The 111,953-nt window shown below is 66.7% G+C and carries 100 protein-coding genes and 3 pseudogenes (1 of these 103 running past the window's edge); 57 read left to right on the top strand and 46 right to left on the bottom strand.

Annotated features, from left to right (window positions below; genetic code table 11):
* On the top strand, positions 1 to 789 hold the 3' portion of the coding sequence (locus AC0GNR_RS08205) for a cryptochrome/photolyase family protein (RefSeq protein ID WP_472900471.1). The gene continues 777 nt to the left of window position 1, outside the view; the window shows 789 of its 1,566 coding nt (coding positions 778-1,566); its start codon lies beyond the left edge, outside the window; the stop codon is at positions 787 to 789.
* Between the two features lie 62 nt (positions 790 to 851).
* Positions 852 to 1,703, top strand: a complete 852-nt coding sequence (locus tag AC0GNR_RS08200) for a ferritin family protein (RefSeq protein ID WP_472900470.1) — start codon at positions 852 to 854, stop codon at positions 1,701 to 1,703.
* 59 nt (positions 1,704 to 1,762) lie between these two features.
* Here AC0GNR_RS08200 and AC0GNR_RS08195 read toward each other — a convergent pair whose 3' ends face one another.
* Positions 1,763 to 2,395 (bottom strand): rhomboid family intramembrane serine protease, encoded by a 633-nt coding sequence (locus tag AC0GNR_RS08195; protein ID WP_472900469.1) that lies wholly within the window; start codon positions 2,393 to 2,395, stop codon positions 1,763 to 1,765.
* Positions 2,392 to 5,298 (bottom strand): bifunctional [glutamate--ammonia ligase]-adenylyl-L-tyrosine phosphorylase/[glutamate--ammonia-ligase] adenylyltransferase, encoded by a 2,907-nt coding sequence (gene glnE / locus AC0GNR_RS08190; protein ID WP_472900468.1) that lies wholly within the window; start codon positions 5,296 to 5,298, stop codon positions 2,392 to 2,394. Before glnE ends, AC0GNR_RS08195 begins: the two co-directional genes overlap by 4 nt.
* 14 nt (positions 5,299 to 5,312) lie before the next feature.
* On the opposite strand from glnE, the gene AC0GNR_RS08185 reads away from it, so the two are divergent.
* The 3 genes from AC0GNR_RS08185 (at position 5,313) to AC0GNR_RS08175 (ending at position 12,518) form a co-directional block, all read left to right on the top strand.
* Positions 5,313 to 9,515, top strand: coding sequence for a YhdP family protein (locus AC0GNR_RS08185; RefSeq protein WP_472900467.1), 4,203 nt, complete (start codon positions 5,313 to 5,315; stop codon positions 9,513 to 9,515).
* Positions 9,516 to 9,574: 59 nt separating this feature from the next.
* Positions 9,575 to 10,381 (top strand): carbon-nitrogen hydrolase family protein, encoded by an 807-nt coding sequence (locus AC0GNR_RS08180; protein WP_472900466.1) that lies wholly within the window; start codon positions 9,575 to 9,577, stop codon positions 10,379 to 10,381.
* A 91-nt stretch (positions 10,382 to 10,472) separates the two neighbouring features.
* Entirely contained in the window at positions 10,473 to 12,518 is a 2,046-nt protein-coding gene (locus tag AC0GNR_RS08175) for a two-component system sensor histidine kinase NtrB (RefSeq protein ID WP_472900465.1), read from the top strand.
* A 31-nt stretch (positions 12,519 to 12,549) separates the two neighbouring features.
* Here AC0GNR_RS08175 and mrdA read toward each other — a convergent pair whose 3' ends face one another.
* From mrdA to AC0GNR_RS08155, 4 genes are read right to left on the bottom strand one after another with little or no spacing between them, the layout of a single operon-like run.
* The gene (gene mrdA, locus AC0GNR_RS08170) at positions 12,550 to 14,535 is read right to left on the bottom strand and encodes a penicillin-binding protein 2 (RefSeq protein ID WP_472900464.1); all 1,986 of its coding nucleotides are present in this window, start codon (positions 14,533 to 14,535) and stop codon (positions 12,550 to 12,552) included.
* Between the two features lie 2 nt (positions 14,536 to 14,537).
* On the bottom strand, positions 14,538 to 15,068 hold the full coding sequence (mreD, locus tag AC0GNR_RS08165) for a rod shape-determining protein MreD (RefSeq protein ID WP_472900463.1): 531 nt from the start codon (positions 15,066 to 15,068) through the stop codon (positions 14,538 to 14,540).
* On the bottom strand, positions 15,065 to 16,012 hold the full coding sequence (gene mreC / locus AC0GNR_RS08160) for a rod shape-determining protein MreC (protein WP_472900462.1): 948 nt from the start codon (positions 16,010 to 16,012) through the stop codon (positions 15,065 to 15,067). The genes mreD and mreC overlap by 4 nt, the downstream gene beginning before the upstream one ends.
* A 45-nt stretch (positions 16,013 to 16,057) precedes the next feature.
* Positions 16,058 to 17,101, bottom strand: coding sequence for a rod shape-determining protein (locus tag AC0GNR_RS08155; protein WP_439112553.1), 1,044 nt, complete (start codon positions 17,099 to 17,101; stop codon positions 16,058 to 16,060).
* A gap of 272 nt (positions 17,102 to 17,373) precedes the next feature.
* Between AC0GNR_RS08155 and gatC the strand changes: the two genes are divergently transcribed.
* The 3 genes from gatC to gatB are packed head-to-tail and all read left to right on the top strand — an operon-like array spanning position 17,374 to position 20,623.
* Entirely contained in the window at positions 17,374 to 17,673 is a 300-nt protein-coding gene (gatC, locus tag AC0GNR_RS08150; protein ID WP_322304545.1) for an Asp-tRNA(Asn)/Glu-tRNA(Gln) amidotransferase subunit GatC, read from the top strand.
* A complete protein-coding gene (gene gatA, locus AC0GNR_RS08145; protein WP_472900461.1) occupies positions 17,670 to 19,166 on the top strand; it encodes an Asp-tRNA(Asn)/Glu-tRNA(Gln) amidotransferase subunit GatA in 1,497 nt (498 codons plus the stop codon). Before gatC ends, gatA begins: the two co-directional genes overlap by 4 nt.
* A 2-nt stretch (positions 19,167 to 19,168) precedes the next feature.
* The gene (gene gatB / locus AC0GNR_RS08140) at positions 19,169 to 20,623 is read left to right on the top strand and encodes an Asp-tRNA(Asn)/Glu-tRNA(Gln) amidotransferase subunit GatB (RefSeq protein ID WP_472900460.1); all 1,455 of its coding nucleotides are present in this window, start codon (positions 19,169 to 19,171) and stop codon (positions 20,621 to 20,623) included.
* Positions 20,624 to 20,755: 132 nt separating this feature from the next.
* Here the strand turns inward: gatB and AC0GNR_RS08135 are convergent, their stop codons facing one another.
* Together AC0GNR_RS08135 and pyrE are read right to left on the bottom strand one after the other, a co-directional pair.
* Entirely contained in the window at positions 20,756 to 21,412 is a 657-nt protein-coding gene (locus AC0GNR_RS08135; protein WP_472900459.1) for a DUF4124 domain-containing protein, read from the bottom strand.
* Positions 21,413 to 21,421: 9 nt separating this feature from the next.
* A complete protein-coding gene (gene pyrE / locus AC0GNR_RS08130) occupies positions 21,422 to 22,144 on the bottom strand; it encodes an orotate phosphoribosyltransferase (protein WP_472900517.1) in 723 nt (240 codons plus the stop codon).
* A 10-nt stretch (positions 22,145 to 22,154) separates the two neighbouring features.
* On the opposite strand from pyrE, the gene AC0GNR_RS08125 reads away from it, so the two are divergent.
* The 3 genes from AC0GNR_RS08125 to AC0GNR_RS08115 all read left to right on the top strand — a co-directional run bounded on the left by AC0GNR_RS08125 (position 22,155) and on the right by AC0GNR_RS08115 (position 24,592).
* Complete coding sequence (locus AC0GNR_RS08125) at positions 22,155 to 22,946, top strand: exodeoxyribonuclease III (protein WP_472900458.1); 792 nt, start codon at positions 22,155 to 22,157, stop codon at positions 22,944 to 22,946.
* Positions 22,947 to 22,954: 8 nt separating this feature from the next.
* Complete coding sequence (locus AC0GNR_RS08120; protein WP_472900457.1) at positions 22,955 to 23,593, top strand: MBL fold metallo-hydrolase; 639 nt, start codon at positions 22,955 to 22,957, stop codon at positions 23,591 to 23,593.
* A gap of 186 nt (positions 23,594 to 23,779) precedes the next feature.
* Positions 23,780 to 24,592, top strand: coding sequence for a GDSL-type esterase/lipase family protein (locus AC0GNR_RS08115; RefSeq protein WP_472900456.1), 813 nt, complete (start codon positions 23,780 to 23,782; stop codon positions 24,590 to 24,592).
* Positions 24,593 to 24,632: 40 nt separating this feature from the next.
* Here the strand turns inward: AC0GNR_RS08115 and AC0GNR_RS08110 are convergent, their stop codons facing one another.
* Positions 24,633 to 25,511: a M48 family metallopeptidase gene (locus AC0GNR_RS08110; RefSeq protein WP_472900455.1), complete on the bottom strand. Its 879-nt coding sequence runs from the start codon at positions 25,509 to 25,511 to the stop codon at positions 24,633 to 24,635.
* A gap of 59 nt (positions 25,512 to 25,570) precedes the next feature.
* On the opposite strand from AC0GNR_RS08110, the gene AC0GNR_RS08105 reads away from it, so the two are divergent.
* Complete coding sequence (locus AC0GNR_RS08105; RefSeq protein ID WP_472900454.1) at positions 25,571 to 27,013, top strand: AmpG family muropeptide MFS transporter; 1,443 nt, start codon at positions 25,571 to 25,573, stop codon at positions 27,011 to 27,013.
* Here AC0GNR_RS08105 and AC0GNR_RS08100 read toward each other — a convergent pair.
* Positions 26,983 to 28,578, bottom strand: a complete 1,596-nt coding sequence (locus tag AC0GNR_RS08100; RefSeq protein ID WP_472900453.1) for a class I adenylate-forming enzyme family protein — start codon at positions 28,576 to 28,578, stop codon at positions 26,983 to 26,985. The genes AC0GNR_RS08105 and AC0GNR_RS08100 overlap by 31 nt on opposite strands.
* Positions 28,579 to 28,645: 67 nt before the next feature.
* Here AC0GNR_RS08100 and AC0GNR_RS08095 point away from each other — a divergent pair, with 67 nt between their 5' ends.
* Positions 28,646 to 29,287 (top strand): response regulator transcription factor, encoded by a 642-nt coding sequence (locus tag AC0GNR_RS08095; protein WP_472900452.1) that lies wholly within the window; start codon positions 28,646 to 28,648, stop codon positions 29,285 to 29,287.
* 12 nt (positions 29,288 to 29,299) lie between these two features.
* Here the strand turns inward: AC0GNR_RS08095 and AC0GNR_RS08090 are convergent, their stop codons facing one another.
* Positions 29,300 to 29,473, bottom strand: a complete 174-nt coding sequence (locus AC0GNR_RS08090) for a hypothetical protein (RefSeq protein WP_472900451.1) — start codon at positions 29,471 to 29,473, stop codon at positions 29,300 to 29,302.
* Here AC0GNR_RS08090 and mltA point away from each other — a divergent pair.
* Complete coding sequence (mltA, locus tag AC0GNR_RS08085; RefSeq protein ID WP_472900450.1) at positions 29,406 to 30,698, top strand: murein transglycosylase A; 1,293 nt, start codon at positions 29,406 to 29,408, stop codon at positions 30,696 to 30,698. The two genes, AC0GNR_RS08090 and mltA, sit on opposite strands and share 68 nt — an antisense overlap.
* Positions 30,699 to 30,714: 16 nt before the next feature.
* Here mltA and AC0GNR_RS08080 read toward each other — a convergent pair whose 3' ends face one another.
* The 8 genes from AC0GNR_RS08080 to AC0GNR_RS08045 form a co-directional block, all read right to left on the bottom strand.
* Positions 30,715 to 31,188, bottom strand: coding sequence for a hypothetical protein (locus AC0GNR_RS08080; protein WP_472900449.1), 474 nt, complete (start codon positions 31,186 to 31,188; stop codon positions 30,715 to 30,717).
* A 104-nt stretch (positions 31,189 to 31,292) separates the two neighbouring features.
* Positions 31,293 to 33,275, bottom strand: coding sequence for a carboxypeptidase-like regulatory domain-containing protein (locus AC0GNR_RS08075; protein ID WP_472900448.1), 1,983 nt, complete (start codon positions 33,273 to 33,275; stop codon positions 31,293 to 31,295).
* A complete protein-coding gene (locus tag AC0GNR_RS08070) occupies positions 33,272 to 34,099 on the bottom strand; it encodes a hypothetical protein (RefSeq protein ID WP_472900447.1) in 828 nt (275 codons plus the stop codon). Before AC0GNR_RS08070 ends, AC0GNR_RS08075 begins: the two co-directional genes overlap by 4 nt.
* 5 nt (positions 34,100 to 34,104) lie before the next feature.
* Positions 34,105 to 34,401: a hypothetical protein gene (locus AC0GNR_RS08065; protein ID WP_472900446.1), complete on the bottom strand. Its 297-nt coding sequence runs from the start codon at positions 34,399 to 34,401 to the stop codon at positions 34,105 to 34,107.
* Between the two features lie 15 nt (positions 34,402 to 34,416).
* The gene (locus tag AC0GNR_RS08060; RefSeq protein WP_472900445.1) at positions 34,417 to 34,566 is read right to left on the bottom strand and encodes a hypothetical protein; all 150 of its coding nucleotides are present in this window, start codon (positions 34,564 to 34,566) and stop codon (positions 34,417 to 34,419) included.
* Entirely contained in the window at positions 34,563 to 35,198 is a 636-nt protein-coding gene (locus tag AC0GNR_RS08055; RefSeq protein WP_472900444.1) for a hypothetical protein, read from the bottom strand. The genes AC0GNR_RS08060 and AC0GNR_RS08055 overlap by 4 nt, the downstream gene beginning before the upstream one ends.
* A 153-nt stretch (positions 35,199 to 35,351) precedes the next feature.
* Positions 35,352 to 35,942 carry a hypothetical protein gene (locus tag AC0GNR_RS08050; protein ID WP_472900443.1) on the bottom strand — a complete coding sequence of 197 codons (591 nt, stop codon included), beginning with the start codon at positions 35,940 to 35,942 and terminating at the stop codon, positions 35,352 to 35,354.
* Positions 35,943 to 36,141: 199 nt separating this feature from the next.
* A complete protein-coding gene (locus AC0GNR_RS08045) occupies positions 36,142 to 36,651 on the bottom strand; it encodes an Lrp/AsnC family transcriptional regulator (protein WP_472900442.1) in 510 nt (169 codons plus the stop codon).
* A gap of 175 nt (positions 36,652 to 36,826) precedes the next feature.
* On the opposite strand from AC0GNR_RS08045, the gene AC0GNR_RS08040 reads away from it, so the two are divergent.
* The 5 genes and pseudogenes from AC0GNR_RS08040 to AC0GNR_RS08020 all read left to right on the top strand — a co-directional run bounded on the left by AC0GNR_RS08040 (position 36,827) and on the right by AC0GNR_RS08020 (position 46,406).
* Complete coding sequence (locus AC0GNR_RS08040) at positions 36,827 to 40,423, top strand: indolepyruvate ferredoxin oxidoreductase family protein (protein ID WP_472900441.1); 3,597 nt, start codon at positions 36,827 to 36,829, stop codon at positions 40,421 to 40,423.
* Positions 40,424 to 40,571: 148 nt separating this feature from the next.
* Positions 40,572 to 40,892, top strand: a complete 321-nt coding sequence (yajC, locus tag AC0GNR_RS08035; protein ID WP_472900440.1) for a preprotein translocase subunit YajC — start codon at positions 40,572 to 40,574, stop codon at positions 40,890 to 40,892.
* Between the two features lie 127 nt (positions 40,893 to 41,019).
* The gene (secD, locus tag AC0GNR_RS08030) at positions 41,020 to 42,903 is read left to right on the top strand and encodes a protein translocase subunit SecD (protein ID WP_472900439.1); all 1,884 of its coding nucleotides are present in this window, start codon (positions 41,020 to 41,022) and stop codon (positions 42,901 to 42,903) included.
* 10 nt (positions 42,904 to 42,913) lie between these two features.
* Positions 42,914 to 43,870, top strand: a complete 957-nt coding sequence (gene secF, locus AC0GNR_RS08025) for a protein translocase subunit SecF (protein ID WP_472900438.1) — start codon at positions 42,914 to 42,916, stop codon at positions 43,868 to 43,870.
* A gap of 83 nt (positions 43,871 to 43,953) precedes the next feature.
* A pseudogene (locus AC0GNR_RS08020) lies at positions 43,954 to 46,406 on the top strand (DUF1631 family protein).
* Between the two features lie 120 nt (positions 46,407 to 46,526).
* On the opposite strand, the gene dprA reads toward AC0GNR_RS08020, so the two are convergent.
* Complete coding sequence (gene dprA, locus AC0GNR_RS08015; protein WP_472900437.1) at positions 46,527 to 47,645, bottom strand: DNA-processing protein DprA; 1,119 nt, start codon at positions 47,643 to 47,645, stop codon at positions 46,527 to 46,529.
* 21 nt (positions 47,646 to 47,666) lie between these two features.
* The gene (locus AC0GNR_RS08010) at positions 47,667 to 48,905 is read right to left on the bottom strand and encodes a LysM peptidoglycan-binding domain-containing protein (RefSeq protein ID WP_472900436.1); all 1,239 of its coding nucleotides are present in this window, start codon (positions 48,903 to 48,905) and stop codon (positions 47,667 to 47,669) included.
* Positions 48,906 to 49,174: 269 nt separating this feature from the next.
* On the opposite strand from AC0GNR_RS08010, the gene def reads away from it, so the two are divergent.
* From def to AC0GNR_RS07985, 5 genes are all read left to right on the top strand, one after another.
* Positions 49,175 to 49,696, top strand: a complete 522-nt coding sequence (def, locus tag AC0GNR_RS08005) for a peptide deformylase (protein ID WP_472900435.1) — start codon at positions 49,175 to 49,177, stop codon at positions 49,694 to 49,696.
* The gene (locus AC0GNR_RS08000) at positions 49,693 to 50,199 is read left to right on the top strand and encodes a hypothetical protein (protein ID WP_472900434.1); all 507 of its coding nucleotides are present in this window, start codon (positions 49,693 to 49,695) and stop codon (positions 50,197 to 50,199) included. Before def ends, AC0GNR_RS08000 begins: the two co-directional genes overlap by 4 nt.
* Before the next feature lie 67 nt (positions 50,200 to 50,266).
* A complete protein-coding gene (fmt, locus tag AC0GNR_RS07995; protein ID WP_472900433.1) occupies positions 50,267 to 51,256 on the top strand; it encodes a methionyl-tRNA formyltransferase in 990 nt (329 codons plus the stop codon).
* Complete coding sequence (locus AC0GNR_RS07990; protein ID WP_472900432.1) at positions 51,256 to 51,999, top strand: AzlC family ABC transporter permease; 744 nt, start codon at positions 51,256 to 51,258, stop codon at positions 51,997 to 51,999. The genes fmt and AC0GNR_RS07990 overlap by 1 nt, the downstream gene beginning before the upstream one ends.
* A complete protein-coding gene (locus tag AC0GNR_RS07985) occupies positions 51,992 to 52,327 on the top strand; it encodes an AzlD domain-containing protein (RefSeq protein ID WP_472900431.1) in 336 nt (111 codons plus the stop codon). Before AC0GNR_RS07990 ends, AC0GNR_RS07985 begins: the two co-directional genes overlap by 8 nt.
* 3 nt (positions 52,328 to 52,330) lie before the next feature.
* Here the strand turns inward: AC0GNR_RS07985 and AC0GNR_RS07980 are convergent, their stop codons facing one another.
* Both AC0GNR_RS07980 and AC0GNR_RS07975 read right to left on the bottom strand, forming a co-directional pair.
* A complete protein-coding gene (locus AC0GNR_RS07980) occupies positions 52,331 to 54,313 on the bottom strand; it encodes an LTA synthase family protein (RefSeq protein WP_472900430.1) in 1,983 nt (660 codons plus the stop codon).
* Between the two features lie 79 nt (positions 54,314 to 54,392).
* Complete coding sequence (locus tag AC0GNR_RS07975; protein WP_472900429.1) at positions 54,393 to 55,073, bottom strand: phosphatase PAP2 family protein; 681 nt, start codon at positions 55,071 to 55,073, stop codon at positions 54,393 to 54,395.
* 113 nt (positions 55,074 to 55,186) lie between these two features.
* Here AC0GNR_RS07975 and AC0GNR_RS07970 point away from each other — a divergent pair, with 113 nt between their 5' ends.
* The 3 genes from AC0GNR_RS07970 (at position 55,187) to AC0GNR_RS07960 (ending at position 59,152) form a co-directional block, all read left to right on the top strand.
* Complete coding sequence (locus AC0GNR_RS07970) at positions 55,187 to 55,903, top strand: response regulator (protein ID WP_472900428.1); 717 nt, start codon at positions 55,187 to 55,189, stop codon at positions 55,901 to 55,903.
* Positions 55,900 to 57,288 carry a sensor histidine kinase gene (locus tag AC0GNR_RS07965; RefSeq protein WP_472900427.1) on the top strand — a complete coding sequence of 463 codons (1,389 nt, stop codon included), beginning with the start codon at positions 55,900 to 55,902 and terminating at the stop codon, positions 57,286 to 57,288. Before AC0GNR_RS07970 ends, AC0GNR_RS07965 begins: the two co-directional genes overlap by 4 nt.
* 166 nt (positions 57,289 to 57,454) lie before the next feature.
* Complete coding sequence (locus AC0GNR_RS07960; protein ID WP_472900426.1) at positions 57,455 to 59,152, top strand: phosphoethanolamine transferase; 1,698 nt, start codon at positions 57,455 to 57,457, stop codon at positions 59,150 to 59,152.
* On the opposite strand, the gene AC0GNR_RS07955 is transcribed toward AC0GNR_RS07960, so the two are convergent.
* From AC0GNR_RS07955 to AC0GNR_RS07945, 3 genes are read right to left on the bottom strand one after another with little or no spacing between them, the layout of a single operon-like run.
* Complete coding sequence (locus AC0GNR_RS07955; protein ID WP_472900425.1) at positions 59,127 to 60,539, bottom strand: ATP-binding protein; 1,413 nt, start codon at positions 60,537 to 60,539, stop codon at positions 59,127 to 59,129. The two genes, AC0GNR_RS07960 and AC0GNR_RS07955, sit on opposite strands and share 26 nt — an antisense overlap.
* 9 nt (positions 60,540 to 60,548) lie before the next feature.
* A complete protein-coding gene (locus AC0GNR_RS07950) occupies positions 60,549 to 61,223 on the bottom strand; it encodes a response regulator transcription factor (RefSeq protein WP_472900424.1) in 675 nt (224 codons plus the stop codon).
* 12 nt (positions 61,224 to 61,235) lie between these two features.
* Positions 61,236 to 61,571, bottom strand: a complete 336-nt coding sequence (locus AC0GNR_RS07945) for a PepSY domain-containing protein (protein WP_472900423.1) — start codon at positions 61,569 to 61,571, stop codon at positions 61,236 to 61,238.
* Positions 61,572 to 61,708: 137 nt separating this feature from the next.
* Between AC0GNR_RS07945 and AC0GNR_RS07940 the strand changes: the two genes are divergently transcribed.
* The 6 genes and pseudogenes from AC0GNR_RS07940 (at position 61,709) to AC0GNR_RS07915 (ending at position 65,515) form a co-directional block, all read left to right on the top strand.
* Positions 61,709 to 62,113: a DUF1924 domain-containing protein gene (locus AC0GNR_RS07940; RefSeq protein WP_472900422.1), complete on the top strand. Its 405-nt coding sequence runs from the start codon at positions 61,709 to 61,711 to the stop codon at positions 62,111 to 62,113.
* Between the two features lie 37 nt (positions 62,114 to 62,150).
* A complete protein-coding gene (locus tag AC0GNR_RS07935) occupies positions 62,151 to 62,666 on the top strand; it encodes a diheme cytochrome c (protein ID WP_472900421.1) in 516 nt (171 codons plus the stop codon).
* A 27-nt stretch (positions 62,667 to 62,693) separates the two neighbouring features.
* Positions 62,694 to 63,476 (top strand): cytochrome b/b6 domain-containing protein, encoded by a 783-nt coding sequence (locus AC0GNR_RS07930; RefSeq protein ID WP_472900420.1) that lies wholly within the window; start codon positions 62,694 to 62,696, stop codon positions 63,474 to 63,476.
* Between the two features lie 155 nt (positions 63,477 to 63,631).
* On the top strand, positions 63,632 to 64,006 hold the full coding sequence (locus tag AC0GNR_RS07925; RefSeq protein WP_472900419.1) for a PepSY domain-containing protein: 375 nt from the start codon (positions 63,632 to 63,634) through the stop codon (positions 64,004 to 64,006).
* Positions 64,007 to 64,077: 71 nt separating this feature from the next.
* Positions 64,078 to 64,227 (top strand): annotated as a pseudogene (locus tag AC0GNR_RS07920) (rubredoxin); the annotation flags it as partial.
* A gap of 94 nt (positions 64,228 to 64,321) precedes the next feature.
* Positions 64,322 to 65,515 (top strand): phosphoglycerate kinase, encoded by a 1,194-nt coding sequence (locus AC0GNR_RS07915; protein ID WP_472900418.1) that lies wholly within the window; start codon positions 64,322 to 64,324, stop codon positions 65,513 to 65,515.
* A 67-nt stretch (positions 65,516 to 65,582) separates the two neighbouring features.
* Here the strand turns inward: AC0GNR_RS07915 and AC0GNR_RS07910 are convergent, their stop codons facing one another.
* From AC0GNR_RS07910 to AC0GNR_RS07865, 10 genes and pseudogenes are all read right to left on the bottom strand, one after another.
* Positions 65,583 to 66,260, bottom strand: coding sequence for a tetratricopeptide repeat protein (locus AC0GNR_RS07910; protein ID WP_472900417.1), 678 nt, complete (start codon positions 66,258 to 66,260; stop codon positions 65,583 to 65,585).
* Positions 66,257 to 67,099, bottom strand: coding sequence for an SDR family oxidoreductase (locus tag AC0GNR_RS07905; protein WP_472900416.1), 843 nt, complete (start codon positions 67,097 to 67,099; stop codon positions 66,257 to 66,259). The genes AC0GNR_RS07910 and AC0GNR_RS07905 overlap by 4 nt, the downstream gene beginning before the upstream one ends.
* Entirely contained in the window at positions 67,096 to 67,794 is a 699-nt protein-coding gene (locus AC0GNR_RS07900; RefSeq protein ID WP_472900415.1) for a TenA family transcriptional regulator, read from the bottom strand. The genes AC0GNR_RS07905 and AC0GNR_RS07900 overlap by 4 nt, the downstream gene beginning before the upstream one ends.
* A 15-nt stretch (positions 67,795 to 67,809) precedes the next feature.
* Positions 67,810 to 69,279 carry an AMP-binding protein gene (locus AC0GNR_RS07895; protein WP_472900414.1) on the bottom strand — a complete coding sequence of 490 codons (1,470 nt, stop codon included), beginning with the start codon at positions 69,277 to 69,279 and terminating at the stop codon, positions 67,810 to 67,812.
* Positions 69,276 to 69,941 carry a thermostable hemolysin gene (locus AC0GNR_RS07890; RefSeq protein WP_472900413.1) on the bottom strand — a complete coding sequence of 222 codons (666 nt, stop codon included), beginning with the start codon at positions 69,939 to 69,941 and terminating at the stop codon, positions 69,276 to 69,278. The genes AC0GNR_RS07895 and AC0GNR_RS07890 overlap by 4 nt, the downstream gene beginning before the upstream one ends.
* 168 nt (positions 69,942 to 70,109) lie before the next feature.
* Positions 70,110 to 70,505, bottom strand: coding sequence for a YbaN family protein (locus AC0GNR_RS07885; RefSeq protein ID WP_472900412.1), 396 nt, complete (start codon positions 70,503 to 70,505; stop codon positions 70,110 to 70,112).
* On the bottom strand, positions 70,502 to 70,909 hold the full coding sequence (locus AC0GNR_RS07880; RefSeq protein ID WP_305334928.1) for a SirB2 family protein: 408 nt from the start codon (positions 70,907 to 70,909) through the stop codon (positions 70,502 to 70,504). The genes AC0GNR_RS07885 and AC0GNR_RS07880 overlap by 4 nt, the downstream gene beginning before the upstream one ends.
* A gap of 82 nt (positions 70,910 to 70,991) precedes the next feature.
* Positions 70,992 to 71,231 (bottom strand): hypothetical protein, encoded by a 240-nt coding sequence (locus tag AC0GNR_RS07875; protein WP_305334927.1) that lies wholly within the window; start codon positions 71,229 to 71,231, stop codon positions 70,992 to 70,994.
* A 26-nt stretch (positions 71,232 to 71,257) separates the two neighbouring features.
* A complete protein-coding gene (locus AC0GNR_RS07870; RefSeq protein WP_305334926.1) occupies positions 71,258 to 72,361 on the bottom strand; it encodes an alkene reductase in 1,104 nt (367 codons plus the stop codon).
* 238 nt (positions 72,362 to 72,599) lie between these two features.
* Positions 72,600 to 73,895 (bottom strand): annotated as a pseudogene (locus AC0GNR_RS07865) (acyl-CoA dehydrogenase family protein).
* 198 nt (positions 73,896 to 74,093) lie between these two features.
* Between AC0GNR_RS07865 and AC0GNR_RS07860 the strand changes: the two are divergent.
* From AC0GNR_RS07860 to AC0GNR_RS07850, 3 genes are read left to right on the top strand one after another with little or no spacing between them, the layout of a single operon-like run.
* Positions 74,094 to 76,115, top strand: coding sequence for a ribonucleoside triphosphate reductase (locus AC0GNR_RS07860; RefSeq protein WP_472900411.1), 2,022 nt, complete (start codon positions 74,094 to 74,096; stop codon positions 76,113 to 76,115).
* A 36-nt stretch (positions 76,116 to 76,151) separates the two neighbouring features.
* Positions 76,152 to 76,343 carry an anaerobic ribonucleoside-triphosphate reductase gene (gene nrdD / locus AC0GNR_RS07855; protein ID WP_472900410.1) on the top strand — a complete coding sequence of 64 codons (192 nt, stop codon included), beginning with the start codon at positions 76,152 to 76,154 and terminating at the stop codon, positions 76,341 to 76,343.
* Complete coding sequence (locus AC0GNR_RS07850) at positions 76,300 to 77,049, top strand: anaerobic ribonucleoside-triphosphate reductase activating protein (RefSeq protein ID WP_472900409.1); 750 nt, start codon at positions 76,300 to 76,302, stop codon at positions 77,047 to 77,049. Before nrdD ends, AC0GNR_RS07850 begins: the two co-directional genes overlap by 44 nt.
* Positions 77,050 to 77,070: 21 nt before the next feature.
* Here the strand turns inward: AC0GNR_RS07850 and AC0GNR_RS07845 are convergent, their stop codons facing one another.
* Positions 77,071 to 78,270, bottom strand: coding sequence for a DUF1513 domain-containing protein (locus AC0GNR_RS07845; RefSeq protein WP_472900408.1), 1,200 nt, complete (start codon positions 78,268 to 78,270; stop codon positions 77,071 to 77,073).
* A gap of 168 nt (positions 78,271 to 78,438) precedes the next feature.
* Here AC0GNR_RS07845 and AC0GNR_RS07840 point away from each other — a divergent pair, with 168 nt between their 5' ends.
* The 4 genes from AC0GNR_RS07840 (at position 78,439) to AC0GNR_RS07825 (ending at position 81,679) form a co-directional block, all read left to right on the top strand.
* On the top strand, positions 78,439 to 78,978 hold the full coding sequence (locus tag AC0GNR_RS07840) for an iron transporter (protein ID WP_236962719.1): 540 nt from the start codon (positions 78,439 to 78,441) through the stop codon (positions 78,976 to 78,978).
* Between the two features lie 149 nt (positions 78,979 to 79,127).
* A complete protein-coding gene (locus AC0GNR_RS07835; RefSeq protein ID WP_472900516.1) occupies positions 79,128 to 79,445 on the top strand; it encodes a cupredoxin domain-containing protein in 318 nt (105 codons plus the stop codon).
* 18 nt (positions 79,446 to 79,463) lie between these two features.
* Positions 79,464 to 80,303: an FTR1 family iron permease gene (locus AC0GNR_RS07830; RefSeq protein WP_472900407.1), complete on the top strand. Its 840-nt coding sequence runs from the start codon at positions 79,464 to 79,466 to the stop codon at positions 80,301 to 80,303.
* The gene (locus AC0GNR_RS07825; protein ID WP_472900406.1) at positions 80,300 to 81,679 is read left to right on the top strand and encodes a 4Fe-4S binding protein; all 1,380 of its coding nucleotides are present in this window, start codon (positions 80,300 to 80,302) and stop codon (positions 81,677 to 81,679) included. The genes AC0GNR_RS07830 and AC0GNR_RS07825 overlap by 4 nt, the downstream gene beginning before the upstream one ends.
* A gap of 29 nt (positions 81,680 to 81,708) precedes the next feature.
* Here the strand turns inward: AC0GNR_RS07825 and ubiD are convergent, their stop codons facing one another.
* The 8 genes from ubiD to ytfE all read right to left on the bottom strand — a co-directional run bounded on the left by ubiD (position 81,709) and on the right by ytfE (position 88,303).
* The gene (gene ubiD / locus AC0GNR_RS07820) at positions 81,709 to 83,193 is read right to left on the bottom strand and encodes a 4-hydroxy-3-polyprenylbenzoate decarboxylase (RefSeq protein WP_472900405.1); all 1,485 of its coding nucleotides are present in this window, start codon (positions 83,191 to 83,193) and stop codon (positions 81,709 to 81,711) included.
* Positions 83,190 to 83,789: a UbiX family flavin prenyltransferase gene (locus AC0GNR_RS07815; RefSeq protein WP_472900404.1), complete on the bottom strand. Its 600-nt coding sequence runs from the start codon at positions 83,787 to 83,789 to the stop codon at positions 83,190 to 83,192. Before AC0GNR_RS07815 ends, ubiD begins: the two co-directional genes overlap by 4 nt.
* Positions 83,770 to 84,177, bottom strand: coding sequence for a putative zinc-binding protein (locus tag AC0GNR_RS07810; protein ID WP_472900403.1), 408 nt, complete (start codon positions 84,175 to 84,177; stop codon positions 83,770 to 83,772). The genes AC0GNR_RS07815 and AC0GNR_RS07810 overlap by 20 nt, the downstream gene beginning before the upstream one ends.
* Positions 84,164 to 84,679, bottom strand: a complete 516-nt coding sequence (gene ubiT / locus AC0GNR_RS07805; RefSeq protein WP_472900402.1) for a ubiquinone anaerobic biosynthesis accessory factor UbiT — start codon at positions 84,677 to 84,679, stop codon at positions 84,164 to 84,166. The genes AC0GNR_RS07810 and ubiT overlap by 14 nt, the downstream gene beginning before the upstream one ends.
* A 14-nt stretch (positions 84,680 to 84,693) precedes the next feature.
* Entirely contained in the window at positions 84,694 to 85,311 is a 618-nt protein-coding gene (gene trhA / locus AC0GNR_RS07800; protein ID WP_472900401.1) for a PAQR family membrane homeostasis protein TrhA, read from the bottom strand.
* Between the two features lie 4 nt (positions 85,312 to 85,315).
* A complete protein-coding gene (gene ubiV / locus AC0GNR_RS07795; RefSeq protein ID WP_472900400.1) occupies positions 85,316 to 86,230 on the bottom strand; it encodes a ubiquinone anaerobic biosynthesis protein UbiV in 915 nt (304 codons plus the stop codon).
* Between the two features lie 196 nt (positions 86,231 to 86,426).
* On the bottom strand, positions 86,427 to 87,461 hold the full coding sequence (gene ubiU / locus AC0GNR_RS07790; RefSeq protein ID WP_472900399.1) for a ubiquinone anaerobic biosynthesis protein UbiU: 1,035 nt from the start codon (positions 87,459 to 87,461) through the stop codon (positions 86,427 to 86,429).
* Between the two features lie 137 nt (positions 87,462 to 87,598).
* Positions 87,599 to 88,303, bottom strand: a complete 705-nt coding sequence (gene ytfE, locus AC0GNR_RS07785; RefSeq protein ID WP_472900398.1) for an iron-sulfur cluster repair protein YtfE — start codon at positions 88,301 to 88,303, stop codon at positions 87,599 to 87,601.
* 111 nt (positions 88,304 to 88,414) lie between these two features.
* Between ytfE and AC0GNR_RS07780 the strand changes: the two genes are divergently transcribed.
* From AC0GNR_RS07780 to AC0GNR_RS07700, 17 genes are all read left to right on the top strand, one after another.
* Positions 88,415 to 88,897, top strand: coding sequence for an RrF2 family transcriptional regulator (locus tag AC0GNR_RS07780; protein WP_472900397.1), 483 nt, complete (start codon positions 88,415 to 88,417; stop codon positions 88,895 to 88,897).
* Between the two features lie 65 nt (positions 88,898 to 88,962).
* Entirely contained in the window at positions 88,963 to 90,912 is a 1,950-nt protein-coding gene (locus AC0GNR_RS07775) for a type IV pili methyl-accepting chemotaxis transducer N-terminal domain-containing protein (protein ID WP_472900396.1), read from the top strand.
* Entirely contained in the window at positions 90,909 to 91,634 is a 726-nt protein-coding gene (locus AC0GNR_RS07770) for a response regulator (RefSeq protein WP_472900395.1), read from the top strand. The genes AC0GNR_RS07775 and AC0GNR_RS07770 overlap by 4 nt, the downstream gene beginning before the upstream one ends.
* Positions 91,635 to 92,006: 372 nt before the next feature.
* The gene (locus AC0GNR_RS07765) at positions 92,007 to 92,471 is read left to right on the top strand and encodes a universal stress protein (protein WP_472900394.1); all 465 of its coding nucleotides are present in this window, start codon (positions 92,007 to 92,009) and stop codon (positions 92,469 to 92,471) included.
* A gap of 26 nt (positions 92,472 to 92,497) precedes the next feature.
* Complete coding sequence (locus AC0GNR_RS07760) at positions 92,498 to 94,141, top strand: MFS transporter (RefSeq protein WP_472900393.1); 1,644 nt, start codon at positions 92,498 to 92,500, stop codon at positions 94,139 to 94,141.
* Positions 94,142 to 94,447: 306 nt separating this feature from the next.
* Entirely contained in the window at positions 94,448 to 96,121 is a 1,674-nt protein-coding gene (locus AC0GNR_RS07755) for an MFS transporter (protein WP_472900392.1), read from the top strand.
* A 46-nt stretch (positions 96,122 to 96,167) separates the two neighbouring features.
* Entirely contained in the window at positions 96,168 to 99,995 is a 3,828-nt protein-coding gene (locus tag AC0GNR_RS07750; protein ID WP_472900391.1) for a nitrate reductase subunit alpha, read from the top strand.
* Positions 99,996 to 100,024: 29 nt separating this feature from the next.
* Positions 100,025 to 101,557, top strand: coding sequence for a nitrate reductase subunit beta (gene narH / locus AC0GNR_RS07745; RefSeq protein ID WP_472900390.1), 1,533 nt, complete (start codon positions 100,025 to 100,027; stop codon positions 101,555 to 101,557).
* A 141-nt stretch (positions 101,558 to 101,698) separates the two neighbouring features.
* A complete protein-coding gene (gene narJ, locus AC0GNR_RS07740; RefSeq protein ID WP_472900389.1) occupies positions 101,699 to 102,400 on the top strand; it encodes a nitrate reductase molybdenum cofactor assembly chaperone in 702 nt (233 codons plus the stop codon).
* On the top strand, positions 102,397 to 103,125 hold the full coding sequence (gene narI, locus AC0GNR_RS07735) for a respiratory nitrate reductase subunit gamma (protein ID WP_472900388.1): 729 nt from the start codon (positions 102,397 to 102,399) through the stop codon (positions 103,123 to 103,125). The genes narJ and narI overlap by 4 nt, the downstream gene beginning before the upstream one ends.
* A gap of 15 nt (positions 103,126 to 103,140) precedes the next feature.
* A complete protein-coding gene (locus tag AC0GNR_RS07730) occupies positions 103,141 to 103,974 on the top strand; it encodes a peptidylprolyl isomerase (RefSeq protein WP_472900387.1) in 834 nt (277 codons plus the stop codon).
* 110 nt (positions 103,975 to 104,084) lie between these two features.
* Entirely contained in the window at positions 104,085 to 105,344 is a 1,260-nt protein-coding gene (locus AC0GNR_RS07725; protein ID WP_472900386.1) for an NAD(P)H-dependent flavin oxidoreductase, read from the top strand.
* 218 nt (positions 105,345 to 105,562) lie between these two features.
* Complete coding sequence (locus AC0GNR_RS07720) at positions 105,563 to 108,001, top strand: adenosylcobalamin-dependent ribonucleoside-diphosphate reductase (protein WP_472900385.1); 2,439 nt, start codon at positions 105,563 to 105,565, stop codon at positions 107,999 to 108,001.
* Between the two features lie 352 nt (positions 108,002 to 108,353).
* Positions 108,354 to 109,739, top strand: a complete 1,386-nt coding sequence (locus AC0GNR_RS07715) for an NnrS family protein (RefSeq protein ID WP_472900384.1) — start codon at positions 108,354 to 108,356, stop codon at positions 109,737 to 109,739.
* A gap of 17 nt (positions 109,740 to 109,756) precedes the next feature.
* Positions 109,757 to 110,398: a nitroreductase family protein gene (locus AC0GNR_RS07710; RefSeq protein WP_472900383.1), complete on the top strand. Its 642-nt coding sequence runs from the start codon at positions 109,757 to 109,759 to the stop codon at positions 110,396 to 110,398.
* 27 nt (positions 110,399 to 110,425) lie between these two features.
* Positions 110,426 to 110,830 carry a ribonucleotide reductase subunit alpha gene (locus tag AC0GNR_RS07705; protein WP_472900382.1) on the top strand — a complete coding sequence of 135 codons (405 nt, stop codon included), beginning with the start codon at positions 110,426 to 110,428 and terminating at the stop codon, positions 110,828 to 110,830.
* A 21-nt stretch (positions 110,831 to 110,851) separates the two neighbouring features.
* Positions 110,852 to 111,436: a hemerythrin domain-containing protein gene (locus AC0GNR_RS07700; RefSeq protein ID WP_472900381.1), complete on the top strand. Its 585-nt coding sequence runs from the start codon at positions 110,852 to 110,854 to the stop codon at positions 111,434 to 111,436.
* Positions 111,437 to 111,626: 190 nt separating this feature from the next.
* Here the strand turns inward: AC0GNR_RS07700 and AC0GNR_RS07695 are convergent.
* Positions 111,627 to 111,953: IS66 family transposase (locus tag AC0GNR_RS07695; RefSeq protein ID WP_472900380.1), on the bottom strand; the 327-nt coding region annotated here is incomplete at its 5' end.

Below are 111,953 nucleotides of genomic sequence, written 5' to 3'. Positions count from 1 at the left end.
TGCTTCGGCGCCTTCCAGGATGCGATGTGGACCGACACGCCCTTTGGCTGGCATTCGCTGTTGTCGGTGGCGCTCAACCTGCACCTGATCGACCCGCGCGACGTGATCCGCGCTGCCGAAGCCGCGCACTTTGAGCGCGGCCTGCCGCTGGCCAGCGTGGAAGGGTTCATCCGCCAGATTCTCGGGTGGCGCGAATTCATTCGCGGCGTGTACTGGCTGGACATGCCTGGCATGAAGACCGCCAACCACTTTGACCACCAGCGCCCGCTGCCGGGCTGGTACTGGACCGGCCAGACCCACATGGCCTGCATGAAAGACGCCATCGGCCAGACCCTGAAACACGGTTACGCGCACCACATCCAGCGCCTCATGGTCACCGGCCAGTTTGCGTTGCTGGCCGAGGTGCAGCCGCAGCAGGTGGCCGACTGGTACCTGGCGGTGTATGTGGACGCGGTGGAATGGGTGGAGCTGCCCAACGTGGCCGGCATGGCGCTGTTTGCCAACGGCGGGCGTTTCACCAGCAAACCCTACGTGGCCAGCGGGCAGTACATCGCCCGCATGAGCGACCACTGCCGCGGCTGCCGTTACCAGCCCGACCAGCGAACCGGCCCCAGCGCCTGCCCCATGACCACGCTGTACTGGAACTTTTTGGACCGCCATGAGACCGAACTGGCAGCCAGCCCCCGCACCGCGCTCATGGTGCGCAACCTCACCCGCCTGGCCCCCGCCGAGCGCGAAGCCCTGCGCGTGCAGGCCGCACGTACCCTTGCCAACCTCGATGGTTTGTAAGCGCTCTTTCACACCCGCCGCATAAAATCAAACGCCACCCGCTAGCCGACCGAAAGCCCGACATGCTGTACCCCGAACTCTTCAAGCAACTCGAATCCGTCCGCTGGGACATGGATAAGGACATTCCCTGGGACAAGTTCGACGCCAGCGCGCTGACCGACGAGCAGGCCCAGACGATCAAGATGAACGCCATCACCGAGTGGGCGGCGCTGCCGGCCACCGAAATGTTTTTGCGCGACAACCGCGACGACTCCGACTTTTCGGCCTTCATGTCGATCTGGTTTTTTGAAGAGCAAAAACACTCGCTGGTGTTGATGGAATACCTGCGCCGCTTCCGGCCCGAACTCGTGCCGACCGAGCAGGAACTGCACGACATCCGCTTTGAGTTTGACCCCGCCCCGCCACTGGAAACGCTGATGCTGCATTTCTGCGGCGAGATCCGTTTGAACCATTGGTACCGCCGCGCCAGCGAATGGCACACCGAGCCGGTGATCAAACAGATTTACGCCACCCTGAGCCAGGACGAAGCCCGCCACGGCGGCGCCTACCTGCGTTACATGAAGCGCGCCATTGGCAAGTTTGGCAACGACGCCAAGGTCGCGTTTGCCAAAGTGGGTGTGCTCATGGCCAGCGCCCGGCGCACCGCGCAGGCCCTGCACCCGACCAACCTGCACGTGAACAAGGCCATGTTCCCGAACGACACCATCCAGAGCAAGCTGCCCAACCCCGAGTGGCTGGAGCACTGGCTGGACAAGCAGATCGACTTTGACGCCGTGTGGGAAACCCGGGTGGTCGACCGCATCTTGCACAACATGAGCTTGCTGATGGAGCAGCCCTTCAAGACCGTGCAGGAACTCAACCGCTTCCGCAAGTCGCTGGCAGCGCCCGCTGCCGCCGAGCCCGTGCCGACCTGAGCGGCTTGAAGGCCCAAAAAAATGCCCGCAGCTGCGGGCATTTTTGATGGCGAACGGGTTCAGCGCAACGTGGCCAGGGAGCTGTCCGCTGTGGTGCCCAGGGGCTGGCTGCGGTCGCGCCGGCCCAGCGCCAGCCCGAGCACGGCACCCCAGAAGGCGCCGGCCAGGTGGGCGGCCTGAACCACCGACATCTCGTTGCCCGCGTTCCACACCACCGGATAAGACCAGCCGCTTTCCAGCGCCAGTTTGGCCAGCAGGCCCAGCGCCAGCAGGCCGCCCCAGCGGCGCGCCTTGGGCACGGCGATGCGCTTCAGGATCAGCTGCACCGCCAGCACCATGGCGCCCGCGTGCAGCAAGCCCGACAGGCCCACGGCATACCCAATCTGTGGCCAGAGCAGCAGCGAGAGCTGCGTCAGCGGCCAGGCCAGCAGCCAGGCCAGCGCGCAGGCCAAGGTGGGGCGAATCGTCCAGGCAAACGCAGCCAGCGCGCCCAGGGCCACCTGGTTGCCGATCAGGTGCGGCGTGTTCATGTGCACCCACGGGCTGGTCCACAGGGTCCAGGGCTGTTGCAGCCAGCCGTCGGCACGCCAGGTGAGCGCGTCCACCGCCCGGTCGCCGGCCCACCACATCAGCATGCTGGCCACGCCATGCAGCGCGCACAGCGCCAGCCAGGTGCGCGAAGCCTGGTTCATGCGCTGGCTGCAGGGGCCGCCGGCTGGCCCAGCACGTGTTGCCACAGCGCGCGCACCGCCGCCGCTTCTTCCGTGACCAGTGCAGCTTCTACCTGGGTGGGCGCTTCGTCGAGCCGGGCGCGGTGCTGTATCTGGCGCAGCGTGCGGTAAGCGTTGGCGGCCGCAGCGCCCATGCCGGGCCGCAGCAGGCCGACGCGTTCGGCGCGTTCCAGCAGGTTGATGTTGCCGGTGTTGGCGCGCAGTTCGGGGTGCGTTTGCGACTGCGACAGCACCAGGTACTGCACCACAAACTCCACGTCCACCATGCCGCCCACGCTGTGCTTGACGTCAAACTGCGAGCCGCGCACGGGGTGCGCCGCACGCACTTTTTCGCGCATGGCCACGATCTCGGCCGCCAGTGCCACCGGGTCGCGCTCGGCCGTGATGACGGCTTCGCGCACGGCGTCGAAACGGGTCGCCAGGTCCAGGTTGCCCATGACGAAGCGTGCCCGCGTCATGGCCTGGTGTTCCCAGGTCCAGGCGGTGTTGCTGCCGCGGCGTTCCTGGTAGTTGGCGTAGGCGGTGAAGCTGGTGACGAGCAGGCCCGAGTTGCCGTTGGGCCGCAGCGCAGTGTCGATCTCAAACAGATCGCCTTCGCCGGTTTTCACCGTCATCCAGTTGATCATCTTGCGCACAAACGCCGCGTAGATTTCCGACGCGTTTTCGTGCTCGTCTTCGTACACGAACACGATGTCCAGATCGCTGCCGTAGCCCAGCTCTTTGCCGCCGAGCTTGCCGTAGCCAATGATGGCAAACGCGGGTTCTTCGCGGTGGCGGTTTTTCAGCCTCGCCCAGCACCAGCGGGCGGTGGTGCGCAGCACGGCGTCGGCCAGGGCCGACAGGTCGTCGGCCACCTGTTCCACGCTGAGCACCTGCTCCAGGTCGCGCGCCAAGGTGCGGAACACCTCGGCGTGGTGGGCCCGGCGCAAAATGTTCAGCAGTTCCTCTTCGTCGTCCTCGCCGGTGGACTGCAGCGCCGCTCTGCGGGCTTCCAGCTCGGCTTCAAATTGCACCGGGTCGAAGCGGTCGGTTAGCAGTTGCTGGCTGGCCAGTTCATCGATCACACCGGGGTGCTGGAGCAGGTAGCGCGCGGGCCACTTGGCCGCGCCCAGCAGCCGCAGCAGGCGCTCGTGCACCGATGGCCGTTCTTGCAGCAGCGCCAGGTAACTTTCGCGGCGCAGCAGGGGCTCAATCCATTCGGCCATGCGCAGCGCCGCCGTTTCGCTCACCCGGCCTTCGTCCAGCCAGGCACCGGTGCGCTGCACCAGCCGCACCAGGCGGGCGCGCGCGTCTTCACGCAGGGCCAGCACCCGGGGGTGTTCTGTCCAGTCGCGCACCTTGGCGGCAAACGCTTCGGGCAGTTGCGACAGCACGCCTTGCAGGTCGTCGGGCGCCCGACCGTTGCCGTTTTTGCCGTTGCAACCCTTGCCGTTGCAGCCGCCGTTGCTCGGGCCGCCCAGCAGGGTGTCAAATTCCTGGGCCACCACCTCGCGGTGCCCGTCCAAGGCGTGCAGAAACGCGCACACATTGGCGCAGCCCATGCTGGCTGCGATCCAGTTCAGGTCGTCGTCCCGCGTGGGCATGACGTGGGTTTGCTGGTCGTCCAGGTACTGGATGCGGTGCTCCACCCGGCGCAGAAAATCGTAGGCCTCGGCCAGCGCGTCGGCGGTGGCCTGGGGCATCAGGCTGGCGCGGCACAGGCGGGTCAAGGCGTCCAGCGTGGGGCGGGTGCGCAGCTCGGGGAACTGCCCGCCGCGCACCACCTGCAGCAGTTGCACGGTGAATTCAATTTCACGGATGCCGCCGCGTGAGAGCTTCACGTCGTTGGCGCGGCCCGGGTTGCCGGCAGCGCGTTTGGCCGCGTGTTCGCGGATCTGGCGGTGCAAGGTGCGCAGCGCGTCGAACACGTTGTAGTCGAGGTACTTGCGAAACACGAACGGCAGCACCGCGCTGCGCAGCGCGCTGGCGCTTTTGTCTTGCACGCAGGCGGCGGGCGCAATCACCCGGCTTTTGAGCCAGGCAAAGCGCTCCCACTCGCGCCCCTGCACCAGGAAATACTCTTCCAGCGCACCCAGCGACACCGCGCTGGGCCCGGAATTGCCGTTGGGCCGCAGCGCCAGGTCGACCCGGAACACGTTGCCATGCTCGGTGGTTTCGCCCACGGTGTTGTATATGTGTTTGACGGCTTTGCCGAAATACTCGTGGTTGCTGATTTTGTTGCGGCCCTGCGCGTTGCCTGCGGTCTCGCCGTCGGCGTCGTACACGTAGATCAGGTCAATGTCGCTGGACACATTGAGTTCGCGCGCACCGAGCTTGCCCATGCCGATCACCCACAGCTGGGCCCGCGCGCTCGCTTTGGGCTGGGCCGTTGCCGCTGCGTCGACTGCGGTGCCGTTTTCGCCACCGCGCAGGCGCACCGGCAAGGGTTCCGGCGCGTCGGCCAGCGGCGCGCCGTACAGGTCGTCCAGCTCGGCAAAAGCGAGGGTGCAGGCGGCGTCCAGCGCCAGTTCGGCCAGTTCGGTCACCGCGCGGGTAACGGTGGCCAGCGGGGCGCCTTGCTCGCAGTCCAGCACCACCAGCCGCTCCAGCACCAGCTGGCGCAGCACGCGCAGCGCGGCCGGCAGGGGCAACCCGCGTTCGCGCAACTGCGCTAGGCACACCTGCATGCTGGCATGCACCGGTTCGCCCGGCGGCAGGCAGTCGAGCTCTTGGGGGTAGCGCCGGCGCACGCGCTGCACGAAGCGCGAATAGTCGGCCTGGCGGTCAGCGGCGGTGAGCGGCGGGCACGGATTGGACGGGGGATTCACATGTGGTGACAAAGCGGCATCGTGGAGCGCGGAACCTGGGGTGTGGCTGGCCGTCATAATTTGCATTGGACATGAATCAAACCCCGGCGCCTATCGCATCAGCCACGCGAACCCTTAAAACACTTGCTGCCGTGACGCGGCTGCTGCTGTGGGTGGTTTTGGCCGCTTGGGGGCTGTTTGCACTGACCTGGGGGACATTGCACTTATTGATTGTGCCCCGAATCGGCGAGTGGCGCCCCGAGCTCGAACGCTGGGCCAGCGCGGCGGTGGGGGTTCCGGTGCAGGTGGGTGAGATCCGGGCCGAGCCCCGGGGCGCGGCCCAGGGCTTGCTGCCGGCCTTCATGCCCAGCTTCGAATTGCGTGGTGTGCAGCTCTTGGACCCGCAGGGGCGACCGGCGCTGCAGCTGCCGCTGGTGCGGGCATCGGTCTCGGTGGGGTCGCTTTGGCGGCTCGGGTTTGAACAGATCGTGATCGACCAGCCGGTGCTGGACGTGCGGCGCACCGCACAAGGGCGGATCGAGGTGGCGGGCCTGGACCTGTCCGGCCCGGGCGAAGCCGACAGCGCTGGCGCCGACTGGTTTTTTTCGCAGGACGAGTTCGTCATTCAGGGCGGCACCGTGCGCTGGACCGACGACCTGCGCGGCCAGCCAACGCTGGCGCTGGACGCCCTCAACCTGGTGATGCGCAACACCGCACGCACGCACCACATGCGGCTGGACGCGACGCCACCACCCGAATGGGGCGAGCGCTTCAGCCTGCGGGCCCGCCTGCGCGAACCGCTGCTGAGCCTGGGGCGCCACCGCGCGCCCGGACAAGCGCCCTGGCACCGCTGGGACGGTGAGCTGTACGCCGACTTTGAGCGGGTGGACGTGGCACAGCTGCGTGCCTACGTGGACTTGTCCAACTGGGGCGTTGAGGTGCGCTCTGGCCACGGTGCGTTGCGCGCCTGGGCCGACGTGGCGCGCGGGCAGATCGCCGGCACCACCGCCGACCTGGCTTTGCAGGGTGTGGCGGTGCAGCTGGGGCCGCAGCTGCCCGACCTGGTGCTGGATACCCTGGAAGGGCGGCTGGCCGCGCAATGGGACGACCGGGGCTTTGGCCTCACCACGCACAACCTGCGCTTTCGCACCGGCGAGGGGGCGGAGTGGCCCGGTGGTGTGGTGTACCTGAAGCACACCACCGGCGAGGGCCAGCGCCCGGCCACCCTGGCGCTGACGGCCGACCAGCTCGACCTGGCCGCGTTGACCGCCATCGCCACCCGCCTGCCGCTGACCACCGCCACCCACAGCCTGCTGGCCACGCTGCAGCCAGCGGGCCGGGTCGAGGGCTTGTCGGCCAGCTGGCAGGGCGCCAAGCCGTCCCCTTCGGCGCCCGATGCGCCCACACCCGACTGGCGCGGCGGCGATTACCAGGCCAAAGGCCGCATCGTGGGACTGGCGCTGACGGGCGAGCCCAGCGGCCGGTTGTCGGCTTCGGGCTTGTACCCGCTGCCCGGGCGGCCCGGTATTGCCGGCGCCACGGTGGACTTCGATCTGACGCGTGACGGGGGGCGCGCCAAACTGGTCATCGACAACGGTGCCATCGACCTGCCCGGCGTGTTTGACGAGGCCCGCTTGCCGCTCACCCGCCTGGACGCCGACGCGTCCTGGCGCATCGAGGGCGAGCGCATTGAGGTGGATGTGAAGGCGGCGCGCCTGGCCAACGCCGACGCCGAGGGCACAGCGCAGCTGCGCTGGCACACCAGCGATGCCTCGCGCAGCGCATCGGGCTCGCGGTTTCCTGGCGTGCTGGACTTGACCGCCACGCTCAGCCGCGCCGACGCCACGCGCGTGCACCGCTACCTGCCACTCACCATTGGCACGCAGGCCCGGCGCTACGTGCGCGAGGCCGTGCGCGGCGGCTCGGCCAGCCGCGTGGACTTCCAACTGCAGGGCGACATCTACGACATGCCGTTTGACGCGCCCGGCGCCACCGGCGTGTTTCGCATTGGCGCCCAGCTGCAGGGGCTGGACTTCAACTATGTGCCCACTTATCTGCAAACGCCCGACGACGTGGCCTGGCCGGGCCTGCGCGGCGTGGCCGGCGAGCTGGTGCTGGACCGCACCGCGCTCAAGCTCTCCGGCTTGCAAGGCGGGCTGGAAGCGGCGCCCAATGTGCGCTTGAGCCAGGCCGACATCCGCATCGATGATCTGGCCCAGACCTCCACCCTGGTGGTGAGCGCCCGCGCGCAAGGCCCGGCCGGCGAGGTGTTGGGCTTTGTGCGCAACAGCCCGCTCAACGCCATGACCGGCGAGGCCCTGGCCCGTGCGCGCATGGGTGGCCCGGCCAACGTGCAGTTTCAGCTCAACCTGCCTTTCTTTGACATGCCCGCCACCGCCGTGGCCGGCACGGTGCAGTTTGTCGGCAACGACGTGCAGATCAGCCCCGACTCGCCCCTGCTCGGGCGCGCCACCGGCACCCTGCAGTTCAGCGAAAAAGGCTTCAGCGTGGCGGCGGCCCAGGCCCGGCTGTATGGCGGCGAGATACGTTTTGAAGGCGGCATGCGGCCCGACGCCAGCGGCCCGCCGCGCATCCAGTTTCGCGGCCAGGGCATGGCCAGTGCCGACGGCTTGCGGGACGCTGGTCTGGGCTTTGTCTCGCGCCTGTTTCAAAACGCCCGGGGCAGCGCCGCCTACACCGCCCAGCTGGGTTTTCGCGCGGGTGTGCCCGAGTTGCTGGTCAACAGCAACCTGCAGGGTATGGCGATCAACCTGCCCGCGCCGCTGAACAAAGCCACAGACGCCAGCTTGCCGCTGCGCTTTGAATCCAGCGTGCTGTCGGTGGTGAGCGGTGTGGCGCAGACCGACCGGCTGGCGGTGCAGCTCGGCGCTCCGCTGAGCCCGCTGGCCAGCTTGCAATACGAACGCGACATCCGTGGTGACGAGCCGCAGGTGTTGCGTGGCAGCGTGGCCGTGGGGCTGGGCGGCAACGAGGCGGCACCGCTGCCCTCAGACGGCGTGCTGGGCAACATCCGGCTGGACCAGCTCAACCTGGACGCCTGGGAGCGCGCGTTTGCTTCAGCCACCGGGGTTGATGTGCGCAGCGCGGCGCCCGCGCCGCGCGCCGAGGCCGGCGCCCCGAACGCCAGCCTGGGCTACCTGCCCACCACGCTGGCGGTGCGCGCCGACCGCCTCACCGTGGCGGGCCGTGTGTTCAACGGGGTGGTGCTCGGTGGTGCACGCGAGGGCACGCAGTGGCGTGCCAACGTCGACGCCGACGAACTCAACGGCTACGTGGCCTACCGCCAGCCGGGCGCGGGCACGGCCGGCAGTGTGTTTGCGCGCCTGGCGCGCCTGAGCCTGGCGCCCACGGTGGCGACCGAGGTGGAGCAACTGCTGCAGCAACCCGCCAGCGTGCCCGCGCTGGACATTGCGGTGGACGAACTGCGGGTGGCCAACCGCAGCCTGGGCCGGGTCGAAATCGAAGCCGTCAACCGCGGCGGCACGGCGCGCAACAGCGAATGGCGTCTGACCAAGCTCAAGCTCGGCCTGCCCGAAGCCCGGCTCAGCGCCACCGGCAACTGGGCCGCGCAGGAAACGCCCAACGGCTCGGGCACCGCCACGCAGCGGCGCACCGCCCTGGATTTCCAGCTCGACATCGACGACTCGGGGCGGCTCTTGTCGCGTTTTGGTCGCGAAGGCGTGGTGCGCGGTGGCAAGGGCCGCATGGAGGGCAGCGTGGGCTGGCTGGGCTCGCCCCTGGCGCTGGACTACCCCAGCCTCACCGGCCAGTTGAAGGTTGACATTGAGCGTGGCCAGTTCCTCAAAGTGGACCCCGGGGCCGCCAAGCTGCTCGGCGTGCTGAGCCTGCAGGCGCTGCCGCGGCGCCTGGTTCTCGACTTTCGCGATGTGTTTTCCGAGGGTTTTGCGTTCGATTTCGTGCGCGGCGATGCGCGCATTGAGCAGGGTGTGCTGCTCACCAACAACCTGCAAATGAAGGGCGTCAACGCCGCCGTACTCATGGAAGGCAGCGCCGACCTGGCGCGTGAGCAACAAGACCTGAAGGTGGTGGTGGTGCCCGAGATCAACGCCGGCACCGCGTCGCTGATTGCCACCGCCATCAACCCCGCCGTGGGGCTGGGCACGTTTCTGGCGCAGTTTCTGTTGCGCCAGCCGCTGCAAAGCGCGGCCACACAAGAATTTCACATCACCGGCGGCTGGGCCGACCCGCAGGTCGAAAAAATACAGCGCCAGCCGCCCAACCCCGCTGCATCGACCGCCCCAGCGCTACAGTAAGCAGCCATCCCGCCGGGTGTCCCGGAGCGATTGCCCACACCCCACCACAAGGAGCCGCCATGAAAGTCGCCGCCATTCAAATGGTCTCGGGCATCAGCCTGGACGCCAACCTCAGCGAGGCCCTGCGCCTGCTGCGCCAGGCCGCCAGCGCCGGGGCCGAGCTGGCCGTGCTGCCCGAATATTTCTGCTTCATGGGCCACAAGGACGAAGACAAGCTGCTGCTGGCCGAAACGCCCGGCCTGGGCACTGTGCAAGACTTTCTGTCCGACGCCGCGCGCGACCTGAAGCTCTGGATCGTGGGTGGCACCCTGCCCATGGCCACCGACGATCCGCTGCACGCGGCCAACGCCTCGCTGGCCTTCAGCCCGCGGGGTGAAAACGCCAGCCGCTACGACAAGATCCACCTGTTCCGCTTTGACAACGGCCGCGAAAGCTACGACGAAGCCAACGTGTTGCGGGCGGGCGAAACGCCCACCGTGTTTGACTGCAAAAGCCGCAGCGGCGAGCGCTGGCGCGTGGGGCAGAGCGTGTGCTACGACCTGCGCTTTGGCGAGCTGTACCGTGCGCTGGCCGCCGACCTGCTGCTGGTGCCATCGGCCTTCACCCACACCACCGGCCAGGCCCACTGGGAGGTGCTGCTGCGCGCTCGCGCCATTGAAAACCAGGCCTACGTGATCGCCAGCGCGCAGGGCGGTCTGCACGAAAACGGCCGCCGCACCTGGGGCCACAGCATGGTGATCGACCCCTGGGGCGAGGTGATGGCGATGCAGGCCGAAGGCCCGGGTGTGGTGCTGGCCGAGATCGACATGGCACGCCTGCAGGACGTGCGCAAGCAGCTACCGGCGTTGCAGCACCGGAAGTTGTGACCTTGGTAAACCCCTTGCGCCGCACCCTTGGGCGCCTCACCCCCCGCTGGGCAGCGCCACAGGCTGTCCTGTGGCCACCCCACGCGGTTGCATGACTTCCGTGGTGGTGACCAAGGCGCCTGGCCGCTCCAGCCTGCGCTCGCGCCGCTGGCTGCTCTGGGGTGCGCTCATGGCGCTGGTGCTGGTGCTGCTGGGTGTGCTGGTGTTTCTGGCCGCCGAATACGAAGAAGGCCGCGACCAGGCCGCGCTGGAACGCGATGCGACCCAAGTGGCCAACGACATCCGCGGTGAGCTGATTCGCAACGTGCAGACCTTGCAGTCGCTGCACAGCGTGGCCCCCACCGCCGATTCATGGACCGCCCCGGCAGCCGACCTGCTGACGGCCCACCGCGAGATGGTGCGGCTGGAGTGGCGCAGCAACACCCATGCGCTGCTGGCACACCGCGACACGCCCTACCTCGCCAGCCTGTCGGGTTATCTGAACCGCGACCAGGCCTTGCCCGATGTGCGTCAGGCCTGTGAAAACGCGCGGCGCCTCTCCGGTCCTGCGTTCTCGCCCAGCTACTTCTGGCCCTTGAGCGGTGGCCAGGGGCTGGAACTGATGGAAATGTGCCTGCCGGTGGTGCGCGCTGGCCTGCCCAACGGGTTTTTGGTGGTCACTTACACCCTGCCTGGCCTGCTCACGGAGCTGACGAACAAAGCCATGTTGCAAGGCCGAGGTCTGGCATTTACCGAGCCCGACGGCACCCGCCTGGCGCTGCACAGCACCGTGACCAGCAGCCGCCGCGTGCTCCATGCCAGCATCTTGCTGGACCTGCCCGGCCACACCCTCATGCTGCGCATGGAAAGCCCGCGCCGGGCGGCGGGCCTGTTTCCCAACGTGCTGACCGCGGTGGTGGGCGCCTTGTCGCTGGCGCTGCTGGCGGTGCTGGCCTTGCTGGGGCGCGACATGCGAAGGCGCCAGCGCGCCGAGCTGGACGTGGCCGACGCTCTGGCTTTTCGCAAGGCGATGGAAAACTCCCTGGTCACGGGCTTGCGCGCGCGTGGCATGGACGGGCGGATCACCTACGTGAACCCGGCTTTTTGCCAAATGGTGGGCTACAGCGCCGAGCAACTCATTGGCACCGGCTTGCCGGCTCCCTGGTGGCCCCCCGAGCTGGTGGACGAATACCAGCAGCGCCTGGCGGTGCGCCTGGCCGGGCAGACGCTGCCCCGCGAAGGCTATGAGTCGGTGTTCCAGCGCAGCGACGGCACCCGGTTTCCGGTGCTCATCATCGAAGCCCCGCTGATCGACGCGCAGGGCGTGCAGACCGGCTACATGAGCGCCATTCTCGACCTCACCGAGCAGCGCCGGGTGGAAGACATCAACCGCGCTTCGCAAGACCGCCTGCAGGCCACCGCACGCCTGGCCACGGTGGGCGAAATGGCCTCGCTGCTGAGCCACGAGCTCAACCAGCCGCTGGCGGCCATTGCCAGCTACGCCACGGGCACGCTCAACCTGCTGGAAGACACCACCCAGCCAGCCCCCCAGGCCGACCTGCAGTTGGCCATGCGCCGCATCAGTGAGCAAGCCGAGCGCGCCGGCCGGGTCATCAAGAGCGTGGCCGACTTCGTGCGCCGGCGCGAGCAGGTGCGCGAGGCGGTGGCACCGCAAAGCCTGATTGATGCCATTGCGCCGTTGCTCGGTCTGCAAGCCAAAAAACAGGGCATTCGCGTGCAGATCGAGGTGGCCCCGGGTGTGCCGCCGGTGTTGTGCGACCGCACCATGGTCGAGCAGGTGCTGCTGAACCTGGCGCGCAACGGCATGCAGGCCATGCCCGACGGCGATCCGCCGGCCCGCTCTGCCGAGCGCCTGCTCACGGTGTCGGTGCGCCAGTCGCGTTTGCAATCGGGCGTGTTGGTGGGAGGGCTGGCCCAGAAGTCCTGGGTCGAATTCGCCGTCACCGACCGGGGGCATGGCCTGAGCGCCGAGGTGCAGGCCAGGCTGTTCACGCCGTTTTTTACCACCAAGGCCGAAGGCATGGGGCTGGGCCTGAGCCTGTGCCGCACCGTGATTGAGCAGCACGGCGGCGCGCTCACGCACGAGCCGTTCGCGCCGCGGGGCACGGTGTTCAGGTTCACGCTGCCAGCGGCCTGAGCCTGCAACGGCCCCGCGGGTTCTTGCCCCCTCAGGGCGCCGCGCGGGGGCTGGTTTCAGCCGCTTTTTCGGTCGGCGGCCAAGGCATCTCACTGGCTTTGAGCGGTGTGCCGATGGGGCTGGAGGCCAGGCCTTTTTGTACCGCGGCCAGGTCCTGGGCGTTGGGGTACTGGTCCATCAGCAGGTAGTCAAACACCCGGCGTGCAATGGGGGCTGCGTGTGCCGAACCAAAGCCCGCGTTTTCCACCACCACCGCCAGGGCCACGCGGGGCTGTTCCATGGGCGCGAACGCCACGTAGAGCGAGTGGTCGCGCTGGTGTTCTTCGAGCTTGCTCGCGTCGTAACGGTCTTTCTGGCCGATGGTCACGGCCTGGGCGGTGCCGGTTTTGCCACCGCTTTCGTAGCCCGCGCCAGCAAAGACGCGGGCCGAGGTGCCTTCGGTGGTCACGCCTTGCATGGCACGCAACACCGTTTGCACGTGCTCGGGCTTGTAGCCCAGGTTCGTGGCCACAGGCACCTTGGGCAGGCTGCGCTCGCGCGTCACCACGTCCTCGGTGGCCAGGGTGAGGTGCGGTGTGTATTTCACGCCACCGTTGGCCAGTGTGGCCATGGCGTGGGCCACTTGCAGCATGGTGAAGTTGTTGTAGCCCTGGCCAATGCCCAGCGAAATGGTTTCACCGGCGTACCAGCGCTTTTGCTCGGGCCGTTTGTAGTTGTTGCGCTTCCATTCCTGGCTGGGCAACACGCCGCGCACCTCACCGCGCAGGTCGATGCCGGTGATCTGCCCAAAACCCAGCGGCTTCATGAAGTCGTGCATCATGTCCACGCCCATTTCGCTGGCCAGCGAGTAGTAGTAGGTGTTGCTCGACTTGACGATGCTGCGGTGCATGTCCACGGCACCGAGCCCGCCGTCGCCGTGGCTGCGGAAGCGGTGGTTGCCAAACATCCAGAAGCCGGGGTCGTTGATGGTGGTGCCCGCGCTGCGGGTACCGGTTTCCAGCGCCGCCAGGGACATGAACGGCTTGTAGGTCGAGCCCGGCGGGTAGGTGCCGCGCAGTGCCCGGTTCAACAGCGGTTTGTCCAGCGACTCGTTGAGCGCGCGCCAGTTTTCCACGTCGATGCCTTCGACGAACAGGTTCGGGTCAAAGGTGGGCTTGCTGACAAAGGCCAGCACCTCGCCGTTGCGCGGGTCAATGGCCACCAGCGCGCCACGGCGCTCGCCAAACATGTCTTCCACCAGCTTCTGCAGCTGAATGTCGATGGCCAGCACCACCGTGTCGCCCGGGGTGGCCGGCGTGTTGGCCAGCGAGCGCACCGCGCGCCCGCCCGCCGAGGTTTCCACCCGTTCAAAACCCGTGATGCCGTGCAGCTCGCGTTCGTAGCTTTGTTCGGCGCCGAGCTTGCCGATGTATTCGGTGCCCCGGTAGTTGGCCTGCTCTTCTTCGGGCCACTCTTCGATGCTGGTTTTTTCCCGCTGGTTGATGCGGCCGATGTAGCCGATGACGTGGCTGGCCACTTCGCCATGCGGGTACTGACGGATCAACCGTGCCCGCACATCCACACCCGGAAAACGGTAGCGCTGCGCCGTGAAGCGCGCCACCTCTTCGTCGCTCAGGCGGGTGCGCAGCGGCAGCGAGTCGAAACGGTGCGATTCTTCCAGCAGTTTGCGAAAGCGGCGCTTGTCGCGCGGCTGCACGTCGACGATGTCGCCCAAGGCTTCGATGGTGGCGTCCAGGTCCGACACCTTGGAGGGCGTGATCTCCAGGGTGTAGGCGGAATAGTTGGTCGCCAGCACGCGGCCGTAGCGGTCCAGAATCTGGCCCCGGTTGGGCACCACCGGCAACACCGCGGTGCGGTTGCTCTCGGCTTGGGCCAGCAGGTCGTCGTGCCGCATCACCTGCAGGTACACCATGCGCGCTGCGATCAGGCCAAACGCCAGCAACACGCCCAGCCCCGCGACCACCACCCGGGTGCGGAACTGCTCCAGATCGGCTTCGACGTTACGCAGCTCGGTCATGCTCACAAAGGTCTGTTGTCGTCGGGGTTGGGCGCGCGGCGCTGCGGCGCCAGCAGCAACACGCTGGCCACGGGCCAGAGCAAGGCTTCAATGAATGGCGCCAGAAAGAACAACGCACCTGGGAACGTGCCACCCGAGGCCATGCGCACCAGCAATTCGAGCAGATGCACCCCCAGGAACAGCGGAAACAGCTGCACCGCCTGCGTGGGCACCGCAAACCAGAGCAGGCGCCGGTGCATGAACACGGCAAAGTAGCCCAGCACGGTGTAGGCCAGGGCGTGCTGGCCCAGCAGTGCGCCCTGCTGCACGTCCATGGCCAGGCCAAAGGCAAAAGCAACGCCCACGCCAATGCGCAGCGGCTGGTGCACGCTCCAGAACACCAGCACCACGGCGAGCAGGTCAGGCACCCAGGCCGCACGCCCCCACAGACCCATGTTCAGCGTCATGTTGACCAGCAACGCGCCGATCAGGGTGAACCAGATGAAGAACGGGTTGGCGGGCAGCAGCAACTGCTGGCCGGGTCGCATGATCATGGCGCGCTCCGGGGGGCGGTTGCAGCGGTACCAGGCGCATTGCGCTGCGACATGGGTCCGCTCGCTGGCGGGCGCGAAGGCGGCAGGCTCGGGCCCACGGGTGCCAGCACCAGCACATGCAATGCACCTTGTACCCGGGCCAACGGTTCGCAGCCAATGCGGGTGAAGGATGATTCGGCACGCCGCTCAACCAATGTGACCCGCGCTACCGGCAAGCCCGGCGGGTACACCCCGTCGACGCCGCTGGTGGTCAGCAAGTCGCCTTCAACGATGTCGGCATTGGCCAGTGTGTAGCGCAGCTCCAGCCCGTCGCCGTGGGTCGAGGGCTGGCCATAGGCCACATTGCGCACACCGGTGCGGGTGTTGAGCACAGGAATGGCCTGGTCTCGGTCCACCAGCAAAGTCACTTCAGACACCAGGGGGTACACCCGGGTAACCTGGCCAAGCACGCCGCTTTCATCGATCACCGGGGAGCCTGGCTCGATGCCGTGGGTTTGTCCGCGGTCGATCACCACCTTGCGCGAAAACGGATCGGCCGCGTCGTACAGCACCTGTGCGCCGGTGGCCGGTGTGGTGATGCGCGCGCGCATGGCCAGCAGTTCGCGCAGGCGCTGGTTTTCCAGGTTGAGCTGTTCCAGCTGCAGCGACTGCCCAGCCTGGGTGGCCAGGCGTTGCAGTGCTTCGCCCTCGCTGCGCTGCGCCTGATGCAATGAGGTGAAGTAGCTTCCGGCCTGGCCCACCGCCTGCACCGGTTGCAGCACCAGCCATTGCACCGGGTAGAGCACCGTGGCCATGGCCGAGCGCACGGGCACGGTGAGTTTGAAACGCACGTCGGCCACCATCAGAAACAGCGCGAGCGCGCTGAACACCACCAGTTTGGACAGCGCGGACGGCCCCTGTTTGAAAAACGGTGGCGGGGTGCGGTCCAGGGTGCCCAGTGGCATGGAGGGTCGGTGGGGGCTGGATCTGTGCCGGCGGACGGCGCGGGCTTATTCGCTGGTGAAAATGGTGCCCAGGCGCTCCATGCGCTCCAGCGCCATGCCACAGCCACGCACCACACAGGTCAGCGGCTCTTCGGCCACCAGCACCGGCAGGCCGGTTTCTTCGGCCAGCAGGCGGTCCAGGTCGCGCAGCAGCGCGCCGCCACCGGTCAGCATCATGCCGCGCTCGGCAATGTCGGCACCCAGCTCAGGTGGCGTGTGCTCCAGCGCCATTTTCACGGCCGACACGATGTTGTTCAGCGGGTCGGTCAGGGCTTCGAGGATTTCGTTGCTGGAAATGGTGAAGCTGCGCGGCACGCCCTCAGACAGGTTGCGGCCCTTGACTTCCATTTCCTTGACTTCGCTGCCCGGAAAGGCCGAGCCAATGTGCTTCTTGATGGCTTCTGCCGTGGGCTCGCCAATCAGCATGCCGTAGTTGCGGCGGATGTAAGCAATGATGGCGTCGTCAAAGCGGTCACCGCCCACGCGCACGCTGCCCTTGTAGACCATGCCGCCCAGCGAGATCACGCCGACTTCGGTCGTGCCGCCACCAATGTCCACCACCATGGAGCCCGAAGCGTCCGACACCGGCAAACCAGCGCCGATGGCTGCGGCCATGGGTTCTTCGATCAGGTACACCTCGGAAGCACCGGCGCCCAGAGCCGACTCGCGGATGGCGCGGCGCTCAACCTGGGTGGAACCGCAGGGCACGCAAATGATGATGCGCGGGCTCGGCTTGAACATCGAGCGCGGGTGCACCATCTTGATGAACTGCTTGAGCATCTGCTCGGTGACGGTGAAGTCGGCGATCACGCCGTCTTTCATGGGGCGGATGGCTTCGATGTTGCCGGGCACCTTGCCCAGCATGGCCTTGGCTTCTTTGCCCACGGCCTGAATGGTTTTTTTGCCCTGCGGGCCGCCTTCGTGGCGGATGGACACCACCGAGGGCTCGTCCAGGACGATGCCTTTGCCGCGAACGTAGATCAGGGTGTTGGCGGTGCCAAGGTCAATGGCCAGGTCGGTCGAAAACTGCCGACGAAACGCTTCAAACATGGTGCGAAAGTCCTGTGGGGCATGGGCACGGCTTCGCGTGCTCATCGCCGGGTGTGGGTTTGGCTTGTAGGCCGAAAGGTGAGGCTAAGTGTTTGATTCGAGGGCAAAAAGCGTCGCAAGACGGGTATTGCCGCTAAACCTTGGATAATACCGTATCCCCTGTGCATAACTGCGCGCATTGCGGGGCAAATTCTTCACTTTACAACCCGTTGCAGGGGCGTTTTCACGCCTCGGGTTGTTTCTTTTGTATTACACCGCAACCGAGTCCTGTCATGTCCCTGACCCTGTCCGACATCGGGCGCATCGCCAACCTCGCCCGGCTGGAGTTGTCTGCAGCCCAGAGCGAACGCATGCTGACCCAGCTCAACGGTTTCTTTGAAACGGTTGAACAGATGAACGCCGTCGACACCACCGGCGTGGAGCCCCTGGCCCACCCCACGGCTGTGATCGACCATGTGAGCCTGCGCCTGCGCCCCGACGTGGCCAGCGAGCCCAACAACCGCGAAGCCAACCAAAAAAGCGCGCCCGCCGTGGAGCGCGGCTTGTTTCTTGTGCCGAAAGTCATCGAATGAGCGCCACCGAATTGCACCAGATGGGCGTGGCCGAACTGGCCGCCGCCATTGCCGACAAAAAGACCTCCAGCGTGGAAGCCGCGCAGCACCTGCTGGCGCGTGCCAAGCAGCATGCCGGTCTGGGCGCCTACCTCGCTTTCAACGAAGACGCCACCCTGGCCCAGGCCAAGGTCGCTGATGCCCGCCTGGCTGCAGGCGAGCGCACGCCGCTGCTGGGCGTGCCACTGGCGCACAAAGACATCTTCGTCACCCGCGACTTTCCCACCACCGCCGGCTCCAACATGTTGGCCGGGTACCAAAGTCCGTTTGACGCCACCGTGGTGGCCCAGCTGGCCGCTGCGGGTGCCGTGACGCTGGGCAAGCTCAATTGCGACGAATTTGCCATGGGCTCGGGCAATGACAATTCCGCTTTTGGCCCAGCCCACAACCCCTGGGATGTTTCCCGCGTGCCCGGCGGATCGTCGGGCGGCTCGGCCGCTGCGGTGGCGGCCCGCCTGGTGCCCGCTGCCACCGGTACCGACACCGGTGGCTCCATCCGCCAGCCCGCCGCGTTTTGCGGCATCACCGGCATCAAGCCCACCTACGGCCGCTGCTCGCGCTACGGCATGGTGGCGTTTGCGTCTAGCCTCGACCAGGCCGGCCCCATGGCCCGCAGCGCTGCCGACTGCGCCGTGCTGCTGAGCGCCATGGCCGGTCCCGACATCGACCGCGATTCCACCAGCCTGGACCACCCGGCCGAAGATTACAGCGCGGCGCTCACCCGTGTGCGCGAAGGCGCCACCGCCGCGCAGCCGCTCAAAGGCCTGCGCATTGGTTTGCCCACCGAGTTCTTCGGCGCCGGTTGCGCACCCGACGTGCTGGTTGCCGTGCGCGCAGCACTGGCCGAATACGAAAAACTGGGCGCCACGATGGTGGACATTTCGCTGCCACGCACCGAGCTGTCCATTCCGGTGTACTACGTGATTGCGCCGGCCGAGGCGTCGAGCAACCTCAGCCGTTTTGACGGCGTGAAGTTCGGCCACCGCGCCGCGCAGTACGACGACCTGATCGACATGTACAAGAAGTCGCGCAGCGAAGGCTTTGGCCCCGAGGTGCAGCGGCGCATCATGATCGGCACCTATGTGCTGAGCCACGGTTATTACGACGCGTACTACCTGCAGGCACAAAAAATCCGCCGCCTGATTGCGCAAGACTTTCAGCACGCCTTCACCCAGTGTGACGTGATCGCCGGGCCGGTGGCGCCCACGGTGGCGTGGAAAATTGGCGAAAAAAGTGCCGACCCCATGGCCAACTACCTGGCCGACATTTACACCCTGTCCACCAGCCTGGCCGGTTTGCCCGGCATGAGCGTGCCGGCCGGTTTTGGCGCTGCCAACATGCCGGTGGGGCTGCAACTGGTGGGCAACTATTTCAAGGAAGGCGAGCTGCTGCACACCGCCCACGCCTTCCAGCAAGCCACCGACTGGCATACCCGCGCACCGCAAGGCTACTGACCATGAGTTCCAGCAAATCCCTCCTGGTGCAGGGTTACGAAGTCGTCATCGGCTTCGAAACCCACGCCCAACTGTCCACGCAAAGCAAAATTTTTAGCCGAGCGCCCATCGCTTTTGGCGCCGAGCCCAACACGCAAGCCTGCGCGGTGGACCTGGCCCTGCCCGGCACGCTGCCGGTGATGAACCGCGGCGCAGTGGAAAAAGCCATTCGCCTCGGTCTGGCGCTCGGTTCGCACATTGCCGAGCAGAGCGTGTTTGCCCGCAAAAACTACTTCTACCCCGACCTGCCCAAGGGCTACCAGATCAGCCAGTTCGAGATCCCGGTGGTGCAGGGTGGCGAGGTGTCGTTCTTCCTCGGTGACGAGAAGAAGACGGTGCGCCTGGTGCGCGCGCACCTGGAAGAAGACGCGGGCAAAAGCCTGCACGAAGACTTCATTGGACAAAGTGGCATCGACCTGAACCGGGCCGGTACGCCGCTGCTGGAGATCGTGACCGAGCCCGACATGCGCAGCAGCGCCGAGGCTGTGGCCTATGCGAAAGAGCTGCACAAGATCGTGACCTGGATCGGCATTTGCGACGGCAACATGCAAGAAGGCAGCTTCCGCTGCGACGCCAACGTCTCGGTGCGCAAGCCCGGTGGCGAGCTGGGCACGCGCCGCGAGATCAAGAACCTGAACTCGTTCAAGTTCATGCAGCAGGCCATTGACTACGAGGTGCGCTGGCAGATCGACCAGATCGAGGACGGCCATGCCATCCAGCAGGCCACGGTGCTGTTTGACCCCGACACCGGCGAAACCCGCGCCATGCGCACCAAGGAAGACGCGGCGGACTACCGCTACTTCCCCGACCCCGACCTGCCACCGCTGGTGATTGGGCGCGACTGGGTGGAGCGCGTGAAAGGCGAGATGCCCGAGCTGCCGCGCCAGATGGCCGAGCGCCTGGTGCAGACCTACGGCCTGCCCGAATACGACGCCACCACGCTCACGCAGAGCCCGGCCATGGCGGCTTATTTTGAGACCGCTGCCAAGGTCTGCGGCCAGGCGAAGCTGGTCAGCAACTGGATCATGGGCGAGGTGTCTCGCCGGTTGAACGCCGAAGAGCGTGACATGGCCGACGTGCCGGTGAGCGCCGAGCAGTTGGCTGCGCTTATTGGCCGCATTGCGGACGGTACCGTGTCCAACAACGCGGCCAAGCAGGTGTTTGAATCGCTGTGGACCGGCGAGGCCAGCGACGTGGACGCCGTCATTGAAGCCAAAGGCCTCAAACAGATGAACGACACCGGCGCGCTGGAAAAAATCATCGACGAGGTGATGGTCGCCAATGCGCCCATGGTCGAGCAGTTCCGCGCTGGCAAAGACAAGGCCTTCAACGCGCTGGTGGGCCTCGTCATGAAAGCCAGCAGAGGCAAGGCCAACCCGCAGCAGGTCAACGACGTGCTGAAGCAAAAACTGCAGTAGAGACCAAAGGAACCGGGCTCTGGTGTACCCGGAGCGCGTGTCCGAGCCCGGAAACATTGTGCAACCGGCTTGCCGGGCCACAGATGTTGTCCCCCCCAGGGGGGAAGCCGCGTCAGCGGCGCAGGGGGGAGCTTACCGTCCGTTCCAGAGCTGGCGCAGCTTGGCCAGCTCTTCGTCAAAGCGGGCATTGATGCGTTTTTTTTCCTGCGCCTGTTCGTCCAGAAAACGCTTTTGCACCAGCACCTGCTGCTGGTTGTCTTCGTACTTGCGGCGCAACCAGGTCGGTGCTTTGGCGGGGTCCCGCTGGTAAAACTCCATTTCGGTGTCGATGTCTTTGCGCTGCTGTTCCAGCGCACGTTCGCGCTTGTTCACCGCACCAATCACCTCGTCCACCTGGCTCAGTGCGTCGGCCCGCTCCTTGTCGTGCGAGGCCTGCGTGGGGTAGCGGATCAGCAACGCACGGTCACGGCGTTTTTCTTCGGCGAGCCGCGCACGCTGCTCTTCCTCTTCCTTGCGCTGCGCGTCCAGCCGGGCGCGTTCGTCGGCCGTGTAGCTAGGCGGCAGCACGCGGCGCACCACGCCGGTGCTGCCCAGCTGGCGCTGTTCACGGTCCAGGCATTCGGGAATGGGTCGGTCCGAGGTGATGCGGCGGCCCTTGCTGTCAATGCAGGTGTAAATGCCTTGTGTGTTGGATTGGGCCGACGCGCCCGCCGCCCAGCCCAGCGCGAGCAGCGCAACACACACCGCACCCCGGTGGGTGCGCGACAAAGACAGGCGGATTCGGTGCACAGGGTTTCCTCAGGCCACACCGTAGCGCTGGCGGTAGGCCAGCACACGCTCAAAGTGAGCGCCAAGCTCGCCACCGGTGTGATCCGTCAGATATTGCAGCAAATCGGCCAGCCTCGCAATGGCGCAGACCTGCAGACCCAGCTGGTGCTGAACGTATTGCACCGCACTGTGGTCCACGTCACGCACCTGGCCGTCCGGCCCGATTTCGGTGGCTTTTTCCTGGCGGTCCAGGGCAATGGCCACCGCGTGTGGCGTGGCGCCAGCGGCTTGTATCAAGGCGATGGATTCGCGCGCGGCCGTGCCAGCGCTCATCACATCGTCCACGATCAACACCCGACCCCTGAGCGGTGCGCCCACCAGCGTGCCGCCCTCGCCGTGGTCTTTGGCTTCCTTGCGGTTGTAGGCAAACGGCACATTGCGGCCCATGCGCGCCAGCTCGATGGACACCGCCGCGCCGAGCGGGATGCCCTTGTAGGCGGGGCCAAAGATCATGTCGAACTCGATGCCGCTGTCAACCAGGGCTTTTGCATAAAATTGCGCGAGCCGACCCAGCTTGGCACCGTCGTCAAACAGGCCCGCATTGAAAAAATACGGCGACAGACGCCCAGCCTTGGTCTTGAACTCGCCAAAGCGCAACACGCCCGAGTCCACGCAGAACTGCACAAAGTCCTGCGCCAACGCGCCGCCGCCACCTTCAGCACCGGCAGCCGCCGTGCCCACATCCAACACCATGGGGAATTCCTTGTTCAAACTGACCAGCCTCAACCTCAACGGCATCCGCTCTGCCAGCACCAAAGGACTGGAGGCGTGGCTCGCCGGGCACCAGCCCGATTGTATTTGTGTACAGGAAATCAAGGCGCAGGCCTCCGACCTGAGCGGCCGTTTTGAAGCGCTGGCGGGCTTGAATGGCTACTTTCACTGCGCCGAGAAAAAAGGCTATTCCGGCGTGGGCGTTTACACCCGCCACGAACCGAGCGACGTGGTGGTGGGCTTTGACGGCGGTGAATTTGACGCCGAAGGCCGTTATGTGGAACTGCGTTTTGACACGCCCGCGCGCAAGCTCTCCCTGATCAGCGTGTACTTTCCCAGCGGCTCGTCGGGCCCAGAGCGCCAGGAAGCCAAATACCGCTTTCTTGCCCTGATGTACCCGCACCTGATGGCGCTCAAAGGCGAGCGCGAGTTTGTCCTGTGCGGTGACATCAACATTGCCCACCAGCAAGCGGACCTGAAGAACTGGCGCAGCAACCAGAAAAACAGCGGCTTCCTGCCCGAGGAGCGCGCCTGGATGACCCAACTGCTCAGCGACGGCGGCCTGGTTGATGTGTACCGCCAGCTGCAGCCCGACACCACCGACGCCTGCTACACATGGTGGAGCAACCGCGGCCAGGCCTACGCCAACAACGTGGGCTGGCGCCTCGACTACCACCTGGCCACGCCCGCGCTGGCGGCGCACGCGCGCACCGAGGCCATCTACAAAACCGAGAAGTTCTCGGACCACGCGCCTATCACCATCGAATACGATTTTTCGATCTGAGACCCAACATGCTGCACTACCTCACCGTCCCCGTCACCGCGTTCGCCCAAAACTGCTCCATCGTCTGGTGCGGTGACACGCTGGATGCCGCCGTGATCGATCCCGGTGGTGACCTGGACCGGCTGCTGGCCGAAGTGAAGCGGCTGGGCGTCCACCTCAAGGCCATCTGGCTCACCCACGCGCACATTGACCATGCGGGCGGCACCGCCGAGCTGGCTGAGCGCCTGGGTCTGCCCATCATTGGCCCGCACCCGGGCGACCAGTTCTGGATTGATGGCCTGCCCCAGCAGAGCCAGATGTTTGGCTTTCCACCGGCGGGCCACTTCACGCCCACGCGCTGGCTGGCCGACGGTGACACGGTGCAGATCGGGCGCTGCACGCTCAACGTGCGCCACTGCCCAGGCCACACGCCTGGCCATGTGGTGTTTCACAGCCCCGAGGCGCAGCGTGCGTTTGTGGGCGACGTGCTGTTTGCCGGCAGCATTGGCCGCACCGACTTTCCGCAAGGCAACCACGCCCAGCTCATCAGCAGCATCCGGGAGCGCCTGTGGCCGATGGGCGACGACACGGTGTTCATACCCGGGCACGGGCCTGAGAGCACGTTTGGTGAAGAACGGCGGTTCAACCCGCATGTGCGTGGTGCTTGACCTGAACGCCTGACGGGCCAGCCCGGCGCCACAGCGGGCCGAAACTTTCGGCGTGTGCGTGCGTTCGGGGCTTGCCTCGCAGGTCGGCCATGGCGACCGACCGTGTGCGTTGCCACACAGACGGGGCGAGCGGTCAGAGAGACGATAGAGCACCTGTTTTGTCGTATCGAATGAAAGTCACCCGTGATGAACCGACTCTCCCGCCCTGCTGACGCCGAGTTGGCGCAGCCATTGCCCCAGCCCAGCGCTCGGGGCCTTGGCCGCTGGCTGGTGCCGTTGGTTTTGCTGGTGCTGGTGCTGGTGGCTGGTGGTGCCGTGGTGGCGGCGCAGACGGTGAAGAGCCTGCGCGAATCCGTCGAGTTGGCGCGTCTGAGTGAGCCACTTCAGCACGCGCCGCGCGGTGCGCGCATGCGCCTGCTCATCGTGGGTGACAGCACAGGAGTGGGCACCGGGGCTGGCCAGGCGCGCGACAGCGTGGCCGGCTTGCTGGCCCGCGAGTTCCCGCTGTTGCACATCGAGAACCGCGCCCGCGACGGCGCCACGCTCGCCGATGTGGCCGGCCAGCTGGGGGGGACCGCCCGTTTCGACATGGTGCTGGTGCAGGCAGGTGGCAATGACGTCATTCGCTTGCGGGGGCTGGGCGGTCTGCGCAGCGACGTGGATCGCCTGGTTTCGCTGGCACGGGACCGTGCAGACCAGGTGGTGCTGATGCCGGCGGGCAACATAGGGAACGCGCCATTTTTTCGTGCGCCGCTCTCGTGGTGGATGACCTGGCGCTCACGCCAGTTGCACCAGCTGGTGCGCGAGACCGCAGAGCAGCAGGGCTTGGTGTATGTGAACCTGTTCCACGAGCACGACGACGACCCCTTCGTGGCCCAACCCGAACTCAACGCCTGCGATGGCTTGCACCCCAGTGCTTCAGGTTACCGGGCCTGGTTTGACGCTCTGGTCTCGCAGGCCGGCCTGTCGCTTCAGCTGGCCAGCGCGCGGGTGCTCTGAGCGGTAGCCCAGCCCGGTACACCTTCAGTCGCGCAGGCTCCTAGCCCCGCCGCGCCGCTTCGTACAATCCCTGCACCTTGGGCACATTGGCCTGCAGGTCGCGTATGCGGTTGGGTCCGCTGGGGTGGGTGGACAGAAAGCCCGGCCCCGCACCGCCCGAGGCCGCGGTCATTTTTTGCCACAGGCTCACGCTGGCCTGGGGCTTGTAGGCGGCGCGGGCGGCCAGTTCCAGGCCCACCAGGTCGGCTTCTGACTCGTCTTCGCGGCTGAACTTCAGGGTCAGCAACTGCGTGCCCAGGCCGGCGGCCACGTTGCCCAGTTCGCCCAGGCCCAGCAGCTGCGCGCCCAGGCGCAGGCCGAGGTTGGTGGCGCTGCTTTTGGCCACCCGTTCGCGGGCATGCTCGCGCAGCGCGTGGGCCATTTCGTGGCCCATGATCATGGCGGCCTCGTCGTCGTTCAGTGTGAGCTTGTCCAGGATGCCGGTGTAGAAAGCGATCTTGCCGCCGGGCATGCAAAACGCGTTTACCTGCGGGCTCTGGATCAGGTTCACTTCCCATTGCCATTGGGTGGCGCGCGCGTTCCAGGCTGGTGCGTGCGGGATGATGCGCCGCGCAATGGCACGCAGGCGCTTGACCTGCGGGTGGCTGGCGGGGAGCAGGGCCTGTTGGCCGCCAGCCTCGCCCATCATTTGGGTGTATTGCTGCCGGGCAGCGCCTTCCAGCTCTTCGGCGGGCACCAGTTTGCGCAGCGCAGACGATTTGCCCACGTCCACCTGCGCTGCAGCAGGCAACGCGGCCGCCGCTGCGCCTGCCAACACAAAGGCGCGCCTGGCGGACCACACGGGTTGCCCGCCCGCTGAGGCCGTAGCGGTGGAGGGAGCGGTGGACGAGGCCGAACGCAGGTCGCAGAAGATGCACATAAGTCAATAATAGACAAAGCAGCGCATCTGCGCCTGCACAAGCCAATCTGCCCCAACCGATGCCGCTGCCCCCGCCCACCGCCTTGCCCGCTGCGCCCCCCGCAGCCACCGAACCCGGCGCCCCGGCTGCCGAACCCAAACCCACCTGGGGCGAAACCCTGCGCGTGTACCTGGAGCCCGCGAGCCTGCGCATGTTTGCGCTGGGGTTTTCGGCCGGTTTGCCGCTGCTGCTGGTGCTGGGCACGCTGAGCTTTCGGCTGCGCGAAGCCGGGCTGGACCGCACCACCATTGGTTACCTGAGCTGGGTGGGGCTGGCCTATGGTTTCAAGTGGTGTTGGGCGCCGTTGGTGGACCGCATGCCCATTCCCCTGCTCACACGCCTGATGGGCCGGCGGCGCAGCTGGTTGCTGTTGTCCCAGCTGGCCATCATGGCGTCGCTGGTGGGCATGGCGCTGGCCGACCCGCGCAGCCAGCTCACGCTGGTGGTGTGGTGTGCGCTGGCGGTGGCGTTTGCCTCGGCCACGCAAGACATTGCGCTGGACGCCTTTCGCATCGAGTCGGCCGACGCGCGCCACCAGGGCGCGCTGGCCGCGACCTACCAGACCGGTTACCGCCTGGCCATGATCTGGGCCGGTGCGGGCGTGTTGTGGCTGGCGGCCCGTGCCGAGGTGGCGCCTGCTGCGGCCACAGCCTCAGCTGCCGGGCCGGGTGTGCTGTACCAGCAGGCGGCCTGGACGTCGGCCTACCTCGTCATGGCGGCCAGCATGCTGGTGGGCGTGTTCACGGTGCTGTTTACCCGCGAGCCGGTGCGCGTGGCTTTGGCCCCGTCAAAAAACGCGGCCGAGTGGCTGCGCAGCGCGCTGGTGGAGCCGTTTGCTGACTTTTTGAAGCGCTACGGCAAGCAGGCCCTGTTGATCCTGGCGCTGATTGGTGTGTACCGCATCAGCGACGTGGTGATGGGCATCATGGCCAACCCGTTTTATGTGGACATGGGCTATACCAAGGACGAAGTGGCGGCGGTGACCAAGGTCTACGGCATCATCATGACGCTGGTTGGCGCCTTCATTGGCGGCGCGCTGTCGCTCCGGCTGGGCGTCATGCGGGTGCTGATGCTCGGCGCCGTGTTGTCGGCGGCGAGCAACCTGCTGTTTGCCTGGCTCGCCGGGCATGGGCACGATGTGACGGCGCTGATTGCGGTGATCTCGGCCGACAACCTGAGCGCGGGCGTGGCTTCAGCCGCGTTCATCGCTTACCTGTCGAGCCTGACCAACGTGACCTATTCGGCTACGCAGTACGCGCTGTTCAGCTCCATGATGCTGCTCGCGCCCAAGTGGCTGGCGGGCTACTCGGGCGCGTTTGTGGACGCTTACGACTACGCCACTTTCTTCACTGCCACCGCGTTTCTGGGTGTGCCAGTGCTGGTGCTGGTGTGGCTGGCCACGCGGTTGCAGCCCGCCGCCGTGGCGCAGCCTCAACCGGCCGACTCGGCCAACACCTTCTGAAGCGCCGCCTTTTGCACCTTGCCCAGCGCGGTTTTGGGCAAGGCGTCTGCCCGCAACCAGCGGCGTGGCCACTTGTAGCGCGCCAGCCGCCCGTCCAGAAACTGCTGCAGCGGTAACGCCCAGTCAGCACCAGGCGGCACGCCTGCGCGCAGCACCACCACGGCCACCACCGTTTCGCCCCAGCGGGTGTCTGCCTGGCCCACCACCGCGCACTCGGCCACGCTCGGGTGTTGCGCCAGCAGGTTTTCAATTTCGGCGGGGTAGATGTTTTCGCCACCCGAGATGATCATGTCTTTGGCCCGCCCCACCACGGTGAAGCTGCCGTCAACCGCCTGTTGCGCCAGGTCGCCGGTGTGGAAGAAGCCTGCGTCGTCCAGCGCGGGGCGGTCGGGCCAGTAGTGGCGTACCACGTTGGGCGCTCGCACCCACAGCTCACCCACGGCACCGGGCGCCACTGGCTGGCCTTGCGCGTCGCGCAGCACCACGTCCACCCCCGGTGCTGGCCAGCCGCACGAGCCCACGTGGCTGCGGGCGTGCGTGGGCGGCAGGGCCATGGAAAACGGCCCGGTTTCGGTGCTGCCGTACACATTGCACACCGGCACGCCCCGCGCCATGAAGGCCCGCAGCGGCTCGGGGGGCAGCAGGCTGGAGCCGGCCCACACCGCGCGCAGGCCAGCAATGTCGGTGGCCGCCCACTGGGGGTGGCTGGTGAGGACTTGCAGTGTGGCGGGCACCTGCAGCGTGAGCGTGGGGCGCTCGTGCTGGATGCAGGCCAGCGTGGCGGTTGCGTCAAAGCGCGCAAACAGCAACACGTGTGCGCCCACCGACAGCGCCGGCAGGGTTTGTATGCCCAGCCCGCCCACATGAAACAGCGGCAGCACCGTCAGCACCGTGTCGTCGGCGGTCAGACCCTGCACCTGCGCGGCAATGGCCATGTTGGCCAGCAAATTGCCCTGGGTGTGCACCGCGCCTTTGGGCTGCCCGGTGGTGCCCGATGTGTAGACCAGCAGCAGCGGTGTGTCCAGCCCATCGGCGCCTGCATCGGATGGCCGCGCGGGTTCGCTGGCTGTGCTCAGCGCCTGCACCGGCCACAGCGCCAAGGGCTGCTCAAGCCGGTGCGGCAGTTCGTGCGCGACCGCGGCCAAGGTGTCGTCGTGCACCAGCAACGTGGGTGCGCAGTCTTGCAGCACCGCGCGCCACTCGGCGGGAGAGAGGCGGTGGTTCAGCGGCACCAGCACGGCACCCAGCCGCGCCAGCGCAAACAACAGCGCCAGCTGCGCCGGGTGGTTCAGGCCGAGCCAGGCCACGCGGTCGCCGCGTTGCAGGTTGGGAGCCAGCTGGGTCGCGATGGCATCCACGCGGTTGGCCAGGCCCGCATACGTGAGCTGGGCCCAAGGCCCATCGGGCGCCGTGCCTGCCGGGTCGCGCCAGCTGAGCGCCAGCGCGTCGGGGCGCTGGGCCGCCAGTTGGTGCAGCAAAGCGCCGAACGACACCGCGGGCAGGGCCGGCGCGGTGTGAATACCAGCGGGTGATGGGGCGCCAGGCCCGGGCGGTGTGGTCCACATGCTGGCGACTTTACGCGAGCCGTGGCGCGGCGAGAGCCGCCGCACAGAGCGCTATAGTAGAAAACTTATGGCTTCCCTATCCACCCTGCACCCCGACGCCAAAATTTTTCTGGTGGACGACGATGCCAGCGTGCGCGAAGCGCTGGCGTGGTTGCTGCGCACCCGCCGGCTGCTGAGCGAGAGCTATGACAGCGCCGACGCGTTTCTGGCCGAAATGGAAAGCTGGCGCCGCGAGCCCGACGTGCCGTGTTGCGTGTTGCTCGACGTGCGCATGCCCGGCATGAGCGGCCTGACGCTGTTTGAACACCTGCTCACCCTGCCGTGGCAAGCGGCCATGCCGGTCATCTTTTTGTCCGGTCATGCCGACGTGCCCACCGCGGTAGATGCGGTCAAGCGCGGTGCGTTTGATTTTTGCGAAAAACCGTTTTCGGACAACGCGCTGGTCGACCGGGTGGAGCAGGCGCTGGCCCAGTCGGCGCAGGTGCTGGCGCAGCGGCAGGCGCAGCGCAGCGTGCAGCAGCGGGTAGATAGCTTGACCGAGCGCGAGCGCGCCGTGATGGACCTGGTGGTGGCTGGCCTGCCCAACAAGCTGGTGGCCGATCAGCTCAACATCAGCGTGCGCACTGTGGAAGTGCACCGCTCGCGCGTGTTTGACAAAATGGGCGTGAAGTCGGCTGTGGAACTGGCCAATGCGCTGCGTGCCCCATGAGCCTGAGCGGTTTCAGTCCTTGGCGCGGGTGTCGTTTGCCGGTGCGGCTTTCTCTTTTTTCTCCTGCTCATCGTCCATCACGCTGTCGGGCAATTCGCCATTTTTGCGACCCGAAAACATGGTCCACCACACGATGAACACCAGCAACACCAAGGCGCCCAGCGCTTCAAGCAACAACAAAGTCATGGATCGTTTCAGTGTGGGGGTTAACCGAGAGGAAAAAACGGCGGCCCAAGTGCCGCCGGGCGGGGCTGGTCAACGGTGGGTCGGCTTGCGCCTGTCGCTGGCAGCGCTGATTGTAGGAACCCTGGCCGCCTGCGCGGTGGACCCGGGCCCATACCCGACGCCCGCACCGGTCACCCCCGCTCCAACCCCTGCGCTCACCGGTGACGAACCCTTGCCACCTGCCATCCAGCGCGGCAAAAGCCGCTGGACGCCGGTGCGCTGGGCCGATGTGCCGGGCTGGGGGCAGGACAGCCTGCACGAAGTCTGGAACGCCTGGGTGCGCGGCTGCGAGCGGCCCGCGCCCGGCCAGGCAGCGCTGTGCGCCGAACTGCGCCAGCTCGCCATTGCCACACCCGCCGAACAGCAAGCCTGGGTGGTGCGCCGCTTTGTACCCTACCGCGTGGTCGAGACCGATGGCACCGAGCCCCAGGGCCTGCTCACCGGGTACTACGAGCCCATCATGCCTGCCAGCCGCGTGGCCACCGCCACCCACCGCACCCCGCTGTATGCGCCGCCTGCGGGGCTGCGCGCGGGCCAGCCCTGGTACAGCCGCCAGGAAATAGACACCCTGCCTGCAGCACAAGCTGCGCTGCAGGGCCGCGCCATTGCGTGGCTGGCCGACCCGATCGACGCGCTGATTCTGCAAATTCAGGGCTCAGGCCGGCTGAACATCACCGAAACCGACGGCAGCCAGCGCCAGGTGCGCGTGGCCTTTGCCGCCCACAACGGCCAACCCTACAAAAGCGTGGGCCGCTGGCTGCTTGACCAGCGCGCCATCCGCGAAGCCTCATGGGACGCCATCAAAGTCTGGGCCGCCCAAAACCCGCAGCGCCTGAACGAGATGCTCTGGAGCAACCCACGCACGGTGTTTTTTCGGGAAGAAAAACTGAGCGAGTTCGACGCCCGCTTCGGTCCGCGCGGCGCTCAGAGCGTGCCGCTCACCCCCGGCCGCTCCATTGCGGTGGACCCCCAGAGCATTCCCTACGGCACACCGGTGTGGCTGGCTACCCAGGGCCCCACGCTCAACCTGCAAAAATTGGTGATGGCTCAAGACACCGGCGGCGCCATTGTGGGCGCGGTGCGCGCCGACCTGTTCACCGGCTGGGGCAGCTGGACCGACCCCGCCTACACCGTGGCCGCAGCGCTCAAGCAGCCGCTGCAGCTGTGGGTGTTGTGGCCGCGGTGAGTCTTCGGCCATTGGCCTACAGCGCGGTCAGGTCGGTCTGCACCGGCCAGCGCAGGCGCTCAGTTGCCTGGCCCGTTGTGGTTTCAAAGGCGTGCTGGAGCAGCAGGGTGTAGCGCCCCGGGCGTGCGGTGCACACGCGGTAGCCATCGGTCACTGGGCTCAGCGTCACGCCGCCTTCTTGCGGGGTGTGCAGGCGCCAGTTGTCCACTTGCGGCTCGTTTTGTCGCAAGGTGATGCAAAAGCCACGCTTCATGGTGGACACCACCACCAAGCGCTGCTGCGCGTTCCAGATGCCTTGGGCCATGTCCCACTGGGTGGGGTGGCTGTTTTCCAGCACCTGCATGACGGGCGGAACCCGAATCTGGAGATCGACCGATGCGCTGGCGCGGTGGCCTGCGGTGGCCATGCTCTCCGCCATGCCGGTGGCGGGCACCAGCAGGATGACCAGGGTGGTCAACGCGGCAAAGAGAGGGCGCACAGAGACAGACATACCGGTTGTATCGGCCGGTGGCGGCCCAACTTGAACCAGGGCGCCCGATCTGGAGAACGCGCTTGCGCAGCCGGCTTGCTCAGCCCGGCAGCGCTGGCGGTTGGTCAGTCGTTGCGCTGCACGGGGATGCTGAGCTGCGTGCTTTCGCGCAGCCGCACATCCACTTTCACCTGGCCTTCATCAACCACCCCCCATGGCAGCGGCAGTGTTTCGTTGCGCACGGTGACCGTCCGAGGCCCTGCGGCGACGAACGGGAATTCAAACCGGCCCTGGGCGTCGGTGCGGACGGCGTAGCGGTTGTCCAGGTACACGGTGGCGCCGGGCACACCGGTCTCGCTTGCCTCCTGGTAGCCGCTGCGGTTGGCGTCGAAATACACCGTACCCTCTATGCGGCCGCCACCGTCTTGCGGTTTGCCACCCAGCGGCACGCTGCGGCTGCCGGCTTGCCGTTCATAGCGCAGCACCGCAAAAAACGAGCGGTACGCCGCACTGCTGAGTTCGGGCAAGGGTGGCGCCAGGGGATCAATCGATATGCTCGTGCGGCTGCGCCCGGTGGAGCGGATCAGGCTGCCCTCCAGGCTCCAGCGTGGGTCGATCTGCCAGCTCGCACCCAGGTTCAGGTTGCGCCGGCGCAGCCCGCTGCTGCCGTGTTCGCCGCTGGCGTTGCCGCGCAGGCTGGCCCGGCTCGTGAGCGGCACCACAAGGCTGACGGCCGCGGACCACAAGCTTTCAGCGGGAAGCTCCAGGCGGGTATCGGCCTCGACGCGCCCCGCACCGAGCGAAGACGCCAACGACCAGCCTTGCGGCACCAGCCACTCGTGGTCGTAGGTCAGCCACTGCGACGCGGGTTCGCTGGTGCCCCCGTTGCTTTCCAGGCGCAGGCCGCTGGTGCCGCTGCCGTGCTGCCAGCGCCAGTCTGCAAAGCTGCTCCAGGCCTTGCCGGCGTAGGTGCGCGCCGACACGCCGGCGCCCAGGCTGCTGCTGCGGTCCAGGCGCCAGCGGGCGCTGGTGGCCGCATACAGGCCGGCTGAACTCTGTCCGCTGACCGATTGCAGCCAGTCGATGGAGGCCTCGGTCGACCACTGGCGTGTGCGCCAGCTGGTGCGCAGGTAGGCGCCTTCGGCGTCGTTGGCCAGTGGCAGGGCGGCCCAGGTCAGGCCGGGGTCAAGCCGGTACAGACCAGCGCCATGTTGGCGCGGCCCCTCGTCCCATTCGCCGTCCAGCCAGAAGCCGCTGCGCTTGCCCGGCAGCTGATCGCTCTCGGTGCTGATGAACTGGCCTTGCAGGCGGCGGCGGTCGGCGTCGTGCCGTGCCGCCAGGCGGGTGGAGCGGGCATCCACGAAGTCTTCTGGCCGGGTGGGCGCCTCCAGGTCCGAGACGCCTTGCGCGGCATCGTGCTGCAGCGCCAGCGTCCAGCCCCTGCGAGGTGCGCCTGGCGCGCCGCTGTCGGCGGCGCCCAGGTGCCACTGCGCGCCCACGCCCCAGCGCCGGCCAGCCAGCCGCTCGAAGCCGGTGGCTGGCAATATTTCCAGCCGGCCCGGCTCGCCTGCGGTGGCTTGCAGCTGCAAGCCCTGTGCCGGGTTCTCCCATTCCGCGCTGACGCCTTGCAAGTAGGCCGTGGGGACAAACACGCGCGACGGCAGGCGCGTGATCGCGGGTGTCAGCGAGTTGATGAACCCCAGTTCGTGGTTGGCCAGCCAGCCACCGACCAGCGGCAACCCCCGCTGGCGCAGCGTGAACGTGCCGCTTTTGTCGGCCGGCGTGAACTGCCCGTCGATCGACAGGGCACCATGATTGGGCGTCTCCAGCAGACCGTAGACGGCAACACCCAGGCGCACCTGCCGACGCGCATCAAACGGCTGTGTGCCCAGGCGGGTTTCCAGGCGCAGAAAGCGGGGCATCCCTTCCCGGTCGTAGGTGTAGCCGCTGTCTTCGTCGGCTGTGTCGGGCGGCAGGTTTTCAATCACCCGGTCTACGTAGCCTGGCGGTTCGGCTGGCTCTGCGGGAGCGGTGGCGGCCTGAGCCGCGCCGAGCACACCCGACGCACAGGCCAGCACCAGGCCGCGGCACCGGCACCGCAGCTTCATGGAGCGAAGCTCACATCCAGCGGCAGACGGTTTTTGCCCCATTCCAGCGACCCTTTGACGCTCAGGGGAAAGCGGACCTCGGGCGCGGTTTTGCCATCGTCGTCCACCGGTACCAGCGCCACGGTGCGCGTTTCTCCGGGCAGGACGGGCAGATCGGCGGGCGACATTTCGAAGCGGCGCCCGGTGGCATCGGTGGCGTTGACGAATCCCTCCAGGCGGCCGTGCGCGTTGCCTTGGTTGCGCACGTCGAGCACCGCCACGGGCTTGGCGTTGGCGGTCACGACGCGGGTGGCGGCGAGTTCGAGCACGGGCTCGGCACCGCCCACCGCCGCGTAAACGATGACTCCGATCCGGCCGCCCACCTCGACGCTGCCCTGCGCGGGGTCCCGGCCCTCCACCATGATCGCGAAACGGCATTCGCGTGGCGGTGTGCCGGGTGGCGGAGTGATTTCAAACCGGAACCGGTAGCGAGCGCCAGGCTCGATGGTGAGCTCGCGCCGCTCCAGCGCCACCCAGGGGCGGCAGCTGTCGGCGGCGAGCGCGTCCGAGAACAACACCGAGTTGTCAGGCAGAAAGGTCCAGTCGTTGGTGTAGAGCCGGTAGGCTCCTTTGAGCTGGCCGACGTGCTGGATCTCGAACACCTGCCGCAGGCTTTGGCCTGCGGTGGTTTGCAATTCAAAGCGCGGCGGCGTGATGTAGGCCGCAAAGCCTTGGGCCGCAGCATGGGTGGCGGGGACGCAGACCGCCAGCGCCAGGCTGCCAGCGGTGACGAACCGGCGCCAGCCGGTGGAGGGTTGCACGCGGGGTTGCAGATCGGGGTGCATGGGGCTCAGTCGGCGTCCAGTTCAAAGTGGAAATTCAGGCGGCGTGAGTTGCTTTGCCAGTCCGGCCCTGAGCGCAGGCGAACCAGCAACTGGTCTTCCAAGGTGGCGCCCGGAAGGGTTCCGGCGTACACCAGCGCCCGCTCGCCCGACACCAGGCGTCCCGCCGTCAGGCGGCCTTGGGTGGTCCAGACCGCCTCGATGGACGAGGCCTGGTCGCGCGCCAGCACCATGTAGACACGACCGCTGCGCCCCACCCAGTCGCGTGTGTCGATGCGGATGTTGACCCGCAGCCAGGCCTCCATGCCTCCCGCGTCCGACTACCCCGCCGCCAGGGGACGCCACTGCATTTGCAGGTTGGCCGGCACGGTGTGGCTCAGGCTGTCGTCCAGCCGGTGCGGGTTGGCCAGCGCCAGGGTGTTCCCCAGCACGAGCAGGCCAAGCGCTATCAGGTGGTGTCGCGCGGTCATGGGCTGCTCAGGGTGTAGGTCACCCGCCCGTTGTACGTCCCCGCCGCCGGAACGGTGTTGTTGGCGTAACGGAAGGTGTGGCAGTTCTCGATGTACCTGTTGGCGCCCACGGTCGCGAGTGTCTGGGTGGCGCCGTTGAAGGTGCCTGCCGGAATCACGTTGGGCACGGCGCTGCCCGGTGCCGAGACGGTCCAGCTGATCTGGGAAATCGGGAGGGTATCGCCGCCGACGGTGGTCAGGTTGGGTGGGGAGGTGACGCTCAGTGTGGCGTTGGCCGGCCCGTCGCCACCGTTGCGGCGCCGGTACGAGGCTCCGACCATGACCTGGCTGGCCGGGTTGGGGCAGGTGGCGAAACCGTCGCCGTACAGGCTGTTGGCCTGGGTGCTGTTGCTGGTCATGGGCAGCACCACCCCGTTTCCCACTTGTGCCACCGGAACGGTCACCTGGACCAGGTTGATGGTGGCGTTGTTGGCGTCCAGCATGCCGTTGCCCACATGCAGGAAAACCCGTCGGGACGCCGAAGTGATCGTCAGCGACCAAGCATGGGCCGCTGCCATCTCGCCCCAGCACAGCAGCGCCACACAGGCGGTAGCCCACGGCCTAGTGCAACGAAAACGGGCGGAGCGATTCATGGGGTCACTGTATGCGATGCGGTCGGTTCACGGAGCGCCGGCGGCCATCCGGAGGCGCGGCCCAAAAGACAACGGAGGGTCTGCATAGTGCAGACCCTCCGTGTGTGCCTTGGTGGCTGGGCAGCCCACCGGTGGTCCGGTGCGGTCCGCGCTTCAGGGCATGGTCGCGGTGTAGGTCACGCGGCCAGAGTAGTTACCGAAGGCGGGTGTCGTGGTGTTGGCGTAGGCGTATTGCCAGTTGGCGGTCTGGTTGGTCACGCGGCCAACCATGGTGGGCTGGCTGGTGCCGCCGCTGAACCCCGGGGCGGGCAGCGCCCCGTTGGAGGTGGCCACCGTCAGTTCGGTGAACGGGATGCTGTCGGTACCACTGGTCAGGTTCACCGGGTTGGTGGCGGTGATGGTGATCTGGCCATCGTTGCCAAACACGCGCACGGGAATGGCGTTGCCGGCCGGTGACGGGCCGTCATTGGTGATGGACGCAGCCAGGGCAGTGGGGCCAGCACCCACGTCCAGTGGGTTGGTGGTGTAGTCAAACGTCAGGGTGTTGTTGCTGGCGTTGTTGGCCAGCGGCAGCGCGGCACCCGAACCCACGCCCAAAAACAGCACGCGCGGGATCACCACGCGAAGGTCGAGCCGTGCGGAGGCGTTGCCGGCACCGATGACCAGCTGGGATTCGGCCGAAGCCATGAGCGGCGATGCAAGAGCCAAAGCCAGAGCCGACTGAAGAAGCAAGGATTTTTTCATGACGTTTCCTGCGAAAGTGGGGCGGTTTGAACCTGAAAACTTTTAGGTACGGATTGGAGCCGAATTCAGATGGCCGATCCTACGAAAAGCAAGGTGTTCACACAACCAAAACGTGGGAAAAAATGCACATATTCAAAGACTTACAGCCGATTTGCCTCTAAGCGGTAGAGCTTTGGTGATGAGCGGCGGTAAAAAAGTCTCAAGTTTTGGATTTAGATGCCGTACCTAAGCTTTTTGTAAACAAGTGCGCGAGCGGCAAAGCGCTCGCCGCTTTCACCTCGCCCAGCGAAAAGCTGGTGTGCAGGTCTTTCACGTTGGGCAGGTTGATGAGCACTTCGCGGGCGAAGCGGCTGAACTCGCCCAGGTCGGGGCAGACCACCTGCAGTTCAAACGTGCCCGAACCGCTGATGTAGTGGCAGGCCACGATTTCAGGAATCTTCTGGATCGCAGCTTCGAGCTGGCGCGTCACGTCGCCGCTGTTGCGCTCGGCGTCCAGCCGCACAAAAGCCAGCACGCCCAGGCCGATCTTTTCGCGGTTGAGTTCGGCCCGGTAGCCGGTGATGTAGCCCGCTTCTTCCAACGCGCGCACGCGGCGCCAGCAGGGCGCGGCCGACAGGCCCACGCGGCTGGCCAGTTCGGCGTTGGTGAGTCGGCCGTCGTTTTGAAGTTCGTTCAGGATGGCGAGGTCAAACTTGTCGAGTGTTTCCATAAGTGGGATTTTGTAGCAAGAATCTTTCTTTTGGTGGCGAAATCGGGGCATGGAAAGCAAACACCTGTCAGCGCCCGGGTCATACACTGTGCGGCACACTGAAACCCGCCGATCCGCAGGTTTGCCGTGTCAAAAACCGCTCACGAGGCGGCCCTTTTACGCAGGAGACAACAAGATGAACGCCCCACTGCCTGAACACATCCGCCGCGCGCTTGAAACCGTCACCCTCGACGACAAATATTCTCTGGACCACGGCCGCGCTTTCATGAGCGGCGTGCAGGCGCTGGTGAAGCTGCCCATGCTGCAGCGCCAGCGCGACGCGCTGCAGGGCAAGAACACGGCGGGCTTCATCAGCGGCTACCGCGGCTCGCCGCTGGGCGGCTACGACCAGGCTTTGCAAAAAGCAGCGCCGTACCTGAAGGCGCAGAACATCGTGTTCCAACCCGGCGTGAACGAAGAGCTGGCGGCCACCGCGCTGTGGGGCACGCAGCAGCTGGGATTCGCGCCCCAAGGCAGCAACAAGTTCGACGGCGTGTTCGGCATCTGGTACGGCAAAGGCCCGGGCGTGGACCGTTGCAGCGATGTGTTCAAGCACGCCAACATGGCCGGAACCACGCCCTGGGGCGGCGTGATCGCGGTGGCGGGCGACGACCACGTGGCCAAGAGCAGCACCGCCGCGCACCAGAGCGACCATATTTTTAAGGCCTGCGGCCTGCCGGTGTTTTTCCCGTCCACGGTGCAAGACATTTTGGACCTCGGCATCCACGCCATCGCCATGAGCCGCTTCAGCGGTGTCTGGGCCGGCATGAAGACGATCCAGGAGATCGTCGAATCGAGCGCCACCGCCATGATCGACCCCGAGCGGGTCAACATCGTCATTCCCGAGTTCGACATGCCGCCGGGCGGCGTGCACATCCGCTGGCCCGACCACGCGCTGGACCAGGAGGCGCGCTTGTTCGACACCAAGTGGTACGCAGCACTCGCCTACATCCGCGCCAACAAGCTGAACCACAACGTGGTCGCCGGGCCGAACGACCGCTTCGGCATCATCGCCAGCGGCAAGGCTTTCAACGACACGCGCCAGGCGCTGCTGGACCTGGGGCTGGACGACGACACCTGCCGCCGCATCGGCCTGCGCCTGCACAAGGTGAACGTGGTGTGGCCGCTGGAAGCGCAGACCACGCGCGAATTTGCCACCGGCCTGCGCGAGATTTTGGTGGTGGAAGAAAAGCGCCAGGTCATTGAATACCAGCTGAAAGAAGAGCTGTACAACTGGCGCGGCGACGTGCGGCCCAACGTGCTGGGCAAGTTTGACGAGGTGGAAGGCGACTTCAGCGGCGGCGAGTGGAGCATGCCCAACCCCAGCGCCCACACCCTGCTGCGCGCCAACGCCGACCTGACGCCGAGCATCATCGCCCGCGCTGTGGCCAAGCGCCTGCGCAAGATGGGCGTGCCCGAAGACGTGCAGGCGCGCATCGACGCGCAGCTCGCCATCCTGACGGCGCAAGAGCAGTCTATGCAGACGCTGCTGACCAAGGGTGTGGAGGGCGCCGAGCGCCAGCCGTGGTTTTGCTCGGGCTGCCCGCACAACACCAGCACCAAAGTGCCCGAAGGCTCGCGTGCCATGGCGGGCATTGGCTGCCATTTCATGACCATCTGGATGGACCGCGCCACCGTGGGCTTCACGCAGATGGGCGGCGAAGGCGTGCCGTGGGTGGGCCAGCAGCCGTTCAGCCATGACCAGCACATGTTTGCCAACCTGGGCGATGGCACCTACTTCCACAGCGGCATTTTGGCCATCCGCCAGAGCATCGCCGCCGGGGTGAACATCACCTACAAGATTTTGTACAACGACGCCGTGGCCATGACCGGTGGCCAGCAGGTGGGCGAGCGGCCCGAGGGCCACAGCGTGGTGCAGATCGCGCAGAGCATGCGGGCCGAGGGTGCCGTCAAGATCACGATCGTGACCGACGAGCCAGAGAAATACGCGGGCGTGAAAGGCCTTCCCGAAGGCATCGCCATTCAGCACCGCGACACGCTGGACGCGGTGCAGCGCGCGTTCCGTGAAATCAAGGGCACCACGGTCATCATTTACGACCAGACCTGCGCCACCGAAAAACGCCGCCGCCGCAAGCGCGGCTCGCTGGTGGACCCGGCCAAGCGCGTGGTGATCAACGAGCTGGTGTGCGAAGGCTGCGGCGACTGCGGCGTGCAGAGCAATTGCCTGAGCGTGGAGCCGCTGGAAACCGAGTTTGGTCGCAAGCGCACCATCAACCAGAGCAGCTGCAACAAGGACTATTCGTGCGTCAAGGGTTTTTGCCCGAGCTTCGTCACGGTGGAAGGCGGGCAACTGCGCAAGAAAGACAAAAAAGCCGCCAGCCAGGCCTGGACCGGCGGTGCGCTGCCCGAGCCCACCCTGCCGGTGCTGGGCGCCGAGGCCTGGGGCATCATCGTCGCCGGCGTGGGCGGCACCGGTGTCATCACCATCGGCCAGCTGCTGGGCATGGCCGCGCACATTGAGGGCAAGGGCATCGTCACGCAAGACGCCGCCGGCCTGGCGCAAAAGGGCGGCGCCACCTGGAGCCATGTGCTGATTGCCGCGCAGCAAGACGGCATTCGGACCACCCGCGTGTCGGCCGCCTCGGCCGACCTGGTGCTGGGCTGTGACCCGATCGTGGCGGCGCACAAGGAAACCTGGCAGCGCCTGCGCGCCGGGCGCAGCCATGTGGCGCTGAACGCCAGCGCCACACCCACAGCCGCGTTTGTGAAAAACCCCGACTGGCAAAACCCGGCGCAGGCCTGTGTGGACACCTTGTTGCACAGCCTGGGTGCCGAGGCGGTGGGCGTGTTTGATGCCGAAACCGCCGCCACCCAGCTTATGGGCGACAGCATTTACGCCAACCCGCTGATGCTGGGCTACGCCTGGCAAAAGGGCTGGGTTCCGCTGGGCCACGCGGCGCTGATGCGCGCCATGGAGCTCAATGCCGTGCAGGTGGACAAGAACAAGGCGGCTTTTGAATGGGGCCGCCGCGCCGCGCACAACCCGCAGGCTGTGGAGGCGCTGTGGCAACTGCGCGGGGGTGGCGAGCAGGTGATTCAGTTCAAAAAGCGCGAGTCGCTGGACGCTTTGATCGCGCGCCGGGTCGAGTTTCTCACCGGCTACCAAAACGCCGCCTACGCCGCCGACTACCAGCGCTTAGTGGAGCGCGTGCGCGCGGCTGAGCAGCCGTTGGGCAAAACCGCGCTGACCGAAGCCGTGGTGCGCAACCTGTTCAAGCTGATGGCCTACAAGGACGAGTACGAGGTGGCACGCTTGCACAGCGACACGGCCTTCCATGCGCGCATTGCCAGCCAGTTTGAAGGCGACTTCAAACTCCATGTGCACCTGGCGCCGCCGCTGATTGCCAAGAAAAATGCGCGTGGCGAACTGGTGAAGCAACCGTTTGGCCCCTTCATGTTCACCGCCTTTCGCCTGCTGGCCCGCCTGAAAGGCCTGCGGGGTACCGCGCTGGACGTGTTTGGCCGCACCGAAGAGCGCCGCACCGAGCGCGCCCTGATCGGTGAATACCGCGCCTTGGTGGACAGCTTGCTGGCCCCCTTGAACGCAGGCAACCACCCGCTGGCGGTGGACCTGGCGCGCATTCCTGAGCAGATCAAAGGCTTTGGCCATGTGAAAGAGCGCCATCTGGCCGCAGCACGCAGCCGCCAGGCCGCTTTGCTGGCCCAGTGGCGGCAGCCACCGGTTGCGCTGCCCGTGGCTCGGGTAGCCTGAAAGGGTTAGGGGCTCGGTGGGCGCGCTTGTGGGTGTGCGCCCACCCGACGCATACAATGGCAGGTTGAGTCCAGCGTGACCGGGGTTCCCTGTGGGCGCCCGTTGGTGATCTGGCGCTTTTGTGACCCCGAACCTGTTGGAGACCTCCGTGTTCATTTCTTCTGCTTACGCCCAGGCCGCCGCTGGTGGCGATACCCAGTCCACTATCATGGGCCTGCTGCCGCTGGTGTTGATGTTTGTGGTGCTGTATTTCGTGATGATTCGCCCGCAGATGAAGCGGCAAAAAGAACACAAGGCCATGGTCGAGGCCATCGCCAAAGGCGATGAAGTGGTCACAGCCGGCGGTTTTCTGGGCAAAGTGTCCAAAGTGGGCGAAATCTACGTGGGCGTGGAACTTGCCGACGGCGTCGAAGTCCAGATGCAGCGTACTGCTGTGGTGCAGGTGTTGCCCAAAGGCACCATCAAGTAACTGGATCACCCCCGCGCCGCGCCTTGCGGCGCGTCACCCCCACAAGGGGGCGGCGCGTGCGGCCCGGCAAAGCCGGTTCTGCCGCACGCTCGGAAAACTTCCCCTCTAGCCTCTTGGTTGCTCGCCCATGAACCGTTATCCGCTCTGGAAGTACCTGATCATCGCGGTTGCGCTGGTGATCGGGGCTTTGTATGCCCTGCCCAATTTGTTTGGTGAGTCACCGGCGGTGCAGGTGTCGGCAGGGCGCGCATCGGTGCGCATCGACACCACCACGGTTACCCGCGTGGAGCAGGCGCTCACAGAGCAGGGTGTCAGTGCCTCGCTGATCCAGTTCGAGGGCAACTCGGTCAAGGCCCGGTTTGACACCACCGACGACCAGATCAAAGCGCGTGACGCGCTGGAGCGTGCCCTCAACCCCGACGCGACCGCTCCCAACTACGTGGTGGCGCTCAATCTGGTGCCCCGCACACCGGCTTGGCTGGCCAGCTTGGGCGCGTCACCCATGTACCTGGGCCTGGACCTGCGCGGTGGCGTCCACTTTATGTTGCAGGTGGATATGCCCGCAGCGCTGCAGCGCCGCGCCGATGTGCTTGCCGGCGACCTGCGCACAGCCCTGCGTGAAAAAAGCGTGCGCCATGGCGGCGTTAGCCGCAACGGGCAGACCATTGAGGTGCGTGCCCGCGACGCCCAGACGCTGGAAGCCGTCCGCGCGGTGATTCAAGACCAGTTCGCTGATCTGGAGTCCGCCGAAACGCCTGAAGGCACCGAATACCGTCTGATCGCCTCCATCCGCCCGGAGGCTGCACGTCGCGTGCAGGACCAGGCGCTGAAGCAAAACATCACCACCTTGCACAACCGGATCAACGAGCTCGGCGTGGCCGAACCGGTGATCCAGCAGCAAGGTATTGACCGCATCGTGGTGCAGCTGCCAGGCGTGCAAGACACCGCCAAGGCCAAAGACATTCTGGGTCGCACCGCCACGCTGGAAGTGCGTTTGGTGGACGAAAGCGCCGAGGGGCAGGCCGCCGAGCGGGGCACGGGCGCCGTGCCGTTTGGCTCAGAACGCTACCCCGAGCGCGACGGCCGTGCCGTCATCGTCAAGCGGGAGGTGTTGCTGACCGGTGAAAACCTCACCGACGCCCAGGCCGGCTTTGACAGCCAGAGCCAGGAAGCCGCTGTGCACCTGACGCTGGATGCCAAAGGCTCACGCATCTTCCGTGACGTGACCCGCGAGAACGTGGGCAAGCGCATGGCCATCATCCTGTTTGAAAAAGGCCGGGGTGAAGTGGTCACCGCGCCGGTGATTCGCACCGAAATTGGGGGTGGCCGGGTGCAAATTTCTGGCGCCATGACCACCACAGAAGCCAGCGACACCGCGCTGCTGCTGCGCGCCGGCTCGCTGGCCGCGCCCATGGAAATCATTGAAGAGCGCACCATTGGCCCCAGCCTGGGCGCTGAAAACATTGCCAAAGGCTTCAACAGCGTGATCTGGGGCTTTGCCGTCATCGTGCTGTTCATGTGTGTGTACTACATGCTGTTTGGCGTGTTTTCCAGTCTATCGCTCGCCTTTAACCTGGTGCTGCTGGTGGCGGTGCTGTCCATGCTGCAGGCCACGCTCACCCTGCCCGGCATTGCAGCCATGGCGCTGGCGCTGGGCATGGCGATTGACTCCAACGTGTTGATCAACGAGCGCGTGCGCGAAGAGCTACGCAACGGTGCATCGCCGCAGTCAGCCATCAACGCCGGTTACGACCAGGCGTGGGGCACCATTCTGGACTCCAACATCACAACCCTGATTGCGGGTGTAGCCCTGCTGGCGTTTGGCTCTGGCCCGGTACGTGGCTTCGCTGTGGTGCACTGCATCGGCATTCTCACCAGCATGTTCTCGTCGGTGTTCTTCTCGCGCGGCGTGGTCAACTTCTGGTACGGCCGGCAGAAGAAACTCAAGTCGGTGTCGATCGGAACGATCTGGCGTCCGGAAACCAACACCACCGTGGCCAAGGCCGACTGAAGGAAACGCCATGGAACTCTTTCGCATCCGCAAAGACATCCCGTTCATGAAGCACGCCATTGTGCTGAACGCGATCTCCACCATCACCTTCATTGCTGCCGTTATCTTTCTGGTCACGCGCGGGCTCAACCTGTCGGTCGAGTTCACCGGGGGCACGGTCATGGAAGTGGCCTACGAACAACCGGCCGACCTGGCGGCTGTGCGCCAGGTGGTCGAGTCCTTGGGCTACGCCGAGGTGCCGGTGCAAAACTTTGGCACCTCGCGCGACGTGCTGCTGCGGTTGCCGGTGCAGGCGGGCAAGTCGTCCGGGCAGCAAAGCGAGGTGGTGCTGGCGGCGCTGAAAGCGCAAAACCCAGCAGTAGAGTTGCGCCGCACCGAGTTCGTGGGTCCTCAGGTGGGGCGCGAGCTGGTCGAGGACGGTCTCAAAGCCCTGGGTATGGTGATCGTCGGCATCATGATTTATCTGGCGATGCGGTTTGAGTGGAAGTACGCCGTCTCGGCCATCATCGCCAACCTGCACGACGTGGTGATCATTCTGGGCTTCTTTGCTTTCTTCCAGTGGGAGTTCTCACTTGCCGTGTTGGCCGCCGTGCTGGCGGTGCTGGGCTACTCGGTCAACGAATCTGTGGTGATTTTTGATCGGATTCGTGAGAGTTTTCGCCGCTACCGCAAGAAGACCACGCCCGAGATCATTGACTACGCGATCACGTCCACCATCAGCCGTACCATCATCACACACGGCTCCACGCAGATCATGGTGTTGTCGATGCTGCTGTTTGGCGGGCCAACCTTGTATTACTTTGCGTTGGCTCTGACGATTGGCATTCTGTTTGGTATTTACTCGTCGGTTTTTGTTGCAGCGGCCATTGCCATGTGGCTGGGCATCAAGCGCGAAGACCTCATCAAAGGTGGCACCAAGAAAGAAGAAGGCGACCCAGACGACCCGAACGCCGGCGCTATGGTGTGAAGCCAAATATCAGGGCTGATGGCATCGGGTACCGGCCCGGGTATCCCTAAAATCAGGTTCTTTCGTGTCATACTGAGTCCATTGTGGCGTCACCCGATCAGCACGTTTCCTCTCTGGCCAAACAGGCGCGTGAACTCTTCGTGGTTCACGTGGGCCGTGCGCTTCCCGAGTTGATCAAGGCGTGCGACACGCGGTTGACAGCCATCCTGGACCAGGCTGGGCCAGCGCGTGACATGCAGATACGCCGAGATGCCTGGACCGCCTTTCAGAAAAACCAGACCACGTGGCTCAACCAGAGCCGCAAAGCATTGCAGCGCACTCTGCTGCCCCGTTTCTCCACCAGCGGCAACAGCACCTTGAGCATGCCCGGCCGGCTCGAACTGGTGGCCGAGGGCGCTATCGACGACCAGATCATGGCGTCTCGCCTGGCCATGCGGGTGCTCGACGCGGCGTCCACCGAACTCAATGAATTGCGCTTGCGCGTGCAGCACCTGGAAAAGCGCCAAGAGCTGCCGCGGGGTGACGTGTTGCTGCCTGACGTGATGGCGCGCATCTTGGTCGATCAATGGCTGGATGCACAAATTCCCCGTGAAGCCTGGCCACTGATCCAGGATGCTTTGGCGCCCGTGCTGGCCAACAAAATGCTGGGGGCTTACAAAGCCGCCAATGAGTTTCTGGTGTCCAGCGGCGTCATGAAGGAAATTGACCTGCAGGCTTTGGTCAAGCGCACGCCAGGCACCCAGACGGGCCGGGCTGCCGATCTCAAACCAGGTCAGACAAGTTCAGGTTCAGGTTCAAGTTCAGGTTCAGGTTCAAGTTCAGGTTCAGGTTCAGGTTCAGGTTCAGGTTCAGGTTCAGGTTCAGGTTCAGGTTCAGGTTCGGGTTCGGGTTCGGGTTCGGGTTCGGGCGGCTCCGAAGGTGGGTCTGCCGGTGGTTCGCGAGCTGGCTTTGGGCAGGGCCACGGTGGCATGGCGTCATCGGTCATGGGTGTGAACGACGAAACCCGGCTTTTGACCAGCTCGACGCCGCTGGCCCGTGCGCGCATGCGCGCTCAGGGTGTGGTCGGTCGTCTCAAGCGCATGCTGATGGAGAAGGTCGGCGGTGACTTTGAAGCCACGCAATTGTTGCCGCCCTCGCCGGCGCTGCAGCAAGCCATGCAGCAATCGATGGCGGTGGTTCGTACCGATGCCGGATTTTCTCTGTCTGGTGGGTCGGGTGCCGGGGTGGTGTATGTCGACGCCTCGCACGTCGACCGGGCCGCCTCCGCGTTGCGCGAGCGCACGGCTGAACTCAAACAGGCCGCTTCCACGCCGACCGAGAAGGCCACGATCGAGGTGGTGGCCCTGATGTTTCAGAGCATTCTGGCCGAGGAGCGCATTCCGCCCAGCGTTCGGGTGTGGTTCGCCCGGCTGCAGATCCCGGTGTTGCGGGTTGCGCTGGCCGAGCCCGAGTTTTTCAGTGCCTTGCAGCACCCAGCGCGGCGCCTGATTGACCGCATGGGTTCCTGCGTGCTGGGCTTCGAGTCCAACGTGAGTTCGGCCGCACTGGAAGCTGAAATCAAGCGCGTGGTGCAGGTGATCGAGCAATACCCCGAGACCGGCCGGCGCGTGTTTCAGCTGGTGTTTGACGAATTCCAGAAATTTTTGTCGACCTACCTCAGCGAACAGGGCAGCGCCAGCCGGTTTGTGACGGTGGCGCAGCAGGTTGAGCAAAAGGAAACGCTGTCGGTTCAATACACCATCGAGCTGCGCAAGTTGCTCAACGACATGCCTGTGCGCGACGAGGTGCGGGATTTTCTGTTCAAAGTCTGGGTCGATGTGCTGGCGGTGGCCAGCGTCAAGTACGGGCTGAAGCACGAGGAAACCGGCTCGCTGAAGCAGGTCGCGTCGGATTTGCTGTGGGCGGCCAGCGCCAAGCCCAACCGCAACGACCGTGCGCGGGTGATCCAGCAGTTGCCGGGCTTGCTGCAGCGCTTGCGCCAGGGCATGGGTTTGCTGGGCTACCCGCCAGGCATGCAAGACCAGCACATCAAGTCGGTCAGCGACACGCTGGCCGATGCCTTCATGTCGCGCACCGAAGCGATATCGCAAGAGAGCCTGGACAATTTGTCAGAGCGCCTGGCCCATCTGGAAGACTACCTGCCGGAGAGCGGTGTGGGCGATCTGGACCTGGACAACGACAGCATCGAGATGATCACGGGCGTGGACGCCAGCAACATCGAGGTGATCAACCAAGGCGGCAGCCAGCCCAACGAGGCCATGCGCGCCTGGGCTGTGGAGCTACAGATTGGTTCGTGGTTTGGTCTGGACCACAACGGAAAGCTCAACAGCGTGCAGTTTGCCTGGCGCAGCGACCGCGGCCAGCTCTCATGTTTGTGTCCAACACGGGGCGGTGCTTCCTGATCCAGGCCAACCGCGTGGCGTCCTACTTGCAGGCCGGCTTGCTGGTGCCGAGCGAAGAGGAAGCGCTGACCGTGCGCGCCACGCGCGACGCGCTGGCCAAACTCGACGCCAACCCCGAACGACTTTTGGGCTGACCCCCGCCACGCTGCGCGCGACCCCTTGAAGGGGACCTGCAAGTGGCACGGTGAGCCGGTTACACCGCATCCCTGGTGGGGCCCTTCGTCCGGGATGCCCCAGTTGTGGCCCGATCTTGATCAGCCTTGGCCGAGTCGTTGCAGCAGGCCACCGGGCATGCGGCTCACCCGGCCATCGAGTTCCAGCTCCAGCAAACGCGCCTGCAGGGTGGCGGTGTCCAGGCCCGTGCGTGCTTGCAGGGCATCGAGGCTCACGGGGTCGAAGCCCATGGCGTCGAGCAGGGGGTCGGGCTCTGTGGGTTGGTCTGTGGCTGCGTCTGCTGAACCCCGGTCTGCGCTCGCGCCCGCCGGTGCAACCGTGATACGCAGGTCTTCCAGAATGTCTTGAGCCGACTCCACCAACTTGGCGCCCTGACGTATCAGGGCGTGGCAGCCCCGGGACTGCGGCGCATGGATGGAGCCTGGAATGGCGAACACGTCACGGCCCTGTTCGGCCGCCAGCCGCGCGGTGATCAATGAACCCGACTGCACCGCAGCTTCCACCACCAGCGTGCCCTGCGACAGCCCGGCGATGATGCGGTTGCGTTGAGGAAAATTGGCGGGCAGTGGCGGTGTGCCCAGGGCGTATTCGCTCACGATGGCGCCGCGCACCACGATGCGGTGGGCCAGTGATAGATGGCGTTTGGGGTACACGCGGTCCAGGCCGGTGCCCACCACCGCGATGGTGGGAGCATCTGCGTCAAGCGAGCCTTCGTGGGCTGCGCCGTCAATGCCCAGTGCCAGCCCCGACACCACGCACACGCCGGCCTCGCCAAGCGCACGGGCGAATTGCCGGGCATTGGCTTCACCTTGCGGGGTGGGGTTGCGGCTGCCCACGATGGCCAGCCTGCGCGGGTGATGCAGCGCCTCCAGCTGCCCCATCACATAGAGCATCAATGGTGGGTCGGCCATTTGCAGCAGCTCGGGGGGAAAGCGGGCGTCGCCCAAGGTGAGCACGTGTCGGTCAGGCGCCGCGGCCAGCCAGGACACCAGGCGGTCCACCGATGCGTCCAGGTCGTCCGGGGGGCTCAGCAGGGCCAGCGCCGGTTTGGGACCCACGACCGCCCTCAGTGCGGGCGGGCTTTGCCTGAAAACGTCTTCAGGCAGGCCAAAAGTGGCCAGCAATTTGCGGGCGGACTCGTTGCCCACGCCGGGCGTGAGCAGCAACCGGAGCCAGCTGGCAAGTTCGTCGCTGGCCATGGGCAAATACAGCGGCTGCGATCAGGGGTTGGTGAAACGGTCGCCGACTTTGACACCGTCGGTGATTTGAAGCACCAGTGCGTAAGACACTTTGTCAAAAGTGCGGAACACCATCATCAAGCCGTTGCGCTCGCCGGGCAGACGCATCTGAGGACGTGCGTCGTCGGTCTTGTCGGTCACAAGATGGCTTTCGCGCTGCAGCGCCAGCACGTGGCCGCGCTCCAGGCCGTGGGCTGTACCCCGGTTGATGGCCACGACCTGATTTTGAGCTGCAAAGGTCACGGCGTTGCCGTACACCGAAACGATTTGCCCCGCCTGGGCGCTGGTGGGCGCACTGGGCACGTAATTCGGCAGTTCGCGGGGCGGCTCCGGCAGCAACCGGTCTCCCACACGCATTTCTTCTTTGGCCACCACGATGTCGATGGTGGCGGGCACCAGTTCGGTTTGTACTTTGCCCTTGGCGTCGGTGACTTCGCGGGTGCTTTCGCCGCGTTCCAGCAGCGCCTTGCCGACGTACTGCGCTTCGAAGCCCAGGATCTCACCGGTGGTGGGATCTTTCAGTGGCACGGCATTGCGGAACACGCGGAAATCGCGGGACTTGCCCGGGCTGTCGGTGAGCGCCTCACCGGCTGCGCCAGAGCTGTACTGACCACGAGCGTAGGCACGGTCACCGCGGCTGAGCAGAACGCGGGTTTCCTGCGTGGCCACAATGCGCGGCGCGCGCGCAAAGGTGGCTTCGTCCACGATCATCGGTTCGGTCAGAAACGCTTCAATGGCTTGCAGGGAAATGGGCGGGATGCCGGCGTCGCCGAGGCTCTCAAAGCGGGTACGCGGTGACACGCGCACGGTGTCTGGGTCGCCGCCGCTGGCGCCCGGTGGGCGGGTGCTCAGGCGGGCGCGGCCGTTGGATTTGTCCAGGTAAAGCACCTGGCCGGGAAAGATCAGGTGCGGGTTGCGAATGTCTTGCAGGTTCATGCCCCACAGCTCGGGCCAGCGCCACGGGCTTTTCAGGAACAGGCCGGAAATGGCCCACAGCGTGTCGCCGCGTTTCACGGTGTAGCTGTCGGGTGCGTTGGGCGCCAGTTCTGACAACGCAACGCCGGCCTGCGCCACTTGGCCCGCCGTGGCGCGCTGTTCAGCGGTGATGGGGAAGTTTTGTGCGCTGGCGTTGCCGGCTGCTAGCACAGCAAGCAATGCGCCGGCGCAAGCCAGCGGACGCAGCGGGAAAGAAGCGGTGGACTTGCAGGTCTTCAATGGCATGTAGGGGCCCCTGGGGCAGGCATGGCTGGTTTCGGGAACCCCAGACCGCAGCGGTCAGAGGCGGGATTGCAGCGCAGCTTTTTCTTGACAATTTGCATTTGATTTTGCGCCCAAGCCATTGATTAGGCAATGTATACGGGGAGGCGCAACCACAGCCGTGGACAAAAGTGGCGAAAATAGCGACAAACGGGCAAGCTTGTCACTGCGGCGCCTCTTTAGGACCGTCGGGCTGCCCCCACTTATTTGATTCTTCTGTGGCTACTTTGACCATGAACACGTCCACCCTGCTCGAAATTTTGTGTTACCCGGACCCCCGCCTGCACACCGTGGCCCGCCCGGTGGCCGCGGTGGACGACCGTATCCGCGGCCTGATTGACCGCATGTTTTCCACCATGTACGACGCCAGCGGCATTGGCCTGGCGGCCACGCAGGTGAATGTGCATGAGCGCCTGGTGGTGATCGACGTCAGCGAAGAGCGCAACCAGCCCATGGTGTTGATCAACCCTGAAATTGAATGGGCCAGCCCGGAAAAGCGCAAGGGCGAAGAGGGCTGCTTGTCGGTGCCGGGGATTTACGACGGCGTTGAGCGTTCGCTGGCGGTTCGCGTGCGCGCGATGGACGCAGAGGGCAAAGCCCGGGTGATTGAGGCCGAGGGCATGCTGGCGGTGTGCATTCAGCACGAAATGGACCACCTGATGGGCAAGGTGTTTGTGGAATACCTGTCTTCGCTCAAGCAAGGGCGCATCAAGTCCAAACTGGCGAAAGCCCAGCGCGAGGCGATGCGTTCGTGAAACCCGGCTTGCGGTGGGGTCCTCGCGCTTGGGTGTGGGCCGGGTTGCTGGCGCTGGCCGGGTGCACAGGCATGCCGGAGCGCTTGGCGCAAGGCACGCCGCGAAGCGACATTGAAACCCGCCTCGGCCAGCCCACGGCGGTGGTTGCGCTGGCTGACGGCACGCAGCTCCAGTATTCGCGCCAGCCGGCCGGGCAGCAGGTGTACAACCTGACGCTGGATGCCGACGGCCGCTTGCGCCAGGTGGACCAGGTGATGGACCTGGCCTGGTTTCACCGCATCGGCATCGACACCTGGACGCGACGCGAGGTACAGCAACAGTTCGGGCCACCGGCCCTGGTGGAGCGGGTGGCCCTTTTCGATGGCGACATCTGGACCTATCGGTTCCTGGAAAACGGTTGGTCGCGCCAGGCGCACGTGCACCTGGACCCGGCGGGCGTGGTGCGGCGGCTGATGTTCACCGATGAACCCCTGCCCGACGATTCCGCGGACCTGGACCACTGAGAGGCTGAGCGGTAGACCGGCCTTATCCCGCGCGTGAGGCGCGGGGAATTTTGTTCAAATAAGACCCATGAAAATCATCTTTGCGGGCACGCCCGAATTTGCCCGCGTGGCACTGGAGCGCTTGCACGCCGCCGGTTTTGACGTCGCCCTGGTGCTGACCCAGCCGGACCGGCCAGCAGGCCGCGGCATGAAGCTGCAGGCCTCGCCGGTGAAGCAGTTTGCGCTGGACCACCAGATACCGGTAGCGCAGCCGCACAGCCTGCGGCTGGACGGCAAATACCCCGACGAAGCTGCCGCTGCACGAGACACGATTGCCGCAGCCCAGGCCGATGCCATGGTGGTGGCGGCCTACGGGCTGATCTTGCCGCAGTGGGTGCTCGACGCGCCGCGTCTGGGGTGCTTCAACATCCATGCGTCGCTGTTGCCGCGCTGGCGGGGTGCTGCGCCCATTCACCGCGCCATCGAGGCCGGTGACGTGCAAAGCGGCGTCACCATCATGCAGATGGACGCCGGGCTGGATACCGGCGACATGCTGCTGGTGGAGCGCCTGCCGATCGCCACCACCGACACCACCGGGCAGCTGCATGACCGCCTGGCCACCTTGGGCGGGCGGCTGATGGTGGAGGCCCTGGAGCTGGCGGCCTGCGGAGGCCTCAAGCCGGTGAAGCAGCCTCCTGAAGGCGTGACCTACGCCCACAAAATCGACAAGGCCGAGGCCGCCATCGACTGGCGGTTGCCCGCCGCTGTGATCGCCCGGAGGGTGCGTGCGTTCAACCCCTTTCCAGGCGCTGCCACGGCGCTGGCGGGCGAAGCGGTCAAGGTGTGGATGGCCGATGCCGAACCCTCTGATGCCGCCCAACCCGGGGCTTTGCCCGGGGTGGTGCTTGCTGTGGCGGCCGACGGCATTCGGGTGCAGACGGGTGATGGCGTGCTGGTGCTCACCGAGCTGCAGCGCGCCGGCGGCAAGCGCTTGCCCGTCGCCGACTTTCTGCGTGGCTTTGTGATCGCGCCGGGTCAGGTGCTGGACAGCGCGCCGGCGCAGAAAGCTGCTGCCTGATGTTCTTTCTGGCTGAACACCGCCGACAAGCGGAATTTTGGGAAGGCGTGCGCGACCAGGCCACCGTGGCCATGGGCATTGCCGCCTGGGGCCTGATGACCGGCGTCGCCATGGTCAAGTCGGGTTTGTCGGTGCTGGAGGCGGTGTTGATGACGCTGATCGTCTACGCCGGCAGCGCGCAGCTGGCTGCCGTGCCCATGATCGCGGCAGGCGCGCCGCTGTGGGTGATTCTGGCCGCTGCGTTTTGCGTCAACCTGCGTTTTGTGGTGTTTTCAGCCCACCTGCGGCCTTACATGATGCACCTGCCGCGCTGGCAGCGCATGGTGTCGGGCTACGTCACCGGTGACCTGAGCTACGTGTTTTTTGCCCGCCGCTTCCCCAAGCCGGGCCACACGCCGGACGAGCTGGCCCGCCAACAGGCTTACCTCATGGGCAATTGCGCGGTGAACTACATCGCCTGGATGATGGCCAGCCTGGTGGGCATTGCGCTGGCCAACGCCATTCCCACCGAGTGGGGCCTGGGCTTTGCGGGCATTCTGGCTCTGTTGGGTGTGCTGAGCTCGCTGGCCAGTTCCAAGCTGCGCATGGTGTCGGCGGGCGTGGCGGGCGCGGCGGCGGTGGTCGCTTTTGCCTTGCCGCTCAAGCTCAACATTCTGGTGGCCATTGCCAGCGCCGTGGCCATCTGTCTGGTGCTGGAAAAAATGCCCCGGAGCCACCCACCGGGGGGAGCCAGCCATGTTTGATGTCGATCCCTGGACCCTGCTCACCATCCTGGCGCTCGGCGTCATCACCGTGGTCACCCGCGGGTATTTCTTCATGTCCAGCAAACCCTGGACGCTGCCCGGCTGGGCTCAACGCGGCCTGCAGTACGCACCCATCGCGGCGCTGTCTGCGGTGGTGGTGCCTGAGATCGTGATGACCCAGGGCGAGCTGATCCAGACCTGGCAAGACGCCCGCTTGTTTGCGGTGGTGGCCGGGCTGTGCTGGTTTGCCTGGCAGCGCGGCGTGCTGGGCACCATCGTGGCGGGCATGGTGGTGTATTTGCCGCTGAAGATTGGGCTGGGCTGGTAGGGTTCAGCGGTGCAGTTGTTCCCGGTAGGCCATCTGGGCGTACAGCGCATGAGCCACCGCTTTTTCCAGCAGTGCCGGGTTGCTGCCCGCATCGGGCTGCAGCCGCCCATTGGCGTAGCGCATCAGGCGGGGTGCCTGGTCGGGTTGCAGCAGCACCACCTGCGGGCCTTCCATGTAGGCCTGGATTTTGTCGAACTGCATGATGGCCCGGCCGGGTGCGTTGGGCGCAGCAGGCAGGCTCAGATCGCGGCCGATCAGCGGGTGTTCACCGCTCAATCCCATCAGGGAAATGAGGGTGGGCGCCAGGTCGATCTGGCTGGCCACCGGCTCGATGTGGCGGGCTGCTTTGATGGTGCCACCCAGGATCAAACCGGGAATATGAAAGCGCTCTACCGGTAGCAGCGACGGGCCGTAGACACGTGAGTTGTGGTCGGCCACGATCAGGAACACCGTGTTGTTCCAGTAGGGCGCGGCCTTGGCCTGTTCGATGAACCGGCCCAGTGCGTGGTCGGCGTATTTCACCGCGTTGTTCACGGTGGACTTGGGCTGGTCGTAGAGCGTGATTTGGCCGTCCGGAAATTCGAATGGCGCGTGGTTGGACGAGGTGAAGATGAGGCCGAAAAACGGCTTGTCTGCGGGCTGTGCGCTGAAGTGGCGGTGGGCCATGTCCATCACGTCGCCGTCTGATGCGCCCCAGGTGCCCACGAAAGCTTCAGGGCCAAAGTCTTTTTGCTCGATGACGCGGTCAAACCCGTTGCCCATGAAGAAGCCGCGCATGTTGTCGAAGTGGGACTCGCCGCCGTAAAAGAAGGTCGATTCGTAGCCCTTGTTTTTCAGGAAGCTGGCCAGCGTGAAGAAGTCGCGTTGCGACTTGGCCAGCTTCACCGTGCTGACCGCTGAGGTGGGTGGGTAGCCCGCCACCACCGCTTCAATGCCCCGCACCGAGCGGGTGCCGGTGGCGTAGAGCTGCTCGAACCACAGGCCCTCATCCGCCAGGCGGTCCAGGTTGGGCGTGATCGGCAAGCCGCCCAGGCGCCCCACAAATTCAGCACCCAGACTTTCTTCGAGCACGATCACCAGGTTGAGGGGGCGCTGGCGTGGGTGTGGGCTGATCTGGTGGTGGCGCAGGGGCACGTCCGCCTGGGTGAATGCGCTGGCGGGTTGACCGGTTTCCTGGCGCACCAGCTCGATCACCCGCTCGCGCGGCAGCCGGGCGTAGGTGATGCCGCCGTCCTCAGACTTGCGCGACAGGTGCACCGCAAACAGCAGCGTGTAGGCCGAGCTCAGCGGCAGTTCGTTCACCAGGTGGTCGGCCGTGACCGCCGCTGAAGAGGGGTTGGCCGGACGGTGACCCACCGCACCGCGCGCGCTCAGCGCCAGCAGTGCCAGCAGCAACAGCGACCAGGGCAGCGCATGGCGCAGGCGGACCGACTGGGTGGTTGGCCCGGTGTGGGTCAGGCGCCAGTACAGCGCGGTCAGCGTGGGCAGCAGCACGGCGGTGGCCAGCAGGTGGGGCCAATGGTCTTTGAGCAGCGTACCGCCCACTTCTTTGGCGTAACCCAGGTACTCCACAAACAGGTAGTTGGGGCGGCTGTCGTATTGCGCGATGAAGGCCGGGGTGGACAGTTCCATGAAGGCCACGAACACCAGGCCGACGAGTCCATACACACGCAAGACCGCCCGCCAGGGGCGCCAACTGGCCTGGCCCAGCGCCATCCAGGGTGTGAGTGTCGCGGGCAGCACCCACATCAGCCCCAGCAGCACGCCGTCAAACCGCAGGCCTTGCAGCACCACATGGGACCAGGCGGCGGTGTCGTCGATGCGCTGGGACTGCCACAGCGCCAGCCCCAGCCGAGACAGCCACAGCACCGCCAGCATGGCCGCCATGGGCAGCAACAGCGGCTTGAGCAGGGTGAGGCTGTCGGCTTGAAAGCGGGCGGTGCGCGCTCTGGTGCGCGTTCTGGTGTGGGCAGTGGGTAAAGGCATGTGGGTATTGGCAGCGTCACGGAGCGCTGGCGGCCCCATGGAAAAAGCCCGAGTGTTGGGGGGCCACATTAAGCAGCCCTTAAACACGAACGGCTGAACGGTTTTGCCCGCCTGCTCCAGCGATGTGCTGGCGTGCCACGAGCCAGCCCAGCAGCGACACGGCTCCGCAGATCACCAGTGTCCACATCGTGTGGCTGGGGTAGTGGGCGCCGCGCAGGGTTTGCACCGCGCCCGGTGGGGGCAGCAGCCACGGCAGGCATAGCGCCAAAAACCCCATGCCGCTGGACGCATGGCCACCCGGAAAACAGCGCCCGGGCCCACCGTCGGCCTGCGCCCAATGCCAGTGCGACACATGGCGGGCCTGGCCACCAAACATGTCCAGATCCCAGGGGCAACTGGTCTGGCTGCGCAGCTTGATAAGGCTCACCGCCAGCAGAGAAGCGCTCACCAGGGCCAGCACCCACAGGCGTTCGCTGCGCGGCAGGGCAAAGGCCGGCGAGCGGCGGGGTGTCCATGCGGTGGGCCACAGCGCCCATGCGCCCAACAGCCCCCATAGCACGGTGCAGGCTTGTCTCAGCGTGTCGTGCAGAACGGCTTGAAGCAGCCAGTCGCTGCGCAGCGGAAAACCCTGCGGTGTTCCGATCCACCGCATCACGGTCAGGTCGCCAGAGCCCATGTCCCACAGCACGGTGAGCGCCACCACCAGCATCAGGCCCATGGCGATGGGTGGCGCCGGGTAGGCGAGGGACTGTGGTTGCATGGCGGTTGTTGGCGGCATGGCCGGCAGAGTGCGGCGGCCGGGTTAAGGCACGCTTAAGACGGCGCCGGATAATGACGCTTCTTTGCTCTGCGGGCCCTGGGCCTGTTCCCGACATGCGCGCTTTGGTGGTGGAAGACGATCCCGGTATTGCCAGCGGGCTGGCGGCCTCGCTGCGCCACGCGGGTTACGCGGTGGACGTGTGTGGCACGTTGCAGGCGGCCTGGGCGGCGTTGTCGGTGGAACCGTTTGACGTGATGCTGCTGGACCTGGGCCTGCCCGATGGCGACGGGCTGGACCTGCTGGTGCGGCTGCGCCGCCAGGCCGAGCGGCCCGCTGGGCGCGAGCACTTGCCGCATGCCGACATGCCGGTGCTGATCATGACCGCGCGCGACGGCGTCAGCGACCGCATCAGCGGACTGGACGGCGGTGCCGACGACTACATCGTCAAACCGTTTGATGCCAACGAGCTGCTGGCGCGCCTGCGTGCCATGCTGCGCCGTGCCAGTGGGCGCAGCAAGCCGGTGATCGAACACGGCGACCTGGTGCTCGACCCCGCTGCCCACACGGTGCAGCGCGGCGGTGCACCGGTGGCGCTGGGCGTCAAAGAGTTTGCGCTCTTGCTTACGCTGCTGCAGGCGCGCCCGCAGGTGCTGTCCAAATCGCGGCTGGAGTCGGCGATGTATGGCTTTGGCGAGGAACTGGAGAGCAACGCGATTGAGGTGCATGTGCACCACCTGCGCCGCAAGCTCGGCGAATCGCTGATCAAGACGGTGCGGGGCGTGGGCTACTTCATTCCGCGCGAAGCCGATGCGCCGGCGCCCCCGCCATGAGGTCCGCCACCACCGCCCGCCCACGCCAGAAGCTGCTGTGGCGCCACCTCTGGAGCTGGACGCTGAGTGCGCTCACGCTGGTCTGGCTGACCCTGATGGTGGTGGCCTGGTACACCGGGCACCACGAAACCGAGGAGCTGAGCGACGGCCACATGGTGGGCGTGGCCCGTCTGTGGCTGGCCGTGTCGCCCACCGAGGTGGGCGCGCTGAGCGAGCCGCTGGCGCGTCAGGGTTTGCGCAGCTACGTGCAGGACGTGGCGGTGATCGAATGGCAAGGCGACCGGGTGGTGACCGACACGCACCGCCTGGCCGCAGGGCTGGGCCTGAGCGCTGCGCCCGCGCCAGGTGCGTCCGTGCAGCATTACGAGGGCGTGATGGGCAGCGGCCCCTGGCGCATGGTGGTGGTGGAAGCCGAGGCCGCGACCCTGGCAGCCGGCGCGCCCCGCCGGCGCGTGGCCGTGCTGATGAACATGGGCCAGCGGGTGGACCTGGGCGGTGATGTGGCCGAACACGTGGCGCGCCCCGCCCTGCTGGTGTTGCCGCTGGTGGCGCTGGGTTTGTGGTGGACCATTCGGCGCGGTTTGCGCCCGCTGGACCGCTTGTCCAAAGAGGTGGCAGAACTCGATGCGTTTGCGGGCCAGCGGCTGGGGGACCAGCACCGGTTTCGCGAGTTTTCCAGCACCGTACAGGCCATCAACACGCTGGTGGACACGCTGCAGACCCGGGCGCAACGCGAGCGCGCGTTTGCGTCTGACGTGGCCCATGAGCTGCGCACGCCGCTCGCGTCCATCGCGCTGCAGGCGCGGGCTGCGCAGGGGAATCCTTCGCCCGAGCAGCTGGCCCACCTAGAGCAAGAGGCGCTGCGCGCAGGGCGCATCCTGACCCAGCTGCTGGACCTGGCCCGCGCCCAGCGCACCGGCTTGGCCGGGCTTGTGGGCGAAGCGGCGGCACCGATCGAACTCGGCGCCCTGGCGGCCGAGCTGATTTCGCGGCACGCGCAAATGGGCCACGAGACCGGACACGAACTCTCGCTGGTGCAACCCGAGGCACCGGTGCAGGTGCGTGCCCAACCCATGCTGCTGGAACTGGCCTTGCGCAACCTGCTGGAAAACGCCTTGCGCCACACGCCCGCCGGCACCCAGGTGTGTGTGGAGGTCTGGCAGACCACGCAGGCCGTGGGCCTCTCGGTGAGCGACGATGGACAGCGGGACACCCTCGCAACGCAGCACCCACCTGCAGAACCCGTGGCACCGGCCGACACCGCCGGCCTGGGCCTGGGGTTGCGACTGGTTGAGCGCATCGCCGAGCAACTGGGTGCCGAGTTGCTGCGCGATGGGGGCGATCGGCCCATGACCACGCGCTTCACCTTGCGCTGGCCGCGCTGAAGGCCTCCACCCCAAACACGGTTTGGGTGCGATCAAAAAACGGACCTTAAGGCCGGTTTAACCTGGGTTTTTTAAGCTGGCCGGGCCAGGCTGTTCTGGCCTGCGAGGTGCTGGCGTGTGGTGGTTTTTTTCAGCTTTTTTATCCCGGCTGCCCGGCGCTGGCGGCGTGTTTGGCGTACCCGCGGCCACGGGCCAAACACCCTGGCGCGCCGTGTGGCCGTTGGCACTTTGGCTGGCGGTGGCGGGCAATGTGCCGCTGTGGCAGCGGGTGGTCTCGCTCGGTGGGTCGGCGTGGTCGGCCTGGGTGTTGGTGGGTGGTCTGGGGCTGCTGGTGTGGGGCGCCACGGTGGCCCTGCTCTCGTTGATGGTCTGGTCTCGCGTGTACCGACCAGTGGCTTCGCTGCTGGTGTTGGTGGCGGCTTTCAACACCCACTTCATGCTGCAATACGGCGCCGTGATCGACCCCACCATGCTGGCCAATGTGTTGCAAACCGATGCGCGTGAAGTGAGCGACCTGCTGTCTCCCGCGCTGCTGTTGACGGTGCTGCTGGTGGCCGGTGTGCCGTTGTGGTGGGTTTGGCACCGACCTTTGCGCACGCGCCACTGGCTGGCGCAAACCGGGCGCAACGCAGGCGGTGCGGCGCTGGGCCTGCTGGTGGCCGTTTTGGTGGCGTTGCTGACCTACCAGAGCCTGGCCTCGCTCATGCGCAACCACAAAGACCTGCGCTACATGGTCAACCCGCTCAACAGCGTGTACGCCGCCACACGTCTGGTCGCTGACCAGTTGCCGCGGCAAGTGCAAGCCCTGCAGCCGGTGGGCGAAGACGCGCAGCTTGGAGCGAGCTATGAGCAGCAGGCTCTGCCGCCGCTGCTGGTGCTGGTGGTAGGCGAAACCGCGCGCGCGCAAAACTGGGGTCTCAGCGGTGATGCCCGCGCCACCACGCCCGCGCTGGCGCGCTGGCAAGCCCAGGGCGATCTGGTGAATTTCAGCCAGGTGCGCTCGTGCGGCACGAACACGCAGGTGTCGGTGCCCTGCATGTTTTCGCCACTCACGCGCGCACAAGGCGGTGACAAAACCGGCGTGCACGAGAACCTGCTGGATGTGCTGCAACGCGCCGGCCTGGCGGTGCTGTGGCTCGACAACCAGTCGGGTTGCAAAGGTGTGTGCGCCCGCGTGCCCAGTGCCAGCACGCGCGAGCTGAACCTGCCCGGTCTGTGCGAGGGCGGGGAGTGCTACGACGTCGCGATGCTCGACGGACTGGACGAACGCATCGCCGCGCTCGACCCGCAGCGCCGCGCGCGCGGCGTGGTGCTGGTGATGCACCAAATGGGCAGCCACGGCCCCGCGTATTTCAAGCGCACACCGGCCAGCCGCAAGCCGTTTCAGCCCGAATGCGCCAGCAACACACTCTCGGACTGCGCGCCCGACCAGTTGACCAACGCCTACGACAACACGATCGCCTACACCGACCATTTTCTGGACCAGACCCTGAACTGGCTGCAGCAACGCGCGACCGCTGGCACCAACGACACCGGGCTGATCTACCTGTCGGACCACGGCGAGTCGCTGGGCGAAAACGGCCTGTACCTGCACGGTGTGCCCTACGCTTTTGCGCCGCAGCAGCAAACCCATGTGCCCATGGTGACGTGGATGTCGCCCGGGTTGCAGCAGCGCACGGGGGTGCGTTCGGGTTGTCTGCGCGCGCGGGCCGACCAGGCCTTGTCACACGACCACCTGTTTCATTCCGTGCTGGGTTTGATGGATGTGGCCACCCAGGCTTACCAACCCGCCCTGGATGTGTTTGCGCCTTGCGCTGCGCCGCACCAGGCCGAGGGCTTCACACCGCCGTTGCGGGCAAGCTGAGCTCGGCCCGCAGCCCGCCCAGCGCCGACTTGCCCAGGCTCAGCTGCCCGCCATACAACTGGGCCAGCTCGTCCACGATGGCCAGGCCCAGGCCGGAACCGGGCACGCTTTCGTCCAGCCGCTGGCCCCGCTGCAGCGCGGCGGTGCGGGCCTGCTCGCCAATGCCGGGGCCGTCGTCTTCCACGGACACGTGCAGCCTGTCCGATGCGCCGCTGGCGCTCACGCGCACCGCGCTGCGCGCCCATTTGCAGGCGTTGTCCAGCAGATTGCCCAGCATCTCCTGCAGGTCTTGCGCTTCGCCCGCAAAGGCCAGCGCCTCGGGCAGCTCGGTGCTGTCCATGTCCAGGGCACGCGCCGCATACACCCGTTGCATCACCCGCACCAGGCCCTGTGCCACCGGGGCCACCGGCGTGCGCTGGCCCGGCAGCCGGTGGCTGGCCGCAGCGCGCGAGCGGGCCAGGTGCCAGTCCACCTGGCGGCGGGCGGTGTCCACCTGCTCTTGCACCAGCTGCGCCAGCGGCTGCTCGGGGTGCACTTGCAGCGACTGCGCCGCCGCCTGCCCCAGCACCGCCAGCGGCGTCTTGATGGCATGGGCCAGGTTGCCCGCCTGCGTGCGGGCGCGGGCCACCACCTCGGCGTTGCGGTCGAGCACGCCGTTGAAGTCGTCAATGAGCGGCTGCACCTCGGCGGGGAACGCGCCGCTGAGTCGCGCGTCCTGGCCCTCACGCACCCGGCCCAGCGCGTCTTGCAGCGCACGCAAGGGCGACAACCCCACTGCCACCTGCGCCAGCGCTGCCAGCACCAGCAGCGTGCCCAGCACCAGCAGCGAGGCCGTGAGCACGCCTTTGAAATCGGCCACCGCCCGCAGGCTGTCTTGCGTGTCGGCGGCCACGATCAGGCGCCAGCGCGCTGCGCTGGGTTCCCCCAGGCGCACGGTGCGTTCCAGCATCAGCACCGGCGCGCCCTGTGGGCCTGTGGCTTCGTGCGCATGCACGGCGCCATCGGCCAGCGCATCGGTGCTGAGCGTCAGGCTGCTGTCCCACAGCGAGCGCGAACGCAGCACGCCGCTGCGCGCCTGTCCGTCGGCGCTGACCCGGTCGAGCTGCCAATACAGGCCGGAATACGGTTTTTGCCAACGGGGATCGGACAGCGCACGCGCATCAATGGCGGGCTGGCCGGACGCGTCGATGTCCAGCTGCGCGGTCAGCTGATCCAGTTGCTGCGTCAGCGTGGTCTGAAACTGGCTCAGCACATGGGCCCGAAACAGGCCGCTCAGCACCATGCCCGCCAGCAGCAGCGCCAGCGCCAAACCCGCCAGGGTGGCCACCAGCAAACGCCAACGCAACGAATGGCGCCACGACAGCGCCCAGCGGTCAAACAGGTTCATGCACCAAGCTTAGCTGGGTACACCGCTTGGTGGCGCGAGCCGGTAGCCCATGCCGCGCACGGTTTCAATCAGCTCGGGTGGCAGCTTCTTGCGCAGGCGCCCCACAAACACCTCAATCGTGTTGGAATCGCGGTCGAAGTCCTGCGCGTAGATGTGTTCGGTGAGTTCGGTGCGCGAGACCACGGCGCCAGGCCGGTGCATCAGGTAGTCCAGCACCTTGTGTTCGTGGCTGGTGAGCGCCACTGGCTGGCCGTTCAGCGTGACGCGCCCGCTGCGCGTGTCCAGCGCCAGCGCGCCGCACTGCAGCACCGGTGAGGCCTGCCCGTTGGCGCGGCGGATCAGCGCGCGCAGCCGCGCCAGCAGCTCTTCCATGTGGAAGGGTTTTGTCAGGTAGTCGTCGGCGCCTGCGTCAATGCCAGCCACCTTCTCGCTCCAGTTGTCGCGAGCCGTCAGTATCAACACCGGCAGGGTGCGGCCACTCTGGCGCCAGCGCTTGAGCACGCTCAGGCCGTCCAGCACCGGCAGGCCCAAGTCGAGCACCACGGCGTCAAACGCCTCGGTGTCGCCCAGAAAATGCGCGTCCCGGCCGTTGTCGGCATCGTCCACCGCATAGCCCGCAGCGGCCAGCGCCGTGCGCAACTGCGCGCGCAGCGTGGGTTCGTCTTCAACCAGGAGGATCCGCATGGGGTCAGTCTCTCAGCGCTTGGGGTGGCGGTCTTTGCGCTGGATCAGTTCGGCGGTGCGCGCGTCCAGCTTGAGCTTGACCCGCTGGCCACCCGGCTGCAGCAGCTTGACCTCGTAGATCCAGCGCCCGTCGTCCCGCTCCAGCTCCACCTCCAGCACCTGGCCGGGGTGTTCGCGTTCCAGGCGCTCCAGCACGGTCTTGAGCGGCAGCACCTGGCCGGCCTGCACCGCGTCGCGGGCACGGTCGTGGTCGCTGCTGCCCTGGGCACCCGTCGCGGCCATGGCCGCGGCCAGCACCAGGGCAAATGCAGCGGTGCGGAACGTGAAGGGACGGCTCTCTGGGGGCATGGACGGGATTGTGGTGTCCCGATTCTGAACGCCCGATGAACGCGCGCTTCAGGTGGCGTTCAAGCGCCGCTGGCCACACTGACTCCATCGCCTTCCGAAACCCTGTCCAACCACCCCGTTCACGGAGCCCGACCGCCATGAAACCCACCCTCTCCTCGCTGCTGCTGGCCGCCACCCTGATGGGCAGCGGTCTTGGCATCGCCCAGGCCGCCGACACCACACCCGCCGCCCAGCAAGCGCATTGGAGCGCCCAGGCCGGCAGCCCCGGCAACGCCGCACGCGGCCAAAGCTTCTTCAATGCCAAACACGGCGGCGAATGGTCGTGTGCCTCGTGCCACGGCACGCCCCCCACGAAAGGCGGCAAGCACGCCAACACCGGCAAGGTGATCCCGCCGCTGGCGCCCGCCTTCAACGCCAAGGCCTTCACCGACACAGCGAAGGTCGACAAGTGGTTCAAGCGCAATTGCAACGACGTGCTCAGCCGCGAATGCAGCGCCGTTGAGAAGGCCGATGTGCTGGCCTACCTGAACAGCCTGAAGTGAGCGCCGTCCTTTTCATCTGAATCACCTGGAGCAACCCATGACACTTTCTTCCACCTTCCTCCGCTGCCTGCTGGCCGTGGCCGCCGGGCTGTCCCTGGCCTCTGCCGCCCAGGCCGACAGTGGCCGTGTGCTGCTGCGCAACGTACCCGCTGCCTACACCCAGGAATGCGCGGCCTGCCACACCGGCTATCCGCCGGGCATGCTGCCCGCTCGCTCCTGGCAACGCATCATGACCGGGCTGGACAAGCACTACGGCACCGACGCGTCGCTGGACGCCGCCACCGTGCAGCAGATCAGCGGCTGGCTGCTGGCCAACGCCGGCACCTACAAGCGGGTGGCCGAGGCGCCGCCCGAAGACCGCATCACCCGTTCGGCCTGGTTCGTGCGCGAGCACGACGAGGTGGCGCCATCGGTCTGGAAGCTGGCCAGCGTCAAGAGCGCCGCCAACTGCGCCGCCTGCCACACCGGCGCCGACCAGGGTGACTACAGCGAACGCACCCTGCAGGCCCCGGCCGGGCTTGACGCGCGCCAGCGCCGCGCCTGGAACGACTGACACCCAACCCCTTCAGGAGCCGCCACCATGCAAGCCTCACCCACCCTCGACAGCGCCCCCGGCAACGCCGCTGCACCGGCCGCGTCCAGCGCGTCCGCCCCCCGCCGCCTCGTCACCGATGCGCCCACGCGCATGTTCCACGGGCTGTTCGCCCTGAGCTTTCTGGGCGCCTACCTCACCGCGGACGGCGAACACTTCCGCCTGCTGCACGTCACGCTGGGCTACACCATGGCCGGGCTGCTGGTTTTTCGCGTGCTGTACGGCCTGTTCGGCCCGCGTCAGGCCGGACTGGGCCTGCTGTGGCGCAAGCTCACCGGTCTGCCGGCCTGGCTGCGCTCGGTGCGCAGCGCTCCATCGCTGTCGGCCATCAACTGGCGGCAGGCGCAGAACCTGCTCATGGCGCTGGCCGTGTTCGCCCTTCTGGTCATGGTGGTACCGCTCACGCTCAGCGGATACGGCACCTACAACGACTGGGGCGACGTGCTGGGCGGCGACTGGCTGGAGGAGGTGCACGAGTTCTTTGGCGAAGCCTTCCTGTTCGTGGTGCTCGCCCACCTGGCGCTGATCGCGGGGCTGAGCCTGCTGCGCCGCAAGAACCAGGCGGCGCCCATGTGGAACGGCCGGGTCGATGGTCCCGGGCCGGATCTGGTGCAAAACAACCGCGTCTGGCTGGCCGCGCTGCTGTTGATCGCGGTGCTGGCCTACGGCGCCTGGGAGTGGCAGCAGTCGCCCAACGGGCTGGTATCAACCCAATCGCTCAGCGGTATGGCCACGGGCGACGGTGAAGACCGCGACCGCGACGACGATTGACGACCTCGCCGCCAAGGTCAGGACCGGTTTCGGGGTGGCGTCTGTCGCTTCCATGAACGCCAGCTGAACGGCCTGTTCAGGTCGAATTCAGCACCACTTTTCAACAATGCCCACACGGTCGATTTCAACCGTGTTTCTTCAAAAAGGTCTTCATCATGCGCACGTCTCAAATCCTTTCTTCTCTGGTGGTGGCTTCGGTTCTCGCGACCGGTGTTGCAACGCTTCTGCCCGCCGTGGCACAAACCTCGCAGCCGCCTGCCGCGGCCGTGGACGCAGCGCCAAAAGGCAAACCGCTGACGATCGCCCAAGTCCTGGACAAACTGGAAGCTGCCGGCTATCGCAACATCCAGAAGGTCGAAGCCCAGCGCAACGGGTTCGAGGTCTATGCCACGAACCGCGAAGGCCAGCGCGTGGAACTCGATGTGGACAGCATCACCGGGCAGGTGAAGCGCTCCAAGGCGAAGGACCAGGACGACAAAGACCGCAGCAACAAGGGCTCCAGGAGCGAGACCGGCACCGGTCCGCGCTGACCGCGTTGCGGACCCGCAGCGCCTGGCCCTGGCCGATGAATGAAAAGGAAAACGACATGAACTGTTATCTCTGCGTGGTCTGCGGACTGGTGTACGACGAAGCGGCGGGCTGGCCTGAAGAAGGCATTGCGCCCGGTACCCGCTGGGCCGATGTGCCGGCCGGGTGGCGTTGTCCGGAGTGCGGCGTGGGCAAGGCCGACTTCGTGATGGTCCCGGCCTGACGGCGCCTGTCGGGCGGTTTCCTACAATCAGGGGGTTCGATCCCGGCGGCTCGCGCCAGCCGGGTTTGCCTTCCACCGCCCAACCGGACCCGCCATGTCATTCATCCGCTTCTCCGACCTCTGTGCCCAGGGCAAAGCCCGTGGCCAACGCGTCTTCATCCGCGCCGACCTGAACGTGCCGCAGAACGACGCGGGCGAGATCACCGAAGACACCCGCATCCGAGCCAGCATCCCCGCCATCCAGATGGCGCTGGACGCCGGCGCAGCCGTGATGGTGACCAGCCACCTGGGGCGGCCGGTCGAAGGCGAGTTCAAGCCCGAAGACTCGCTCGCCCCGGTGGCCGCCCGCATGGGCCAGCTCATGGGCCGCAGCATCCGCGTGGTCGCCAACTGGGTGGAAGGCGATTTTTCCGTCGCGCCCGGTGAGGTGGTGATGCTGGAGAACTGCCGCCTGAATGTGGGCGAGAAAAAGAACAAGCCCGAACTCGCGGCCAAGCTCGGCAAGCTCTGCGACATCTTCGTGCACGACGCCTTCGGCACCGCGCACCGCGCCGAAGGCACGACCTACGGCATCGCCGAGACCGCGCCGATCGCCTGCGCCGGCCCGCTGCTGGCGGCCGAGATGGACGCGATTTCCAAGGCGCTGGCCAACCCGAAACGCCCGCTGATCGCCATCGTCGCCGGCAGCAAGGTCAGCACCAAGCTGACCATCCTGCAGGCGCTGGCCAAGAACGTCGATGGTCTGATCGTCGGCGGTGGCATCGCCAACACCTTCATGCTCGCCGCGGGCCTGAAGATCGGCAAGAGCCTGGCCGAACCCGATCTGCTGGGCGAAGCCACGGCGGTGATCGCGGCGATGAAAGCGCGCGGCGCCGAGGTACCGATCCCCGAGGACGTGGTCTGCGCCAAGGCCTTCAGCGCCGACGCCGTGGCCACGGTCAAAGCCGCCACCGAGGTGGCCGACGACGACCTGATCCTGGACATCGGCCCCAAGACCGCCGCGAAGCTGGCCGAACAGCTCAAGAAGGCCGGGACGATCGTCTGGAACGGCCCGGTGGGCGTGTTCGAGTTCGCGGCGTTCGAGAACGGCACCAAGGTCATTGCCCAGGCCATCGCCGAGAGCAGCGCCTTCAGCATCGCGGGCGGTGGCGACACGCTGGCCGCCATTGCCAAGTACGGCATCGAAAAGGACGTGGGCTACATCTCCACCGGCGGCGGCGCTTTTCTGGAAGTGCTGGAGGGCAAGACGCTGCCGGCGTTCGAAATCCTGGCCCGGCGCGCGGGCTGATCCAGCTGGGCGAAAAAAAGGGCGGCCAACTGGCCGCCCTTTTTTCATGGTCCCACGCGATCCGTCTTCAGGACGTCTTGGCCTTTTGCAGCAGCGCGCGAGCCTCTTCGCGTCGGCCCTGGTCGGCCAGGGCGCGGCCGGGTCGGTCGGGTGCGGCCAGGGCTTTCTGCAGGAGCGCGGTGGCCTCGGGCGCCTGGCCGTTCTCCAACAGAAATTCGGCGTAGAAGAAGTTCGGGTCGATGCCCTGCGGATTGATCGTCAGTGCTTTTTGCAGCAGCTCGGCGGCCTTCTTCTTGTCTCCAAAACCGATCGGCCAGCCCGGCACCTTGTAGTACAGCACGCCCAGGCTGTTGTAGGCTGAACCGTCCAGAGCCTTGCCGTCGATCTGGATCGCCTGCTCGTACAGAGACTTGGCCTGCTTGACCAGCGGCAGCGCGCCCAGGCCGCCTTTTTCGCCCGCCCACGAGCTGACGATGATGCCTTCCCAGATCAGCGTTTCGGCCTTGCCGGCGTGGGCCTTGCTCAGGGCGCTGGCGCGCGCGGCCAGGGCTTCAAAGCGCTTTTCGCGCTCGGCGGCGGGCGCCTGGTAGCGGATGTTTTCCCAGCCTTGCTGCAATTCCTGCACCGCGTCGTCCACGCCGGCGGCGTGGGCTGGCAGGGTGATGGTCAGGCCCAGGCTGGCGCTGGCCAGCAGGGCGGCGGCGGCGCCGATCCAGCGGCGGCGTTGGAGATGCAAGGTGTTCATGTGGCGTGTCCTTTCAGTGGGGTGATGTCGTTCGGTATCGATGTTGGGGTGGGGGTGGGCAGGCTGTCGCGGTGGCGGCGGAAGCTGCCGTCCAGCCACTGCGGCACCAGGGCGTTCAAGCGCACAGCCAGCTTTTCGGGAAAGCCGAGAAAGCGTTCGGCCGTGCCGTCCTGCAGCAGCCGCAAGATCTCGCTGGCCACCACGTCGGGCGTGTCCTGCGCGGTGCCGGTGGCCTGGTTGTAGTGGCGCACGGCCGGGTCGTTGAAGCCGGTGTCGGTGCTGCGCGGTCCGATGTACTGCACCCGCACCTTCGTGCCCGTGAGTTCTCGGCGCAGCGCCTGCGCAAAACCGTGCAGGCCGAATTTGCTGGCGCTGTAGACGCTGAAACCCGGCAGGCCGATGCTGCCGAGCACCGAGCCCACAAACACCACCTGCGCGGCGGGCAGGCTTTGCAGCCGGGGCAGCAGGGCTTGCGTGAGCAGCATGGGCGCGAGCAGGTTGGTTTGCAGCACGGTGCCGATCGCGTCCGCGTCCTGTGCGTCCAGGCGGCCAAACGCGGGCACGCCGGCGTTGTGGATCACCACGTTGCAGTCCAGCCGCTGGGCTTCGCGGGCCAGCAGGGCGCGGTCATCGGCCCGGTTGATGTCGGCTTGTGTCCAGCGCACGCGGCGGGTGTCCGCGCCGGCCTGCACCAGCTGCTGGGCCTGTTGCTCCAGGCGTTCGGCCGAGCGTCCCACCAGCAGCACGGCCGCGCCGGCGTGCAGCAACGCGCGGGCGGTGGCCTGGCCAATGCCGCCGCTGGCGCCGGTCAGCAGCACCCGGGCTTCGGTGGGCTTCATGCGGGCACTCCCTGGGCGGCCGTGTGTGTGGCGGTGGTGGCCACCTGCGGCAGCGGCAGACCCCGGAACACGTCGGCGTACAAGCGGAAGAACGCGCGCGCCGCGTGCACGATGGCGGCCTGGTCCTGGGGGGCTTCGATGCGCTCCATCAGCATCGCGAAATGGGCCGTGTGTTCCTGGTCCAGCGTGCCGTGCGAGCGCAGGTAGCTGAACGCGGCATCGGGCAGGCCCAGCCCGCTCTGGATGCGGTCGGCCGCCATCAGCGCCAGCGCCACGCTGGTGCCTTCGAGCACATGCACCATGCCAAAAAAGCCCAGCGGGTTGCCGCGCGCGATGGTGTCGTAGGCGTAGGCCACCATCACCTCGGTGGCGTGGCTGGGGCGGCCGTGGCGCACCGACTCGGCGTCCACACCGCAGGCGCGCAGGTCGTCCAGGATCCACTCGTCATGACCCTGTTCTTCTTCCACGTATTCGTCCATCGCGTCGTACAACCACACGTGGTGCGCCGGCAGTGCGGCCTTGCAGGCCTTGAGCAGCGGCACCGTGTGTTTGACGTGGTGGTAGGCCTCGGTGAGGAAGGCGATGTAGCTGGGCAGCGAAACCTGGCCTTGCAGCGCGCCCTGGATGATGGGCACGCTCAGCAGGCCAGCGCGGGCGGCCTCGGTTTGTTGCAGCAGTTGGGTGTGGAAGCTCATGGGTTCTCCTGAAAATCAAGTGGCGGCGGGGGCCGGGCTGTCGCTCGTCAGGGCGTTCAGCGCATCGGCGTGGTGGTCAAAAATGGCGGGGCGCTGCGGCCGCCCATTGGCGGTGGCCAGGCCGGTGGCGGGGCTGAATTCGGCCCGTGCGCGCACCCAGTGGCCCAGGCGGGCGTAGTCGGGCAGCGTGGCGTTGGTGGCTTGCACGGCGGCGTGCAGTTGCGCGTCGGTGGTGTCGGGTCGCAGCGGCCAGAGCACGGCGCTTAGCGCGGGCTGCGCCTCGCCAAACACCACCGCCTGGGCAATGGCCGGGTCGCTGCGCAGCGCGGTTTCCACCCATTCGGGCGACACGTTGCGGCCGTAGGCGGTGATCAGCACATGGCGCAGACGGCCGCGCACCCACAGGTAGCCGTCGGCGTCCAGCTCGCCCACGTCGCCAGTGGCCCACTCGGCTGGCGCGGGTGTGGCGCTGCCCAGGTAGCCGCTCATCAGGCTGCCGGCCACGTGGATCTGGCCGTGTGCGTCCACGCGCAGCCGGGTGTGTGGCAGGGCGCGGCCGGCGCTGCCGGGCCGGTCGGCGCCGGGCAGGTTGAGCGTCTGCACCGAAGCGCCTTCGGACAGGCCGTAGCCCTCATAAGCCGGAATGCCCACCGCCCGCGCGCTGCGCATGAGCCGCTCGCCCACCGCCGCCCCACCCACGGCGACCATGCGCAGGCTGGCCGGTGCGCGCTGGCCGGTGGCCGCCAACCAGCCGGCCCAGGCGCGCAGCATTTGCGGCAGCAAGATCAGGCTGTGGGGTGCGTGCTGCACCACGGCGGCGTGGAAGGTGGCGGGATCAAAGCGCGACGAGCCTTGCAGGCCCAGGCTGGCCAGCGGCAGCACCACGCATTCGGCACCGCGTGCCAGCGGCGCCATCACGCCAGCGATGTTTTCCAGCAGCACCGCCAGCGGCAGCGCGCACAGGTGGCGGCGGATGTCCAGCGGTGCCAGCGCCTGCACCAGGCCCTGGGCCACGCGGTCCATGGCGGCCCCGCTCAGGCACACGCCCTTGGGGTTGCCGGTGGTGCCCGACGTGAACGTGATCTTGCGCGTGCCCGGTGGCATGGGCACCGCGCTGCCGGGCAGGCGCAGCAGCACCAGCGCATCCGGCCCGACCGGCAGCGGCATCGCGGGCGCTGTGGGCCAGTGAGCGGCCAGGGCCGGGGTGGCGACCAGTACGTCAGCGCCGCAGGCCTGCAGCGCGTGGCCCATTTGTTCGGGCGTGAAAAACACCGGCAGCGGCACATGCACCAGGCCGGCCTGGGCCAGCGCCCGGTCCAGCAGCACCCAGGCGGCGCCGTTGTCCAGCAGCGTGGCCACGGTGCGCAGGCCTTGGGCGTGTAGGGTGTCGGCGAGCCGGGTGGTGTGTTCGTGCAGTTCGGTGTGGGTCAGCTGAAAGCCGCCCTCGGTGAGGGCGGGGCTTTGCGATGAAAGCGGCGTGTTCATAACGTGGTTTCCCCGGCGCCAGGTTGGCTGGCGCGGCGGCCCATGAGCCGCAGCGCGGCTTGCAGCCGGCCAGCCAGCACCACCGGGCGGTGTTCGTAGTAGCGGCCCCAGGCGCCTAGGTCGTCGCCTACCGCAGCCGGGTCGGCCTGGCCCAGCGCCAGTGGCGTCACACCCAGTCGCACGAACAGGTGGCGCAGTTCCTGGGTCAGGGTGCTCACCACCCATTCGGTCGCGCGGTGGTCGGGCTGCTGCGCCAGGTGCTGACCCAGCAACAAAATCAGGCGACGGCCTTCACCAGCGCGGTCGGCCGCCAGGTGGCCCACTTCCACCACGCCGCGCCGCGCCACTGGCCCACCGTGTTGCGCGCCCAGCAGGGTTTCGATCGGGGCGCTCAGGTAGCGTTCCAGAAACAGCGGGCCGGTGTCTGCAAAGCGGTAACCGGCCGCGGCCACGATGTCGCCGCTGAGCGGGTCATGCAGGCTCACCAGGCAGGGCGCAAACTGCTGCACACAGGCGCCGAAGCGCTGTGCATAGATGCGGGCAATAAAGGCCTGTACCGCGCCGCGTCCGGGGTCGTCTGCACCGTGCACCTGCAATGTCTTCCCGCCGGGGCGGTGCGTGGGGCATTCGGGCGCAGCCTGGCGCAACAAAGAAAGGGTCATGGCAAACGCTCCTGGATCATTGCCCCGTCCTCGCTGGATGGGGGTCTGGAAGCGATGGTGATGACGCTGGCTTAAGAGATCCTTAGGCCGGTTGTTGCGGGGCGGTCGGTGCCTGCGAGGCGAGGGATCGCAGGGGGCCAGGGCGGCCTGGGTCAGCGATTCAGCGGGTCAGCGTTTTCGCGTGGGGATGCGCAGCACCACCCAGGCCCCGACAGCGGCCGTGGCCAGCAACACCAACTGCGCGGCCACGTTGCCGCGAAACCCCCAGAGCGACAAGCTGATCATCACCGCCATCGAGAGCACCGCCACGGTTTTGCTGTGCCGGCTCAGGCTGCGGTCGCGTTCCCAGTCGCGCAGCATCGGGCCCATCCAGCGGTGGTTCAGCATCCAGCGGTGCAGGCGCGGCGAGGCTTTGGCGTAGCAGGCGGCGGCCAGCAGCACAAACGGTGTGGTGGGCAGACCCGGCAACACCACACCCAGCAACCCGAGCGCCAGCGACACGCTGCCGCCCAGCCACAGCAGGCCGCGCACCACACGCAGGCGTTGCCAAGGGTCCGGGTTCACAGACGCCACCAGCCGAGCGGATGCCGTGCCAGCGCCACCGACACCATGAAAGCCAGCACCGTGAGCGCCAGCAGGCCAAAGGCGAGCTTGTGCCCCCGCGTGCGCCCGCGCTTCAGTGCGAACGTGCCCAGCCCGATGTAGACCACCAGCAGGCCCAGTTTGGTGCCCAGCCAGGGCTGGTGCAGCGGGTGCAGATGCAGCAACCACCACAAGGCGATGCCAGCGCTCAGCAGCGCCGTGTCGATCACCACGCTCAGCCGGCGCGACAGGCGCTGCATGGGCCAGCGCAAACCCGCCAGAACGCCCAGCCAGCGCAAGAAAAACAGGCCAGCGCTCAGCGTGACCAGACCGATGTGGGCGTGGAGAAGGCCAGGGTAGAGGGTGCCGAAAAGTGAAGCCTGCATGGGTGGGCGCGGGTCGTGGGGCGGTGGTGTGGCGGCATTGTCCGCCAACCCGCTGATGTGCCCGGTGCACCGGGCGCCCGGTTCAGAGAATCTTCTTGCGCAGCGCAGCGCTGAGCCGCACCACCAACACCACGAGCGCAAAGATGGCCAGGATGAGGGTGGCGGCTTCGTCGTCGTGGAACAGATCCATCGCCACCGTCAACGCAATGCCGATCCCACCGGCCCCCACCAGACCGAGCGCGCCCGCGGGTACGCGCCGCACCTGGGCAACGACGCCTGCCGCTGCGCCATGCCGCTCGCTCTCTGCCGTGGCGGGCCGCACGATGGCCGCCGCAGGGCGGACGCGATTCAGTCGGTGAGGGTCGGGTAGTCGGTGTAGCCTTCAGCGCCGCCACCGTAGAAGGTGTTTTTGTCCGGCGTGTTGAATGGGCCACCGGCCTTCAACCGTGCCACCAGATCCGGGTTGGCGATGTAGGCCTTGCCAAAAGCCACCAGGTCGGCACCGTCGGCCAACGCCTGCTCGGCCAGCGGCAGGTCGTAGCCGTTGTTCACCATCCAGGCACCTTGGCCACCCGCTGCGCGGTAGGCGGATTTCAGTGCCGCGTAGTCGAAGGGGCGCTCGGGCAGTTCGCGCGGGCCGCCGGTGGCGCCTTCGATGATGTGCACATAGGCCAGGTGATGCGGAGCCAGTTTGCGGACCACGTACTCGAACAGCGGCTGCGGATCGGCGTCCACCACGTCGTTGGCCGGCGTCACCGGCGAGAGGCGGATGCCGGTGCGTGCGCCGCCGATGGCGTCCGTGACGGCGGCCACCACTTCGAGCAGCAGGCGTGCGCGGTTGGTGATGCTGCCGCCGTAGTCGTCGGTGCGCTGGTTGCTGCCGGTTTTCAGGAACTGGTCGATCAGGTAGCCGTTGGCGGCGTGGATCTCCACCCCGTCGAAGCCGGCGGTGATGGCGTTCATCGCGGCGTGGCGGTAGTCCTGCACGATGCCGGGGATTTCTTCGGCGTCGAGCGCGCGCGGCTCGGAGGTGTCGACGAAGGTCGGCACGCCGTCCTTGATCAGCACGGTCTTGGTGTGGGCGCGGATGGCCGAGGGCGCAACCGGCTTCTGGAAGTGGGGCTGCAGGTCGGTGTGCGAGACGCGGCCCACATGCCAGAGCTGGGTGACGATTTTGCCGCCAGCGGCGTGCACCGCTTTCGTCACGCGCTTCCAGCCATCGAGCTGCTCGGTGCCATACAGGCCGGGCACGTCGGCGTAGCCCTGGCCTTGCTGGGTGATGGCGGTGGCTTCGGTGATCAGCAGGCCGGCACTGGCGCGCTGCGCATAGTACTCGGCCATCAGCGGCGTCGGGATGGCGTCGGGCGCGCGGTTGCGGGTGAGCGGCGCCATGACGATGCGGTTGGCGAGGTGCAGGCCGCCGGCTTGTAGGGGGTCGAAAAGGGTGGTCATGGTTCAACAGAAAATGGAAACGAAGGGTACAGCCTACGGCCAAACCGGCGCGCCTGCCAGCAACCGCTGGACAAGGCCCGGGCGCGGGACGGTTTTGTGGCCGCCGCGCTGCACGCCCTGTGCTTCAGGTCTGCCAACGGATGCGTGAAGGCTTTGCAAGAGGTTCGCCTTTCTGTTGGATCGGCTGCCGTCCCGGTCACGAGGTCACGGGTTGACGATCCGCGAAAAGCAGGGGCGGCTAACGAAGGTGCGGCGGTGTGCGCATCTGCTCGGGCGTGGTGAAGTAGGCTGAAGACGCGCCCATGCGCGCGCGTGCCCGCTCCAGTTCGTGGCGCGCCACGCTGCGCAGGTGGACTTCGTCGGGCCCGTCGAGCAGGTGCAGGGCGCGGCCCCAGGTCCAGAACTGCGCCAGCGGCGTGTCGGGCGAGAGGCCCATGGCACCGAAGATCTGCATCGCGCGGTCCACCACGCGGGTCTGCAGGCCCGCGGCCACCACCTTGATCGCGGCCACCTGCGCGCGCAAGGCCGCGGGCTCGGTGCGCTCCGGGTGGTCGAGCAGCCAGGCGCAGCGCAGCACCAGCAGGCGCGCCTGGTCGATCTCGATGCGCGACCGTGCGATCCACTCCTGGACGTTGGCGTAGTCCGCCAGGTATTTGCCGAAGGTCTGGCGCTCCAGCGCGCGTTCGGTGGCGAGTGCCAGCACCAGCTCGCACTGGCCGATGGTGCGCATGCAGTGGTGCACGCGGCCCGGCCCCAGCCGAGCCTGCGCCATCGCAAAGCCTTCGCCCCAGCCGCCGAGCAGGTGGTCGGCCGGCACGCGCACTTGGCGGAACACGATCTCGCCATGCCCCTCGGGCGCGTGGTGGTGCACCACGCTGATGTTGCGCACCACGTCCACGCCCGGCGTGTCCAGCGGCACCAGCACCATGCTGTGCTAGTGGTGCCGGGTCTCGGCCGCGGCGCTGTGATCGGGCGCGTTGCGCGCCATCACGATCAACAGCCTGCAATGCGGGTGCGCCACGCCGGTGATGAACCACTTGCGGCCGTTGAGCACGAGGTCGTCGCCCTCGCGCCGCACCGTGGTCTGCAGGTTGGTCGGGTCCGACGAGGCCACGTCGGGTTCGGACATGGCGAAGGCGGATCGGACCGTTCCATGGAGCAGCGGCGTGAGCCACTGCGTGCGCTGCGCGGATGTGGCGAAGCGGTGCAGCAGCTCCATGTTGCCGGTGTCGGGCGCGCTGCAGTTGAACACCTCGGCCGCCCAGTGCAGTTGGCCCATGGCCTCGGCCAGCGGCGCGTAGTCGAGGTTGCCCAGCCGGGTGCCGGGCTCGTCTTCGCGCAGCCCGGGCAGGAACAGGTTCCACAGCCCTTCCTCGCGCGCCAGGGTCTTCAGGTCTTCGAGGAAGGGTGGCGGGTAGTCCCCCTGCTGCACCGCCTGGTGCCAGGCCGCGTTGTGCGGCAGCAGGTAGGTGTGCATGAAGGTCTCCAGCTGCTGCTGGAGCGCCTGCGCCCGGGGGCTGTGATCGAAGTCCATGCCGGGATTCTTCAGGCTCAGCGCGGTCCTGTCAGAACGCGCGTGACAGCCGCACCCGGTTGACGCAGATCAAGCCGGTGAAAGGCCTGAAACGGCGTTGGAAGCTGCGTCGACCTTGCGTCAAATCAAACTACCTATGGTGTCTGGCGGGTATCTTGAACACCATAGGTAGTGTTTTTGATCCAGGAGGCGAGAGCTATGAAAGATGCGATGGTGGTCAGTCTTCCAAGGGAGGTGATCAAGCGTTCGGGCCTGCGCGAGGCCTTCGATGCCGACAAGATCCGGTCCGCGCTGGCGCGGGCCGGCCAGGCCAGCGGCGAGTTCGACGGCGCCGAAGCCGCGCTGTTGTGTGCCCAGGTGGTCAAGGTGCTGATCCACCGCTTCAAGGGTGCGCCGCCCGGCATCGAGCCGATCCAGGACGTGGTCGAACAGACGCTGATCGCGGCCAACCACCTCCAGACCGCGCGCGCCTACATCGTCTACCGCGAGCAGCACGCCACGCTGCGCGCCGACCAGCAGACGCTGGTGGATGTGGAATCGTCGATCAACGAGTACCTCACGCGCGCCGACTGGCGCGTGAACGCCAACGCCAACCAGGGTTATTCGCTGGGCGGGCTGATCCTGAACGTGGCCGGCAAGGTCACGGCCAACTACTGGCTTTCGCACGTCTACACGCCCGAGATCGGGCAGGCGCACCGCGAGGGCGACCTCCACATCCACGACCTCGACATGCTCAGCGGCTACTGCGCGGGCTGGTCGTTGCGCACCCTGCTCAACGAAGGCCTCAACGGCGTGCCGGGCAAGGTGGAGTCGGGGCCGCCGAAACACATGTCCTCGGCCGTGGGGCAGATCGTGAACTTCCTGGGCACGCTGCAGAACGAGTGGGCCGGCGCGCAGGCCTTCTCGTCGTTCGACACCTACATGGCGCCCTATGTGCGCCAGGACGGCATGGATTACGCGGCCGTGCGCCAGTGCATCCAGGAGCTGATCTACAACCTCAACGTGCCCTCGCGCTGGGGCACGCAGACGCCCTTCACCAACCTCACCTTCGACTGGGTCTGCCCCGACGACCTGCGCGAGCAGGTGCCGGTGATCGCCGGGCAGGAAATGCCGTTCTGCTACGGCGATCTGCAGGCCGAGATGGACCTGATCAACCGCGCCTACATCGAGGTGATGACCGAGGGCGACGCCAAGGGGCGGGTCTTCACCTTCCCCATCCCCACCTACAACATCACGCCCGATTTCCCCTGGGAGAGCGAGAACGCGCGGCGCCTGTTCGACATGACGGCCAAGTACGGCCTGCCGTACTTCCAGAACTTCATCAACTCCGAGCTGCAGCCGAACATGGTGCGCTCCATGTGCTGTCGCCTGCAGCTTGATCTGCGCGAGCTGCTCAAGCGCGGCAACGGCCTGTTCGGCAGCGCCGAGCAGACCGGCAGCCTGGGCGTGGTCACGGTGAACTGCGCGCGCCTGGGGCATGTGCACGCGGGCGACGAGGCCGGCCTGCTGGCCGCGCTCGACCGCCTGCTGGCGTTGGGCCAACAGAGCCTGGAGACCAAGCGCAAGCTGATCCAGCGCCTGATGGACCAGGGCCTGTTCCCGTACACCAAACGCTACCTGGGCACGCTGCGCAACCACTTCAGCACCCTGGGCGTGAACGGCATCAACGAGATGGTGCGCAACTTCACCGGCGACGCGCACGACATCACCACCGACGACGGCCACGCCTTCGCGCTGCGCTTCCTCGACCACGTGCGCGAACGCATCGTGGCCTTCCAGGAGGAGACCGGCCACCTGTACAACCTGGAGGCCACGCCCGCGGAGGGCACCACCTACCGCTTCGCCCGCGAAGACCGCAAGCGCTGGCCCGCGATCCTGCAGGCCGGCACGCCCGAGCAGCCCTACTACACCAACTCTTCGCAGCTGCCCGTGGGCTTCACCGACGACCCGTTCGAGGCGCTGGAGCGCCAGGCCCCGCTGCAGCGCAAGTACACCGGCGGCACCGTGCTGCACCTGTACATGGGTGAACGCCTGACCAGCGGCGAGGCCTGCCGCGCGCTGGTGCAGCGCGCGCTGACGAACTTCCGCCTGCCCTACATCACCGTCACCCCCACCTTCTCCATCTGCCCCACCCACGGCTACCTCGCGGGCGAGCACCCGTTCTGTCCGGTCTGCGACGCTGAGAAGCTGGCCGCCAAACGCCAGCTGCAGGCCGCTTGATGCCCCGTCTTTCAACCACCCCAAAAGGAAACACCCATGAACACATCCACCCCATCGGCCGTCAGGTCAACGGCCGCTGACATGTCCCTGCGCGACGACGAACGCCAGCCCTGCGAGGTCTGGACCCGCGTCATGGGCTACCACCGGCCGGTCAGCAGCTTCAACCGGGGCAAACAGGGCGAACATGCCGAACGCCGATTCTTTGCCGAGCCGGCCGACCGCGCCTGAGGTCGCGGGCACCGCCGCACCACCACCCGCGACCCGTGGTGCGCAGGCGCTGCGCATCGGCGGACTCACGCGGCTGACCGGGGTTGATTTCCCGGGCCGGCTGGCGGCGGTGGTGTTCCTGCAGGGCTGTCCGTGGCGCTGCGTGTACTGCCACAACCCGGGGCTGCTCGACGCCGCGGTTCCGGGGGCCCTGTCGTGGCAGGCGGTGCACGGCTTCCTGCGGCAGCGCCGCGGGCTGCTCGACGGCGTGGTGTTCTCGGGCGGCGAGCCCACGCTGCAGGCGGCGCTGGGCCCGGCCCTGGCCGAGGTGCGCGCGCTCGGTTTTGCCACCGGCCTGCACACCGGCGGCATGTACCCCGAGCGACTGCAGCGGGTGTTGCCGCAGCTGGACTGGGTCGGGCTGGACATCAAGGCGCCGCAACACCGCCACGACCAGGTCACCGGCACACGCGGCGGCGGCGCGCGCGCGGCACGCAGCCTGCGCCTGCTGCAGCACAGCGGGGTGGCGCTGGAGTGCCGCACCACCTGGCACGCCGGCCTGTTCGGGCGGGATGACCTGTTCCGCCTGGCCGACGCGTTGGCCGCGCAGGCGGTGTCGCACTGGGTGCTGCAGACCTGCCGCAGCCCGGGCCTGGCTGCCCCGGTGCTCGACGCGGAGGACCTGGCCGCCCTGGCCGCGCGGTTTGCCCGGTTCGAATGCCGCTGAAGCGCCGCCCTGGCGGGTGGCTCAGCCCAGCACGACCCAGTGGTTGTCGGGCGTCATGGCGCCGGGCCAGGCCAGCATGGCCGGTGGCAGGGCCGGGTGCCAGAAGCCGACCCCGCGGCTCGCGCCCATCAGCACCCCGCCGCTTCCCGGCCAGGGCGCCAGCGCGCAGGGTTCGGTGAGCCGTGCGATGGTGGTCCAGCGGTCCGGTGCGTCGGGGTGCCAGAGCAGGCCTTCGTGGCTGCGCTGGCCGCTCACGATGAAGCCACCACCGGGACCGGGCGCGATGTCGCCCGCGTAGCCATTCCCGGCGATGCCGCGGCTGGCCAGCCGCAGGTCCTGCCCGTCCCAGAGCGCCAGCACGGGCGCGTCGCGGCGCTGGGCGGCCTCGTCGTGTTCGGCCTGCAGCGCGATGCCCAGCAGCGGCGCGCGCGCCGGTGTGCCGTCGCCGGGGCCCACCGGCAGGCCCCAGGCCACATGGCGCAGGCTCAGGCGCGGGTCGCCCAGCCGCCACTGACCCAGCAGCGCGCCGCTCCGCGGCTCCAGCCGCACCAGCGACGGGTCCATGGCCTCCAGCCGGGTTTTCTGGCCGCTGGCGGTGCGCGGAATGCCCCCGTTGACGACCAGCAGCGCCCCGCCAGCGTCCAGTGCCATGTGGTGCGGGTCCAGGCCGTGGCTGGGCCATTGCGCGACCCGTTGCAGCGTGCGGTGGTCGCGCACACCGATCCAGCCACGGCCGTCGCGGGTGTCGGTTTCGGTGGTGTAGAGCCACTGCCCGTCGGCGCTCGCCAGCACGTGGCCACCCAGGGTGCGGTGCGGGGTTTCGGCGTCGATCAGGTGCCGGGTCTGCAGCTCACCCAGTGGGTCGCAGCGCAGCAGCCAGCGGCCGGGCCGGGTGGCGACGGCGAGGAAACCGCCGCCGGGCTCGGGCAGCAGACCGTGGGCACGCCCCTGCACCGGCAGGTGGGCGGCCACGCGCACCTCGCGCGCAGCCCAGTCGAGTTCAAGCACACCCACCTGGTCGCAGTCGCGGCCGCAGTCGGGGGTGTTGCCGTGGCTGCGCCAGGCGGCGGCCAGGCGCACCCGGGATGGCAGGGGTGGGGCCCCGATGATGTCGGAAGGGGCGGTGTCGCTTTGCGCCAGGGTCGGGGCGCTGACGGCGCCCGAGGCCAGCAGCCAGGCGGTGTGGCGCAGCAGGGTGCGGCGGTGCAGGTCGGTGCTCATGGAGGCAGGCAGAAGTGAGGGGAGGGGCCGGACAACAGCGTCCGTGAGCATCTTGGTCATGGGCTCCGGCCGGAACCTTGATGTGGGTCAATTGAATGATATTGATTCTTGTTTAGCATCGCCCTGCATTCAGCCATCGGGCTGTCTCACCACCTTAAGGATCACCACATGAACCACCCGTTGCTCGCGATCGCCCTGGCGGGCGCTGTCCTGTTCTCCCTGCCGTCCCATGCCAAGGAATTCCCGATCGGCACGCCGCACAAGGTGGCCGGCATGGAGATCGCCGCGGTCTACCTGGCACCGGTCAAGATGGAGCCCGAGGGCATGATGCGCAAGGCCGAGGCCTCGGACATCCACCTGGAAGCCGACATCCACGCGCTCAAGGACCACCCGAACGGCTTCGAGGAAGGGGCCTGGATGCCCCACCTCAGCATTCATTTCGAGCTGGTCAAGCTGGGCACGACCGAGAAGGTCAGCGGCCACTTCATGCCCATGGTGGCCTCCGACGGCCCGCACTACGGCGACAACGTCAAGCTGATGGGTCCCGGCAAATACAAGCTGACCCTGCGCATCAGCCCGCCCGGCGGCCACGCGGCGCATTTTGGCCGCCACACCGACAAGGAAACCGGCGTCGGCCCGTGGTTCAAGCCCTTCGACGTGAGCTACGAGTTCACTTTTGCGGGCACGGGCAAGAAAGGCGGGTACTGATGCACCCCCCGCGCCGCTTCGCGTCACCCCCCTCAAGGGGGGCGATGCCAGTGGCCCGGCGAAGCCGGTTCCACGGCATCCTGGGGGGAGGCACGCGCTCCGGGAATGTTGCGAACGCCAGGAACACCGGGAATGGCCGTGGTGCCTCGCTGCTGGCGGCGTTGCTGATGGGGTCGGCCCTGGGTCTGGCGCAGGCGGGCGACATGCCGACCTACCGGCTCACGGCGCGGGAGGGGCGGTTCGAGCCGGCGGAGCTGGCGGTGCCGCAGGGGGCGAAGTTCCGGCTGGAGATCACGAATGCCGGGCGCGATCCGGTGGAGTTCGAGAGCCTGGAGCTGCGCAAGGAAAAGGTGCTGGCGCCGGGCGTGACCTCGTCGCTGGTGTTCCGTCCGCTGGACGCGGGCCGCTACCGCTTCTTCGACGACTTTCACCAGACCACGGGGCAGGGCGCCATCGTGGCGCGCTGACACCCACAGGAGCACGCCATGGGCGAGGTCATCTTCATCACCTGGCGCGAAAGCGTGGAAGCGCTGCTGGTGGTCGGCATCCTGCACGCCTGGCTCAGCGAGCGCCCCGACCGGGCCTGGGGCCTGCGCTGGCTCTGGGCGGGCGTGGCGCTGGGCCTGGCCGCCGCGCTCGGGCTGGCGCTGCTCATGCTGGGTGCGGCCAGCGTGCTGGACGGCGAGTCCGGTGAATGGTTCCAGGCCGCGATGGTGCTGAGCGCGGCGGCGCTGATCCTGCAGATGGTGTGGTGGATGCGCCGCCATGGGCGCGCCCTGCGCCAGGACCTCGAACAGCAGGCCGCGGGCCAGCTCGCGCGTGCCAGCGGCTGGGGCATCGCGCTGCTGGCGGCGCTGGCCATCGCGCGCGAGGGCAGCGAAACCGTGATCTTTCTCTACGGCGTGGCGGGCCGGCACACCGGCGCCGGCCAGCTGGGTTTCGCCGCCTCGGCGCTGCTGGGCCTGGGGCTGGCGCTGGCGAGCTTCTGGCTGCTGCGGTCGGGCCGGCGCTGGCTGTCGTGGCGCCGCTTCTTCCAGATCAGCGAGGCCCTGCTGCTGTTGCTCGCCGCGTCCCTGTGGGTCAACGCGGTGGACCGGCTGATCTCGCTGGACGTGTTGCCCACGCTGGTGGACCCGCTCTGGAACAGCGCGGACCTCCTGGACGACAGCGGCGCCGTGGGCGGCCTGCTCGCGGCGCTGACCGGCTACCGGGCGCAGCCCGCGCTGACCACGGTGCTGGCCTACGCCGGGTTCTGGCTCGGTGTGGTGGCGCTGTTGCGCGCCGGCCAGCCGGCGCGGGTCCGTCCGGTCGCGGTGGCTCCATGAGCGCCGCACCGGGCCGCCCCGTGGGCGCGCTGGCGGCGCTGGGCCACACCATGCGCCGCCACGGGCGCCTGATCCGCGGCATCCAGTGGGCGATCGTGGTGTTCTACGGCGTGCTGGTGGTGTTGCCGGCGTTCCTGCCGCTGCCCGACGACGAAGCGCGCATCCTGAACCACCTCGGCCTGTTCGCGCAGTTCCTGTTCTGGGGCGTCTGGTGGCCCTTCGTGCTGCTGAGCATGGTGCTGTTGGGGCGCGTGTGGTGCGGGGTGTTCTGCCCGGAGGGCGCGCTCAGCGAGGCCGTCAGCCACCACGGGCGCGGGCGCGGCATCCCGCGCTGGATGCGCTGGGGCGGCTGGCCCTGCACGGCCTTCGTCATCACCACGGTCTATGGCCAGCTGGTCAGCGTCTACCAGTACCCCCAGGCGGCGCTGCTCGTGCTGGGCGGCTCCACGGTCGCGGCGGTGGTGGTGGGCCTGCTGTACGGGCGCGGCAAGCGGGTGTGGTGCCGCCACCTGTGCCCGGTCGGCGGGGTGTTCGGCCTGCTGGCGCGGCTGGCGCCGTTGCACTTCCGGGTGGACCGCGCGCGCTGGGAGGCGCGCACCGGCGGCATCGTCGCCCTGCCCAACTGCGCCCCCCTGATCGACATCCGCCGCATGGAGGGCGCGTCGGCCTGCCACATGTGCGGGCGCTGCAGCGGCCAGCGCGACGCCGTGGCGCTGGCCCTGCGACCGCCGGGGGTGGAGATCTCGGTGAACGGGCAACGGGCCGCCGGGGGCTGGGACACGGTGCTGCTGCTGTTCGGCCTGATCGGCGTGGCGATGGGGGCCTTCCACTGGGCGGCCAGCCCCTGGTACGTCACGCTGAGCGTGGCGGCCGCCGACTGGCTGATCGAACACGGCGGCGTGTGGATGCTCGCCGACAACGCGCCGTGGTGGCTGCTGACGCACTACCCCCAGAACCACGACAGCTTCTCGTGGCTCGACGGCGCCCTGATCGCCAGCTACATCCTGGCCACGGGCGTGCTCCTGGGCGCGGCGCTGTACGCGCTGTGCGTCGCCGGCGCGCGGCTGCTGGGGCGCCCCGGTGCCCGGCACCACCTGGCCCTGGCCTACGTGCCGCTGGGCGGCTGCGGGGTGTTTCTGGGGCTGTCGATGACCACCCTGTCGATGCTGCGGCACGAGGGCGTGGCGCTGCCCTGGGTGGGCACGGCGCGCGCCCTGCTGCTGGCGGGCGCCGCCGCCTGGAGCCTGTGGCTGGCGTGGCGCTGCACGGCCCGGTACGGCGCGTCGATCCCCCGCCGCCTGGCGGCCCTGGTGCCGATGACCGCAGGGGCGCTGCTGATCGCCGGCGGCTGGGGCCTGCTGTTCTTCTGGTGGTGACGCCCGCCGCCGGGGCGGCCCGCGCGGGCCTACAGCCCCAGCTGTTCGCCCAGCCGGTCCATGCGCTCGCGCACGGCCGGGTCCATGGCCATCACGCGGCCCCATTCGCGCTGCGTCTCACCGGGCCACTTGTTGGTCGCGTCCAGCCCCATCTTGCTGCCCAGGCCGCTCACGGGTGAGGCGAAGTCGAGGTAGTCGATGGGCGTGTGTTCGATGGTGAAGCTGTCGCGCGCCGGGTCCATGCGCGTGCTCATGGCCCAGATGACGTCGCCCCAGTTGCGCACGTCGATGTCCTCGTCCACGACCACGACGAACTTGGTGTACATGAACTGGCGCAGGTGGCTCCACACGCCCATCATCACGCGCCGCGCGTGGCCGGCGTAGGCCTTGCGGATCTGCACCACCGCCATGCGGTAGCTGCAGGCCTCGGACGGCAGGTGGAAGTCGGTGATCTCGGGGAACTGGCGCTGCAGCAGCGGGACGAACAGCTCGTTCATCGCCAGCGCCAGCACGGCCGGTTCGTCGGGCGGTTTGCCGGTGTAGGTGGAGTGGTAGATCGCGTCGCGCCGCAGCGTGATCCGCTCGACCGTGAACACCGGGAACTCGGCACGTTCGTTGTAGTAGCCGGTGTGGTCGCCGTAGGGGCCTTCGAGCGCGTGCTGGAAGCCGCTGGCGTGCGATGCATCCGGAAGGATGTGGCCTTCGAGCACGATCTCGGCCGAGGCCGGCACGCGCAGCGGCACGCCCAGGGCGCGCACGAGGCCGGTGCGCGCGCCGCGCAACAGGCCGGCGAACTGGTATTCGGAGAGGCTGTCGGGCACTGGCGTGACCGCCCCCAGGATGGTGGCCGGGTCGGCGCCCAGCGCCACCGCCACCGGGTAGGGCTGGCCGGGGTGCAGCCGGCCGTGGTCGCGGAAGTCGAGCGCGCCGCCGCGGTGCGCGAGCCAGCGCATGATGAGCTGGTTGCGCGAGAGCACCTGCTGGCGGTAGATGCCCAGGTTCTGGCGCGGCTTGTGCGGCCCCTGCGTGATCACCAGGCCCCAGGTGATGAGCGGGGCCACGTCGCCGGGCCAGCAGTGCTGGATCGGCAGGCGCGCCAGGTCCACGTCGGCGCCTTCCCACACCACGTCCTGGCAGGGCGCCGACGCGTGCTCCTGCGGCGTCATGTGCCAGAGCTTCTTGAGCAGGCCGGCCATGCCCACCATGTCTTTCAGGCCACCCGGTGCCTGGGGTTCCTTGAGCGCGGCCAGCACCTCGCCGAACTGCCGCAGATCGGCCAGGCTGTCCACGCCCATGGCGCGCGCCACGCGACCGGTGGTGCCGAACAGGTTGCCCAGCACCGGCATGCGGTGGCCGGTGGGCCGCTCGAACAGCAGGGCCGGGCCGCCCGCGCGCAGCACGCGGTCGCACAGCGCGGTCATCTCCAGGTGCGGCGAGACCGGTTCGCCGATGCGCCGCAGCTCGCCGGTCTGCTCCAGCTGGGCCATGAAGTCGCGCAGGTCCCTGTAAGTCACGCGGGCACCTTGTCCATGCCCTGCCAGCGTTCGCTCAGCGCGTGCGGCACGTCCAGCAAATCCAGCACGCGCGCCACGCTGGCGTCCACGATGTCGTCGAGGCTCTGGGGGCGCAGGTAGAAGGCGGGCATGGGCGGACAGACGATGGCGCCCATCTCGGTCACCGCGGTCATGTTGCGCAGGTGGCCCAGGTGCAGCGGGGTCTCGCGCGTCATCAGCACCAGTCGGCGGCGCTCCTTGAGCATCACGTCGGCCGCGCGCGTGACCAGGTTGTCCGACAGGCCGTGCGCGATGGCCGCGAGCGTGCGCATGGAGCAGGGCGCGACCACCATGCCGCTGCAGCGGAACGAGCCGCTGGCCGGGCCGGCGCCGAGGTGGGCCGCGTCGTGCAGCGTGTGCACCAGCGGGCGCAGCGTGTGCGGGCCGGCGTGCAGTTCGTGCCGCAGAGTCTGCCAGCCGGCGTCGGAGACGACCAGATGGACCTCGGTGTGCTGCACCTGTTGCAGGGTCTGCAGCAGGCGCAGGCCGTAGACGGCGCCGCTGGCGCCGGTGATCGCCACCAGCAGGCGGCGCGGCTCAGGCGGAGTCGGGTTCATGCGCGGTGGGCGCAGGCGCCGTCAAGGTTTGCAGGCCGCAGCGCACGCGAAACAGCACCGCCTCGGCCTGATCGGGATCAAAGTCTTCGTGCAGACGCTTGCGCACGCCATAGAGGTGCAGCTGGTGGTGCTGCGTGGGTGTGATGCCGTGGCGCTGCAGGCAGTGGCGTGCGCATTCCAGCGGGCAGCCGTCGAGCACCACGATGGGTCGCCCCGACTGCGCGGTCTTGAGCAGGTGCGGCACGTCGCCCCCCACGCCCGCGATGCAGGACATCTCGGCCGCGCCCGTGCGGTCCAGTCGCACCGCCACGTGGTTGGCCAGTTGCGCGGCGCTGGAGCAGCCCGAGCAGGCGTAGACGATGGGCAGCCTGGGTTCAGCGCGGGCCATGGCGGGGTCCCGGTGCCCACGATGGGCGCAACTGCCGCAGGCGGGACAGCACCGCAGCCGGTGCCCATTGCGCGGCATCGAACACCGGCAGCTCCAGCGCATCGAGCGCGTTCTTCACCACCAGGCCCAGCTCGGTGTCGCCCTCCATCGACAGGCGGCGGTTGAAGAACAGCGTGTCGGGGTCGTCCAGGCGCTGGGCCAGGCGCAGGAAGTCGTGGGCATTGGCGCTGAGCGTCAGGTCGGGCGCCGGTTGTGGCACGCAGGCGCGGAACTGGCCGTCCTGCCAGCAAAAGTCGAAGCGCAGGCCAGCGTCGCGCACCTGGATGCGGATGCGCCGACCCTGCAGGCGTTCGACGACGTCGGTCGGCAACTGGCGCGCCAGCACCAGGTTCAGCCCGGTGACCAGCAGCAGCGAGCCAGGGTAAGGTGGCAGGCGCGAGAGCACGGCGGCTACCGGCGGGGGGACGGTGTGGCGCGGGATGGGGGTAGCGGTGTGGTTCATGGGGGTTGTGGCGTTCAGGCCACGTACAGCAACAGGGTGAAGAAGTGGCAGGTGCTGCCGGCCAGCACGAACAGGTGCCAGATGCCGTGGCCGTGGCGCAGCTTGTGGCCGGCGGCGTAGAAGCCGATGCCCAGGGTGTAGAGGGCGCCGCCGGTGGCCAGCCAGGCAAAACCGGCCGGGCCCAGGGCGTGCCACAGCGGCACCACCGCCACCAGCACCAGCCAGCCCATGAGCAGGTAGATCACCAGCGACACCACCCGCGCGCCGCGCGCCAGCCAGATCTCTTGCGCGATGCCCAGCACGGCCAGCCCCCAGACCACGCCCAGCAGCGACCAGCCCCAGGGGCCTTGCAGCGAGACCAGCGCAAAGGGTGTGTAGCTGCCCGCGATCAGCAGGTAGATGCTGCTGTGGTCCAGCTTCTGAAACACGGCCTTGGCGCGACCGCCCAGCGCGTGGTACAGCGTGGACGCCACATACAGCGCCACCAGCGTGGCGCCGTAGACGCTGAATCCCACGATGCGCCAGGGGTCGCCCTTGAGCGCCGCACTGGTGATGAGCACCACCGCAGCGGCCACGGCCAGCACCGCCCCTACCAGGTGGCTGATGCTGTTGAAGCGTTCGCCGACAACCATGGCTTCAGGCGGTGGCGAGCGCCGCGGGTTCGATGCGCTCCTGTCCGGGCTGGCCGTGCCAGTAGCCATTGCAGTCGCGGTCGCGGTCGGGCAACAGGGGCAGCAGGGCGGTGCGGGCCGATCGCCCATCGAGCGCAGCGCGGCGCACCGCGTCGTACAGCCCGATCACGTCAGCGGTGTGCTGCGACTGCGGGCTGATGCGCGCCACATCCACGCCGAGCGCCGTCAGGTCGCCCCAGGCGTCGATCAGGCTGTGCACGCGGGCCGACTGGGTCTGGATGCCGTTGAGCACCAGGAACGCTGCTTGCTCACGGGTCTTGAGCATCAGGCCGTCGGGGTGGTCAAGGCAGCTGAAGCGGCAGTCGTCCTTGGGCAGGTCGCGGTGTCGCGCGGTGAAGCAGCGGGCCGAAAACGCGAGCGGCAGGCGGCCATGCACGAACACCTCGGTCTGCAGGCCCGCCGGACGAGCCTGCTGCAACAGGGTCAGGTCTTTGCGCGGCATCTCCAGCGGTGCGACCCAGCGCAAAGCGCCCATGGAAGCCACCCATTCCAGGGTGGGCCCGTTGTAGATGTTGAGGTGGGGCCCCGCGACGAACGGTCGTTGCCCGGACAGCGCGCCCACCGCGCCCATGTCATTGGCCTCGACCAGGAAGCCGGTGTTCGCCACCACCTTTTGCATGGCGCTGACGTCGGAGCCCGACTCCAGCAGCACCTGGGTGGACAGCACGGCGGTCTTGCCCGCCGCGCGCATCAACTCGGCCACGTCCAGCCAGTCAGACAGGCGCAGCTCGTGGCGGCGCGAGCAGGTGACCTCGCCGAGGTAGACGATGTCCACCGCGGTCGCTGCCATGGCCTCGTAGAAGTCGAACACGGTCTGGCGGGGCCAGTAGTACTGCAAAGGTCCGAGAGAGAGTTTCATGGAGGTGTCTTGTTTGTCGCTGTTGCGCGTGTCTTGTGGCGCGTTTGCCCTTCACCCCAGAGGGGCGAGGGAGCCAAGACCCAGTCGCCGGGGCGCGTGCCCCATCCAGGGCACCCGTGGAACCGGCTTCGCCGGGCTACAGGGGTGCGTCCCCCTTGGGGGAAGCCGCGCAGCGGCGCAGGGGGGCATCCCAAGCTCACTTCCATTTGCGGTGGTAGGCGCCCAGCGTGTGCTGCTGGCCTTCGGCCACCTGGTCCAGCGAGACCATCCATGCGCTTCTGGGCGTGTAGTGCTGGGGCTGGGCCAGGCAGTCGTCGATCGCTTCGCGCCACACCTTCGTCACCTGCGCCACATAGGCCGGGCTGCGCTGGCGTCCTTCGATCTTGATGGCACGCACGCCCATCTGCAGCAGCTGCGGCAGCAGCGACAAGGTGTTGAGGCTGGTGGGTTCTTCGATGGCGTAGTCGCTGTGCTCGTCTTCCACGTCGAAGCGGCCCTTGCACAGCGTCGGGTAGCTGGCGCTCTCGCCGGCGGCGTAGCGGTCGATCAGCACCCCGTTGAGCCGCGACTCCAGGCCCTGCGGGGTTTCCTGCCAGCGCACCGCCTTGGCGGGCGAACACACGCCGTGCGTGTTGGGCGATTCGCCGGTGACGTAGGACGACAGCGCGCAACGACCTTCCACCATGACGCACAGGCTGCCGAAGCCGAACACCTCGATCTCCACCGGCGTCTTCCCCACCACCTGGCGCACCTGATCGAGCGAGAGCACGCGTGGCAGCACCGCACGCGAAATACCGAACTGCCGGTGGTAGAGGTTGATCGCCTCGGGGTTGGTGGCCGAGCCCTGCACCGACAGGTGCAGCCGCAGCTTGGGGTGGCGCTGCGTGGCGTATTGCATGAGGCCGGGGTCGGCCAGGATCACCGCGTCCACGCCCAGATGCACAGCCTTGTCCATCGCCTCGCGCCAGCGTTCCGGGTGTGCCGCCTGGGGGTAGGTGTTGAGCGCCATGAACACCTGGCTGCCGCGCGCGTGGGCGTAGGTCACGCCGCTGGCGATGGCCGCGTCGTCGAAGTTCAGGCCGGCGAAGTTGCGCGCGTTGGTCGCGTCGCGCAGGCCGAGGTAGACGCAGTTCGCGCCGTTGTCCACCGCGGCCTTGAGCGCGGGCAGGCTGCCGGCGGGGCAGACGAGGTCCATGGCGGCGGATCCGGGTGTCTTGGTGTCAAGGGCCATGGCTTGTCGAGTGGATCCGTTTTCGATCGTGCCGCCATCCGCTGATGGAGCGGGCGTAAAGTTACCAGCGGCACCGCCTTGAAACCTTGACCCACGTCAAGGTGCTCATGGCTTGATCTGGCGCAAGCGGCTTGTTCTCAGGGGCAGCAGGCGGTCGCCTGGGGTTCAAACTGCGGAAACAGCAGGTTGTTTTCCAGGTGGATGTGGTTGATCAGGTCGTCCGACAGCTGGGCGATGCCGGCGTAGAGTGCGCGCCAGGTGTTGCAGGCTCCTGCAGGGGGTGTGGCGTCGCGGCTCAGGGCCATCAGGCGTTCCAGCTGTTCGCCGTGGCTGGTGTGCTCGTCGCGCATCACGGCAATGGGGTGCCGCACCATGGGCGTGCCGCCGGCCTTGAGCATGGGAAACAGCACGGTTTCTTCCTTTTCCATGTGCTCCAGCAACTCGGCCTCCATGGCCTCCAGGTGCGCGGCCAGGCCCACCGGCACGTCGGGACTGTCGCGGTGCACAGCTTCCACCCGGCGCGCCATGCGGATCAGTTCGGGCAGTTGCTCGCGGTGCACCGCGTGGTAACGCGCCAGGATGTGGTCGATCATCGCGCCGGGCGCCTGCGGCGCCGCTTGTGCCGCCGGGCGGTCGAGCTGCGCGAGTTCGGCCAGCACCGCGTCCAGTGGCAGGCCCTTGGCTTCGCAGGCCGCTTGCAGCGCCACCTGGCCACCGCAGCAGAAGTCGAGCTTCAGGCGGCGAAACACGGCGGTGGAGCCGGGCAGGTTGACGGCGATCTGCCCGATGGCTTGCTGGGCGCGGTCGTCGGTGGGGTGGTCCAGGGTGGCGGCGTGGCTCATGGTCTGTGTTCCTTAAAGGTTCATTTGGTGTGAATATATTAGCGCATAAAATCCATCAAACATGCATGTTAAGAAACGGCAAAAGACCATCGGTCATTGGGAGGATGCGGCGTGCGTTTGACGAACTGGACCGACTACAGCCTGCGGGTGCTCATGTACTGTGCCGCCTGCGCGCAGCGCGAGCAGCCCGCCACCATCAGCGAAATTGCCGAGGCCCACGGCATCTCGCGCAGCCACCTCACCAAGATCGTGATGACGCTCTCGGGCATGGGCCTGCTGGAAACCACGCGCGGGCGCGGCGGTGGCCTTCGTTTGCTCAAACCCGCCAAGGACATTGTGCTGGGCGACGTGGTGCGCCAGACCGAAACCGACTTCACGCAGGTGGAATGCTTCGACGCCGAGCACAACAGCTGCCGTCTCGACGGCTATTGCCGGCTCAAAGGGGCGCTGCAGCAGGCCATGGCGAGCTACCTGCAGGTGCTGGACGGTGTGACGCTGGCCGACCTGGTGGCGCCCATGGCGCAGCCCCAGGGCGCGCGGCTGGGCCAGCCCATGCGCGTGGTGCCCGGGTTGCCGCGTCTGGCGTTGCTGTGACGGTGGTTCGGGCCGGTGCCGTGAGCCCGGCACGTGTATCCGGACGCCAGGAAAGCCGCTAACCTATGAACATGCCATCTAGCGCCTCCCTGTCCACCAAACTGGTTCGCCTCGGCGCCGGTTTTCTCATCGTGGCGCTGACCTCCATCGGGCTCACGCTGTGGGTCACCTGGCAGCTCGAAGGCGGCGCGGCCGCGGTCAACGAGGCTGGGCGCATGCGCATGCAAACCTGGCGCATCACCAGCGCGGTGCAGGCCCAGGCGCCACCGGCCGACGTGGTGGCCCTGGTGACCCAGTTCGATGAAAGCCTGGCCTTGCTGCGCAGCGGCGACCCGAGCCGCCCGCTGTTTGTGCCCTGGGAAGCGGGCGTCAGGCGCGAGTTCGCGTCGGTGCAGTCGCTCTGGCAGGTGCAGCGCAGCCTGTGGCTGCAAGGTGACGTCACCACCGAATCGGCCCAGCAGGGCGTGGGCGTGTTTGTGGACGCGATCGACCGCTTTGTGCATGCCATCGAAGACGAGCTTTCGGGCCTGACCGCCATCCTCAACCTGTTTCAGTTCCTCATGATGGCGCTGGCCATCGGGGGTGCCGTGCTCATGCTCTACACCGGCTACCGGTTTGTCATCAACCCGCTGGCCAACATGCGACAGGGTCTGCGCCAGCTGGAAGCGGGTGAGTTTTCGGTGCGGGTAGCGGTGAACACGCACGACGAATTTGGCCAGGTCGCGGCCGGCTTCAACCGCATGGCCGCCACGCTGCAGTCGCTGTACGAAGGGCTGGAGAGCAAGGTGGAGCTGAAGACGCGCCGCATTGAAGCGCAGCGCGCCCGGCTGGAGGCCTTGTACGAAGTGAGTGCATTTTTGGCCAGCGCCAACACCATCGAGGAGCTTTCGCGCGGGTTTTCGCAGCGCGTGCGCCAGGTGATGAAGGCCGATGCGGTGGCGGTGCGCTGGTCGGACGAAGCCAACCAGCGCTACCTGATGCTGGCGTCCGACTGCTTCCCGCAAGAGATGATGGAAGAAGAGCGCAGCCTGCTGGCCGGGGCCTGCGCTTGCGGCAACTTGCAGCCCGACGCGCGCACCCGCGTGATCCCCATCCACAGCCACGACGCAGCGCCCATGCGGCACTGTGCCAAGGTGGGCTACCAGAACGTGGTGAGCGTGCCGGTGCGCCTGCAGCAGCGGCTGATCGGCGAAATCGATCTGTTCTTTCGTGGCGAGATCGCGCTCAATGCCGACGAAACCGAACTGCTGGACGCGCTGGCCAGCCACCTCGCCAGCGCCCTCGAGGGCCTGCGCGCTGCGGCCCTGGAGCGCGAGGCGGCGGTGGCTGAAGAGCGTGCCCTGATCGCCCGCGAGTTGCACGACTCGATCGCCCAGTCGCTGGCGTTTCTCAAAATCCAGGTGCAGTTGCTGCGCACGGCGGTCCAGAAAGAGCAGCCGGTGCAGGTGCAGACCACGCTGGACGAGCTGGACGTGGGCCTGCGCGAAAGCATCCACGACGTGCGCGAGTTGCTGGTGCACTTTCGCACCCGCACCAATACCGACGACATCGAAGCCGCGCTGCAGGAAACCCTGCAGAAGTTCCAGCACCAGACCGGCCTGCCCACCCGCCTGCAGATGGACGGGCAAGGCCTGCCACTGCCGCCCGACGTGCAGGTGCAGGTGCTGCATGTGATTCAGGAAGCCCTGTCCAATGTGCGCAAGCACGCGGACGCCAGCCACGTCAGTCTGGAAGTCGTCAAGGGCGCACGGTGGCGCCTGACCGTGCGCGACAACGGAACCGGTTTTGACGCCGCACACGTCCATGGCCCGACCCACGTGGGCATGAAAATCATGCGCGAACGCGCCGAGCGCATCGGTGCCCAGGTGGAGGTGGCTTCTGCCCCCGCCGGCGGCACCGCCGTGACCCTGACCCTGCCGCCGTACCCCGTGGCCGCCAACGGCACGAGCACGGTGGGCCTGAGCCTGCCGGCCGACCCCTTTGCTGTTGCCGAAAACCGAATGCCTACCCCATGACACAGCCACACCCTCCCCGCATCCAGTTGCTGCTGGTGGACGACCACACCCTGTTTCGCCGCGGCTTGCGCGCCCTGCTGTCGCAAGACGAGCGCTTCGAGGTTGTGGCCGAAGCCGCTGACGCAGGCGAAGCCCTGCGCAGCGTGGAACGCCACCGGCCCGACGTGACCCTGCTCGATAACCACCTGCCCGGTGTGCGTGGGGTCGACGCGGTCCGTGGGCTCAAAGAGGCCGCGCCCAACATGCGCATCCTGATGCTCACCGTGAGCGAAAACGAGGACGACCTGGCCGCTGCCTTGCAGGCCGGCGCCGACGGCTACCTGCTCAAAACGGTGGAGTCCGACCAGCTCGGTGACGCCATCGTCAAGGTGCTCGACGGGGAGTCGGTGATCAGCCCGGAGATGATGACCAAGCTGTTCAAGGCGTTTCGCAACCAGCTGCCCCGCCAGTCTGGCGCGCAGGACGGTGATGTGCCCACCGCGCCGGCGCCCCTGCAAGCGCCCACCGCCAGCAAGACCGACGGCCTGGCCCAGCTGTCGGCCCGCGAGCGCGAGATCCTCGCCCTGATTGCGCGCGGTGACAGCAACAAGCTGATCGCCCGCGAGCTCGACATCGCCGAGACCACGGTCAAGATCCATGTGCAGCACATCCTGCGCAAGCTCCACCTCACCTCGCGGGTGCAGGCGGCGGTGTACGCCGTGCACCAGGGTCTGCGCGGCTAATCGCCTGTCGAAGGGCTTCGACAGGCTCAGCCCGAACGGCCTTCAGACTCCACCGGGCCGGGTCTACAGGGCCGCGCTCGCCCGCTAGGTTCCCGCGCGGGCCATCCACCGGTTGCGTCACATCCATCTGAGCGACTGAGTAGTTCTTTAGGAGCATGGCCATGCGCGGACCATCGTCCGTGTGGAACGCGTCCGCGTGCCAAAGAAGGATGTTCAGGCGGGCGCTGCCGCCGCACAGTTGAGCGGTCACCCTGGTCCGAATAGGGCTATTGCTCGCCGGGTTCCGTGTCACCCGCCGACAGACCGCCGCCGCGTGGCGGCGTGCCGGGTCACGACATGGCTGATCCGTCCGTATCCACTGGAGAAAAAAACATGGAAGTCATGCTGGCTTACGACCATTCGCGCAATGCGCGCATCGCGCTCGACGCCGTCAAGCGGCTCTTTGCCCACGAGTTGCCCACCGTTACGCTCATTTCCGTCATCGAGGAACCCGGCAGCACCACCAGCGCGGGCGACGAGATGTTCGACGCGCAGTTCAAGGAACAAAAAGCCGGTGCCGAGGCCGCCGCCGCCGAGCTGTCGGCCGCAGGCTTCCCTGCCAAGGTGCTGTTTGCCGAGGGCGATGCCCGAAAAATGATCTTGCGCGCCACCGAAGAGCGCCGCCCCGACGTGCTGGTGATGGCCCGCCACTCCTACAAGCCCGACGGCAACTTCATCACGCGCCGGCTGGACGCGCTGGTGGAAGAGTTCGACCACATGACCTTTGGCTCGGTCAGCGCCTTCCTGGCGCGCCGCGTCATGTGCCCGCTGCTGATCGTCCCCACCCACGGCGACTGAGCGCGCTGAGCTAACGAGGTTTCATCATGCAAGTCAGTGACATCTTCCGGTTCAAGAACCGGGAAATCAAGGCGCTCCACCTGACGTGGATCGCGTTCTTCATCTGCTTCTACGTCTGGTTCAACATGGCGCCGCTGGCGTCGTCCATTCTCAAGTCGGCCAACTGGCTGACCAAAGACGACCTGCGCCTGTTTGCCATCGCCAACGTGGCGCTCACCATACCGGCCCGCATTCTGGTGGGCATGGCGCTGGACCGCTTTGGCCCGCGCCGCGTCTTCTCGGTGCTGATGGTCACCATGGCGGTGCCCACCCTGTTCTTTGCTTTCGGTACCACCAAAGAACAGCTGTTCGTCTCGCGCCTGGTGCTGAGCTCGGTGGGTGCCAGCTTTGTGGTCGGTATCCACATGACGGCGCTGTGGTTCAAGCCACGCGACATCGGCTTTGCCGAAGGCTTCTACGCCGGCTGGGGCAACTTCGGTTCGGCCGCTGCCGCCATGACACTGCCCACCATTGCGCTCACCATGTTTGGTGGCGACGATGGCTGGCGCTACGCGGTAGCACTGTCCGGCGTGATCATGGGCCTCTATGGTGTTTTCTACTGGTTCGCCATCACCGACGGCCCCACCAAAGACACGCACAAGAAGCCCCGCAAGACCGCCGCGCTGGAGGTGTCGAGCTACCGCGACCTGGTCTTGCTGCTGCTGTTCACGGTGCCAATGGTCGGCATTCTGGGCTTGCTGGTGTGGCGGGTGCAAAACACCGGGTTCATCGACGACTTCACCGCCTGGATCTGTTACGTGTCGATTGCCTTTGTCATCGTGTACCAGCTGGTGCAGGTGCTGCGGGTCAACCTACCCATTCTGAAAAAGGGCGTGCCCAAGGATGACCGCTACCCGTTCAAATCGGTGGCCGCGCTCAACACCACCTATTTCGCCAACTTTGGCGCCGAACTGGCGGTGGTCTCCATGCTGCCCATGTTCTTTGAAGAAACCTGGGGCCTGTCGGCGGCCATGGCCGGCCTGATCGCCGCGTCCTTTGCCTTCGTGAACCTGTTTGCGCGCCCCATGGGTGGCCTGGTGTCCGACCGCTTCGGCAACCGCCGTTTCGTGATGCTGTCCTACATGCTGGGCATTGCCGTGGGCTTCGCGCTCATGGGCATGATGAACAGCAACTGGCCGCTCATCATTGCGGTGGCCATCACCATCGGCTGCTCGTTCTTTGTGCAAGGTGCCGAAGGCGCCACGTTCGGCATCATCCCGTCCATCAAGCGCCGTCTCACCGGCCAGATTTCGGGTATGGCCGGTGCTTACGGCAACGTGGGCGCGGTGTTCTACCTGTTCCTGTTCATGTACGTCACGCCCTCGCAGTTCTTCTTTGTGATCGCGGGCGGCGCCTTGCTGAGCTGGGTGGCTTGCCTGGTCTGGCTCAAAGAACCTGAGGGTGGTTTTGGCGACGAATACATCATCTCGTCGGTGGACCACGCGATTGCCCAAGAGGTGCAGCAAAAGCGCGATACCGAGGCCGAGATTGCCCGGTTGTTCGCTGGCAGTGGCCGCGTGGAGCTGCAGGAAAAAGGCGAGGGCCTCATGCTCACCGCCCGTTTCAAGAGCCTGGAAGACCTGCGCGTGATCCTGGCCCGCGCGCAGCAGCAAGGCATGGCGCCCAAGTAAGCCCGGGCGCGTTGTCACCAACCACCAACGCCGTGAACACCACGGCCTTTTTTCATGGTCGGCGGGCCATTGCGCAGCATGCTGGCCGTGTAGTTCTTTTGGACGATGGCCAGGCGCCAGCCCATCGGTCTTTCAGACCGGTGCTGGCGCCCCTTTGAAGGATGTTCGCCGCAGCCGGGCTGCCGCACAGTCATGGTCACACCTCGCCGAGCGTTTCGCACGCTGGCAGCAGCCCTGAAAACCCAACGCTGCGCCACCCCGGCCACACGCCTGGCGAACCGATTTTTCCCCACAGGAGTCCCTGTCATGAGCAACAAAAACACGCGCACCGCCACCGCTGGTGAAGGCGCGAACCTGCAGACGTACTCGGGAGCCGACATCGTCGACTGGCGACCCGAAGACACCACCTTCTGGGCCGCCAAAGGCAAGTCCATCGCCACCCGCAACCTCTGGATCTCCATCCCCAACCTGCTGGTCGGTTTCGCCGTCTGGTTGATGTGGGGCATCATCACCGTGCAGATGCTCAACCTGGGCTTTCCGTTTGCACCGGCCGATCTGTTCACCCTGACCGCCATCGCCGGCCTGATGGGCGCCACCTTCCGCATCCCGGCTTCGTTCTTCATCCGCCTCTCGGGTGGGCGCAACACCATCTTCCTCACCAGCGCGCTGCTGATCATTCCGGCGGTGATCACCGGTTTTGCGCTGCAAGACAAGTCCACCCCGCTGTGGGTGTTCCAGCTTTGCGCCTTCCTCTCGGGCATTGGCGGTGGCAACTTCGCCTGCTCCATGTCCAACATCACCGGCTTCTACCCCAAGAGCCAGCAGGGCATGGCGCTGGGCATGAACGCCGGTCTGGGCAACTTTGGCGTCACCACCATGCAGGTGCTGATTCCCCTGGCCATGACGGCTGCCGTGTTCGGCACCTTCGCGGGTGAGTCGATGACGCTGATCAAAGACTCGGGCTGGATCCTGGGCAAGATCACCGCCGGCACCGAAACCTGGATCCAGAACGCCGGCTTCATCTGGGCCGCCATTCTGGTGCCTTGCGTCATTGCCGCCTGGTTTGGCATGAACAACCTGATGCCCCTGTCGCCCAACTACGGCGGCACGCTGGCGGCGTTTGCCAAGATCATTTACCTGTGGGTGCTCACCAGCATCATCGGCGTGATCGGCCTGTACCTCTACCTGCCTGCACCCACCGGCCTGGGCTTGCTCAACATGTGGGTGGCGCTGCCGCTGATCGTGGTGGTCACCTTGGTGGTGATGAAGCTCGCCGCCTTCGGTGAAATGAAGGCCAACATCGGCAAGCAATACGCGATCTTCGGCAACAAGCACACCTGGTCCATGACCGCGCTGTACGTGGTGACCTTCGGCTCTTTCATCGGTTTCTCGATGGCGCTGCCGCTGTCCATCACCGTGATCTTCGGTTTCCAGCACGTGGTGGATCCGGTCACCGGCCTGATGACCCACACGCTGAAAAACCCCAATGCGCCGTCGGCCCTGACCTACGCCTGGATCGGTCCCTTTGTGGGCGCCCTGATCCGTCCGGTGGGTGGCTGGATTTCCGACAAGCTCGGTGGTTCCATCGTCACGCAGGTGATCTCGGCTGTGATGGTGTTCGCCTCGGCCGCTGTGGGCTACGTGATGCTGCTGGCCTACAAGTCGGCAACGCCCGAAGAATATTTCTTCCTCTTCATGGTGCTGTTCATCGTGCTGTTTGCCGCCAGCGGCATCGGGAACGGTTCTACCTTCCGCACCATCGGCGTCATCTTTGACCGCCAGCAAGCCGGCCCCGTGCTGGGCTGGACCTCGGCCATCGGCGCCTACGGTTCCTTCATCGCCCCGGTGGTGATCGGTCAGCAGATCAAGGCCGGTTCGCCCGAATACGCCATGTACGGTTTTGCCATCTTCTACGCCGTGTGCCTGGTGCTGAACTGGTGGTTCTACCTGCGCGCCGGGTCCGAAATCCGCAATCCATGAACGCGCGCATTCACGAAGCCAAGTCCTCTTTTTCCGGAGACCCACGATGAGTCACTTTCTCGACCGCCTCACCCATTTCACCCTGCCCAAGGAAGCCTTTTCGGGCAACCACGGCCTGACCACCAACGAAGACCGCACCTGGGAAGACAGCTACCGCAACCGCTGGGCACACGACAAGATCGTGCGCAGCACGCACGGTGTGAACTGCACGGGCTCTTGCTCGTGGAAGATTTACGTCAAGGGCGGCATCGTCACCTGGGAAACCCAGCAGACCGACTACCCCCGTACCCGCTGGGACATGCCCAACCACGAGCCGCGCGGCTGCGCGCGTGGGGCGTCTTACAGCTGGTATTTGTACAGCGCCAACCGCGTGAAGTACCCCATGGTGCGCGGCCGCCTGCTGGAGCGCTGGCGCGCAGCCCTTACCGTGAGCAAGAGCCCGGTGGACGCCTGGGCGCTCATTCAGCAAGACCCTGAAGCGCGCCGCGATTACCAGCAGGTGCGTGGCATGGGCGGCTTTGTGCGCAGCACCTGGGACGAGGTGAACCAGCTGATTGCCGCCGCCAACGTCTACACCATCAAACAGCACGGTGCCGACCGCATCATCGGCTTCTCGCCCATCCCCGCCATGTCCATGGTGAGCTACGCCGCGGGCTCGCGCTACCTGTCGCTCATCGGCGGCGTGTGCATGAGCTTTTACGACTGGTACTGCGACTTGCCACCCGCCAGCCCGCAGGTGTGGGGTGAGCAGACCGACGTGCCCGAGTCGGCCGACTGGTACAACAGCTCGTTCATCATTGCCTGGGGTTCCAACGTGCCCCAGACCCGCACGCCCGACGCCCACTTCTTCACCGAGGTGCGCTACAAAGGCTGCAAGACCGTGGCCGTCACGCCTGACTACTCGGAAGTGGCCAAGCTGTCCGACATCTGGCTGCACCCCAAGCAGGGCACCGACGCTGCGCTGGCCATGGCCATGGGCCACGTGGCGCTGAAAGAGTTTTATTTCCCAGACGGCGGCAAGCAGCGCAGCAGCTACTTCGACGACTACGCCCGCCGCTACACCGACCTGCCGCTGCTGGTGATGCTGAAAGAGCACACCCTGCCCGACGGCTCGGTGACCATGGTGCCCGACCGCTACCTGCGCGCCAGCGACTTCAACGGCAAGATGGGCCAGAAGAGCAACCCCGAGTGGAAAACCGTGGCGTTTGACACCGCAGGCAAAGCGGTGCTGCCCAACGGCTCGATTGGCTTCCGCTGGGGCGAGCCCGGCCGCGAAGACGAAGGCAAGTGGAACCTCGAAGCCAAAGAAGCACGCACCAACAGCGACGTGAAGCTCAAGCTCTCGGTCATCGAAGATGGCGAGCAAGAGACCCAGGTGGTGGATGTGGGCTTCCCCTACTTCGGTGGCCGCGACACCCCCAACTTCACCGCCAACGCACAGAACGGCGAGATCAACCACGCCAAGGTGCCAGCGGTGCGCCTGCGCCTGGGCAAGGCCGGCGAAGAGCGCTACGCCATGGTCGCCACCGTGTTCGATTTGCAGGTCGCGCAGTACGGCATTGACCGCGGTCTGGGATCAGGCGCCAAGAACTTTGACGACAACGCCGCCTACACCCCGGCCTGGCAAGAGAGCATCACCGGTGTGCCGCGCGACCAGGTCATCACCGTGGCGCGCCAGTTTGCCGACAACGCCGACAAGACACATGGCAAGTCCATGGTGATCATCGGCGCGGCCATGAACCACTGGTACCACGCCGACATGAACTACCGCGGCGTCATCAACCTGCTGATGATGTGCGGCTGCATTGGCCAGAGCGGCGGCGGCTGGGCGCACTATGTGGGCCAGGAAAAGCTGCGCCCGCAAACCGGCTGGGTACCGCTGGCATTTGCCACCGACTGGGTGCGCCCACCGCGCCAGATGAACAGCACCAGCTTCTTCTACGCCCACACCGACCAGTGGCGCTACGAGAAGCTCGGCATGGAAGAGATCGTGTCGCCCACGCTGAGCGAAGCCGACAAAACCGCCTTCAGCGGCAGCATGATCGACTTCAACGTGCGCGCCGAACGCATGGGCTGGCTGCCCAGCGCACCGCAGCTCAAGACCAACCCGATGCAGGTGGTGAAGGACGCGCAGGCTTCTGGTATGGATGCCAAGGACTACGTGGTCAAGGCGCTCAAAGACGGCACGCTGGAGATGAGCTGCGAAGACCCGGACGCACCGCAGAACTGGCCGCGCAACATGTTTGTGTGGCGCTCCAACCTGCTGGGCTCCAGCGGCAAAGGCCATGAGTATTTCTGCAAGCACTTGCTGGGCACCGAAAACGGCGTGCAGGGCAAAGACCTGGGCAAAGACGACGCCAAGCCAGCTGAAGTGAAGTGGCACAAGGACGCGCCGCAGGGCAAGCTGGACCTGCTGGTCACGCTCGACTTCCGCATGAGCACCACCTGCCTGTACAGCGACATCGTGCTGCCCACGGCCAGCTGGTACGAGAAGAACGACCTGAACACCAGCGACATGCACCCCTTCATCCACCCGCTGAGCGCAGCCGTGGACCCGGTGTGGCAATCGCGTTCAGACTGGGAGATTTACAAGGGTTTCGCCAAGACCTTCAGCGAGGTCTGCGTGGGCCATCTGGGCGTTGAAAAAGAGGTGGTGCTCACGCCCATCATGCACGACACCCCCGGTGAAATGGCACAGGCCTTTGAGGTCAAGGAATGGAAAAAAGGCCACTGTGAACTGATCCCCGGCAAGACCGCGCCGCAGATTGCCGTGGTGGAGCGCGATTACCCCAACACCTTCAAGCGCTTCACGGCTCTGGGCCCTCTGCTCGACAAAATGGGCAACGGCGGCAAAGGCATTGGCTGGAAGACCGGTGTTGAAGTGGAACAGCTGGGCCAGCTCAACGGCAAGACGCTGGAAGAGGGCGTGTCGCAAGGCATGCCGCGCATCGTGACCGACATCGACGCCTGCGAAGTGATCTTGCAGCTGGCGCCGGAGACCAACGGCCACGTGGCGGTGAAGGCCTGGGAAGCGCTGGGCAAGCAGACCGGGCGCGACCACACCCACCTGGCCATCTACCGCGAAGACGAAAAAATCCGCTACCGCGACATCCAGGCGCAGCCGCGCAAGATCATCAGCTCGCCGACCTGGAGCGGTATCGAGAGCGAGACGGTGAGCTACAACGCCGGCTACACCAACGTGCACGAATACATCCCATGGCGCACCCTCACCGGCCGCCAGCAGTTCTACCAGGACCACCCCTGGATGATCGCTTTCGGTGAAGGCTTCGGCAGCTACCGCCCACCGGTGGACCTGAAGACCACCAACAGCATTCACAACATCAAGCCCAACGGCAACAAAGAGATTCAGCTGAACTTCATCACGCCGCACCAGAAGTGGGGGATTCACTCCACCTACAGCGACAACCTGATGATGCTCACGCTGAACCGCGGCGGCACCGTGGTCTGGCTCAGCGAGGACGACGCCAAGAGCGCCGGCATCGAAGACAACGACTGGGTCGAGCTGTTCAACATCAACGGCGCCGTGGCGGCCCGTGCGGTGGTGAGCCAGCGCGTGAACAACGGCATGGTGATGATGTACCACTCGCAGGAAAAGATCATCAACACGCCCGGCAGCGAGATCACCGGCGTGCGCGGCGGCATCCACAACTCGGTGACCCGCATCGTGCTGAAACCGACCCACATGATCGGCGGCTATGCGCAGCTGAGCTACGGCTTCAACTACTACGGAACCATCGGCACCAACCGCGACGAGTTTGTGGTGGTGCGCAAGATGAGCAAGGTGGACTGGCTCGACACACCTGCAGATGACCACTTGGTCAGGGCCTATCAGTCACAGGGCGAGAACCCCTGAACCAGCGTCGATCTACAAGGAAAAATGTCATGAAAATACGCGCACAAATCGGCATGGTGCTCAACCTGGACAAGTGCATCGGTTGCCACACTTGTTCGGTCACCTGCAAACAGGTCTGGACCAGCCGCCCCGGTGTCGAATACGCCTGGTTCAACAACGTCGAGTCCAAGCCCGGCATCGGTTACCCCAAAGAGTGGGAAAACCAGGAGAAGTGGAACGGTGGCTGGATTCGCAAGGCCGACGGCTCCATCGTGCCCAAGCAGGGTGGCAAGTGGTCGCTGCTGATGAAGATCTTCAGCAACCCCAACCTGCCTCAGATCGACGACTACTACGAGCCCTTCACCTTCGACTACGACCACCTGCAGTCGGCGCCGGAGATGAAGCACGCACCCACCGCCCGCCCGCGTTCGCTGATCACCGGCAAGCGCATGGAAAAAATCGAGTGGGGTCCGAACTGGGAAGAGATCCTGGGCGGCGAGTTCAGCAAGCGCAGCAAGGACGCGAACCTGGACGGTTTCGAGCAGGCCCAGAAAGACATGATGGGTCAGTTTGAAAACACCTTCATGATGTACCTGCCGCGCCTGTGCGAGCACTGCCTGAACCCGGCCTGTGTGGCTTCGTGCCCATCGGGCTCGATCTACAAGCGCGAGGAAGACGGCATCGTGCTGATCGACCAGGACAAGTGCCGCGGCTGGCGCATGTGCGTGAGCGGCTGCCCGTACAAAAAGATTTACTACAACTGGAAGAGCGGCAAGGCCGAAAAGTGCATCTTCTGCTACCCGCGCATTGAAGCCGGCCAGCCGACGGTGTGCAGTGAAACCTGCGTGGGCCGCATCCGTTACCTCGGTGTGTTGCTGTACGACGCAGACCGCATTGCCGAAGCCGCGAGCACGCCCAACGAGATCGACCTGTACCAGGCCCAGCTCGACCTGTTCCTGGACCCGAACGATCCCAAGGTGATCGCGCAGGCGCGCATCGACGGCATTCCCGACGCCTGGATGGCCGCCGCCCGCCAGAGCCCGGTTTACAAGATGGCGGTGGAGTGGAAAGTGGCCCTGCCGCTGCATCCCGAATACCGCACCCTGCCCATGGTCTGGTACGTGCCACCACTGTCGCCCATCACCGCATCGGCCAACGCCGGCATGCTGGGCAACAACGGCGAGATTCCGGACGTGTCGCAGCTGCGCATTCCGGTGAAGTACCTGGCCAACCTGCTCACCGCCGGCGACACCGGCCCCGTGGTGCGCGCCCTGGAACGCATGCTGGCCATGCGCTCTTACCAGCGCACCAAACACGTGGACGGCCTGATCAACCAGGAGGTGCTGGACCAGGTGGGTTTGAGCGTGCGAGAGGTGGAAGAGATGTACCGCTACATGGCGATCGCGAACTACGAAGACCGCTTCGTGATTCCGACCACGCACCGCGAATACGCCGAAAACACCTTCAACGTGAAGGGCGGTTGCGGCTTCAGTTTCGGCAACGGTTGCTCGGAAGGGCAGACCGAAACGAGTCTCTTCGGTTCCGAGAAGAAGCGCACGATCCCAATCAAGATGGAGAGCTAAGGACATGGCCCACCCCCGCCGCGCTTCGCGCGACCCCCTCAAGGGGGCAACGCTGGCGGCCCGGCAAAGCCGGTTCCGCGGCGTTCTGGGTTTGCTCCCCTTCGTTCATCGATCCAGCTGTTTGACCAAGGAATTGATGTCATGAGTTTATTTTCTTCATCCCCTCCCCAGGCCCGCCTCACGCTGCGCGTGCTGGCGCACCTGTTGCGCTACCCCGACGCGGCGTTCCGCGCCCACACCGCCGACATGCGTGAAGCCCTGCAAGCCGAGGCGGCGCTGCCCGCTGCACGGCTGGCCGAACTCGACGCCTTGCTCAAGCACCTGGGCGCCAGCCCGGCGCTTGACGTGGAGTCCGAATACGTCGAGCTGTTCGACCGGGGCCGCCGCACCGCGCTGCACCTGTTTGAGCATGTGCATGGCGATTCGCGCGACCGTGGCCCGGCCATGATCGACCTGATCCAGACCTACGAAAAAGCCGGCCTGTTTCTGGGTGCCAGCGAGCTGCCCGACTACTTGCCGGTGGTGTTGGAATTTGCCTCCACCCAGCCGCCGCCGCAGGCGCGTGAGTTCATGGGCGAGATCGCGCACATCGTGCGTGTGATCTTCAGCGCCCTGGCTGGCCGCCAGAGCCCCTACGCCAGCGTGCTGGCCGCGGTGCTGGAGTTGGCGGGCGAAAAGGCCGAAGCCGTGGCCATTGCACCCGAGCCCGAAATGGACGAGAGCTGGGCCGAGCCCGAGGTGTTTGGTGGTTGCTCCACCGAAGGCCAGGCCAAACCCGGCCAGCCCCAGCCGATTCACATTGTCAGAAAGTCACCCCAACCCTCTCAAGGAGCGCAGGCATGAACACGCTGCACAACTTCCTCTTCAACGTCTTTCCCTACATCTGCCTGGCGGTGTTCTTCATGGGCAGCCTGGCCCGTTTTGACCGCGACCAGTACACCTGGAAAAGCGATTCGTCGCAGCTGCTGCGCAAGCGCCAGTTGCGCTGGGGCAGCAACCTGTTCCACATCGGCATCCTGTTCCTGTTCTTCGGCCACTCCGTGGGTTTGCTCACGCCCCACTTTGTGTACGAACCCTTCATCACGGCGGGCCAGAAGCAAATGGTGGCGGTGGTGGCCGGCGGCATTGCGGGTGTCATCTGTTTCATCGGACTCACCCTGCTGCTGCACCGTCGCATTTTTGACGACCGCATCCGCCTCACCAGCCACCGCACCGATCTGGGCATCCTGATCATCCTGTGGGTGCAATTGGTGCTGGGCATCGTCACGCTGCCTTTCTCCTATGGCCACTCCGACGGCCAGGCGATGTTGCAACTGTCGGCCTGGGCGCAAGGCATCGTCACCTTCCGCCCCGACGCCAGTTTGCTGGCCGGTCTGGACTGGGTCTACCTGGTGCACCTGGTGCTGGGCATGACCATCTTCCTGCTCTTCCCCTTCTCGCGCCTGGTGCATGTGTGGAGCGGCTTCGGCACGCTGGCCTATGTGTTCCGCCCTTACCAGGTGGTGCGCAGCCGCAAACTGGGTCTCAAGCCCAGCGCCCCGGCCGAGCAGCGCCCCGTTTCACATTGACCGGAGGACACCACCATGAACGCAGCAACAACCGTGGGCTGTGGCAGCGGCCACTGCGCCTGTGCCGGTAAAGCCCAGCCCGTCGTGGCCAGCATCAACGGCATTGCCCTGCACGAGGTCGGTGAGACACCCGACCCCAAAACGCTGCGCGAGCGCGCCTACACCGAGTTGCTGCGTCAGCAGGCGGTGAAGGCGGGCCTGCTGCCGCGCCACGCTGGGCTGGTGGCGCCCGAGCTGGACGACGCGCAGCGCGCCGTGATCGAAAGCCTGCTGGACGCCGCCGTGGTCTCGCCCGACCCGGGTGAATCCGAATGCCGCCGCTACTTTGACGCCAACAAGGGCCGCTTCATCGTGGGCCAGGCCCTGCATGTGCGCCACATCTTGTTTGCGGTGACGCCGGGTGTGAACGTGCATGCGCTGTCGCAGCGCGCCGAAGCGGCACTGCTGGAGCTGATCCGCAAAGACGTGCCCCCCGGCCGCTTCGAGGCGCTGGCAACCGAGCTGTCCAACTGCCCGTCCAGCAAAGAGGGTGGCGACCTGGGTTGGGTCACGCCGGAGGACTGCGCGCCCGAGCTGGCCAATGAGCTGTTCTTCCAGACCGATTCGCGCTGGGGTATGGGCGTGCACCCGCGTCTGGTGCACACCCGCTTTGGCCTGCACATCATTGAAGTGCTGGGCCGGCGCAAAGGCAAGCTGCCCGAGTTTGAGCAGGTGCAGGAACGCATCAAGGCCCAGCTGGCGCTGCAGTCGCGCAGCACGGCGCTGCGCCAATACATGCAGCTGCTGGTGGGCCAGGCCCAGTTGGAAGGCATCGAGCTCGAAGGCGCCGACTCACCGCTGGTGCAATAAACCCCCGGGTGCGCAACGCACCGGTGTTTGATGCACCGCAAAGCGCCGGCGGCCCAGGCTGGTTAGCCTCGCCTCGGCGGCATGGGCCGCAGCAAAGGAAGTGCAACAGCATGGAACAACTCTTGGATAGCGAACAGACTTCCCACCAGGCCACCCCCACGGTGGCCCAACTGGCGGCCGAGCTGCAGACCCTGGCCCGCAGCGACGGCCTGCGCACCTGGCGCCTGGCCGGGCGCGAACTCATTCCGGTGGTGCAGGGGGGTATGGGCGTGGGCGTGTCGGCCGGCTCGCTGGCTGGCACCGTGGCCAGCTTCGGGGGCGTGGGCACGGTGTCGTCGGTGGACTTGCGCCGCATGCACCCCGACCTGATGGCCCAGACCGGCCACCTGGACAAAGAACCCGATGCCAAGGCGCAGATTGACGCCGCCAACCTGGTGGCGCTGGACCGCGAGATCCAGCGCGCCCGGGGCATTGCCCAGGGCCGCGGCCTGATCGCGGTGAACGTGATGAAGGCGCTCAGCGCCTACGAAATGTATGTGCGCCAGGCGCTGCAAAGCGGTGCCGACGCCGTGGTGGTGGGCGCCGGTCTGCCACTGGACCTGCCTGAAATCGCCAAAGACCACCCCAAAACCGCGCTGATTCCGATCTTGTCGGACGCCCGGGGCGTGCAGCTGCTGGTGCGCAAGTGGGAGAAAAAAGGCCGCCTGCCCGACGCGATCGTGATCGAGCACCCCCGCCTGGCCGGTGGGCACCTGGGCGCGGCCAAGGTGTCCGATTTGCAGGACACGCGGTTTGATTTTGAAAACGTGCTGCCCCAGGTGCTCGAATTCTTCAAAACGTCGGGCATTGAGGGCCAAATCCCCCTGATCGTCGCCGGTGGCATCAGCAGCCGGGCCGATATTGTGCGGCTGCAGGCCTTGGGTGCCAGCGCGGTACAAATGGGTACCGCCTTTGCCGTCACCACCGAATGCGACGCCGACCCGGCCTTCAAGCACGTGCTGGCCGACGCGCGGCCCGAGGACATTGTGGAGTTCATCAGCGTGGCCGGCCTGCCGGCGCGCGCGGTGCGCACACCCTGGCTGGACAAATACATCCGCATCGAACCCAAGCTGCAGGCGGCCGCGCATGTGAAGAAAAAATGCAATATGTCGTTCGACTGCCTGGCCCACTGCGGCCTGCGCGACGGTGTGGTGGGCATTGGGCAGTTCTGTATTGACCAGCAACTGGGCCACGCCATGGAAGGCGATACGAACAAAGGCCTGTTTTTCCGGGGCGCTGGAAACCTGCCTTTCGGCCGGGAAATCCGGTCGGTTCACGATCTGTTGCAGTGGATGCTGGCAGACGTCCGGCCGTCCGTGCCCAGCCACTGAAAAGGCAAAATAATCCATCGGAAAAGGGCTTTGGCGGTGAAAACCGGTTCCAGCAGGGATAATTTGCGTCCGACGCACAAGCCATTTGCCCGACACCAAGGCCTGAAGCGGCCGTCCACACGGTTTCGCCTCAGCGCCATGTCGACCAACAAACCCCAGTGGCCCGTTGGTCGCCCTCCCCTTCCGATAGGCCGCAGGCCTTTTCAACACGACCCGACATGAAACGCGACAACACCATGCGTCCGCAGGACCTGACCCATACCCAGCCCATCAGCCTCGATGTGCTCAAAGAAAAATACCTGAAGCCCGGCGAAGACGGCATTGAAGACCTGTACCGCCGCGTGGCGCGTGCGCTGGCTTCGGTGGAAAAAGAAGACGTGCGAGCCGACTGGGAGCAGCGCTTCCTGGCCAACCTGCACGCTGGTGCCATTGGCGCCGGGCGCATCATGAGCGCCGCTGGCACCGACATCCAGGCCACCCTGATCAACTGTTTTGTGCAGCCCGTGGGCGACTGCATCCAGGGCGTGGACGCCGAGGGCTATCCCGGCATCTATGAAGCCCTGCGCGAAGCCGCCGAGACCATGCGCCGCGGTGGCGGCGTGGGTTATGACTTCTCGCGCATCCGTCCCAAGGGCGCCGAAGTCAAGGGCACGCACTCCATGGCCTCCGGCCCATGCAGCTACATCAACGTGTTCGACCAGTCGTGCTCCACCGTGGAGAGCGCCGGCGCGCGCCGTGGCGCCCAGATGGGCGTGCTGCGCATCGACCACCCCGATGTGCTCGAATTCATCACCGCCAAGCGCACCCCCGGCCGCTGGAACAACTTCAACGTGTCGGTGGGCGTGTCCGACGCGTTCATGGAAGCCCTGGGCAGCGACCAACCCTGGGAGCTGGTGCACAAGGCCCGCCCGGGCGCCCCTCTGATCGCCAAGGGCGCTTACCAGCGCGCTGATGGCCAGTGGGTTTACCAGATCATCGCCGCCAGCGAACTGTGGGACACGGTCATGAAGTCGGCCTACGACTTCGCCGAACCCGGCATCCTGTTCCTGGACCAGATCCGCAACGACAACAACCTGCGCTACTGCGAGAGCATTGAGGCCACCAACCCCTGTGGCGAACAGCCGCTGCCGCCTTACGGCTGCTGCGACCTCGGCCCGGTCATCCTCACCCGATTTGTGCGCAACCCGTTTGGCTTTGGCGGCCTGCCATCGTTTGACTTCGACGCGTTTGAACAAGCCGTGACCACCCAGGTGCGCGCGCTCGACAACGTGCTGGACGTGACCTTCTGGCCGCTGCCCCAGCAGCGCGAAGAGTCGGCCGCCAAGCGCCGCATTGGCGTGGGCTTCACCGGCATGGGCAACACCCTGGCCATGCTGTGCGTGCGCTACGACCGCGACGAAGGCCGTGCCATGGCGGCGCAAATTGCCGAGCGCATGCGCGACGCGGCTTACGCCGCTTCGGTGGCCCTGGCGCAAGAAAAAGGCGCGTTCCCCAAGCTGGTGGTGGACGACTACCTGGCGGCCGGCACCTTCGCCAGCCGCCTGCCTGCCGCGCTGCAAAAGCAGATCCGCAAGCACGGCATCCGCAACAGCCACCTGCTGTCCATCGCGCCCACCGGCACGGTGAGCCTGGCCTTTGCCGACAACGCGTCCAACGGCATCGAGCCGCCGTTTTCCTGGATGTACCGCCGCAAAAAGCGCGAGGCCGATGGCTCCACCAGCGAATACGCGGTGGAAGACCACGCCTGGCGCCTGTACCGCGAACTCGGCGGTGACGTAGACCAGCTGCCCGAGTATTTTGTGAACGCCCTGGCCATGAGCGCCGGCGACCACATCGCCATGATGCAAGCGGTGCAGCCGTTTGTGGACACCGCCATCTCCAAGACGGTGAACGTCGAAGCCGACTACCCCTACGAAGACTTCAAAGGCCTGTACCAGCAAGCCTGGAGCGCCCACCTCAAGGGCCTGGCCACCTACCGCCCGAACAGCATTCTGGGCTCGGTGCTTGACACTGGCAGCGCTGCCACCGACGCGGCGGCGGCCGCTGCGGCCGCCGCACCGGCGCCGGTGGACCCCATGCGCACCGTGATCGAAAGCCGCCCCAAAGGCGCGCTCTCGGCCGTGGCCGACAAGGTGGAATACTGGACGCAAGAGGGCCACAAAACGCTGTACATCGTGGTCTCGTTCCTGCCGGTGCCTGCGGCCGACGGCGTGGGCACGATCGAGCGCGCCATCGAGTTCTTCATGCCCGTGGGCCAGAGCGGTGAGTCGCAGCAGTGGATCACCTCTACCATGCGCATGCTGTCGCTGGCCGCGCGCGGCGGCTTCCTGGAACGCGCCCTGGGCGACATGCGCAAAGTGGCCTGGGACCGCGGCCCGGTGCGCCTGGGCACCTACCAGAAGGCCGACGGCACGCACGTGCCGATGTGGCACGACTCCGAAGTGGCCGCCATCGCGTTTGCGCTGCAAAACATCATTGCGCGGCGCGCCCAGCAGGGCGTGGCGGCGGTGATGCCCGAGCCGGTTGCCGTGTCCGTGAGCACGTCTGCGGGTGTGATGGCCGGCAAAAAATGCCCCGAGTGCGGTGCGCACGCCATGATCCGCAAGGACGGCTGCGATTACTGCACCCAGTGCGGCCACCTGGGTACGTGTGGGTAACACGTCCGTACGCCGAGTTGCATGGGCGTGCGCATTGACCGGCTAGGTGGTCAGTCAACCTGCAACGTCCAAACGCCCTTGAAGACCGCTACAGCGCAAGCTGCAGCGGTCTTCTTCTTGGTGCGCCCAGCATGGCGCACGTACCGGGCGGGCACCCGCCATCGTCCATTGGTAGTAGCCCCTTTGCGTTTTCGCCAAGGGGCTTTTTGTCGTCTAATAAAAACGCCTTGGTACCCCCTAGGCGGCGCTTTCCGGGCGCTGTGTGTTGATGCCCCGCATGCGCTTTTGCAGGTCGGACGCAACCAGCCGCTTCGGGTGCCGATGCCTTTGTCAACCCCTTGAGTTTTCATGAATGAAACTTGCCACTGATGCGAGCCCCCAAGCGATCTGTGTGGGCTCGCCTACCCAGGCCGTTCAGCCCGATCAGCTGACGCGAGCGGCCAGACCGGCGCGGGCGCTTCGTCCCGAGCCACTGGCTTCGCAGCCCTGGCGCCCGGCGCACCTGCTGCTGGCGCCACACCGGCTGGGCTTTGCTTTGGCGGTGTTGCTGTTGCTGGCCTCGGGCGTCTGGTGGGCGCTGGTGCAGGTGGACCGGGCCACTGGCGCCCTGGGCCTGGCCTATGCGGTGTCGCCCTCGCTGGGCCACGCGGCGGTCATGACGTTTGGGTTCATTCCCCTCTTTTTCACGGGTTTTTTGTTCACCGCAGGGCCCAAGTGGCTCGGTGTGGACGGGCCCGAAGCCCGTAGCCTGCTGGCGCCCTTGCTGCTGCAGGCCGCTGGCTGGCTGGTGTGGCTGCTGGGCCTTCACACGGCTTGGGGGCTGAGCCTGGCCGGTGGCGCTGTTGCGCTGCTGGGGCTGGGCTGGGTGGTGGCCTTGTTTGCCCAACTGGTACGCCGCAGCACGCTGGACGACCGCCTGCACGCCCGCACCGTGGCTGTGGCGGGCGGTGTGGGTGTGGTCAGTCTGGCGCTGCTGCTGGTGGCGCTGGCTGCCGGCGCTTATGACGTGGCCCATGCCGCCGTGCTCACCGGGCTGTGGGGCTTTGTGGTGGTCACCTACCTGGTGGTGGCGCACCGCATGATTCCGTTTTTCACCTCCAGAGCCGTGCCCATGATCGATGTGTGGCGGCCGTTCTGGGTGTTGTGGATGCTGCTGGGTGCGGTGGCGCTGGAACTGGCCGCCATCTGGGTGCCGCTGGTCATGTCCTGGATGGGCGAGCCCGCCGGGCGGGGTGGCCGCGCCTGGATGCTGGGCCTGGGCCTGATGCAGCTGGCCGCGGGCAGCGTCATTTTGTGGCTGGCCTTTGTGTGGGGTCTGGTGCAGAGCCTGAGCATCCGGCTGCTGGCCATGCTGCACCTGGGTTTTTTGTGGCTGGGTGTGTCGTTTGTGCTGGCCGGCGCTTCGCAGCTGCTGGGCCTGCGGCTGGGCACGCCGGTGCTTGGCCTGGGAGCGCTGCACGCGCTCACCATGGGCTGCCTCGGTTCGCTCATGCTGGCCATGGTCACGCGGGTGTCGTGCGGTCACAGCGGCCGCACCCTGGTGGCGGACAACCTGGTGTGGGCGCTGTTCTGGCTGTTGCAGCTGGCGGTGCTGCTGCGCATTGGTGGCGCGCTGAACCAGGCGCCGGCCTGGCTGGTCATGGCCGCTGCGCTGCTGTGGGCCGTTGTCATGGCCGTGTGGGGCGTGCGCCTGCTGGGCTGGTATGGCCGCCAGCGAGCCGATGGCCGTCCCGGTTGAACCCCAACGAGCGTCCCATGTTCAAAACCGAATACAACGTCCCTGCGCTGGAACAGCCCGCCAACGACTGGCCCGTAGTGGCCGGTGAACTGATCCAGGCCCGCCAGACCGTGCTGCCCAAGCGCCTGCTGGGTCCCGGCCCCGATGCTTCGCAGCAGCACAGCATCTTGGCCGCTGCGGCGGCCGCCCCCGACCACGGCCAGCTGTTGCCCTGGCGCTTCATTGCCGTGCCCGATGCGCAGCGCGAGCGCCTGGCCGAGGTGTTTGGCCAAGCCCTGCTGGAGCGCGACGCCGGCGCCACGCCCGAGCAGGTGGCGCAAGCCCGCGAAAAAGCCCACCGCGCGCCCTGGCTGATGCTGGTGGTGGTGGACGGCCAACGCGGCGACCCCGCCGTGGACCTGGCCGAGCGCATCCTGTCGGCCGGCTGCGCCGTGCAAAACGCGCTGCTCATGGCCACCGCGCTGGGTTTTGGCTCTGCGCTCACCAGCGGCAAAGCCTTGAAATCGGACAGCCTGCGCGCCCTGTTTGGCCTGCAGGCTGGCGAGCAGGCGCTGTGCTTTGTCAGCGTCGGCACGGTGCGCGCGCGCAAGCCCGCCCGGGTGCGGCCCGCCGTGGCCGAGTTCCTGAGCACCCTGGGTGATCCGCCTGCCGCGCTTTGAACATTTTTCTTTTTTAAACAGCCATCCATGAACATTGCCACCTTTGACGACCTGCTGAGCGCCGCCCGCGCCCAGCCCATGCCGCAGCGTCTGCTGTTTGTGTTTGCCGGCATCGAGCTGCCCGACGACGCCACCCCCGCTGAACGCGCCGGTTTTGAGCGCGGTGAAGGCGGTGCGCTGGTGCCGCAGATGTGCGTGGACAAGACGCCCGACGAGCTCACCTCGTTTGACCAGTTCAAGCAGGAAGCCAGTCAGATGGGTCCTGCCTGGGGCATGGTGTTTGCCGCCGCCCTGTCGGGCAAAGCGGGCCGCGCACCCAGCAGCGAAGACGCTGAAAAACCCCTGCAAGACATGGTGGAAGCCATCCGCATGGGCCAGCTGCAGGCCTTCATCCCGTTCAACCCGCAGGGTGAAGCGGTGCAGCTCGGCTGAATTTTTGCAACGCCGCGAACCATGGCCACATCCATCCCGCTGAGCCAGATCACGCTGCCCGGTCACCGTGCGCCCGGTGCAGGTTTTGAGGCGCCGTTCGAGATGCTCGACGCTTGCCACGAGCGGGTGCACCGCATGCTGGCGCTGCTGGCCAAGCTGCAGCAACACGCGCGGGTGCACGGCTGGAGCCAGCAGATCGGCCAGGCGGCGGTGGACGTGATGCGCTACTTTGACCAGGCCGCCCCACACCACCACGAAGACGAAGAGCGGCATGTGTTTCCGCCGCTGCTCGCCGGTACCGACACCGCGCTGCACACCATCGTGCAGCGGCTCCAGCAAGACCACCGCGACATGGACGCCGCCTGGGCGCAGGTGCGCGTGGTGCTGGCTGGGGTGTGCCAGCCGCCGCCAGCGGGCTGGACCGATTTCACACCGGAACAGACGGCCCTGATCAACCACTTTGCTAGCCTGTACCGGCGGCATATCGACGACGAAGACGGCATCGTCTACCCCGCCGCCCAGGCCCAACTGGCGCCTGACGCGTTGCTGGCCATGAGCGAAGACATGATGCGCCGACGCGGTGTCCAGCCGCTTCAAGGCCCCTGAGCCGTACACAGGCGGCCAAACCGAGGGACGTGAGCATGAGCCAGAACAGTCCGCACTCCCTGGCGCTTCAGACTTTTGTGTGGAGCGAACGCTTTGAGACCGGTGTTGAATTGATCGACCACCAGCACCAGGCGCTGGTGGGTCTGACGTAAGCGATCAATAGACCGCACCCCTTGCACAGTTTCCTATTTCAGCCGCTGCGCCCGTTGAGACACCAGGGCAGCAAGGCCTCATAGTCCTCGACGGTCCTGGCCCGAGGAAGCGCCACCAGCAGCGAGCGCAGGTACTGGTACCCATCGACGCCGTTGACCTTGCAGGTCTCCAGCAACGAGTACAGATTGGCGCTCGCGTTGGCGCCGGCCACGGTGTCGGCAAACAACCAGTTGCGTCTTCCGATGACAAACGGACGGATCGAATTCTCACAGCCGTTGTTGTCTATGGGGTAGAGACCGTTGGTGACGAAGCGCTCCAGCTTGGCCCACTGCGAGGACAGGTAGTGCAGCGCCTTGCCCAGCAA

The sequence above is a fragment of the Hydrogenophaga sp. LT287 genome, from assembly GCF_055702805.1.
Note: the sequence above shows the minus strand (reverse complement) of the source record. Positions and strands in the feature narration are given on the sequence as shown.

What these genes read in the sequence shown, in the direction of transcription:
- AC0GNR_RS08200 (WP_472900470.1), top strand. Translation starts at nt 852, where the DNA reads ATGCTGTACCCCGAACTCTTCAAGCAACTCGAATCCGTCCGCTGGGAC.
- AC0GNR_RS08195 (WP_472900469.1), bottom strand. Translation starts at nt 2,395, where the DNA reads ATGAACCAGGCTTCGCGCACCTGGCTGGCGCTGTGCGCGCTGCATGGC.
- glnE (WP_472900468.1), bottom strand. Translation starts at nt 5,298, where the DNA reads ATGACGGCCAGCCACACCCCAGGTTCCGCGCTCCACGATGCCGCTTTG.
- AC0GNR_RS08185 (WP_472900467.1), top strand. Translation starts at nt 5,313, where the DNA reads ATGAATCAAACCCCGGCGCCTATCGCATCAGCCACGCGAACCCTTAAA.
- AC0GNR_RS08180 (WP_472900466.1), top strand. Translation starts at nt 9,575, where the DNA reads ATGAAAGTCGCCGCCATTCAAATGGTCTCGGGCATCAGCCTGGACGCC.
- AC0GNR_RS08175 (WP_472900465.1), top strand. Translation starts at nt 10,473, where the DNA reads ATGACTTCCGTGGTGGTGACCAAGGCGCCTGGCCGCTCCAGCCTGCGC.
- mrdA (WP_472900464.1), bottom strand. Translation starts at nt 14,535, where the DNA reads ATGACCGAGCTGCGTAACGTCGAAGCCGATCTGGAGCAGTTCCGCACC.
- mreD (WP_472900463.1), bottom strand. Translation starts at nt 15,068, where the DNA reads ATGATCATGCGACCCGGCCAGCAGTTGCTGCTGCCCGCCAACCCGTTC.
- mreC (WP_472900462.1), bottom strand. Translation starts at nt 16,012, where the DNA reads ATGCCACTGGGCACCCTGGACCGCACCCCGCCACCGTTTTTCAAACAG.
- AC0GNR_RS08155 (WP_439112553.1), bottom strand. Translation starts at nt 17,101, where the DNA reads ATGTTTGAAGCGTTTCGTCGGCAGTTTTCGACCGACCTGGCCATTGAC.
- gatC (WP_322304545.1), top strand. Translation starts at nt 17,374, where the DNA reads ATGTCCCTGACCCTGTCCGACATCGGGCGCATCGCCAACCTCGCCCGG.
- gatA (WP_472900461.1), top strand. Translation starts at nt 17,670, where the DNA reads ATGAGCGCCACCGAATTGCACCAGATGGGCGTGGCCGAACTGGCCGCC.
- gatB (WP_472900460.1), top strand. Translation starts at nt 19,169, where the DNA reads ATGAGTTCCAGCAAATCCCTCCTGGTGCAGGGTTACGAAGTCGTCATC.
- pyrE (WP_472900517.1), bottom strand. Translation starts at nt 22,144, where the DNA reads ATGGTGTTGGATGTGGGCACGGCGGCTGCCGGTGCTGAAGGTGGCGGC.
- AC0GNR_RS08120 (WP_472900457.1), top strand. Translation starts at nt 22,955, where the DNA reads ATGCTGCACTACCTCACCGTCCCCGTCACCGCGTTCGCCCAAAACTGC.
- AC0GNR_RS08115 (WP_472900456.1), top strand. Translation starts at nt 23,780, where the DNA reads ATGAACCGACTCTCCCGCCCTGCTGACGCCGAGTTGGCGCAGCCATTG.
- AC0GNR_RS08110 (WP_472900455.1), bottom strand. Translation starts at nt 25,511, where the DNA reads ATGTGCATCTTCTGCGACCTGCGTTCGGCCTCGTCCACCGCTCCCTCC.
- AC0GNR_RS08105 (WP_472900454.1), top strand. Translation starts at nt 25,571, where the DNA reads ATGCCGCTGCCCCCGCCCACCGCCTTGCCCGCTGCGCCCCCCGCAGCC.
- AC0GNR_RS08100 (WP_472900453.1), bottom strand. Translation starts at nt 28,578, where the DNA reads ATGTGGACCACACCGCCCGGGCCTGGCGCCCCATCACCCGCTGGTATT.
- AC0GNR_RS08095 (WP_472900452.1), top strand. Translation starts at nt 28,646, where the DNA reads ATGGCTTCCCTATCCACCCTGCACCCCGACGCCAAAATTTTTCTGGTG.
- mltA (WP_472900450.1), top strand. Translation starts at nt 29,406, where the DNA reads ATGGTCCACCACACGATGAACACCAGCAACACCAAGGCGCCCAGCGCT.
- AC0GNR_RS08090 (WP_472900451.1), bottom strand. Translation starts at nt 29,473, where the DNA reads ATGACTTTGTTGTTGCTTGAAGCGCTGGGCGCCTTGGTGTTGCTGGTG.
- AC0GNR_RS08080 (WP_472900449.1), bottom strand. Translation starts at nt 31,188, where the DNA reads ATGTCTGTCTCTGTGCGCCCTCTCTTTGCCGCGTTGACCACCCTGGTC.
- AC0GNR_RS08075 (WP_472900448.1), bottom strand. Translation starts at nt 33,275, where the DNA reads ATGAAGCTGCGGTGCCGGTGCCGCGGCCTGGTGCTGGCCTGTGCGTCG.
- AC0GNR_RS08070 (WP_472900447.1), bottom strand. Translation starts at nt 34,099, where the DNA reads ATGCACCCCGATCTGCAACCCCGCGTGCAACCCTCCACCGGCTGGCGC.
- AC0GNR_RS08065 (WP_472900446.1), bottom strand. Translation starts at nt 34,401, where the DNA reads ATGGAGGCCTGGCTGCGGGTCAACATCCGCATCGACACACGCGACTGG.
- AC0GNR_RS08060 (WP_472900445.1), bottom strand. Translation starts at nt 34,566, where the DNA reads ATGACCGCGCGACACCACCTGATAGCGCTTGGCCTGCTCGTGCTGGGG.
- AC0GNR_RS08055 (WP_472900444.1), bottom strand. Translation starts at nt 35,198, where the DNA reads ATGAATCGCTCCGCCCGTTTTCGTTGCACTAGGCCGTGGGCTACCGCC.
- AC0GNR_RS08050 (WP_472900443.1), bottom strand. Translation starts at nt 35,942, where the DNA reads ATGAAAAAATCCTTGCTTCTTCAGTCGGCTCTGGCTTTGGCTCTTGCA.
- AC0GNR_RS08045 (WP_472900442.1), bottom strand. Translation starts at nt 36,651, where the DNA reads ATGGAAACACTCGACAAGTTTGACCTCGCCATCCTGAACGAACTTCAA.
- AC0GNR_RS08040 (WP_472900441.1), top strand. Translation starts at nt 36,827, where the DNA reads ATGAACGCCCCACTGCCTGAACACATCCGCCGCGCGCTTGAAACCGTC.
- secD (WP_472900439.1), top strand. Translation starts at nt 41,020, where the DNA reads ATGAACCGTTATCCGCTCTGGAAGTACCTGATCATCGCGGTTGCGCTG.
- secF (WP_472900438.1), top strand. Translation starts at nt 42,914, where the DNA reads ATGGAACTCTTTCGCATCCGCAAAGACATCCCGTTCATGAAGCACGCC.
- dprA (WP_472900437.1), bottom strand. Translation starts at nt 47,645, where the DNA reads ATGGCCAGCGACGAACTTGCCAGCTGGCTCCGGTTGCTGCTCACGCCC.
- AC0GNR_RS08010 (WP_472900436.1), bottom strand. Translation starts at nt 48,905, where the DNA reads ATGCCATTGAAGACCTGCAAGTCCACCGCTTCTTTCCCGCTGCGTCCG.
- def (WP_472900435.1), top strand. Translation starts at nt 49,175, where the DNA reads ATGAACACGTCCACCCTGCTCGAAATTTTGTGTTACCCGGACCCCCGC.
- fmt (WP_472900433.1), top strand. Translation starts at nt 50,267, where the DNA reads ATGAAAATCATCTTTGCGGGCACGCCCGAATTTGCCCGCGTGGCACTG.
- AC0GNR_RS07990 (WP_472900432.1), top strand. Translation starts at nt 51,256, where the DNA reads ATGTTCTTTCTGGCTGAACACCGCCGACAAGCGGAATTTTGGGAAGGC.
- AC0GNR_RS07985 (WP_472900431.1), top strand. Translation starts at nt 51,992, where the DNA reads ATGTTTGATGTCGATCCCTGGACCCTGCTCACCATCCTGGCGCTCGGC.
- AC0GNR_RS07980 (WP_472900430.1), bottom strand. Translation starts at nt 54,313, where the DNA reads ATGCCTTTACCCACTGCCCACACCAGAACGCGCACCAGAGCGCGCACC.
- AC0GNR_RS07975 (WP_472900429.1), bottom strand. Translation starts at nt 55,073, where the DNA reads ATGCAACCACAGTCCCTCGCCTACCCGGCGCCACCCATCGCCATGGGC.
- AC0GNR_RS07970 (WP_472900428.1), top strand. Translation starts at nt 55,187, where the DNA reads ATGCGCGCTTTGGTGGTGGAAGACGATCCCGGTATTGCCAGCGGGCTG.
- AC0GNR_RS07965 (WP_472900427.1), top strand. Translation starts at nt 55,900, where the DNA reads ATGAGGTCCGCCACCACCGCCCGCCCACGCCAGAAGCTGCTGTGGCGC.
- AC0GNR_RS07955 (WP_472900425.1), bottom strand. Translation starts at nt 60,539, where the DNA reads ATGAACCTGTTTGACCGCTGGGCGCTGTCGTGGCGCCATTCGTTGCGT.
- AC0GNR_RS07950 (WP_472900424.1), bottom strand. Translation starts at nt 61,223, where the DNA reads ATGCGGATCCTCCTGGTTGAAGACGAACCCACGCTGCGCGCGCAGTTG.
- AC0GNR_RS07945 (WP_472900423.1), bottom strand. Translation starts at nt 61,571, where the DNA reads ATGCCCCCAGAGAGCCGTCCCTTCACGTTCCGCACCGCTGCATTTGCC.
- AC0GNR_RS07940 (WP_472900422.1), top strand. Translation starts at nt 61,709, where the DNA reads ATGAAACCCACCCTCTCCTCGCTGCTGCTGGCCGCCACCCTGATGGGC.
- AC0GNR_RS07935 (WP_472900421.1), top strand. Translation starts at nt 62,151, where the DNA reads ATGACACTTTCTTCCACCTTCCTCCGCTGCCTGCTGGCCGTGGCCGCC.
- AC0GNR_RS07930 (WP_472900420.1), top strand. Translation starts at nt 62,694, where the DNA reads ATGCAAGCCTCACCCACCCTCGACAGCGCCCCCGGCAACGCCGCTGCA.
- AC0GNR_RS07925 (WP_472900419.1), top strand. Translation starts at nt 63,632, where the DNA reads ATGCGCACGTCTCAAATCCTTTCTTCTCTGGTGGTGGCTTCGGTTCTC.
- AC0GNR_RS07915 (WP_472900418.1), top strand. Translation starts at nt 64,322, where the DNA reads ATGTCATTCATCCGCTTCTCCGACCTCTGTGCCCAGGGCAAAGCCCGT.
- AC0GNR_RS07910 (WP_472900417.1), bottom strand. Translation starts at nt 66,260, where the DNA reads ATGAACACCTTGCATCTCCAACGCCGCCGCTGGATCGGCGCCGCCGCC.
- AC0GNR_RS07905 (WP_472900416.1), bottom strand. Translation starts at nt 67,099, where the DNA reads ATGAAGCCCACCGAAGCCCGGGTGCTGCTGACCGGCGCCAGCGGCGGC.
- AC0GNR_RS07900 (WP_472900415.1), bottom strand. Translation starts at nt 67,794, where the DNA reads ATGAGCTTCCACACCCAACTGCTGCAACAAACCGAGGCCGCCCGCGCT.
- AC0GNR_RS07895 (WP_472900414.1), bottom strand. Translation starts at nt 69,279, where the DNA reads ATGAACACGCCGCTTTCATCGCAAAGCCCCGCCCTCACCGAGGGCGGC.
- AC0GNR_RS07890 (WP_472900413.1), bottom strand. Translation starts at nt 69,941, where the DNA reads ATGACCCTTTCTTTGTTGCGCCAGGCTGCGCCCGAATGCCCCACGCAC.
- AC0GNR_RS07880 (WP_305334928.1), bottom strand. Translation starts at nt 70,909, where the DNA reads ATGCAGGCTTCACTTTTCGGCACCCTCTACCCTGGCCTTCTCCACGCC.
- AC0GNR_RS07870 (WP_305334926.1), bottom strand. Translation starts at nt 72,361, where the DNA reads ATGACCACCCTTTTCGACCCCCTACAAGCCGGCGGCCTGCACCTCGCC.
- AC0GNR_RS07860 (WP_472900411.1), top strand. Translation starts at nt 74,094, where the DNA reads ATGAAAGATGCGATGGTGGTCAGTCTTCCAAGGGAGGTGATCAAGCGT.
- nrdD (WP_472900410.1), top strand. Translation starts at nt 76,152, where the DNA reads ATGAACACATCCACCCCATCGGCCGTCAGGTCAACGGCCGCTGACATG.
- AC0GNR_RS07850 (WP_472900409.1), top strand. Translation starts at nt 76,300, where the DNA reads ATGCCGAACGCCGATTCTTTGCCGAGCCGGCCGACCGCGCCTGAGGTC.
- AC0GNR_RS07845 (WP_472900408.1), bottom strand. Translation starts at nt 78,270, where the DNA reads ATGAGCACCGACCTGCACCGCCGCACCCTGCTGCGCCACACCGCCTGG.
- AC0GNR_RS07840 (WP_236962719.1), top strand. Translation starts at nt 78,439, where the DNA reads ATGAACCACCCGTTGCTCGCGATCGCCCTGGCGGGCGCTGTCCTGTTC.
- AC0GNR_RS07830 (WP_472900407.1), top strand. Translation starts at nt 79,464, where the DNA reads ATGGGCGAGGTCATCTTCATCACCTGGCGCGAAAGCGTGGAAGCGCTG.
- AC0GNR_RS07825 (WP_472900406.1), top strand. Translation starts at nt 80,300, where the DNA reads ATGAGCGCCGCACCGGGCCGCCCCGTGGGCGCGCTGGCGGCGCTGGGC.
- AC0GNR_RS07815 (WP_472900404.1), bottom strand. Translation starts at nt 83,789, where the DNA reads ATGAACCCGACTCCGCCTGAGCCGCGCCGCCTGCTGGTGGCGATCACC.
- AC0GNR_RS07810 (WP_472900403.1), bottom strand. Translation starts at nt 84,177, where the DNA reads ATGGCCCGCGCTGAACCCAGGCTGCCCATCGTCTACGCCTGCTCGGGC.
- ubiT (WP_472900402.1), bottom strand. Translation starts at nt 84,679, where the DNA reads ATGAACCACACCGCTACCCCCATCCCGCGCCACACCGTCCCCCCGCCG.
- trhA (WP_472900401.1), bottom strand. Translation starts at nt 85,311, where the DNA reads ATGGTTGTCGGCGAACGCTTCAACAGCATCAGCCACCTGGTAGGGGCG.
- ubiV (WP_472900400.1), bottom strand. Translation starts at nt 86,230, where the DNA reads ATGAAACTCTCTCTCGGACCTTTGCAGTACTACTGGCCCCGCCAGACC.
- ubiU (WP_472900399.1), bottom strand. Translation starts at nt 87,461, where the DNA reads ATGGCCCTTGACACCAAGACACCCGGATCCGCCGCCATGGACCTCGTC.
- ytfE (WP_472900398.1), bottom strand. Translation starts at nt 88,303, where the DNA reads ATGAGCCACGCCGCCACCCTGGACCACCCCACCGACGACCGCGCCCAG.
- AC0GNR_RS07775 (WP_472900396.1), top strand. Translation starts at nt 88,963, where the DNA reads ATGAACATGCCATCTAGCGCCTCCCTGTCCACCAAACTGGTTCGCCTC.
- AC0GNR_RS07770 (WP_472900395.1), top strand. Translation starts at nt 90,909, where the DNA reads ATGACACAGCCACACCCTCCCCGCATCCAGTTGCTGCTGGTGGACGAC.
- AC0GNR_RS07765 (WP_472900394.1), top strand. Translation starts at nt 92,007, where the DNA reads ATGGAAGTCATGCTGGCTTACGACCATTCGCGCAATGCGCGCATCGCG.
- AC0GNR_RS07760 (WP_472900393.1), top strand. Translation starts at nt 92,498, where the DNA reads ATGCAAGTCAGTGACATCTTCCGGTTCAAGAACCGGGAAATCAAGGCG.
- AC0GNR_RS07755 (WP_472900392.1), top strand. Translation starts at nt 94,448, where the DNA reads ATGAGCAACAAAAACACGCGCACCGCCACCGCTGGTGAAGGCGCGAAC.
- AC0GNR_RS07750 (WP_472900391.1), top strand. Translation starts at nt 96,168, where the DNA reads ATGAGTCACTTTCTCGACCGCCTCACCCATTTCACCCTGCCCAAGGAA.
- narH (WP_472900390.1), top strand. Translation starts at nt 100,025, where the DNA reads ATGAAAATACGCGCACAAATCGGCATGGTGCTCAACCTGGACAAGTGC.
- narJ (WP_472900389.1), top strand. Translation starts at nt 101,699, where the DNA reads ATGAGTTTATTTTCTTCATCCCCTCCCCAGGCCCGCCTCACGCTGCGC.
- narI (WP_472900388.1), top strand. Translation starts at nt 102,397, where the DNA reads ATGAACACGCTGCACAACTTCCTCTTCAACGTCTTTCCCTACATCTGC.
- AC0GNR_RS07730 (WP_472900387.1), top strand. Translation starts at nt 103,141, where the DNA reads ATGAACGCAGCAACAACCGTGGGCTGTGGCAGCGGCCACTGCGCCTGT.
- AC0GNR_RS07725 (WP_472900386.1), top strand. Translation starts at nt 104,085, where the DNA reads ATGGAACAACTCTTGGATAGCGAACAGACTTCCCACCAGGCCACCCCC.
- AC0GNR_RS07720 (WP_472900385.1), top strand. Translation starts at nt 105,563, where the DNA reads ATGAAACGCGACAACACCATGCGTCCGCAGGACCTGACCCATACCCAG.
- AC0GNR_RS07715 (WP_472900384.1), top strand. Translation starts at nt 108,354, where the DNA reads ATGAAACTTGCCACTGATGCGAGCCCCCAAGCGATCTGTGTGGGCTCG.
- AC0GNR_RS07710 (WP_472900383.1), top strand. Translation starts at nt 109,757, where the DNA reads ATGTTCAAAACCGAATACAACGTCCCTGCGCTGGAACAGCCCGCCAAC.
- AC0GNR_RS07705 (WP_472900382.1), top strand. Translation starts at nt 110,426, where the DNA reads ATGAACATTGCCACCTTTGACGACCTGCTGAGCGCCGCCCGCGCCCAG.
- AC0GNR_RS07700 (WP_472900381.1), top strand. Translation starts at nt 110,852, where the DNA reads ATGGCCACATCCATCCCGCTGAGCCAGATCACGCTGCCCGGTCACCGT.